At 63.5% G+C, this 115,343-nt stretch carries 102 protein-coding genes (2 of these 102 cut by a window edge); 30 read left to right on the top strand and 72 right to left on the bottom strand.

All coding sequences use genetic code 11. The features are described 5' to 3' along the window. Positions 1-521, top strand: partial view of a lycopene cyclase family protein gene (locus QM716_RS13965; RefSeq protein ID WP_283304670.1) — the end only. It extends 610 nt beyond the left edge of the window; 521 of the gene's 1,131 nt are visible here — the last part of the coding sequence; its start codon lies off the left edge, out of view; the stop codon is at positions 519-521. Between the two features lie 14 nt (positions 522-535). On the opposite strand, the gene QM716_RS13960 is transcribed toward QM716_RS13965, so the two are convergent. Next, complete coding sequence (locus QM716_RS13960) at positions 536-1,507, bottom strand: alpha/beta hydrolase (protein ID WP_283304669.1); 972 nt, start codon at positions 1,505-1,507, stop codon at positions 536-538. 149 nt (positions 1,508-1,656) lie between these two features. Here QM716_RS13960 and ku point away from each other — a divergent pair, with 149 nt between their 5' ends. Next, entirely contained in the window at positions 1,657-2,505 is an 849-nt protein-coding gene (ku, locus tag QM716_RS13955; protein ID WP_502942038.1) for a non-homologous end joining protein Ku, read from the top strand. Between the two features lies 1 nt (position 2,506). Here ku and QM716_RS13950 read toward each other — a convergent pair whose 3' ends face one another. The 8 genes from QM716_RS13950 to QM716_RS13915 form a co-directional block, all read right to left on the bottom strand. Continuing rightward, complete coding sequence (locus tag QM716_RS13950) at positions 2,507-16,762, bottom strand: non-ribosomal peptide synthetase (RefSeq protein ID WP_283304667.1); 14,256 nt, start codon at positions 16,760-16,762, stop codon at positions 2,507-2,509. A 338-nt stretch (positions 16,763-17,100) separates the two neighbouring features. Next, complete coding sequence (locus QM716_RS13945; RefSeq protein WP_003944963.1) at positions 17,101-17,523, bottom strand: metal-sulfur cluster assembly factor; 423 nt, start codon at positions 17,521-17,523, stop codon at positions 17,101-17,103. Then, positions 17,520-18,023, bottom strand: coding sequence for a Fe-S cluster assembly sulfur transfer protein SufU (sufU, locus tag QM716_RS13940; RefSeq protein ID WP_095970173.1), 504 nt, complete (start codon positions 18,021-18,023; stop codon positions 17,520-17,522). The genes QM716_RS13945 and sufU overlap by 4 nt, the downstream gene beginning before the upstream one ends. 3 nt (positions 18,024-18,026) lie before the next feature. Then, positions 18,027-19,292 (bottom strand): cysteine desulfurase, encoded by a 1,266-nt coding sequence (locus tag QM716_RS13935; RefSeq protein WP_283304666.1) that lies wholly within the window; start codon positions 19,290-19,292, stop codon positions 18,027-18,029. Between the two features lie 5 nt (positions 19,293-19,297). Next, positions 19,298-20,113, bottom strand: coding sequence for a Fe-S cluster assembly ATPase SufC (gene sufC / locus QM716_RS13930; RefSeq protein WP_283304665.1), 816 nt, complete (start codon positions 20,111-20,113; stop codon positions 19,298-19,300). A 33-nt stretch (positions 20,114-20,146) separates the two neighbouring features. Beyond that, entirely contained in the window at positions 20,147-21,367 is a 1,221-nt protein-coding gene (gene sufD / locus QM716_RS13925) for a Fe-S cluster assembly protein SufD (protein ID WP_283304664.1), read from the bottom strand. Beyond that, complete coding sequence (gene sufB, locus QM716_RS13920; protein WP_283304663.1) at positions 21,367-22,827, bottom strand: Fe-S cluster assembly protein SufB; 1,461 nt, start codon at positions 22,825-22,827, stop codon at positions 21,367-21,369. The genes sufD and sufB overlap by 1 nt, the downstream gene beginning before the upstream one ends. A 155-nt stretch (positions 22,828-22,982) precedes the next feature. Next, the gene (locus QM716_RS13915) at positions 22,983-23,729 is read right to left on the bottom strand and encodes a helix-turn-helix transcriptional regulator (protein ID WP_076948451.1); all 747 of its coding nucleotides are present in this window, start codon (positions 23,727-23,729) and stop codon (positions 22,983-22,985) included. Positions 23,730-23,859: 130 nt separating this feature from the next. Here QM716_RS13915 and mptB point away from each other — a divergent pair, with 130 nt between their 5' ends. From mptB to QM716_RS13895, 4 genes are read left to right on the top strand one after another with little or no spacing between them, the layout of a single operon-like run. Further along, positions 23,860-25,614: a polyprenol phosphomannose-dependent alpha 1,6 mannosyltransferase MptB gene (gene mptB / locus QM716_RS13910; RefSeq protein ID WP_502942037.1), complete on the top strand. Its 1,755-nt coding sequence runs from the start codon at positions 23,860-23,862 to the stop codon at positions 25,612-25,614. After that, positions 25,611-26,552, top strand: coding sequence for an ABC transporter ATP-binding protein (locus tag QM716_RS13905; protein WP_283304662.1), 942 nt, complete (start codon positions 25,611-25,613; stop codon positions 26,550-26,552). Before mptB ends, QM716_RS13905 begins: the two co-directional genes overlap by 4 nt. A gap of 14 nt (positions 26,553-26,566) precedes the next feature. After that, positions 26,567-27,403, top strand: a complete 837-nt coding sequence (locus QM716_RS13900) for an ABC transporter permease (RefSeq protein ID WP_502942036.1) — start codon at positions 26,567-26,569, stop codon at positions 27,401-27,403. 47 nt (positions 27,404-27,450) lie between these two features. Then, the gene (locus QM716_RS13895) at positions 27,451-28,845 is read left to right on the top strand and encodes a hypothetical protein (protein ID WP_283304835.1); all 1,395 of its coding nucleotides are present in this window, start codon (positions 27,451-27,453) and stop codon (positions 28,843-28,845) included. Between the two features lie 417 nt (positions 28,846-29,262). Here QM716_RS13895 and QM716_RS13890 read toward each other — a convergent pair whose 3' ends face one another. Beyond that, complete coding sequence (locus QM716_RS13890; protein ID WP_283304660.1) at positions 29,263-29,400, bottom strand: hypothetical protein; 138 nt, start codon at positions 29,398-29,400, stop codon at positions 29,263-29,265. Positions 29,401-29,453: 53 nt separating this feature from the next. Between QM716_RS13890 and QM716_RS13885 the strand changes: the two genes are divergently transcribed. After that, a complete protein-coding gene (locus tag QM716_RS13885) occupies positions 29,454-30,428 on the top strand; it encodes a COX15/CtaA family protein (protein WP_283304659.1) in 975 nt (324 codons plus the stop codon). Between the two features lie 65 nt (positions 30,429-30,493). Here the strand turns inward: QM716_RS13885 and QM716_RS13880 are convergent, their stop codons facing one another. After that, the gene (locus QM716_RS13880; protein ID WP_283304658.1) at positions 30,494-30,856 is read right to left on the bottom strand and encodes a hypothetical protein; all 363 of its coding nucleotides are present in this window, start codon (positions 30,854-30,856) and stop codon (positions 30,494-30,496) included. Positions 30,857-30,939: 83 nt separating this feature from the next. Between QM716_RS13880 and QM716_RS13875 the strand changes: the two genes are divergently transcribed. Further along, entirely contained in the window at positions 30,940-31,905 is a 966-nt protein-coding gene (locus tag QM716_RS13875; RefSeq protein WP_283304657.1) for a quinone oxidoreductase family protein, read from the top strand. A gap of 56 nt (positions 31,906-31,961) precedes the next feature. Here the strand turns inward: QM716_RS13875 and QM716_RS13870 are convergent, their stop codons facing one another. After that, positions 31,962-32,945, bottom strand: a complete 984-nt coding sequence (locus QM716_RS13870) for a heme o synthase (RefSeq protein ID WP_283304656.1) — start codon at positions 32,943-32,945, stop codon at positions 31,962-31,964. Positions 32,946-33,146: 201 nt separating this feature from the next. Here QM716_RS13870 and tkt point away from each other — a divergent pair, with 201 nt between their 5' ends. The 6 genes from tkt to QM716_RS13840 all read left to right on the top strand — a co-directional run bounded on the left by tkt (position 33,147) and on the right by QM716_RS13840 (position 40,849). Further along, positions 33,147-35,279: a transketolase gene (tkt, locus tag QM716_RS13865; protein WP_283304655.1), complete on the top strand. Its 2,133-nt coding sequence runs from the start codon at positions 33,147-33,149 to the stop codon at positions 35,277-35,279. A 5-nt stretch (positions 35,280-35,284) separates the two neighbouring features. After that, positions 35,285-36,409: a transaldolase gene (tal, locus tag QM716_RS13860; RefSeq protein WP_283304654.1), complete on the top strand. Its 1,125-nt coding sequence runs from the start codon at positions 35,285-35,287 to the stop codon at positions 36,407-36,409. Between the two features lie 4 nt (positions 36,410-36,413). After that, on the top strand, positions 36,414-37,958 hold the full coding sequence (zwf, locus tag QM716_RS13855; protein WP_283304653.1) for a glucose-6-phosphate dehydrogenase: 1,545 nt from the start codon (positions 36,414-36,416) through the stop codon (positions 37,956-37,958). After that, on the top strand, positions 37,958-38,866 hold the full coding sequence (gene opcA / locus QM716_RS13850) for a glucose-6-phosphate dehydrogenase assembly protein OpcA (protein ID WP_283304652.1): 909 nt from the start codon (positions 37,958-37,960) through the stop codon (positions 38,864-38,866). The genes zwf and opcA overlap by 1 nt, the downstream gene beginning before the upstream one ends. Next, the gene (gene pgl / locus QM716_RS13845; RefSeq protein WP_283304651.1) at positions 38,859-39,599 is read left to right on the top strand and encodes a 6-phosphogluconolactonase; all 741 of its coding nucleotides are present in this window, start codon (positions 38,859-38,861) and stop codon (positions 39,597-39,599) included. The genes opcA and pgl overlap by 8 nt, the downstream gene beginning before the upstream one ends. A 326-nt stretch (positions 39,600-39,925) precedes the next feature. Continuing rightward, a complete protein-coding gene (locus QM716_RS13840) occupies positions 39,926-40,849 on the top strand; it encodes an SDR family oxidoreductase (RefSeq protein ID WP_283304650.1) in 924 nt (307 codons plus the stop codon). Between the two features lie 10 nt (positions 40,850-40,859). On the opposite strand, the gene QM716_RS13835 is transcribed toward QM716_RS13840, so the two are convergent. Continuing rightward, entirely contained in the window at positions 40,860-40,988 is a 129-nt protein-coding gene (locus tag QM716_RS13835; protein ID WP_283304649.1) for a hypothetical protein, read from the bottom strand. 67 nt (positions 40,989-41,055) lie between these two features. On the opposite strand from QM716_RS13835, the gene QM716_RS13830 reads away from it, so the two are divergent. From QM716_RS13830 to QM716_RS13815, 4 genes are all read left to right on the top strand, one after another. Next, positions 41,056-41,400 carry an iron chaperone gene (locus QM716_RS13830; RefSeq protein ID WP_283304648.1) on the top strand — a complete coding sequence of 115 codons (345 nt, stop codon included), beginning with the start codon at positions 41,056-41,058 and terminating at the stop codon, positions 41,398-41,400. Positions 41,401-41,432: 32 nt separating this feature from the next. After that, positions 41,433-42,155, top strand: a complete 723-nt coding sequence (locus QM716_RS13825; protein WP_283304647.1) for an AAA family ATPase — start codon at positions 41,433-41,435, stop codon at positions 42,153-42,155. Between the two features lie 28 nt (positions 42,156-42,183). Continuing rightward, positions 42,184-42,504 carry a TfoX/Sxy family protein gene (locus tag QM716_RS13820; protein WP_283304646.1) on the top strand — a complete coding sequence of 107 codons (321 nt, stop codon included), beginning with the start codon at positions 42,184-42,186 and terminating at the stop codon, positions 42,502-42,504. 121 nt (positions 42,505-42,625) lie between these two features. Next, a complete protein-coding gene (locus QM716_RS13815; protein WP_283304645.1) occupies positions 42,626-43,138 on the top strand; it encodes a hypothetical protein in 513 nt (170 codons plus the stop codon). 7 nt (positions 43,139-43,145) lie between these two features. Here QM716_RS13815 and QM716_RS13810 read toward each other — a convergent pair whose 3' ends face one another. From QM716_RS13810 to secG, 3 genes are all read right to left on the bottom strand, one after another. Beyond that, positions 43,146-43,931 (bottom strand): oxidoreductase, encoded by a 786-nt coding sequence (locus tag QM716_RS13810; RefSeq protein WP_283304644.1) that lies wholly within the window; start codon positions 43,929-43,931, stop codon positions 43,146-43,148. A 106-nt stretch (positions 43,932-44,037) separates the two neighbouring features. Continuing rightward, positions 44,038-46,812: a phosphoenolpyruvate carboxylase gene (gene ppc / locus QM716_RS13805; protein WP_283304643.1), complete on the bottom strand. Its 2,775-nt coding sequence runs from the start codon at positions 46,810-46,812 to the stop codon at positions 44,038-44,040. A gap of 103 nt (positions 46,813-46,915) precedes the next feature. Further along, a complete protein-coding gene (gene secG, locus QM716_RS13800; RefSeq protein ID WP_003944946.1) occupies positions 46,916-47,149 on the bottom strand; it encodes a preprotein translocase subunit SecG in 234 nt (77 codons plus the stop codon). Positions 47,150-47,358: 209 nt separating this feature from the next. Between secG and QM716_RS13795 the strand changes: the two genes are divergently transcribed. Beyond that, positions 47,359-48,129, top strand: a complete 771-nt coding sequence (locus QM716_RS13795) for a tyrosine-protein phosphatase (protein ID WP_283304642.1) — start codon at positions 47,359-47,361, stop codon at positions 48,127-48,129. A 91-nt stretch (positions 48,130-48,220) separates the two neighbouring features. Here QM716_RS13795 and tpiA read toward each other — a convergent pair whose 3' ends face one another. From tpiA to fmt, 16 genes are all read right to left on the bottom strand, one after another. Then, positions 48,221-49,006 carry a triose-phosphate isomerase gene (gene tpiA, locus QM716_RS13790; RefSeq protein WP_283304641.1) on the bottom strand — a complete coding sequence of 262 codons (786 nt, stop codon included), beginning with the start codon at positions 49,004-49,006 and terminating at the stop codon, positions 48,221-48,223. Positions 49,007-49,012: 6 nt separating this feature from the next. Beyond that, a complete protein-coding gene (locus tag QM716_RS13785) occupies positions 49,013-50,224 on the bottom strand; it encodes a phosphoglycerate kinase (protein ID WP_283304640.1) in 1,212 nt (403 codons plus the stop codon). Positions 50,225-50,241: 17 nt separating this feature from the next. Beyond that, the gene (gene gap, locus QM716_RS13780; RefSeq protein WP_003944851.1) at positions 50,242-51,261 is read right to left on the bottom strand and encodes a type I glyceraldehyde-3-phosphate dehydrogenase; all 1,020 of its coding nucleotides are present in this window, start codon (positions 51,259-51,261) and stop codon (positions 50,242-50,244) included. A 158-nt stretch (positions 51,262-51,419) separates the two neighbouring features. Further along, entirely contained in the window at positions 51,420-52,403 is a 984-nt protein-coding gene (gene whiA / locus QM716_RS13775; protein WP_230815559.1) for a DNA-binding protein WhiA, read from the bottom strand. Beyond that, entirely contained in the window at positions 52,394-53,458 is a 1,065-nt protein-coding gene (locus tag QM716_RS13770) for a gluconeogenesis factor YvcK family protein (RefSeq protein ID WP_283304639.1), read from the bottom strand. Before QM716_RS13770 ends, whiA begins: the two co-directional genes overlap by 10 nt. Beyond that, on the bottom strand, positions 53,455-54,354 hold the full coding sequence (rapZ, locus tag QM716_RS13765; protein WP_172436543.1) for an RNase adapter RapZ: 900 nt from the start codon (positions 54,352-54,354) through the stop codon (positions 53,455-53,457). Before rapZ ends, QM716_RS13770 begins: the two co-directional genes overlap by 4 nt. Next, positions 54,351-56,543, bottom strand: coding sequence for an excinuclease ABC subunit UvrC (uvrC, locus tag QM716_RS13760; protein WP_283304638.1), 2,193 nt, complete (start codon positions 56,541-56,543; stop codon positions 54,351-54,353). The genes rapZ and uvrC overlap by 4 nt, the downstream gene beginning before the upstream one ends. 74 nt (positions 56,544-56,617) lie before the next feature. After that, entirely contained in the window at positions 56,618-57,091 is a 474-nt protein-coding gene (locus QM716_RS13755; RefSeq protein WP_007727982.1) for a PH domain-containing protein, read from the bottom strand. Beyond that, a complete protein-coding gene (gene ribH, locus QM716_RS13750) occupies positions 57,088-57,585 on the bottom strand; it encodes a 6,7-dimethyl-8-ribityllumazine synthase (RefSeq protein ID WP_230815555.1) in 498 nt (165 codons plus the stop codon). Before ribH ends, QM716_RS13755 begins: the two co-directional genes overlap by 4 nt. After that, complete coding sequence (locus QM716_RS13745; protein ID WP_283304637.1) at positions 57,582-58,856, bottom strand: bifunctional 3,4-dihydroxy-2-butanone-4-phosphate synthase/GTP cyclohydrolase II; 1,275 nt, start codon at positions 58,854-58,856, stop codon at positions 57,582-57,584. Before QM716_RS13745 ends, ribH begins: the two co-directional genes overlap by 4 nt. 110 nt (positions 58,857-58,966) lie before the next feature. Then, on the bottom strand, positions 58,967-59,575 hold the full coding sequence (locus tag QM716_RS13740; RefSeq protein WP_003944892.1) for a riboflavin synthase: 609 nt from the start codon (positions 59,573-59,575) through the stop codon (positions 58,967-58,969). A gap of 5 nt (positions 59,576-59,580) precedes the next feature. Beyond that, complete coding sequence (ribD, locus tag QM716_RS13735) at positions 59,581-60,633, bottom strand: bifunctional diaminohydroxyphosphoribosylaminopyrimidine deaminase/5-amino-6-(5-phosphoribosylamino)uracil reductase RibD (RefSeq protein WP_283304636.1); 1,053 nt, start codon at positions 60,631-60,633, stop codon at positions 59,581-59,583. 8 nt (positions 60,634-60,641) lie between these two features. Beyond that, complete coding sequence (rpe, locus tag QM716_RS13730) at positions 60,642-61,325, bottom strand: ribulose-phosphate 3-epimerase (protein ID WP_230815552.1); 684 nt, start codon at positions 61,323-61,325, stop codon at positions 60,642-60,644. Positions 61,326-61,410: 85 nt separating this feature from the next. Further along, positions 61,411-61,758, bottom strand: coding sequence for an MmcQ/YjbR family DNA-binding protein (locus QM716_RS13725; protein WP_283304635.1), 348 nt, complete (start codon positions 61,756-61,758; stop codon positions 61,411-61,413). Between the two features lie 40 nt (positions 61,759-61,798). Further along, positions 61,799-63,247 (bottom strand): RsmB/NOP family class I SAM-dependent RNA methyltransferase, encoded by a 1,449-nt coding sequence (locus QM716_RS13720; protein ID WP_283304634.1) that lies wholly within the window; start codon positions 63,245-63,247, stop codon positions 61,799-61,801. Continuing rightward, positions 63,244-64,167: a methionyl-tRNA formyltransferase gene (gene fmt, locus QM716_RS13715; RefSeq protein ID WP_283304633.1), complete on the bottom strand. Its 924-nt coding sequence runs from the start codon at positions 64,165-64,167 to the stop codon at positions 63,244-63,246. Before fmt ends, QM716_RS13720 begins: the two co-directional genes overlap by 4 nt. A gap of 288 nt (positions 64,168-64,455) precedes the next feature. Here fmt and QM716_RS13710 point away from each other — a divergent pair, with 288 nt between their 5' ends. After that, positions 64,456-64,662 (top strand): hypothetical protein, encoded by a 207-nt coding sequence (locus QM716_RS13710; RefSeq protein ID WP_283304632.1) that lies wholly within the window; start codon positions 64,456-64,458, stop codon positions 64,660-64,662. 27 nt (positions 64,663-64,689) lie between these two features. Here the strand turns inward: QM716_RS13710 and QM716_RS13705 are convergent, their stop codons facing one another. The 19 genes from QM716_RS13705 to QM716_RS13615 all read right to left on the bottom strand — a co-directional run bounded on the left by QM716_RS13705 (position 64,690) and on the right by QM716_RS13615 (position 85,590). After that, on the bottom strand, positions 64,690-65,709 hold the full coding sequence (locus tag QM716_RS13705; RefSeq protein WP_283304631.1) for an esterase/lipase family protein: 1,020 nt from the start codon (positions 65,707-65,709) through the stop codon (positions 64,690-64,692). Between the two features lie 94 nt (positions 65,710-65,803). Then, a complete protein-coding gene (locus tag QM716_RS13700; RefSeq protein ID WP_502942051.1) occupies positions 65,804-66,472 on the bottom strand; it encodes a PadR family transcriptional regulator in 669 nt (222 codons plus the stop codon). 190 nt (positions 66,473-66,662) lie between these two features. Next, positions 66,663-68,681 (bottom strand): primosomal protein N', encoded by a 2,019-nt coding sequence (locus QM716_RS13695; protein WP_283304629.1) that lies wholly within the window; start codon positions 68,679-68,681, stop codon positions 66,663-66,665. 25 nt (positions 68,682-68,706) lie between these two features. Further along, positions 68,707-69,921 carry a methionine adenosyltransferase gene (metK, locus tag QM716_RS13690; protein WP_230815546.1) on the bottom strand — a complete coding sequence of 405 codons (1,215 nt, stop codon included), beginning with the start codon at positions 69,919-69,921 and terminating at the stop codon, positions 68,707-68,709. 188 nt (positions 69,922-70,109) lie between these two features. Continuing rightward, positions 70,110-71,408: a bifunctional phosphopantothenoylcysteine decarboxylase/phosphopantothenate--cysteine ligase CoaBC gene (gene coaBC / locus QM716_RS13685; RefSeq protein ID WP_502942033.1), complete on the bottom strand. Its 1,299-nt coding sequence runs from the start codon at positions 71,406-71,408 to the stop codon at positions 70,110-70,112. Next, positions 71,405-71,704, bottom strand: coding sequence for a DNA-directed RNA polymerase subunit omega (gene rpoZ, locus QM716_RS13680; protein WP_003944996.1), 300 nt, complete (start codon positions 71,702-71,704; stop codon positions 71,405-71,407). The genes coaBC and rpoZ overlap by 4 nt, the downstream gene beginning before the upstream one ends. 98 nt (positions 71,705-71,802) lie before the next feature. Next, positions 71,803-72,402: a guanylate kinase gene (gene gmk, locus QM716_RS13675; protein WP_283304628.1), complete on the bottom strand. Its 600-nt coding sequence runs from the start codon at positions 72,400-72,402 to the stop codon at positions 71,803-71,805. Positions 72,403-72,413: 11 nt separating this feature from the next. Then, on the bottom strand, positions 72,414-72,734 hold the full coding sequence (mihF, locus tag QM716_RS13670) for an integration host factor, actinobacterial type (protein ID WP_003944825.1): 321 nt from the start codon (positions 72,732-72,734) through the stop codon (positions 72,414-72,416). Positions 72,735-73,103: 369 nt separating this feature from the next. Continuing rightward, entirely contained in the window at positions 73,104-74,303 is a 1,200-nt protein-coding gene (locus QM716_RS13665) for a glycosyltransferase 87 family protein (protein ID WP_283304627.1), read from the bottom strand. A 57-nt stretch (positions 74,304-74,360) separates the two neighbouring features. Next, positions 74,361-75,182 carry an orotidine-5'-phosphate decarboxylase gene (gene pyrF / locus QM716_RS13660; RefSeq protein WP_283304626.1) on the bottom strand — a complete coding sequence of 274 codons (822 nt, stop codon included), beginning with the start codon at positions 75,180-75,182 and terminating at the stop codon, positions 74,361-74,363. Continuing rightward, on the bottom strand, positions 75,179-78,535 hold the full coding sequence (gene carB / locus QM716_RS13655; RefSeq protein WP_283304625.1) for a carbamoyl-phosphate synthase large subunit: 3,357 nt from the start codon (positions 78,533-78,535) through the stop codon (positions 75,179-75,181). The genes pyrF and carB overlap by 4 nt, the downstream gene beginning before the upstream one ends. Continuing rightward, positions 78,535-79,710 carry a glutamine-hydrolyzing carbamoyl-phosphate synthase small subunit gene (carA, locus tag QM716_RS13650; RefSeq protein ID WP_283304624.1) on the bottom strand — a complete coding sequence of 392 codons (1,176 nt, stop codon included), beginning with the start codon at positions 79,708-79,710 and terminating at the stop codon, positions 78,535-78,537. The genes carB and carA overlap by 1 nt, the downstream gene beginning before the upstream one ends. Then, positions 79,707-80,273: a PH-like domain-containing protein gene (locus QM716_RS13645; protein ID WP_003944773.1), complete on the bottom strand. Its 567-nt coding sequence runs from the start codon at positions 80,271-80,273 to the stop codon at positions 79,707-79,709. Before QM716_RS13645 ends, carA begins: the two co-directional genes overlap by 4 nt. Positions 80,274-80,279: 6 nt before the next feature. Then, a complete protein-coding gene (locus tag QM716_RS13640) occupies positions 80,280-81,587 on the bottom strand; it encodes a dihydroorotase (RefSeq protein ID WP_283304623.1) in 1,308 nt (435 codons plus the stop codon). A 26-nt stretch (positions 81,588-81,613) separates the two neighbouring features. Next, positions 81,614-82,558 carry an aspartate carbamoyltransferase catalytic subunit gene (locus QM716_RS13635; protein WP_230815538.1) on the bottom strand — a complete coding sequence of 315 codons (945 nt, stop codon included), beginning with the start codon at positions 82,556-82,558 and terminating at the stop codon, positions 81,614-81,616. Continuing rightward, a complete protein-coding gene (pyrR, locus tag QM716_RS13630) occupies positions 82,555-83,193 on the bottom strand; it encodes a bifunctional pyr operon transcriptional regulator/uracil phosphoribosyltransferase PyrR (protein WP_283304622.1) in 639 nt (212 codons plus the stop codon). Before pyrR ends, QM716_RS13635 begins: the two co-directional genes overlap by 4 nt. A 206-nt stretch (positions 83,194-83,399) precedes the next feature. Then, positions 83,400-83,897 carry a transcription antitermination factor NusB gene (nusB, locus tag QM716_RS13625; protein ID WP_007728014.1) on the bottom strand — a complete coding sequence of 166 codons (498 nt, stop codon included), beginning with the start codon at positions 83,895-83,897 and terminating at the stop codon, positions 83,400-83,402. Continuing rightward, a complete protein-coding gene (efp, locus tag QM716_RS13620) occupies positions 83,898-84,461 on the bottom strand; it encodes an elongation factor P (protein WP_230815536.1) in 564 nt (187 codons plus the stop codon). Positions 84,462-84,495: 34 nt separating this feature from the next. Then, positions 84,496-85,590, bottom strand: a complete 1,095-nt coding sequence (locus tag QM716_RS13615) for a M24 family metallopeptidase (RefSeq protein WP_283304621.1) — start codon at positions 85,588-85,590, stop codon at positions 84,496-84,498. A 111-nt stretch (positions 85,591-85,701) separates the two neighbouring features. Between QM716_RS13615 and QM716_RS13610 the strand changes: the two genes are divergently transcribed. Further along, positions 85,702-86,310 carry a B-4DMT family transporter gene (locus tag QM716_RS13610; RefSeq protein ID WP_230815534.1) on the top strand — a complete coding sequence of 203 codons (609 nt, stop codon included), beginning with the start codon at positions 85,702-85,704 and terminating at the stop codon, positions 86,308-86,310. A gap of 87 nt (positions 86,311-86,397) precedes the next feature. On the opposite strand, the gene aroQ is transcribed toward QM716_RS13610, so the two are convergent. From aroQ to QM716_RS13555, 11 genes are all read right to left on the bottom strand, one after another. After that, on the bottom strand, positions 86,398-86,826 hold the full coding sequence (gene aroQ, locus QM716_RS13605) for a type II 3-dehydroquinate dehydratase (protein ID WP_283304620.1): 429 nt from the start codon (positions 86,824-86,826) through the stop codon (positions 86,398-86,400). Further along, positions 86,823-87,932 (bottom strand): 3-dehydroquinate synthase, encoded by a 1,110-nt coding sequence (gene aroB / locus QM716_RS13600; RefSeq protein ID WP_283304619.1) that lies wholly within the window; start codon positions 87,930-87,932, stop codon positions 86,823-86,825. The genes aroQ and aroB overlap by 4 nt, the downstream gene beginning before the upstream one ends. Before the next feature lie 25 nt (positions 87,933-87,957). Continuing rightward, entirely contained in the window at positions 87,958-88,467 is a 510-nt protein-coding gene (locus QM716_RS13595) for a shikimate kinase (RefSeq protein WP_230815531.1), read from the bottom strand. Positions 88,468-88,480: 13 nt separating this feature from the next. Beyond that, positions 88,481-89,668 carry a chorismate synthase gene (gene aroC / locus QM716_RS13590; protein ID WP_003944974.1) on the bottom strand — a complete coding sequence of 396 codons (1,188 nt, stop codon included), beginning with the start codon at positions 89,666-89,668 and terminating at the stop codon, positions 88,481-88,483. A gap of 111 nt (positions 89,669-89,779) precedes the next feature. Further along, positions 89,780-90,478, bottom strand: coding sequence for a S1 family peptidase (locus QM716_RS13585; protein ID WP_283304618.1), 699 nt, complete (start codon positions 90,476-90,478; stop codon positions 89,780-89,782). Between the two features lie 226 nt (positions 90,479-90,704). Further along, positions 90,705-91,355 (bottom strand): prepilin peptidase, encoded by a 651-nt coding sequence (locus QM716_RS13580; protein WP_283304617.1) that lies wholly within the window; start codon positions 91,353-91,355, stop codon positions 90,705-90,707. 69 nt (positions 91,356-91,424) lie between these two features. After that, positions 91,425-92,264 (bottom strand): shikimate dehydrogenase, encoded by an 840-nt coding sequence (locus QM716_RS13575; protein WP_283304616.1) that lies wholly within the window; start codon positions 92,262-92,264, stop codon positions 91,425-91,427. Further along, complete coding sequence (mltG, locus tag QM716_RS13570; RefSeq protein ID WP_283304615.1) at positions 92,254-93,564, bottom strand: endolytic transglycosylase MltG; 1,311 nt, start codon at positions 93,562-93,564, stop codon at positions 92,254-92,256. The genes QM716_RS13575 and mltG overlap by 11 nt, the downstream gene beginning before the upstream one ends. Beyond that, positions 93,561-94,094, bottom strand: coding sequence for a Holliday junction resolvase RuvX (gene ruvX, locus QM716_RS13565; RefSeq protein WP_230815526.1), 534 nt, complete (start codon positions 94,092-94,094; stop codon positions 93,561-93,563). The genes mltG and ruvX overlap by 4 nt, the downstream gene beginning before the upstream one ends. Positions 94,095-94,096: 2 nt before the next feature. Further along, positions 94,097-96,769: an alanine--tRNA ligase gene (gene alaS, locus QM716_RS13560; protein ID WP_283304614.1), complete on the bottom strand. Its 2,673-nt coding sequence runs from the start codon at positions 96,767-96,769 to the stop codon at positions 94,097-94,099. Positions 96,770-96,846: 77 nt separating this feature from the next. Further along, positions 96,847-98,259 (bottom strand): replication-associated recombination protein A, encoded by a 1,413-nt coding sequence (locus tag QM716_RS13555; RefSeq protein ID WP_502942050.1) that lies wholly within the window; start codon positions 98,257-98,259, stop codon positions 96,847-96,849. Positions 98,260-98,382: 123 nt separating this feature from the next. On the opposite strand from QM716_RS13555, the gene QM716_RS13550 reads away from it, so the two are divergent. Continuing rightward, on the top strand, positions 98,383-98,763 hold the full coding sequence (locus QM716_RS13550; RefSeq protein ID WP_283304613.1) for a nuclear transport factor 2 family protein: 381 nt from the start codon (positions 98,383-98,385) through the stop codon (positions 98,761-98,763). Positions 98,764-98,843: 80 nt separating this feature from the next. Here the strand turns inward: QM716_RS13550 and QM716_RS13545 are convergent, their stop codons facing one another. From QM716_RS13545 to aspS, 3 genes are all read right to left on the bottom strand, one after another. Next, complete coding sequence (locus tag QM716_RS13545) at positions 98,844-100,025, bottom strand: protein kinase family protein (protein WP_283304612.1); 1,182 nt, start codon at positions 100,023-100,025, stop codon at positions 98,844-98,846. A gap of 190 nt (positions 100,026-100,215) precedes the next feature. After that, positions 100,216-101,193 carry a DUF389 domain-containing protein gene (locus tag QM716_RS13540; RefSeq protein WP_283304611.1) on the bottom strand — a complete coding sequence of 326 codons (978 nt, stop codon included), beginning with the start codon at positions 101,191-101,193 and terminating at the stop codon, positions 100,216-100,218. An 18-nt stretch (positions 101,194-101,211) separates the two neighbouring features. After that, the gene (gene aspS / locus QM716_RS13535; protein WP_283304610.1) at positions 101,212-103,035 is read right to left on the bottom strand and encodes an aspartate--tRNA ligase; all 1,824 of its coding nucleotides are present in this window, start codon (positions 103,033-103,035) and stop codon (positions 101,212-101,214) included. A 163-nt stretch (positions 103,036-103,198) separates the two neighbouring features. Between aspS and ypfJ the strand changes: the two genes are divergently transcribed. The 3 genes from ypfJ to QM716_RS13520 all read left to right on the top strand — a co-directional run bounded on the left by ypfJ (position 103,199) and on the right by QM716_RS13520 (position 105,544). Further along, positions 103,199-104,122, top strand: a complete 924-nt coding sequence (ypfJ, locus tag QM716_RS13530) for a KPN_02809 family neutral zinc metallopeptidase (RefSeq protein ID WP_283304609.1) — start codon at positions 103,199-103,201, stop codon at positions 104,120-104,122. 73 nt (positions 104,123-104,195) lie between these two features. After that, positions 104,196-104,825 (top strand): ArsR/SmtB family transcription factor, encoded by a 630-nt coding sequence (locus QM716_RS13525; protein ID WP_283304608.1) that lies wholly within the window; start codon positions 104,196-104,198, stop codon positions 104,823-104,825. A gap of 2 nt (positions 104,826-104,827) precedes the next feature. Beyond that, positions 104,828-105,544 carry an SRPBCC family protein gene (locus QM716_RS13520; protein WP_283304607.1) on the top strand — a complete coding sequence of 239 codons (717 nt, stop codon included), beginning with the start codon at positions 104,828-104,830 and terminating at the stop codon, positions 105,542-105,544. Between the two features lie 4 nt (positions 105,545-105,548). On the opposite strand, the gene QM716_RS13515 is transcribed toward QM716_RS13520, so the two are convergent. From QM716_RS13515 to QM716_RS13495, 5 genes are all read right to left on the bottom strand, one after another. Then, positions 105,549-106,949, bottom strand: coding sequence for a DUF2252 domain-containing protein (locus tag QM716_RS13515; RefSeq protein ID WP_283304606.1), 1,401 nt, complete (start codon positions 106,947-106,949; stop codon positions 105,549-105,551). A gap of 31 nt (positions 106,950-106,980) precedes the next feature. Continuing rightward, positions 106,981-107,400, bottom strand: a complete 420-nt coding sequence (locus tag QM716_RS13510; protein WP_283304605.1) for a DUF1622 domain-containing protein — start codon at positions 107,398-107,400, stop codon at positions 106,981-106,983. Between the two features lie 51 nt (positions 107,401-107,451). Then, positions 107,452-107,925, bottom strand: coding sequence for an ABC transporter substrate-binding protein (locus QM716_RS13505; RefSeq protein ID WP_283304604.1), 474 nt, complete (start codon positions 107,923-107,925; stop codon positions 107,452-107,454). Continuing rightward, positions 107,922-108,290: a TroA family protein gene (locus QM716_RS13500; RefSeq protein WP_283304603.1), complete on the bottom strand. Its 369-nt coding sequence runs from the start codon at positions 108,288-108,290 to the stop codon at positions 107,922-107,924. The genes QM716_RS13505 and QM716_RS13500 overlap by 4 nt, the downstream gene beginning before the upstream one ends. 237 nt (positions 108,291-108,527) lie before the next feature. Further along, positions 108,528-108,899, bottom strand: coding sequence for a zinc ribbon domain-containing protein YjdM (locus tag QM716_RS13495; RefSeq protein ID WP_283304602.1), 372 nt, complete (start codon positions 108,897-108,899; stop codon positions 108,528-108,530). 103 nt (positions 108,900-109,002) lie between these two features. Between QM716_RS13495 and QM716_RS13490 the strand changes: the two genes are divergently transcribed. The 4 genes from QM716_RS13490 (at position 109,003) to QM716_RS13475 (ending at position 112,786) form a co-directional block, all read left to right on the top strand. Further along, the gene (locus QM716_RS13490) at positions 109,003-109,635 is read left to right on the top strand and encodes a TetR/AcrR family transcriptional regulator (RefSeq protein WP_283304601.1); all 633 of its coding nucleotides are present in this window, start codon (positions 109,003-109,005) and stop codon (positions 109,633-109,635) included. 32 nt (positions 109,636-109,667) lie between these two features. Beyond that, positions 109,668-111,233 (top strand): MDR family MFS transporter, encoded by a 1,566-nt coding sequence (locus tag QM716_RS13485; RefSeq protein WP_283304600.1) that lies wholly within the window; start codon positions 109,668-109,670, stop codon positions 111,231-111,233. A 17-nt stretch (positions 111,234-111,250) separates the two neighbouring features. Beyond that, on the top strand, positions 111,251-111,847 hold the full coding sequence (locus tag QM716_RS13480) for a CHAP domain-containing protein (RefSeq protein ID WP_283304599.1): 597 nt from the start codon (positions 111,251-111,253) through the stop codon (positions 111,845-111,847). Between the two features lie 210 nt (positions 111,848-112,057). Further along, positions 112,058-112,786: an HD domain-containing protein gene (locus tag QM716_RS13475; protein WP_283304598.1), complete on the top strand. Its 729-nt coding sequence runs from the start codon at positions 112,058-112,060 to the stop codon at positions 112,784-112,786. A 153-nt stretch (positions 112,787-112,939) separates the two neighbouring features. On the opposite strand, the gene QM716_RS13470 is transcribed toward QM716_RS13475, so the two are convergent. Then, complete coding sequence (locus QM716_RS13470; RefSeq protein WP_283304597.1) at positions 112,940-113,593, bottom strand: hypothetical protein; 654 nt, start codon at positions 113,591-113,593, stop codon at positions 112,940-112,942. Then, positions 113,560-114,615 carry a substrate-binding domain-containing protein gene (locus QM716_RS13465; protein ID WP_283304596.1) on the bottom strand — a complete coding sequence of 352 codons (1,056 nt, stop codon included), beginning with the start codon at positions 114,613-114,615 and terminating at the stop codon, positions 113,560-113,562. The genes QM716_RS13470 and QM716_RS13465 overlap by 34 nt, the downstream gene beginning before the upstream one ends. Before the next feature lie 70 nt (positions 114,616-114,685). Here QM716_RS13465 and QM716_RS13460 point away from each other — a divergent pair, with 70 nt between their 5' ends. Next, on the top strand, positions 114,686-115,343 hold the 5' portion of the coding sequence (locus QM716_RS13460) for an MFS transporter (RefSeq protein ID WP_283304595.1). It continues 572 nt past the right edge of the window; 658 of the gene's 1,230 nt are visible here — the first part of the coding sequence; it begins with the start codon at positions 114,686-114,688; its stop codon lies beyond the right edge, outside the window.

The following is a 115,343-nucleotide window of genomic DNA, read 5'->3' as shown; positions in this document are numbered from 1 at the left end:
TCGGCCGGCCGGCGTTGGGGCTCCGCGAACTCGAAGCACGTCTGCGCACCCGACTTCACAATCGGGGCTGCGAAGTCCCCGACGACGCGCCGGTCGAGCGAGTCCGTTTTGCGGTCGAAGGCCCAAGGGGATCCTCACCGGACGGCATCCTCCGGTTCGGCGGGCGAGGCGGTCTGATGCATCCGGGAACTGGATACAGCGTTGCCTCCTCACTCGCCGAGGCAGACGCTGTCGCGAAAGCAATCGCCGACGATGGGTATCCGAACGCGGCACTCTGGCCACGCTCGGCCAGGGCGGTGTCCGCCCTTCGCCGCGTTGGCCTGAACGCACTTCTCACCCTCGACCCGACTGAGGTCGCGACATTCTTCGACAAGTTCTTCGATCTACCGGTCGAGGCTCAGCGGTCCTACCTGTCCGATCGGCGGGACGCGTCCGCGACGGCGAAGGTGATGGCAACACTGTTCCGGACATCACCGTGGCACGTCCGAAAGACGTTGATGCGCGCGCCGTTTCTGCGGTGAGCAATCTGCACCGACTACTGCGCGCCCATCGAACTGGCGATCATCGGCCAGGAATTGTGCAGGTCGTCCTGCCAGTAACCCCACGAGTGCGTTCCGGTCGGCTTGAAGTCGAAGGTCGCGGGGATGCCCAGAGCGTTCAGTCGGTCCGCCAATCCGTGCGTGCACCCGTTGACCGCGGATTCGATGATGCCGCCGACGATGATCTGATTCAGGAGCGCTCCGGGATTTCCGTTCACATCGGGTGCCTGAAGGTTTTCGTGTGGACCTGGCAGCCCGGAACCGGTGGAGACGTACAGTTCGGTTCCTCGCAGTTTCTCCGCGTTCACGACGGGATCGTTCTCGCGCCATCCCGGACCGTCGAACGGTCCCCACATGTTTGTCGGATCAGCGCCTCCCCGCGCGCCGACTACCAGCCGCACGTAGTCCTGCCCTGGCTGGGTGGAGGTCTCCGCGCATCCGCTGTAGGCACCGACACTGCGGTAGAGCCCCGGCGCCGCAATCGCGAGGTTGAGAACCGAGGTCGCCGTCATCGAGATCGCCGCGATGGAGTTGACCCCGTTGGTGCCGAACTGCGCGTCGATCACCGGCGGTAGTTCGCGGGTGAGAAATGTCTGCCACTTGTTGCGTCCGAGTGCGGGATCGTCTTTCTGCCAGTCGGTGTAGTAGCTGAACGCTCCTTCCAAAGGCGTCACGACATTGACGTTTTTGTCGGCGAAGAACTCCAGGACATCCGTCCGTCCTTCCCACGTTGCACTGTCCTCGCCACCACCGGCGCCGTTGAGCAGATACAGCGTCGGGCGTGGGGCGCTGGTGTCGGCGGGAAGGATCACCTCGAGTGGTATGTCGCGGTCCATCGCATCCGAATGAACGGTGACCGCGACGGTGCGTGCCTGATCGGCTGTTGCGGGCCAAGGTGCGAACAGCAGTGGAAGTAGTGAAATCACCTGCGCAGCGGTGACGCGTCGACGGTAGGTTCGGATACTCATCGGAGCGGGCCCCCAGGTGTGCGAGTCGGATTCTCGGAGCGGATACCCGCTCGCTGTACCCCGAACCTGCCCACCCGGACGCAACGGTTCGGGATCAACCGAGAGCGTTTGCCTCGCGCAAACGGCCGGCGGCGACCATCATGGGAGACATGCGCTCGATTTGGAAAGGCTCGATAGCCTTCGGTCTGGTCAACGTTCCGGTCAAGGTGTACTCGGCGACCGAGGACCACGACATCCGATTTCACCAGGTCCATGCAAAAGACGGTGGTCGCATCAAGTACAACCGCGTGTGTTCCGAGTGCGGAAACACGGTTCAGTTCGCGGACATCGACAAGGCGTACGACTCGGAGGACGGATCACGGGTCATCCTGAGCGACGAGGACTTCAACAAGCTCCCGGCCGCCGAGAAGCACGAGATTCCGGTGCTGGAATTTGTGCCGAACGATCAGATCGATCCGATCTTGTTCGAGAAGAGTTACTTCCTCGAACCGGATTCGGCATCGCCGAAGGCGTACGTCCTGCTCTCGACTGTGCTTACCGAGAGTGATCGAACAGCACTCGTGCATTTCACGCTGCGCCAGAAGACGCGGCTGGCCGCGATGCGCGCTCGCGACGGCGTCCTCGTGATCCAGACGTTGCTGTGGCCCGACGAAGTTCGCGCGGCAGAGTTCCCTTCGCTCGACGACGTGGAGAAGCCGAAGGTCAAGGAACTGAAGATGGCACAGACGCTCGTCGAGAGCATGGCGGGCGACTTCGATCCGACCGAGTTCACCGACGATTACCAACTCCAACTGCGGCAGTTGCTCGACGAGATGATCGAGAACGGCGGCAAGAAGGTCATCCCTGCCGCCGAGGTCGATCAGGAAGGCACCGACGCCGAAGTGGTCGACCTGGTTGCCGCACTCCAGCGCAGTGTGGACGAAGCCAAGTCGAACGCAAGCAAAACCTCTGCCGGCAAAACGAGTGGAAGCAAGGCGCGAGCGAAGAAGCACGCCTGAGTCAGCCGCGCACGTCCTGAACCTCGATCAGAGCGTCCAGTTCTGCGTCGACGTCCGGGGCCGCGTGACGACCCGTTCCGACAGCCAGGTTGATCACGGGCCCGACAGCGTCCAGTCCTGCTTCGGTGAACATCTCGGCGTGTGACGTGGGCACCGGACGGTCGATGATCACCCCGGATACGAACGGTCGCCACGCCGACGCAGTTCGCAGTGGGTCGAAAGTGTCGGTCTGTGCCGAGAAGAAGAGCAGATCGCCCACGAATTTGCCCGGGCGGTAGCGGTGAGCCAGCTCGGCGCCGGCCGAGTACTCCTCGAACAGTCGCTCGATCCGCTCGCTCGAGACCAAGGGATGATCGCCGATGGCTCCGCGCAAGAGCTCTTCGGCGTCCTCGGGTGTCAGATCGCGCTCGTCGACGTCCGGCACCGAGATCCCCAACCCGCCGATCAGGTCGGCGAGAGAAGGCTGCGCACCCGCCATGGTCAGGTCTTCGAGAACGAAGCTGTCCAGCAGAATCAGGTCGGCGACGCTCTCACCGGCTGTTTGCAACTGCACCGCCGCCGCGTGAGCGATCAATCCGCCGATCGACCACCCCAGCAGGTGATACGGACCGTGCGGCTGGACTCCGCGGATTTCCTCGACGTACCGCGCCGCGAAGTCCTCGATCAACTCCGCCCGGAATTCGGGGTCCGTCAAAACCGGCGACTGCAGGCCGTAAAGCGGCCGGCTCGAATCGACGTAGCGATCGAGCGCCCCGTAGCACCAGGCCAACCCGATGGCCGGATGGATGCAGAACAGTGGCTCGGCGCGGCCTTCCGGGCGCAGTGGCAGGACTACTGCAAGTGCGGAGGTATCCGCGTCACTTGTCACAACTGTTGCCTCGAGTTCGAAGAGTCTGCGCGCCAATGCCTCCGGAGTCGGGTCGGAGAATATCCACGCGACGGGGACGGTCAGGCTGGTGCGTTCTTTGATGGCAGCGACCAAACGCGTTGCCATGAGTGAGTTTCCGCCGAGTTCGAAGAAGCTCGAATCGGCGTACGTGTCGGCGTCGTCGAGATCCAGTACCTCTGCGAAAGCAGCGCAGATCGCAATCTCGTCGCTGCCTTCCGGGCCGCGTCCACTGGGCGATTCCCAGACGGGGGCAGGTAGAACGGTGCGATCCAGCTTGCCGGCCGGTGTGGTCGGGACTGCATCGATCGCGACGAAAGCGGACGGAATCATGTGCGCAGGCAGGGATATGGCTGTGTGGCGGCGTAGCGCGGTTGCGTCGACGTCCCCGTTTGCCGGGACGACGTACGCGACGATCCGAGCGTCGCCACCTTCACCGACGACCACGCTGACGGCCGAATGCACAGACGCCTCCGACGCCAGCACCGCGTCGATTTCACCGAGTTCGATCCGGAACCCTCGCACCTTGACCTGGTGGTCTGCGCGTCCGAGGTAGACAAGCGACCCTGCGCGATCTTCACGCACGAGATCCCCGGTGCGGTACATCCGAGCGCCTTCGGGTCCGTGCGGGTCGGCAACGAACCGCGTTGCCGTCAGAGCTGGGTTGCCGAGGTACCCGCGGGCGAGACCGTCGCCGCTGACATAGAGCTCGCCGACGATCCGGCCGGGGACCGAGTGGAGACGGGAATCGAGAACCATCGCGTCCACGCCGCGGATCGGACCGCCGATCGTCACCGGCTCCCCCGCTGCGAGCGAATCGCTGATGGTGACAGCGACGGTTGCTTCTGTGGGGCCGTACGCGTTGAACATCCGACGCCCCGGGGCCCACCGAGATACGAGGTCAGCAGAGCACGCATCGCCGCCGACGACAACGGCTTCGAGATGGTCGAGTCCAGCGGGATCGACAGTCGCCAGCGCGGCCGGAGTCACGAAGGCATGGGTGATCGCCTGCTCGTCGAGCAGTTCGTGCAATTCGACGCCGCCGAGAACCGTCGAGGGCGCTATCACCATCGTCGCACCGGCCCCGAAAGCCAGCAGTAGCTCGAGCACCGAAGCGTCGAAGCTCGTCGAGGCGAAGCTCAGAGCGCGGGAGTGTGCAGTGACGCCGAAGCGTTCGCGCTGTTCGTCGGCAAACGCTGCCAGTCCCGCGTGAGTGACCAATACGCCCTTGGGTTTTCCGGTCGAGCCCGAGGTGTAGATCAGGTAGGCCGGGTTGTCGAGCTCGAGTGGCGCGTCGGGCAGAGTCTCGGAATGGACGGCCTCGATTTCGGCGGTGAATTCGACCGCGTCGAGTTCGATCCACGACGTGACGTCCGGGAGTTCGGCCAGATATAGGCCCTTGGTGATACCGAGCACTGCCCCGCTGTCGGTGAGCATGTGCTCGATCCGCTCGGCGGGATAGGCGGGATCGACGGGAAGGAACACCCCGCCGGCTTTCGCCACGGCCCAGAGCGCGATCACGTAGTCGACCGACCTCGGAAGCGCGAGTGCCACAATCATTTCCGGAGCAAGCCCGCGAGCGATCAGAGCGAACGCCATCGCGTCGGAGCGGCGGTCGAGTTCGCCGTACGTGAGCGTGGTGGATGCGCCGACGTCGACAAGTGCCAAGGCATGCCGGTCGGCGGCGCCGCGAAGCAGCAACTCCGGCAAGGTCAGAGCATCGCCGGCCGGACGTCCGTGCAACGCGCGCAGACCGCGTCCTACGAGGTCCACGTCACCGACGACGACGGAGGGCTGGGCGGTCAGTGTCTCGACCATCGTTTCCAGCATCACCGCAAACGACGCCGCCGTATCGGCGTCGAAGAGGTCCTTTGCATACGTGAGGGAGGCCGCGTATCCGCCGCCCTCCTCCGCGGTCTGTTCGACAACGGTGAACTGCAGGTCGTACTTGGCGATGTCCGGCGTGATCTCGTGGGCACGAACGGCAAGTCCAGGGAGATCCCATGCCGTCGGGTGAGCGCCGTGGAACGAGATCATCGTCTGGAACACCGGATGACGGTCGGTGGTCCGGGGTGGTGCCACGACGTCCACGACCTGCTCGAACGGAATGTCCGCGTGGGCGAACGCGTCGAGATCGACGGAGCGGACCGTCCGCAGGACGTCGACGAAGGTCGATCCGGGATCAATCGTCGTGCGCAGCCCTACTGTGCCCACGAACATTCCCACGAGGTCGTCGAGAACTCGGTGTCCTCGCCCGGCGACCGGGGATCCGATCACGATGTCGGTGCTTCGGCTCAGCCTGGCCAGCAGCACGGCGTAGGCAGCGTGCAACACCATGAACGGCGTCGACGCATTCGCGCCGGCAACCGCCTCGACCGCGATCCGGGTGTGCACCGGGAGCGAGACCGCGGTGTGGGCACCGCTCAACGACTGGGTGAGCGGGCGAGTTCGATCGCTCGGAAGGTCGATCAGCTCGGGCGCTCCCAGCAACGTCTCCCGCCAGTACGACGCCTGCGCCCCGAGCACGCTCTCGGATTCGTTCACCGCGCCCAGCGCTTCTCGCTGCCAGATGGCGAAGTCCGCGTAGTGCACCTCGAGGGGCGTGAACTCAGGGGCGTGTCCCGAACTTCTCGCGACGTAGGCGGTGAGCACGTCCTTCATCAACGGCGCGATCGACCACCCGTCCGCCGCGACGTGGTGGATCACGATGACCAGAGTGTGTTGTTGCGGCGTCGACTCGAGCAGAAGTGCCCGAACGGGGGCTTGAGTTGTGATGTCGAATCCGCGCGACGCAAATTCTCCGGCAAGCTCTGCCGGTTCGCGGGTGTCGGCGTTTCCGAACTCCAGCGAGGTGAACGCATCCTGGATCACCTGGTGTGGACCGGTGTCGGAGTCGGGGAACACCGTGCGCAGGATTTCGTGTCTTTCGATCACGTCGAGGACAGCAGCTTCGAGGGCCGGCACGTCTAGGGCACCGTCGAGCGAAATCGCGGCAGGGACGTTGTAGGCCGGTGAGCTGGGATCCATCTGGTTGAGGAACCAGATGCGCGCTTGCGCGTAGGAAAGCGGAATCCGGTCCGGGCGATCGGCGGCGCTGATCGGAGGAAGTGCCTTTACCTCGGCGGATGTGTCGAGTGCAGCGGCAAGTTCCCGAATTTCGGGGTGCTCGAACAGCATTCGGACAGGTACCTGCCTACTCAATGACTCCCCGAGGCGCTGGGCCAGTCTGGTGGCGAGTAGGGAGTTGCCACCGAGTTCGAAGAAGCTGTCCGACGCACTGATCTGTTCGATTCCCAGCAGTTCCGCCACGACGACGGCAACCTGGAGTTCGGTCGCTGTGGTCAGCGGCTCGACACTTCGCTCGGCCGAACGCAGTGTCGGCGCAGGCAGCGCCGCCCGGTCGAGTTTCCCGACGGGGGTCAGCGGAACGCGCTCGATCGGGGTGATCGCCGACGGCACCATGAAGGCGGGCAGTGAGCGGCGCGCGTGGCTCAACAGTTCGTCTACCTCGACGGCTTCCGTGCCGAGCACCACGTACGACGCCAACATCGTCTCACCGGAAGCTGCGTTCACGCCCACGGTGACCGCGAACTCGACGCCGGGGTAAGTGCTGAGGACGGAGTCGATCTCGCCCAGTTCGATGCGGAATCCGCGCACTTTCACCTGATGATCAGAGCGTCCGACGTATTCGAGCGTCTCGAGCGGCGTCCACCGAACCAGGTCTCCGGTCCGGTACATGCGGGTGCCGGCCGGACCGAACGGCGCCGCCACGAATCGCGTCGCCGTCAATGCGGGTTGATCGAGGTAGCCGCGGGCAAGTCCCAGGCCGGCGATGTACAGCTCACCGGTGACCCCGACGGGAACCGGCTGAGCGGAACCGTCGAGAACCACCGCGGACACGCCGCGGACGGGTCCGCCGATGGTCACGGTCTCCCCCGCTGTCAGAGCATCGCTGATGCATACCATGACGGTGGTTTCCGTCGGCCCGTATCCGTTGAACAACCGGCGGCCGGGTGCCCACTTGTGGACCAGTTCGGGTGAGCAGGCCTCGCCGCCGACAACGATCGACTGCAAGACGTCCAGCCCGGTGGGATCGACCGAGGCCAGCGCAGCCGGCGTGATGAACGCGTGGGTCACCTCGTGATCGGTGACAAGTCTCGCGAGGTCCTCACCGCCGTACACGTCAGGAGTTGCGATCACCATCGTCGCGCCCTCACCCACAGCGAGCAGCAGTTCAAGTATGGATGCGTCGAAACTCGGTGAGGAGAAGTGCAGTGTCCGCGACTGCGCCGAGATGCCGTAGCGCACGGTCTGCTCGGCAGCCAGTGCATTCAGGCCACGGTGAGTGACGCTGACGCCCTTGGGTTTTCCCGTCGATCCGGAGGTGTAGATGATGTAGGCGAGGTTGTCGATTCGGATCGGTGCGGCCGGAACCGGCTGCCCGACACCATCGTCCTCGATGCCGTCCATCGTCATCCATGGAACCGGGCGGGGCAGCGATTCGATCACCGCTTCCGTCGTCACTCCGCGAGTGGCTCCCGAATCGGTGAGCATGTGCAGAATTCGATCGGCGGGATATCGCGGATCAACCGGAACGAACGCGGCACCGGTCAAGGCAACGCCCCACAACGCGACGATCGAGTCGATCGAACGCGGAATGGCTGTTGCCACAATATCTTCGGTGCCGATCCCTTCAGTGGTCAAGCGCCGGGCAAGCGACGACGCACGGGCGAACAAGTCGCGGTAAAGCACCGTGGTGTCACCGGATCGAAGGGCCACCGATTCGCCTGAGCGGGTAGCGGTCCGCGTCAAGATCTCGGCCAAGGTACGCGAGGCTGTCCACACCGGACCGCGAACCGGCATCAGCGACGCCCGCTCGAGGGTGCTGAGGAATTCGATGTCGTCGATCGCCGTGTCCGGTTCGGCGGCGACTACGCGGGCCACAGACTGCACACGGTCAGCGATCGATTCTGCGGTGACGGTGTCGAAGAGCGCCTCGGCAAACCTGAGCGATCCGGTGATCTCCGTGTTCTCGGAATCGCCGGCCAGCAGGGTGAACTCGAGGTCGAACTTCGCGACGGACGGTTCGAGTGGCTGCGCCTCGAGATGCGCGTCGTGGACCATGACCTGCGGTGAGAGCAGATTCTGGTGGTACGACAGCATGACCTGGAACAGGGGGTGCCGCGTGGTGGACCGGTCGAGATCGAGGGCGTCGACCAGCACCTCGAAGGGAAGCTCGGCGTGCGCGAAAGCGGCAAGGTCGAGATCGCGGACCGCCTCGAGCAAAGAGGTGAACGACGCTCGGTGATCGACCGGTGTGCGAAGCGGTACCGAATTGACGAACATCCCGATCAGGGAATCCAACTCGGGTCGCCCGCGGCCCGCTACCGGAGTCCCGATCACCACTTCGTCGGTTGCACCGAGGCGCGCGAGAACAACCACCAGGATCGCGTGCACGACCATGAATTGCGTCGTACCACTCCGTCGTGCCAGGGCGCCGAGTCGCTCCCCCGTCGCCGCATCGATGACGATCGGCACCGATCCGACGGCGGAAGTGGTGACAGACCCGCGTGGGCGATCCACTGGTAGGAGTACCTCATCCGGGGCGCCCGCCATGGCAGCCGTCCAGAATGTCAGCTCGCGGGCAACCAGAGACTCCGGGTCGCTGATCTCTCCGAGCGAGTCTTGCTGCCACAGCGCGTAATCGGCGTACTGCACCTCGAGCGGCGCAAATACCGGTACATCTGCGACGACGCGTGCGGAGTACGCCCCAATGAAATCTGCGGCAAAGGGAGTCAGGGACCAGCCGTCGAAGGCGATGTGGTGGATGACGACGACCAGCACGTGAGCGTCGGCGTTCTCACGCACGAGCAGTGCCCGAATCGGCAGATCCGAAGCGAGATCGAACCCGCGCGCCGCGAACTCCATTGTCGCCGAGTCGACTCCTTCGGAGCCGACATAGCGCTCGACAGAGAACTGCGCATCAGAAAGTTCTCGGATGACCTGGCTCGGGCCGTCCGCGCTGTCGACGTAGATCGTTCGAAGCACCTCGTGGCGCGCGATGACGTCCGCGAGCGCCTCTTCGAGTGCACCGCCGTGAATGTCTCCGGTGATCCGGATCGCGAACGGGATGTTGTAGACCGCGGACTGCGGATCGAAGCGATTGACGAACCACAGTCGCTGTTGTGCAGCGGAGAGTGGCAGGCGGTCCGGGCGAGCACCGGCGCTCAGGGCAGGTCGATCGTCTGATCCTGCGGCGCTTGCCGTCAGATGCGCAGCGAGCGCTTCGACGGTCGGTGCTTCGAAGATCGAGCGCACGTCCACGGCGAGTCCCGTCGCCGCACTCAACCGCGCGGACACCTGCGTCGCGACGAGGGAGTTGCCTCCGAGATCGAAGAAGCTGTCTGCGGCCCGGACCTCGGGTACGTCGAGCAGTGAAACGAAGACGTCGGCGACGGTTCGTTCGAGCCCGGGCTCCGGATCGCGACCTGTTCCGAGGATTTCGCGCGGTATCGGTGTCGGTAGTGCTCTGCGATCGAGTTTGCCAACCGGGGTCAGCGGAATCGCGTCGATCGGGGTGATCGACGACGGAATCATGTAGCGCGGCAGCGTATCGGCGAGGGTCGCAAAGAGCGACTCGGTATCAGCGTCGCCGTTCAGCAGCACGTACGACGCCAGGGTGGTACCGGCAGCAGATTCGACGGGAATTGTCGTGGAGAAGTGGACGAGAGGGGAATCCATCAAGGCAGCGTCGACCTCGCCGAGTTCGATGCGGAACCCGCGGATCTTGAGCTGATGATCGCTACGGCCGACATAACGAAGGGTGAGGTCCTTGGTCCAGCGGACGAGGTCACCGGTTCGGTACATCCGGGCACCGGGCGTCGAGTACGGATGCGCGACAAAACGATCCGACGTCAGTGCGGGACGGAGGTGGTATCCACGCGCGAGGCCCGGCCCACCGATGTACAGCTCGCCGACGCCGCCGATCGGGACCGGTTGCAGCCGGGCGTCGAGCACCACGGCGTCGATTCCGCGGATGGGACCGCCGATGGTGATCGGCTCGCCCGGTGAAAGTGGATCACTGATGGCGACCATGACGGTGGTTTCGGTCGGGCCGTATCCGTTGTGCAGTCTGCGCCCGTTACCCCAGCTCGAGACCAGTTCCGGAGTGCACACATCGCCGCCGACGACTACGCATTCCAGCGCCGACACTCCCTCCGGATCGACAGTTGCCAGAGCGGCCGGGGTGATGAACGCATGTGTGACTTCGCGGCTTCGGAAGAATTCACTCAACGCGTCCCCACCGTAGATGTCGGGGGGTGCGATCACCATCGTCGCGCCGGTCGAACCGGCGAGCAGAAGTTCGAGGACGGCGCCGTCGAAGCTCGGTGACGCAAAATGCAGAGTCCGCGAATCAGCGGTGATCCGGTACCGAGCCTGTTGTTCGCGAGCAAGATTGGCCAAACCCGCATGAGTGACGACGGTGCCCTTCGGCACTCCGGTCGACCCGGACGTGTAGATGACGTACGCAGCCGACGCCGCAGTGATCGATCCCGTTCTGTCCGCGTCGTCGATCGCAGCGTCGGAGTAGGCGGCACATTCTGCAACCGTGTCCGCGTCGCCGAGGTCGATCCAGACCGCGACGTTCTCGCCGACCGCCGGACCAGCCGCAACCTCGGCTGACCGAATTCCGATCCGCACACCCGAATCCTCGAGCATGTGCGCAACGCGATCTGCGGGATAACGGGGATCGACCGGGACGAAAACGCCGCCGGCTTTGGTGACCGCCCAGACTGCGAGCACCGAGTCGACCGATCGGGCGACGGCCAGTGCGACCGGTGTCTCGGGTCCGACGCCCAGGTCCATGAGGTATCGAGCGATCCGATTCGATCGGCGCTCCAACTCTCCGTACGAGAGTGATCGCTCGGAGTCTTCGAGGGCGATCGCGTCGGGATGGGCCAGCGCGGTCTCGCCCAGGATCTGCGCCAAGGTCGATTCGCCGAGCGAGATGTCACCGCGTCGCGGCAGTGTCGCGGCGCTCTCCCGGGCGCCGAGTACACGAAGGTCACCCACCGGTGCAGCCGGTTCCGATACTGCCGATTCCACGAGTGTCACAAAATTTCGCGCCAACGCTTCGACGGTTGTCCTGTCGAACAGATCGGTGGAATAGGTGAACGTGGCATCGATACCCGCTGCGGACCCGGCCTCGCGACGTTCGGTGACGGTGAGTTCGAGGTCGAACTTGGTCAGCCCCGTCTCGACCGCCCGTGCCGTCATCGACACTCCTGCCAGTTCGGCTGTGTGCGTGGTGGTTATCCGTGAGGTGATGGCCGCTTGGAACACCGGGTGATGCGAGGATGATCGGTCCAGTTCGAGCGCGTCCACGACGACGTCGAACGGCACGTCCGCGTTGTCGAAGGCATCCACATCGACGACTCTGACCTGCGCGAGGTACTCCCCGAAGTTTGCGTCACGATCGACGACGGTTCGCAAGGCGAGGGTGTTGACGAACATACCGACGAGCAGATCGAGAGACCTGTCCCCTCGACCCGCCACCGGCGTTCCGACGACGATGTCGTCCGTGCCGCTGTAGCGGGCCAGGAGGAGCGCGAAGCACGCGTGTAGCGCGATGAATGCAGTGGCGTCGTGATCTGCGGCGAGCGCGCCAAGCTTCTGGTGGGTGGAAGCACCGATCCTGATGTCGACGCCGGCTCCGCGCATGGACGGATCGAGTGGGCGCTGACGGTCTGTCGGCAGATGGAGTCGCTCGGGCGCTCCCGCCAGGCGCTGCTTCCAGAACGCAATCTGCGAGTGGGCAAGAGACTCGGCGGATGTAGCGTCACCGAGGTGTTCCCGGTGCCAGAGCGCGTAATCGGCGTATTGAACGGGAAGGGGCGCCCACTGTGGGCCATTGCCGCCGACACGGGCCGCGTAGGCGCCGGTGAGGTCCGCAGCCAGCGGCGCGAGTGACCAACCGTCGGCCACCATGTGGTGCAGAACTACGACGAGGACGGCCTCCTCGTCATCGGCGACAGTGATCAGCAAGTAGCGCACCGGGCGTTCGCGGACCAGATCGAAACCGGCCGAGGAGAATTCGAAGATCACTCTTTCGAGGCTTTCGCGTTCCACCTCGATCGACTCGAGCCCCGCGATACCCTCGCCCAGGCCCAGAACCTTTTGCGTTGCGTTGTCCCCGACCTGAGGAAACACGGTGCGCAGTGACTCGTGGCGAGTCACCACGTCCACGATCGCGGCGCCCAGCGCGTCGGCATCGACGTCACCGCGCAGCGACACCGCCAACGGAATGTTGTAGGCACCTGATTCCGGTGCGACGCGGTTGAGGAACCACAGTCGCTGCTGCGCGGGAGCGAGCGGTAGTACCGCCGGCCGGGTTACGACCTGAATACCGTCGGCGTCCGGCGTCTGTGCGGCACGCTCGATCGTCGCCGCGATCCCGGACACCGTGGGGTGATCGAAGAGTGCACGCAGCGGCATCCGAACCCCGGTGGCTTCGGTCAAGCGAGCCACAGCCGTCGTCGCTACCAGCGAGTTTCCGCCCAGATGGAAAAAATTGTCGTCGAGCCCGAGCGGTCCGCTACCCAGGATGTCAGCCAGAACCGCGGCAACCTTGTCCTCGGTCGGTGTCGTCGGGGGCCGGAAGGCCTTGGTGGAGGCCAGGATCGGCGACGGCAGCGCACGCCGGTCGAGTTTTCCGTTGGTGGTCAACGGAATCGAATCGATGATCATGAAGGCATCGGGAACCATGTAGGTCGGAAGGACTTCGGCGGCGTGGGCGCGGAGGACTTCGACGTCCACGACGTCGGAAGCCGTCACATACGTCACGAGAGCGCCACCGGCCGGCGTCGGAGCGACGACGGTCACGGCGTCGTCGATTCCCGGCGCGCTGAGAATGACGGAGTCGATTTCTCCGAGTTCGATCCGGAATCCGCGGATCTTGACCTGTGCGTCGCCGCGCCCGAGGTATTCGAGTTGTCCGGGCGCAATCCAGCGTGCGCGATCGCCGGAGCGGTACAACCGTCGTCCGCCGGCGTTGAACGGATCCGCGACGAACCGGCCCGCGGTGAGGTCGGGCCGGCCCAGATAACCACGGGCGAGTTGACCGCCGGCGACGTAGATCTCCCCCGCGATTCCCACCGGGACCGGCGAGAGATGCTCGTCGAGCAGGTACACACGAAGTCCGTCGATCGCGTCACCGATCCGGCTGCCGGTTACCGAACTCGCGCTCGCCCTGTCGAGTTCGAGATGCGTGACGTGCACCGTCGTCTCGGTGATGCCGTACATGTTGACGAGTGCGGGCCCGGATTCCGTGTGATTGTCGTAGCCCGTGTGATTGTCATACCAGCGCCCGAGGCGACGCAGGTCCAAAGCTTCGCCACCGAAGATCACGAACCGGAGCCGAGTCTGTGAATCGGCCCGAAGGTCCGCTTCGACGTACTGGTAGAAGGCCGAGGGCGTCTGATTGAGCACCGTGACGCCTTCCGCAGCGACCAGCGCTCGGAAGGCATCGGGGTCGCGTGAGACTTCGTGATCGACCAGGAGCAGCGTTCCACCGTGGAGCAGCGCGCCCCACAGTTCCCACACCGAGAAGTCGAAGGCGAACGAGTGGAACATCGTCCACACGTCGTTGCCGTCGAACCCGAATTCGACGTGCGTGTTCTCGAACAATCGCACCACGGTGGCATGGGTGACGGAGACACCCTTGGGTCGACCCGTCGACCCCGAGGTGTAGATCACGTACGCCAGATTGTCGGCACCGTGCGCGTGCGGGCGCTCATCGGCTTCCAGACTCGCACCGGAGTACTCGTCGGAGCCGACTCCGACGACCGTCACATCGGAGTTCGGGAAGGTGGAATCGGAAATGATGCACACCGGTTGCGCATCCTCGACCACATACGCCAAGCGCTCGGCCGGGTGCGCACGATCGAGCGGGAGATATCCGCCGCCGGCCTTCAGCACCGCGACAGCCGTGACGATCATGTCGACTGACTTCGGCAGCATGATTCCGACCAGCGACTCGGATTGCACGCCATGATCGACGAGCTTGCGCGCCAACCGATTCGATCTTCGATCGAGTTCGAGGTACGACACTCGCTCGTCGCCCACGACGACGGCGGTCGCGTCAGGGGTCGCGCGAACACGGTCGGCAAAGATGTCGGAGAGCGTTCGGACCGGGGTAGTCGGCAGAACGGGCGGTACAAGCGCCTGGCGCGCGTCCGCGCGGAGCAGGTCCACAGAGCCGAGCACCGAGTGCGGAGCGCTGGCCATCGCGGTCAAGATTCGTAGATAGCGGTCGGCGAGGTCTTCGGCTTGCTCTTTCGTGCCGAGCCAATCCAGAACGCCGGAGATCGGCAGATCGAAGTCGGCATGCTCACCCGTCGGAATCGCCAGAGAGACAAACAGTTCCGGAGCTGTCGCGAGGTCGGACCCGATAGGCGCACCGACCATGAGTCCCGGAAATTTCGGATGTGCATCGAGCGGTTCCTCGAAGCAGACCATCGCCCGGAACAACGGGCCCGTCTCCACCCATCGACCCTCACCGAGGGCGGCGGTCACCGAAGACAGAAGAATGTCTGCGTGTTCGAAGGCGTCGATCGCGACGGCGTCCACCGCACCGACCAGATCTGTGAGCGTCATGGTGTTCGACGCCGTCGAGCGAAGCACCAGCTGGTTGGCGAACATCGAGACGAAGTCGTCCGGATTCGAGGCGCCGTATCCGCGAACCGAAACTCCGATCGACACCTCGTCGGCCGAACCGACGCGGCGCAACAGTCCGGTCATCGCAGACTGGAAAAGCACGAACAGACTCGTGTTCATCGTCGTCGCCATCGTCTCGAGGCGGCGGCAGAGGTCTGCCTCGATCTGGAGGGGCGTGGACGTTCGACCGGTTCCAGCGACGACCGGCAACCCCAGCTCCTCGGCCGGGTTCGACAATGTCGATGACCAGTATTCGACGTTGCGGGCGTGTTGGACTTCTGCGATCCACTTCCCCGCGGCGTCCGGGTCGATGTCCATCAATCGAGTTCCCGATTCTGCGGCACAAAACAATTCGAGGAATTCGAGGAACCGTCGATGGTGACGCGAGACGTCCTCGTCGGTGTAGAGGTCTGGATTCGCGGCGAAGTCGATCTGGATCCCCTCGGCTGTGGAAGTCTGATAGACGTTGACCGAGAGGTCTTCGATCGGCCCGGTCGAGATCACGTGGAGTTCGCCGCGCGCGTCGCCGAGGGTGATTCCGGAGTGGAACAGCATGAGGTTGATCAACGGTCCGTGGAAGCCGCGTCCGTCGGCGATACTGTGATCACCGGCGTTGAGGACGCGTCGCAGGTCCTCGTGGCGGTACTTCTGATGACGCAGTGCGCCGGTCAGTTCGATCTTCACCTCACGCAGCAAGTCCCCCACTGCGAAGTAGGGGTCGACGCTCGCGCGTATCGGGACGACGTTCGACATCATTCCGCCGGACCTGCGTGCAGCCTTTGTCGTGCGCCCCGAAACCGGGAGACTGAGCACGACATCGCGAGTTCCGATGGCCCGGGCAAGGTAGGCGGCCAGAGCGCCGATTACCACCGAGGACGTCGTCACGTCGTGCGCTTCGGCAATTCGTTCGAGGGAGCTTCGCAGTTCTTCAGGCACCGTCGCCGACCGCAGACGTGACCACGCCTGCGCGGGAGCAGTCGAGGACGCGAGCGAGGTTCCGCTCGGCTTGTCGGCCATCTTCGTAGTCCAGTAGTCACGGTCGCGCTCCCACCGCGTAGAGCCCAGATAGTCCGACTCAGCCTGCACCAAAGCTTGGAGAGGCGCAGTTACCACTGGGGGAACTGGCAGATCTCGTACGGCGGCGGTGTAGATCTCGGCTGTGCGGTTCATCATCGACATCGCACCGAAACCGTCGAGGGCTACGTGATGGATGCGGCTGTACCAGTAGGAATGGTCGTCGCGAAGAACCAGGACCGCGAGCCTGACCAGGCGATCGGTGAACGGATCGATGGCTGCGGTGTGTTCGCGCCGCATCCATTCGCGCGCCGCCGATTCCGGATCCGTTTCGGTGCGTAGGTCGACCACGTCGAGGGAATCGTCCATGTCGACATCGAGCCACTGACGCGCAACCCCGTCCACCTCGACCAGGCGCAGGTATCCGGAACCGATCTCACGGCCGGTCTGCTTACTGGCGGCGGTCAGCAGGTCGATGTCGAGCGGGCCGTCCACATCGACGTACTGAGCGATGCTGACTGGTATCTCGGGTCGAAGCTGTTGTGCGACAAGTAGGGAAAGTTGCGCGGCAGAAAGAGGGAAGGTGAGTTCGTCGTCTGGACGAGCTGCGGAAACGATTCCTCGGTCGGGACTGCCATCCACACGAATCTCCCTCTTACAACTTGATCATGATCCAAACAGGTGTATGCGCCCGCCGGACGCTTCGAACTGATCGGGGTACTTCGAAATAAGACGAATACATTGGAAAGCTCCGGCGGAAACTCGCAAATCGCCCGCCGGAGATCACATCGTGACAATCAGCTGCGATGTTACCGATGAGTCAGCTTCCAGCAAATCTTCATCAAACAATCATTCGGGACTATTGTCCTGAATATCATGGCTAAAACGGCCCTATATAACAAACCGAAGCGCCGGTACCCGACGAACGGGTACCGACGCTCCGATGAGATCTATTCAGTTGATCGTACTGAGATTACTTGTCAGACGGTGAAGCCGAGTGCGCGCAGCTGCTCGCGTCCGTCTTCGGTGATCTTGTCCGGTCCCCACGGCGGCAACCACACCCAGTTGATCTTCATGTCGGTACACAGATCGCTACGCACCAGTGCGCCGCGCGCCTGGTCCTCGATCACGTCGGTCAACGGGCACGCCGCCGACGTCAGAGTCATGTCGATCGTGACGACGCCGTCGTCTTCGAAGAGTCCGTAGACCAATCCGAGGTCGACGACGTTGATTCCCAGTTCGGGGTCGACGACGTCGCGCATCGCTTCTTCGAGTTCGTCGAGCCGCTCAGGCGACGGGACAGTTCCACTGCCCTGTGCGCCACCGAATTCCGCAGTCGAATCGGGATTCGGATTCACCGGAGCGCCGACCTCGGCGTCCTGCACTGGTTGTGTCTCGGTCATGATCCCTGTCCTTCAGTCGTGTCGACCAATTCACTGCTGCTGTCCGCCGTCGTGACAGCACCGCCGTCGACAATCTGGACTACAGCATCCTTGAATGCCATCCATCCGAGCAAGGCGCACTTGACGCGTGCCGGGTACTTCGAGACACCGACGAACGCGATGCCGTCGCCGAGGACGTCCTCGTCCCCCTCGACGGTGCCTCGACTGCTCACCATCTCGTTGAACGCCGTCACCGTCTTCAGTGCGTCGGTGACCTGCATCCCGATGACGAGGTCGTTGAGTACTGACGTAGACGCCTGGCTGATCGAACAACCCTGCCCGTCGTACGAGACGTCGGAGACGGTTCCGTCCTCGGAGATCTGGACGCGCAACGTCACCTCGTCGCCACACGTCGGGTTGACGTGGTGCACCTCAGCGCCGAACGGCTCACGGAGTCCGCGGCCGTGCGGATGTTTGTAGTGATCGAGGATCACTTCCTGATACATCTGCTCCATGCGCATGATTCAGTTCAACTCCCCTGCGACACCGAAAAATTCCTGCGCACGCTTGATCGCCGCTACGAGGACGTCGATTTCCGCGGTGGTGTTGTAGAGCGCAAACGATGCACGGGCAGTCGCAGCCACGCCGAACTTACGATGCAGCGGCCACGCGCAATGGTGGCCGACGCGGATCGCGACGCCCTCGTCGTCGAGGATCTGGCCGAGGTCGTGGGCGTGAATACCGTCCACGACAAAGGAAATCGCGCCGCCCCGGTTCTCGGACGTCTGCGGTCCGATGATGCGCAGACCTTCGATCGCCGACAACTTTTCGAGAGCTGCCTCCACCAACACGTGCTCGTGCGCGGCGACGGCGTCCATCCCGAAGTTGTTCAGGTAATCGACGGCAGCGCCCAGTCCGACCACCTGTGAGGTCATCGGAACGCCGGCCTCGAAACGCTGAGGCGGCGGCGCGTAGGTGCTGACCTCCATGGTGACCGTCTCGATCATCGAGCCGCCGGTGATGAACGGAGGCATCGCTGCCAGCAGTTCACGACGGCCGTAGAGAACTCCGACACCCGAAGGGCCGAGCATCTTGTGGCCGGAGAATGCCGCGTAATCCACTCCCAGTTCGTGGAAGTCGACTGCCATGTGAGGCACCGACTGGCACGCGTCGAGCACGACAAGTGCACCGACGGCGCGTGCTCGTCGCACCAATTCCTCAACCGGTGCGATCGCACCGGTCACGTTGGACTGGTGAGTGAACGAAACGACCTTCACCGCGTCCGTCAACTCCAGCGAATCGAGATCGATCCGGCCGTCGTCGGTGACGCCGTACCACTTGAGCGTCGCACCGGTTCGGCGCGCAAGTTCCTGCCAGGGAACAAGGTTGGCGTGGTGTTCGAGTTCGGTGATGACGATTTCGTCGCCAGGACCGACGTGACGGTCGAAGCGATCGTCACCGAGAACGTAGGTCACCAGATTCAGGGCCTCGGTGGCGTTCTTGGTGAACACCAACTCGTCCGAATCCGCACCCACGAAGGAAGCGATGGTGGCGCGCGCATTCTCGTACGCGTCCGTCGCCTCTTCTGCGAGCTGATGAGCACCCCGGTGTACTGCCGCGTTACACGTGGTCAGGAAGTCCCGTTCGGCGTCGAGAACCTGGACCGGACGCTGCGAGGTAGCGCCGGAATCCAAGTACACCAAGGGTTTTCCGTCGCGCACGGTCCGCGCCAGGATCGGGAAGTCGGCCCGAACCGCTGTGACGTCGAGCTCGCGCACCGAGGTGGTCATCGTGATTACGCTCCCTGGGTAGCTGCGGTGTCCGCGGTGAAACGAACGTAGCCGTTGGTCTCGAGCTCGTCGGCCAGCTCCGGTCCACCGGACTCGACGATACGGCCGGCGACGAACACGTGGACGAAATCGGGGTTGATGTAGCGCAGGATGCGCGTGTAGTGCGTGATCAGCAGAACTCCGCCGTTCTCGCGCTCCTTGTAGCGGTTGACGCCTTCGGAGACGGTGCGCAGAGCGTCGACGTCGAGGCCGGAGTCGGTCTCGTCGAGGATCGCGATTTTCGGCTTGAGCATGCCCAACTGCAGGATCTCGTGGCGCTTCTTCTCTCCACCGGAGAAGCCTTCGTTGACCGAGCGCTCGATGAACGAGGGGTCGATTTCGAGCTCACTGAGGGCTTCCTTGACTTCCTTGACCCAGTGGCGCAGCTTGGGAGCCTCGCCGCGCACTGCCGTAGCGGCGGTGCGCAGGAAGTTGGACATGGAAACGCCGGGAACCTCGACGGGGTACTGCATCGCCAGGAAGAGTCCGGCACGTGCACGCTCGTCGACGCTCATCGCGAGGACGTCTTCACCGTTGAGGGTGATCGAACCGGAAGTGACCTGGTACTTGGGGTGACCGGCGATGGCGTACGACAGAGTCGACTTGCCGGAGCCGTTGGGGCCCATGATCGCGTGTGTCTCGCCGGAGCGCACCGTCAGGTCGACGCCATTGAGGATCTGGATGGGCTCGGCGTTGGCGTCGGAGTTGGCAACCTCGACGTGCAGGTCACGAACCTCGAGGACCGAGATGGCCGGTGTGGTGTTGTTGTCACTGGTAGACATGAAATTCCTTCAAGATGAGAAGTATAAGGGCGGTCAGGAGCCGACTGCTGCGAGTTCGGCTTCGACCGCAGCTTCGAGGCGATCGCGCACCTCGGGAACAGCGATCTTGTTGATGATTTCGTGGAAGAACCCACGTACGACCAGACGACGCGCCTGATCCTCCGGGATACCGCGAGCACGCAAGTAGAACAGCTGCTCGTCGTCGAAACGTCCCGTCGCACTTGCGTGGCCGGCTCCGACGATCTCACCGGTCTCGATTTCGAGGTTCGGAACCGAGTCGGCGCGGGCGCCGTCGGTGAGCACCAGGTTGCGGTTGAGCTCGAACGTGTCGGTGCCCTCCGCTGCAGCGCGGATGAGAACGTCGCCGATCCACACGGTGTGCGCGTCGGGCTTGCCGGATCCCGGATCGCCCTGAAGCGCACCCTTGTAGACCACGTTGGACTTGCAGTTGGGCTGCGAATGATCCACCAGCAGACGCTGTTCCAGGTGCTGGCCGGCGTCGGCGAAGTACAGGCCCAGCAGTTCCGCGTCGCCGCCCGGTCCGTCGTACTTGACGGTGGCGGAGAGGCGAACCAGGTCGCCGCCCAGGCTGATCGAGGTGTACCGGAGCACTGCGTCGCGGCTGAGGCGAGCGTGATGTGACGTCACGTGAACTGCGTCGTCCGCCCAGTCCTGAATGGCCACCACGGTCAGCTGCGAGCTGTCACCGAGAACGAATTCGATGTTCTCCGCGAAGGTTCCGCTGCCGCGCTGATCGATGACGAACGTCGCCTTGGCGAACTGCGCCAGACGAATCTGGGTGTGTCCGTAGGCGACGTTGTCGACTCCGGGGCCGGTCATGGTGACCACGACGGGCTTCTCGACCTCGACCTCGGCGCCAACCGAGATGACCGTCGCAGTCGCGAAACTCGAATACGCCTGCGCTGCAATGCGATCCGCAGGAACGCCAGCCTTGCCCAGACGCTCGTCGTCACGGCCGACGGTCTCGACGGTGATGTCGCTGCCACCGTCCACCTCGACGGTGACCTGAGCGTTGGCAACTGCGCTGCCGTCGTGCAATCCGCGCAGACGACGCAGCGGGGTGAACCGCCAGATCTCGTCACGTCCGCCCGGGACCTCGAATGCGTTGACGTCGAACGACGAGAACTGCTCGCCCTTGTTCGTGATGGGTGAGCCTGTGGCTGCACCCTTTACAGGAGCGGTCGGGTTCTCCCCGGCAACGGCTCCGATGACTCCGGTCTCTGGCGTGGTCACTAACCCACAGCCCCTTCCATCTGAAGTTCGATAAGGCGGTTGAGCTCGAGCGCGTACTCCATCGGGAGTTCCTTCGCGATGGGCTCGACGAATCCACGCACGATGGTGGCCATCGCCTCGTCCTCGGTCAGTCCGCGGCTCATCAGGTAGAAGAGCTGATCGTCACTGACCTTGGAAACCGTGGCCTCGTGACCCATGGTGACGTCGTCCTCGCGGATGTCGACGTACGGGTAGGTGTCGCTTCGGCTGATCTGGTCGACGAGCAAAGCGTCACACTTGACGGTCGACTTGGAGCCGTGGGCACCCTTGTTGACCTGCACCAGACCGCGGTACGACGCGCGTCCACCGCCGCGGGCGACAGACTTGCTGATGATGGTCGACGACGTGTGCGGCGCGAGGTGGAGCATCTTGGCGCCGGTGTCCTGGTGCTGGCCCTCGCCGGAGAACGCAACAGAGAGAACCTCACCGCGGGCGTACTCACCCATCAGCCAGACGGCCGGGTACTTCATGGTGACCTTGGAACCGATGTTGCCGTCGATCCACTCCATCGATCCACCGGCTTCGACCTTGGTGCGCTTGGTCACCAGGTTGTAGACGTTGTTGGACCAGTTCTGGATGGTCGTGTAGCGGCAGTGGCCGCCCTTCTTCACGATGATCTCGACTACGGCCGAGTGCAGTGAATCGGACTTGTAGATCGGTGCGGTGCAACCCTCGACGTAGTGCACGGAGGCATCTTCGTCGACGATGATCAGGGTGCGCTCGAACTGACCCATGTTCTCGGTGTTGATGCGGAAGTACGCCTGCAGCGGGATGTCCACGTGGACTCCCGGCGGAACGTAGATGAACGAGCCACCCGACCACACAGCGGTGTTGAGCGCGGAGAACTTGTTGTCGCCGGCCGGGATGACCGATCCGAAGTACTCCTTGAACAGCTCCGGGTGCGTCTTGAGGCCGGTGTCGGTGTCCAGGAAGATGACGCCCTGCTGCTCGAGATCCTCACGGATCGAGTGGTAGACGACCTCGGACTCGTACTGAGCTGCGACGCCGGCAACCAGGCGCTGCTTCTCCGCCTCGGGGATGCCGAGCTTGTCGTACGTGTTCTTGATGTCCTCGGGCAAGTCTTCCCACGACTCGGCCTGCTTCTCGCTGGACCGGACGAAGTACTTGATGTTGTCGAAGTGGATGCCTTCGAGGTCGGAGCCCCAGTTCGGCATCGGCTTCTTGTCGAAGGTGCGCAGAGCCTTGAGGCGGATGTCGAGCATCCACTCCGGCTCGCTCTTCTTCGCGGAGATGTCCCGCACGACAGCCTCGGAGAGTCCGCGCTGGGCGCTGGCTCCGGCTTCGTCGGAATCGGACCAGCCGTAGCCGTAATGACCGAGGGACGCGATGGCCTCTTCCTGCGTGAGCGGCTCGGTGCCTGCAGCTGCAGTGGTAGTCGCCTGGTCTGATGTGACGGTCATGCGAGCTCCTTCCGGAGTCTTGTTTCTTGACGGCTGCTCGGATTCAGCGAGGGCTGGTCGCTGCGGTCGAGCAGTTCTGACTTTGAAGAACTAGCTGAAAAATCTCTCTTCGAACGCTGCTCTGGGGCAACGCTCTGTAGAACGCTGTGGTCCGGTCATCTACTCCCGGTGGACACGAGGGGCACGTGCGTCGTGCAGGCGCAGTCACCGTTGGCGATGGTCGCCAGACGCTGGACGTGCGTTCCGAGCAATTGCCGGAATGCTTGCTGCTCTGCCTCGCACAGTTCCGGAAACTCTTCTGCCACATGGGAAACCGGGCAGTGATGCTGGCAGATCTGCACGCCGTTGCCGACCGGCCGGGTCGACGCTGCGAACCCCACCGCGTTGAAGGCTTCGGCGATTGCGTCCGCTGTCGCCTCGACGTTGTCCACATCTGTCGGATCAGCCGGTTCGACGTCTCCGACGATCGCCTGCACCCGGCGCTTGGCGAACTCCTCGATTGCCGCGTCCCCGCCGATTTCACGAAGTTGCCGCATCGCGGCTCCTGCCAGATCGTCGTAGGTATGACCGAGGCGCCCGCGACCGGTCGCGGTGATCTGGAACTGTTTGGCGGGTCGACCGCGTCCGCGCTGGCGCAGCGACGCCGCAGAAGCGGTACGGGCTTCGCCGGACTCGATCAAGGCGTCCAAGTGACGTCGGACACCTGCGGCACTCAAACCGAGGCGTGTGCCGATTTCGGAGGCGGTAATGGGGCCTTCTTCGAGTAGCAGCTTGACCACTGCGGCCCGGGTCTGGCCTTCGACGCTCACCGTCACCGGATTTGCGGCAGCACTCGGCGAGGTCGCTACAGTGGGCTGACCTGCAACTTCCTTGCTTCGAGGGTCTGACGCATTTCTTTTCACAACACAAGTGTGACCGAATTCCTTTCGCAGGTCTACTAAGGGCAACCTGCATTACATTCGGGAATATCCGGACAACGCACGTTGTTTGTGCTTGTCTGTCCGGCCGGATGGAGCCGCTACGCTGCCTGGTGTGCCGCAGACCCCCGAGAAGACGACGACCGCGCGATCGGCGCGCGCGATCCTGCTGGACAAACCCAAGGCACTCGCGCTTTCCACGATCGGCGTTCGGCCTTTCGGGTCCGTTCCCCGGCAGAGTATGGCCGCGGTGTTGCACGGCGACGAAAGCGAGCGCCCGGGCCTGAACGCGAAGGAAACCGCGCAACTGCGAGGGATCCGCAGATTCGGCGCAACCGGCTCGGTATTGATGGCAGTGGGCGCGCTCGGCGCCGGCGCACAACCCGTCTTGCAGAATCCGACCGCAGGCCTTCGAGTCCTCAGTCTTCCCGGACGTATGCCGACGGTCTCGCTCACCATGACGATGACCGGAACGGTGCTCGTCGTTCTCGCCTGGCTGATGATGGGCCGATTCGCCGTCGGAGACATACGCAGCCGCTCCGGCGCACCGCGGCGCATGACCCGCTCTCAGTTGGACCGCACACTCCTGCTGTGGATCCTGCCGCTCTCCGTCGCACCGCCGATGTTCAGCCGCGACGTCTACTCGTATCTGGCACAAAGCGAAATCGCGGCCCGCGGACTCGATCCATACGCCATCGGTCCCAAGGCGGCACTGGGCGTCGACCACGTTCTCACCCGCACGGTTCCGACCATCTGGCGGGACACGCCGGCTCCGTACGGGCCGTTCTTCCTCTGGCTGGGGCGCGGGATCAGCTCACTGACCGGCGACAACATCGTGGCCGGAATCTTCTTGCACCGCTTGCTCGCGTTGGCCGGCGTCGCGCTCATCGTGTGGGCGATACCTCGACTGGCCAAGCGATGCGGCGTCTCCGCCGTCAGTTCACTCTGGCTCGGTGCCGCGAACCCGCTGCTGCTCTTCCACTTGGTGGCCGGCATCCACAACGAAGCGCTCATGCTCGGGTTGATGCTCGCCGGAATCGAGATCGCCCTCCGCGCAGTCGAAGGGTCCGGGCCCATCCGTGGGCGGGCGCTGTTCTATCTCATCGCGGGATCCGGATTGATCGCGTTGTCGTCGACCGTCAAAATTCCGTCCTTGCTTGCACTCGGATTTGTCGGCATGGCTCTGGCCCGGCGTTGGGGTGGAACCTGGAAAGCCTTGGCGGGAGCCGCGATTCTCCTGGGCATCGTTGCCGCCGTCGTCACGTTTGTCATCAGCGCGGCCAGTGGGCTCGGTATGGGGTGGATCAACACCCTCGACACCGCTACGGCAGTCCGGAGTTGGATGTCCATCCCGACACTCCTGGGCGTCGGCACGGGGTTGGCAGGTGTATTGCTCGGACTCGGCGATCACACGACGGCCATCCTCACGATCACGCGGCCAATCGCGTACCTGGTCGCCATTCTCATCACCGCGCGGATGATGATCTCGGTATACATGGGTCGCATTCACCCGGTCGGTGGACTCGGCATCGCACTCGGAGCCATCGTTCTCCTGTTCCCGGTCGTTCAGCCCTGGTACCTGCTGTGGGCGATACTTCCGCTAGCAGCCTGGGCCACCGCACCGATTTTCCGCATCCCCGCCGTGGTCTTCACCTCGATCGTCAGTGTCATGTTGATGTCCAACGGCGCCGAATACCTTCCGTTCATGATCGTGCAGGCCGTCATCGCGACCATCCTCACCGCCGGAACGCTCATCGTCTTCACCCGCAATTCACTCCCCTGGCGTAGCGACAAGCCAGTAGCGGAGATCACGAAAGGCGGACCGGTAGACGAAGACAACTCGGCGGGGGCTTACGCTGATTCCCCGTGACCTCGAGAGCTTCCAGATCGTCGACGCCGGCGGTACAGATCCAGGGTGTCGTCAAGTCCTTCGACGGTGTTCGAGCCGTCGACGGTATCGATCTCACTGTCGAGACGGCCCAGGTCGTTGCCCTGCTCGGACCCAACGGAGCCGGTAAGACAACAACCGTCGAGATGTGCGAAGGGTTTGTCACCCCCGATGCCGGCACCGTTCGAGTGCTCGGTCTCGACCCCATCGCCGACTCCGGTGAAGTCCGCTCGCGAATCGGCGTCATGCTGCAGGGCGGCGGCGCGTACCCCGGGTCCAAGGCCGGAGAAATGCTCGACCTCGTCGCCGCATACTCTGCCGACCCACTCGATCCCACCTGGCTCCTTTCCAAACTCGGCCTCACCGATGCGCGCAAGACGCCCTACCGTCGCCTCTCCGGCGGCCAGCAGCAACGACTGTCTCTGGCATGCGCGCTGGTCGGCCGTCCCGAGTTGGTATTTCTCGACGAACCCACCGCTGGACTCGACGCTCAGGCACGTCTACTCGTGTGGGAACTCATCGACGCTCTGCGCCGCGACGGCGTCAGCGTCCTGCTCACCACGCACCTCATGGACGAGGCCGAAGCGCTCGCCGACGAACTGGTCATCATCGACCACGGCAAAATCGTCGCATCGGGAACGCCGGCCGAGGTCACCAGCAAGGGCGCCGAAGGACAACTCCGTCTGACGACGGTTCCCGGTTTGAGCCTGGATTCGCTGGCCGGTTCACTAGCCGGGTTCCGCGTCGAGGAATCCAACCCCGGCACCTACGTCGTCGAAGGTGCAATCGATCCGGCAACCGTGGCGACTGTCGCGACGTGGTGTGCCGATCAGGACGTGCTGATCAATGACATCCGCGTCGATCAACGGAGTCTGGAAGACGTCTTCCTCGAATTGACGGGCCGGGAACTGAGGGGATGACGGAGATCAAGGTCATGAACGAAACAGCAGCGAACGGCCAGAACAGTCCCATCAGCGTGGCGAGAGAACGGCGGCTCGCCGAGAACCGCTTCGAGCCGGGCACCTTCTCGCCGGATCCCCGCCCCAGTTCGGCGGCCGACATGCTCGCGGCGCAGACCAAGCTGGAACTGACTCTTCTTCTCCGCAACGGTGAGCAATTGCTGCTGACCATGTTCATCCCGATCACCCTGCTCATCGGGCTGTGTCTACTTCCGATCGGCGATTTGGGTGATTCTCGGGTCGATACCGTGCTCCCTGGTGTCATGATGGTTGCCGTGATGTCGACGGCGTTCACCGGACAGGCCATCGCCGTCGGATTCGATCGCCGATACGGCGCGCTCAAACGACTCGGCGCAACGCCGCTACCGCGGTGGGGAATCATCGCAGGCAAGAGCGCTGCCGTCATCATCGTCGTGGCACTGCAGTCACTGCTGCTCGGCGCTATCGGTTTGGCGTTGGGGTGGCGTCCGTCGTTCGCCGAACTGGTACTCGGCGCAGTGGTCATTGCCATCGGTACTGTCACGTTTGCAGCGCTGGGACTGCTGCTCGGCGGCACTTTGCGAGCAGAGATCGTTCTCGCTCTCGCCAACGTCTTGTGGTTCATCATGGTGGGCATCGGCAGTGTGGTCTTCGCCAGTGGCGAACTTCCGACCGCTGTCCACACGCTGGTGCGCATTGTTCCGTCCGGTGCTCTCGCACACGCTCTCGAAGCGGCCCTCGACACCTCGACGGACTGGTTCTCGATTCTCGTACTTCTCATCTGGGCCGCAGTGGCCGGTGTCTGCGCAGCAAGGTGGTTCAAGTTCACGTGAGTACGCGACGGACAGCTCAGATCGTCGGCTGTGTGGCCGCAACAGTGATGTTGTGTGCCGGACCCGCAACGGCGACTCCTTCGGTGTCCGGTCCACTCGCACCTGCAAATCCGTTCCTCGGTCCCGTCGGTACCTCCACCATGCACGGTGACGCGGGCTCGTCCGACGTCACTCCGCTGCCCGGACCCGGAACCGGCCCCCACGAAGTGACCGCCTTCCCGATGATGGCCGCCTGCCCGACGGTCCTGCAGGGTTCCGACGGCATGATCGTCTCGCTCTGCACGACGATGATCGGCCAGATCCCGACCATCCACTTGATCGATCCGAAGGCCGACGCCACGCCGTTGGGCAGATCCGTAGCGCAACTGCCGCTCGCGAAGGGCAGTCTGCTCGGTGGCGTCTACGCCTACCTGGACAACGAGAACCGCCTCGTCGCAGTCGACGGAAATCGTCAGCTGGTCCGCATTTCCCACGCTCAGAATCCGGACGGCAGTTGGCGGCTGGAGCTCGCCGATGTAGTCGATCTCAGTGGTGCGGTTGCCGCCGACGACAATGTCACCGGCCTTGCTCCGGACTGGGAAGGCAATGTCTGGTTCGCCACCGGGCACGGCACCGTCGGGTATGTCGGCACGGATCGAATCGCGCACAGCATCGCTCTCCCCGAGGGCGAACAGGTGCAGAACAGCATCTCCACCTCCCCGACGGGCACTGCCGTCGCCACCACTCACGCGCTCTACCAGTTGAAGCGAAGCGGCGACGAGGTCGTCGTCGACTGGCGTCAGCCGTACGATCGCGGGCCGGCCCGCAATCCGGGTCAGCTCAGCTGGGGAACCGGATCGACTCCGACGTACTTCGGCCCGTCGACGGGCAGCGATTTCTTGACCATCGTCGACAATGCTCACCCGACGGTGAGCTTGCATGTCTATCGCGCTGACACGGGCGCCGAGGTGTGCACACAGCCGGTGTTGACTGCCGCGAGCCAGGACGGCTCCCCGAGCGGCAGCGAGAACTCGCCCGTCGGCATCGGGCATTCGGTCTACGTCGCCGGCACTTACGGATACCCGTACCCCGCGACTCCTGAAGGTGCCGGTCCAGCGGTCCCAGCCACGGCGCCCTTCAACGGCGGCATGACCCGCGTCGACATCGATCCGGTCGGCTGCCATGTGGTGTGGGACAACACGATTCGTAGCTCGGCGGTCCCTCACCTCTCGACGGCCGACGGCGCGATCTACACCGTGACGCGGGACGGCGCTCCGAACACCTCCCCGCTCGACGGTTACTCGTTCGCGGTGATCGATTCGAAGGACGGGTCACAGATCGGTTCGACTCCCCTACCGTCGACCATCCTCAACGACACCCTGCAGATGTCTGCGCTCATCACCGAGTCCGGCGAGTACTTCCAGGGAACGATCTCGGGAATCGTGCGGGTTCGCGCAAACTGACGCGCGCCCGCCCCAACTACAGTGGGTAGCTGGGGCGGAACTACGATCGTTGGCGTAGCGAATCGTGTGCATGCCGGGTAACCGCATGTAGTTGTACGTTCCACTACACAAATAGCAGCGCGCTTCGTGCTGTCCGCGCAACGAAAAACGCCTAACTCAGCTAACCACCTCTGCATGCAGTGCATGCACACCACGCACTTGCAGTCGCGTGTCCGGTCGTCACGCACCGAGAGAGCTGGCTACGCAGAATCTCCGGTGAACAACCGTTGTTGACCAGTTCGGTTGCGAATTTGTGCTGCAGCGCATGCGGAGTGAGTTCGATTTCTGCGTTTCGTCCTACTCGTAAATACGTTGCTTCACAACAGATTCACCCAAACGAAGCCCTGCGTAGAGCATCGAGAAGCCATACATTTTGTATCATGAGGATTCGATTGCCTGGTGAGTGGTCGTCAGCGGAGCAAGTGCGTAGATCCTTGGTTGTCCCTTGGACACTTTGAGCTGCACACCGAGCATCGAACGCAGTGCAATCGCATGCATGTCGCGTGTCGCAGTCACCCGGCACGGCCCCAACGACACTGTGTAGTTGATGGGGAACTACGATCGTTGGCGTGGTGAATCGTGTGTATGCCGAATTTTTGCGCTTGGTGGATCGACTACCTCTCCCCTCGCTGAAAACGCAGAAGATCATCGCGTTCATCGTGATCCTGACGCAGGGCGGTATTGCTGTCACCGGTGCGGTGGTTCGCGTGACTGCTTCGGGGCTCGGCTGCCCGACGTGGCCGCAGTGCTTCCCCGGTAGCTTCGTTCCGGTCGGCCATGGCGAGGTCGCAGTACTCCACCAGGCGGTCGAGTTCGGGAACCGTTTGCTCACATTCCTGGTTGTCATTGTCGCGGCTGCAATCGTGCTCGCAGTGACTCGCGCTCGCCGTCGCAAAGAGGTACTTGTCTACGCCTGGATGATGCCGCTCGGCACTGTGGTTCAGGCAGTGATCGGCGGAATCACCGTCCGGACGGGGCTGCTGTGGTGGACGGTGGCAATCCACCTGGTGGCGTCGATGCTGATGGTCTGGGTTGCGACGGTGATGTACGCGAAAATCGCCGAACCCGACGAGGCAACAACTCTGATCGTGATGCCGAGGCCGCTGCGTTGGCTGACCGCTCTGTCCGGAGTTGCCCTCGCCGGCGTGCTCGTCGCCGGAACCTTGGTGACCGGTGCGGGCCCACACGCGGGTGACAAGAATATGGATCGTATTGTGCCTCGCCTCGAGGTCGAGATCGTGACCCTGGTTCATCTGCATTCACAACTATTGGTCGGCTACCTCGCGTTAGTGGTGGGTCTGACCTTCGGCTTGTATGCGGTCGGGACGTCTGCGGCCGTGAAGATCCGATTGAAGGTTTTGCTCGCGCTCATCGTTGCGCAGGCACTCATCGGAATCGTGCAGTACTTCACCGACGTACCAGCAGTCTTGGTCGTCTTTCACGTCGCTGGTGCCGGGCTGTGCACGGCTGCAACCGCCGCAGTTTGGGCCGCGGGTAAGACCCGCCAGTTCACGCCGACCATTTCGCCGATACCAGCTGTCTGACGCTTGAAGACACGTGTGGGGCGGTAGGAACACCAAAATGTGTTCCTACCGCCCCACACGTCATTTCAGGATTCGTTGCGTGCTTTCGGGAACCGAGTCTGATTGGCAACCCAACCGGCCATCTTCTTGAAGTGGCCTTCCTGTGGGGTGACGATGCTCGTCAGCTCACGCTCCCACTCGGCAACGGTGACGTTTTCGAAGGACGCGACGACGGCATTGGCCGTGGCGAGGTCCTCGACGACCTGGTCACCGAGGATGCCGTCGGCACCCACGAGGGTGATGCGAACGCCGGCCACGCCGACCGGCTGGATGACGGCGCTGGCGGTTCCGCCGTGCTCGGCGACGAACTTGGTGATGGCATTCACCGTGGACTTCGGCAGTTCCGGCGCGGACGGGGTGGCGTCCGACTTCTCTGTATCGGTGCTCATGACTCGACAATACTGGTCGGTAGCCCGGAAGCGACACCAGGCATGGACTGAGGCTCGGTCGCCGCGGGTGTAGAACAGAAACCATGCGAGCCATCTACGTGACCGAGACCGGCGGACCAGAGGTTCTGACTCTGTCCGAACAACCCGAACCGAAACCGGGCCCAGGCGATCTACTCGTCCGGACCGAGGCGATCGGCATCAATTTCATCGACACGTACTTCCGAATGGGCCAGTACAAGCGCCCGCTCCCCTACATTCCCGGTGACGAAGGCAGCGGTGTCGTCGAAGCGGTCGGTTCCGACGTCACCGGATTCGCTGTAGGCGACCGTGTCGCGTGGGCCGCGGCCACGGGCAGCTACGCCGAGAAGGTAGCTGTTCCCGCCGCAGTCGCAGTGAAAGTGCCCGACGGTGTACCGGCATCGGCCGCAGCGTCGGCGCTCCTTCAGGGGATGACAGCGCACTACCTCGCGAAGTCGACGTATCCGATCCAAAGCGGCGACACCGTGCTTGTGCACGCGGGCGCGGGCGGCGTCGGGTTGATCCTGACGCAGATGGCCGTCAGCCTCGGGGCGAAGGTCATCACGACTGTGTCATCCGATGCGAAGGAAAAACTCTCGCGTGGCGCCGGCGCCACGGAGGTCCTGCGGTACCAAGAGGACATCGCCGTGCGCGTGCGGGAATTGACCGGCGGCGAAGGAGTCGCGGCGGCATACGACGGCGTCGGCGCAACAACTTTTGATTCGAGCTTGGCTTCCGTGCGTATTCGCGGCACTGTCGCGTTGTTCGGTGCGGCCAGTGGTCCGGTTCCGCCGGTGGATCCGCAGCGGCTCAATTCGTCGGGCTCGCTGTTCCTGACGCGTCCGACGCTCGCGCATCACATTCGCACTCGTGAGGAACTGACCTGGCGTGCCGGCGATGTCTTCGACGCTATTGCAGCCGGGAAACTCGATATTCGCGTCGGGGCCGAATACCCCCTCGCCGATGCGGCGACAGCGCACCGGGATCTGGAAGGTCGAGCAACCACGGGATCCATCGTTCTGATTCCGTAGCGATGCGCTGTGCGCCTTTGTTAACCGCCCGCGGTTAACAAAGGCGCACAGCAGAATCAGCTGAGCATGTCGCTGATCGTCTGGAGTCCGAGAACCGAGTCGACAGCGAGGCCGACGAAGACGATCGCAAGATAGTTGTTGGACTGCAGGAACAGGCGCAGCGGCTTGACCTGGGCACCGCCACGAACGCTGCGGTACAGCTGATGGGCCATGAGCAGGAACCACGCGCCGGCGACGATGGTGATGGCGGCGTAGATGACGCCGGACGCGGGCACGAGGACAAGCGTCGTGACGACCATCGCCCAGCTGTAGAACAGGATCTGCTTGGTGACGTGCTCTTCGGTGGCGATCACGGGAAGCATCGGAACACCGGCAGCTTTGTAGTCTTCTTTGTAGCGCATTGCGAGCGCCCAGGTGTGCGGCGGCGTCCAGAAGAAGATGATCAGGAACAGCACGACGGGCTGCCAGCTCAGTGACCCGGTGACTGCGGCCCAGCCGACGAGGACGGGCATACATCCGGCAGCGCCACCCCAGATGACGTTCTGCCAGGTACGACGCTTGAGAACCATCGTGTAGATGAGGACGTAGAACGCGATCGTGATCACGACGAGGATGCCGGCGAGGAGGTTGGCTCGCCACCACAGCCACAGGAACGATGCGAGTCCGAGAAGAAGCCCGAAGACGAGCGCGTTACGCGTCGGCACCGCCTCGCGGGCCAGCGGACGCTTTGCCGTGCGCTTCATGACCTTGTCGATGTCGGCGTCGACGACGCAGTTGAGCGAGTTCGCACTCGCTGCGCCCATCCAGCCACCGAAGAGGGTGCTGAGGATCAGGGCGATGTCGACTGTTCCGCGATCGGCCAGCAGCATTGCAGGAATGGTTGCCACCAACAGCAATTCGATTACTCGCGGCTTCGTGAGCGCGATATAAGCCAGAACCTTGCCCGTTGCGCGACCCCACACCGTATCGGTATTGGTCGCCCGCGGGGCGGCACCTGGGCTGCCGAAGCCATGTCCGCTCGGCTGTTGCCCTGTCCGCACGTTCTCTCCTTGCACCACGCGTTACCGCACTAACTCTTCACGACACACTGCTGACACTGTTCTCTACTACGGACGATGGTAGACCGCAGCCATGGAGGAACCGAATCGACCCGGACAGCCAGGACCATTAGGCTGGGTTACGCAGTGGAGGGACACCCCACCCTCGCAATCCACGTACACCATGTCAGGAGACATCTGCCAGTGTCGATCACAGACGAGATCCACGTCCTCACGCAACCCGTCCACCCCTCGGACTGGACCGACCTGGACACCAAGGCTGTCGATACCGCCCGCGTGCTCGCCGCCGACGCGGTTCAGAAGGTCGGCAACGGCCATCCCGGAACTGCAATGAGCTTGGCGCCGTTGGCCTACACCCTCTTCCAGCGCGTCATGCGACACGATCCTTCGGATGCAGAATGGGTCGGCCGTGACCGCTTCGTTCTTTCCTGTGGCCATTCGTCCTTGACGCTGTACACCCAGCTCTACCTGTCGGGCTACGGTCTCGAGCTCGCTGACCTCGAGGCTCTCCGCACGTGGGGCGCTTTGACCCCCGGCCACCCCGAGGTCGGCCACACCGTCGGCGTCGAGATGACCACCGGTCCGCTGGGCCAGGGCCTCGCCTCCGCGGTCGGCATGGCGATGGCTGCGCGTCGTGAGCGCGGGCTGTTCGATCCGGAGACCCCGGTCGGCTCCTCCCCCTTCGACCATCACATCTACGTGATCGCGTCCGACGGTGACATCGAAGAAGGCGTTACGTCCGAGGCCTCGTCCCTCGCCGGTGTGCAGGAACTCGGCAACCTGATCGTCTTCTACGACGCCAACAAGATCTCCATCGAGCACGACACCACGATCGCTCTCGGCGAAGACGTCGGAAAGCGCTACGAGGCGTACGGCTGGCACGTTCAGCACGTCGAGGGCGGCGAGAACGTCTCCGGCATCCTCGACGCAGTCGCTGCGGCAAAGGCCGTCGTCGATCGCCCGTCGATCATCCTTCTCCGCACCATCATCGGTTTCCCGGCTCCGAAGAAGATGAACACCGGCGACGTCCACGGCTCCGCACTGGGCGCCGACGAGGTCGCTGCGGTCAAGGAAGCCCTCGGATTCGATCCGAGCAAGTCCTTCGACGTCGACGCCGACGCTCTGGCCCACGCTCGCGAGGTCGTCTCCCGCGGAGCAGACGCACGCAAGGCGTGGCAGGTCGAGTTCGACGCGTGGGCAGCACGTGAGTCCGAGCGCAAGGAACTCTTCGACCGCCTGTTCGCCGGTGAATTCCCCGCAGGCTGGGCCGACGCGCTCCCGACCTACGAGGCCGACGCCAAGGGCGTTGCGACTCGCAAGGCCTCCGGTTCGGCACTCAACGCGCTCGGACCGATCCTGCCCGAACTGTGGGGTGGCTCCGCTGACCTTGCGGGCAGCAACAACACCACCATCAAGGGTGCAGATTCGTTCGGCCCCTTCTCCATCTCCACCAACGACTGGAATGCGCAGCCTTACGGCCGCACGCTCCACTTCGGCATCCGTGAGCATGCAATGGGCTCGATCCTCAACGGCATCGCGCTCCACGGCCCGACCCGCCCGTACGGCGGAACCTTCATGGTCTTCTCCGACTACATGCGTCCGGCCGTTCGCCTGGCCGCACTGATGAAGACTGCCGTCACCTACGTCTGGACCCACGACTCCATCGGTCTCGGCGAAGACGGCCCGACTCACCAGCCGGTCGAGCACCTCGCCGCACTGCGCGCCATCCCGAATCTCGCCGTCGTCCGCCCGGGTGACGCCAACGAGACCTCGTTCGCGTGGCAGGCAGCACTCGAGAACAAGACGGGACCGACCGCTCTGGCACTCACCCGCCAGGACATCCCGGTTCTCGAAGGCACCAAGGAGAAGGCTGCCGAGGGCGTCAAGCGCGGCGCGTACGTTCTCGTCGACGCAGCCAACGGTTCGCCCGAGGTCATCTTGCTGGCCACCGGTTCCGAACTGCATCTGGCCACCGAGGCTCGTGAGACGCTCGAAGCTCAGGGCGTTGCAACCCGCGTCGTTTCCGTGCCCTGCCTCGACTGGTTCCTCGAGCAGGATCAGGCGTACCGCGACGAGGTCATTCCGCCCGCCGTCCGCGCACGCGTGTCCGTCGAAGCCGGCATCGCGATGCCATGGTGGCGCATCCTCGGCGACGCCGGTCAGGCCGTCTCGCTCGAGCACTACGGCGCTTCCGCCGATTACAAGACCTTGTTCCGGGAGTTCGGCATCACTGCCGACGCGACTGTCGAAGCCGCGCAGCGCTCCCTCGCTGCCGTCGCGGCTACGGCCCGCGCCATTGAAGACCTGAAGGGATGATCTCGATGACACAGAACGTGAATACCGAAAAGCTCTCCGCTGCAGGCGTTTCCATCTGGCTCGACGACCTCTCGCGAGATCGTATCCAGTCCGGCAACCTGCAGAACCTCATCGACACGAAGTCGATCGTGGGCGTCACGACCAACCCGTCGATCTTCCAGGCAGCCCTCTCCAAGGGCTCGGACTACGACGCTCAGGTTCGTGAGCTCGCGCAGCGCGGCGCCGATGTCGACGCCACCATCACCGCGGTGACCACCGACGACGTGCGCGCTGCGTGCGACATCCTGGCTCCGCAGTTCGAGGCGTCGAACGGCGTCGACGGCCGCGTGTCCATCGAGGTCGATCCTCGCCTGGCACACGACACCGACGCCACTGTCGCGCAGGCGATCGAGCTTCACAAGATCGTCGATCGCCCGAACGTCCTGATCAAGATCCCCGCGACGCTGGCAGGCATTCCCGCCATCGCCAAGGTGATCGGCGAGGGCATCAGCGTCAACGTCACCTTGATCTTCTCGGTCGAGCGCTACGAAGCAGTGATGGGCGCATACCTCGAAGGTCTGGACACCGCCAAGGCTGCCGGCCGCGACATCTCGTCCATCGAGTCGGTCGCCTCGTTCTTCGTCTCCCGCGTGGATTCCGAGATCGACAACCGCCTCACGGCAATCGGCACGCCGGAAGCTCTCGAGCTTCGTGGCAAGGCTGCACTCGCAAACGCTCGCCTGGCGTACAACGCCTACCAGCAGATCTTCGAGGTCCAGCCCCGCTTCCAGGCACTCCTGGCAGACGATGCCAAGGCTCAGCGCCCGCTGTGGGCGTCGACCGGCGTGAAGAACCCGGACTACCCCGACACGCTCTACGTCACCGAGTTGGTTGCACCCAACACCGTCAACACCATGCCGGAGAAGACGCTCGACGCTCTCGCCGACCACGGTGAGATCACGGGCGACACGATCTCGGGCACCGCTCAGGAGTCTCAGGCGGTCTTCGATCAGCTCGCTGCTGTCGGCATCGACCTTGCGGACGTGTTCAAGGTCCTCGAAACCGAGGGCGTCGACAAGTTCGAGGTGTCCTGGAACGAGTTGCTCGACGCAACTGCCGAGCAGCTCCGCGCAGCAACCCCGAAGAGCTGAGCCTGTGAGCGATTCCGCGGCGGCATCAGATTGGGTGAATCCCCTTAGGGACAGCACCGACAAACGGCTTCCGCACATTGCGGGGCCCTGCGCCCTGGTGATTTTCGGTGTTACCGGCGACCTTGCCAGGCGCAAGCTCATGCCCGCCATCTACGACCTCGCCAACCGTGGACTGTTGCCGCCCGGATTCGCTCTGGTCGGGTTCGCCCGGCGTGACTGGACGGACGAGGACTTCGCGAACGTCGTCCTCGAAGCAGTCAAGGACGGTGCCCGCACCAAGTTCCGTCAGGACGTGTGGGAGCGGCTCGCCGAAGGCATCCGGTTCGTGGAAGGCAGTTTCGACGAGGCCGAGGCCTTCCAGAACCTGTCCGACACGTTGGCGACGCTCGACAACGAGCGTGGCATCGGCGGCAATCACGGCTTCTACCTCGCGATTCCGCCCAACGCGTTTCCTCAGGTCCTCGAACAGCTGTCCGCCTCCGGCCTCGCGCAGGCCGAGGACGGTCAATGGCGACGCGTTGTCATCGAGAAGCCGTTCGGTCACGACCTCGCGAGCGCTCGCGAACTGAACGCCGTCGTCAACAAAGTGTTCCCCGAGGACACGGTCTTCCGTATCGACCACTACCTCGGTAAGGAAACGGTCCAGAACATCCTGGCTCTGCGCTTCGCGAACCAGTTGTTCGATCCGATCTGGAACGCTCACTACGTCGACCACGTTCAGATCACGATGGCCGAGGACATCGGCCTCGGTGGACGCGCCGGGTACTACGACGGTATCGGCGCGGCCCGCGACGTGATCCAGAATCACCTGCTGCAGTTGCTCGCGTTCACGGCGATGGAAGAACCCATCAGCTTCGAGCCACTGAACTTACAGGCGGAGAAGATCAAGGTCCTCTCTGCCACTCGCCTCGCCGAGCCCCTCGACGAGACCACCGCCCGCGGCCAGTACGCGGGCGGCTGGCAGGGCGGGCTGCCGGTGGTCGGGCTCCTCGAAGAAGACGGCTTCGCAGCGGATTCCATCACGGAGACCTTTGCTGCCATCACCCTCGAGGTCGACACCCGCCGCTGGGCGGGAGTGCCGTTCTACCTGCGCACCGGCAAACGACTCGGCCGTCGCGTCACCGAGATCGCGGTGGTGTTCAAACGTGCACCGCACCTGCCGTTCGACAAGACGATGACCGAAGACCTGGGCCAGAACGCTCTGGTCATCCGCGTGCAGCCCGACGAGGGCGTCACCATGCGGTTCGGCTCGAAGGTTCCCGGATCGAGCATGGAAGTCCGCGACGTCAACATGGACTTCTCGTACGGTCAGGCTTTCACCGAGTCGTCCCCGGAGGCGTACGAGCGACTCATTCTCGACGTGTTGCTCGGTGAACCGTCTCTCTTCCCGGTGAATGCCGAAGTCGAATTGTCTTGGGAGATCCTCGATCCCGTCCTCGAGCACTGGGCTGCCGGCGGCAAGCCGGAACCCTACGAGGCAGGAACGTGGGGACCACCGTCTGCGGACGAAATGATGCAACGCACCGGACGCGAATGGAGGCGACCCTAGTGATTCTCGATTTGCCGTCCACCACCACGGTCCAGGTCAGCAAGAAACTGGTCGAGGTGCGTAAGACCGGCGGCGCTGTCACCTTGGGACGTGTGCTCACGCTTGTCGTCTGCACCAGGGACACCGGGAACGCCGAGGCCGCCATCGAGGCCGCCAACGAGGCAAGCCGCGAGCACCCCTGCCGCGTCATTGTGCTTCTGCGCGGCGACGAGCAGAGCGAGCCTCGGCTCGATGCTCAGATCCGTGTCGGCGGGGACGCCGGCGCTTCGGAGGTAGTGGTGTTGCGCCTCTACGGTCCCCTGGCAGATCACGAGAGCAGTGTCGTCATTCCGTTCCTGCTCCCCGACACACCGGTAGTCGCGTGGTGGCCCCTCGAGGCACCCGAGATTCCGGCCAAGGATCCCGTCGGGAGGCTCGCGATACGGCGTATCACCGATGCGACCGGCGCCCCCGATCCGACCGCCACCATCAAGGGACGACTCGCGTCGTACACCGCCGGTGACACCGATCTCGCCTGGAGTCGCGTCACCTATTGGCGCGCTCTGCTCGCGTCGGCTCTCGATCAGCCGCCGCACGAGAAGATCACCTCCGCAGTGGTCTCCGGTCTCAAAACCGAACCGGCACTGGATATTCTCGCCGGTTGGCTGGCAGCCAAGATCGACGGTCCGGTCATCCGGCGTACGGGTGAGCTGACGGTCGAGTTGAAGCTCGAGACCCGCAGCATCTCCATCAGTCGTCCGCAGGAAGGCACGACCGCGACGTTGATCCGTACCGGTCAGCCCGACGCGCTGGTTTCTCTGGGTCGCCGAGAGACACGCGATTGCCTCGCCGAGGAATTGCGTCGACTCGATCCCGACGAGATCTACGAGGAAGCTCTGGCTGGATTGGAGAAGGTGACCTATGAGTGATGTTGTCGTAGAGAAGTTTTCCGACGCCGGCCAACTGGTCGATGCTGCTGCCGCACGCCTGGTCACGACCATCGTCGAGGCCCAGAAGGCTCGAGGAGTCGCGTCCATCGTTCTGACCGGTGGCGGAACCGGGATCGCACTTCTCGAGAAGTTGCGGAAAGCTCCCGGCGACATCGACTGGTCTCAGATCGATCTGTACTGGGGCGACGAGCGGTTCCTGCCGTCCGGCGATCCCGAGCGGAACGAAGTGCAGGCACGTGAGGCGCTCCTCGATCATGTGTCGGTCGATCCCGACCGGGTTCATGCGATGGCCGCATCCGACGGCATCTACGACGGTGATCCCCACGGCGCGGCGACGGCGTACGAACAATTGCTGGGTGCTCAGGCACACGGCAATCAGGTTCCGACGTTCGACGTGCACCTGCTCGGCATGGGCGGCGAAGGACACGTCAACTCGTTGTTCCCGCATACCGACGCCGTTCGAGAAGAAGCGCGGTTCGTCGTCGCGGTAACGGACTCTCCCAAGCCGCCACCAGTTCGCATCACACTGACGTTGCCTGCTGTTCGGCGTGCCAAAGAGGTCTGGTTGCTCGTCTCCGGCGCAGCAAAGGCCGAGGCCGTTGCCGAAGCTGTTGGTGGCGCTTCGGCCGAGGACTGGCCGTCCGCCGGAGCCACGGGATTGGTTGCGACGCGTTGGTTCCTGGATACGGACGCTGCCTCGCAGCTGCCGTGATCTGATTTCACAGATCTGATCTTCACACCGGTCGGGAGTCGTCTTCGGGCGACTCCCGGCTTGGTGGAACGTCGACGACTTTCTCATCGTGGCGAGTTTCGATTACCCGCCGAGCCCTGATCAGATGCGAATTTCCTTTTGACGGAACGGAACTCAATCCCGAGATCCCGTTTCTCCAACGGGCACTTTGCCCGACACAACGATTCATCTCTCCCCCTGATTCGCTCCCCCGAGCAATTACTACCTTGGACGCCGCGGATCAAGGTTCGGTTCCGCAGATCGCCCTCACTCTTGAACGAAGCAATCCGGGCGAGAACAATCGAACAATGTCGTGGACACCGAATCCGAACACACTTCGCGGGCGAGTAGCTGTTGTTGCCGGGGCGACGAGGGGCGCCGGACGCGGAATCGCCGCAGCCTTGGGCGAGGCCGGTGCCACCGTCATCTGCACTGGTCGGAGCACATCTTCCGGGATACTTCAGTCGGACTACCCGCGCGACGAGACCATAGAAGAGACTGCGGAACTTGTCACCGCACTGGGCGGCGTCGGAGTGCCGATTGCCGTCGATCACCTCAAGAGCACGCAAGTGGCTGATCTCGCCGAACGCTTGCGCGCCGACTACGGACATATCGACATCTTGGTCAATGACATCTGGGGCGCGGAATTGCTCAAGGGTGGTCCGGCGGAGTGGAACACACCGGTGTGGGAACACGATCTGGACAACGGCTTTCACATCTTGCGCCTGGCGATCGACACCCACATCACCACGTCGCATCACCTACTGCCGCTGATGATCGTTCGACCTGGCGGACTGGTCGCCGAAATAACCGACGGCACTACTGAATACAACGCGTCGAACTATCGCATCTCGGTGTTCTACGACTTGGCGAAAGTTTCCGTGAACCGGCTCGCGTTTTCGCAAGGCCACGAGCTGGCCCCGTTCGGGTGTACTGCCGTCGCCATCACTCCGGGGTTCCTGCGATCGGAGATGATGCTCGACAATTTTGGTGTCGGTGAATCGAATTGGCGTGACGCTTTGTTGCCGAATCGGGATCGTCCGACTGCGCCACCGGATTTCGCACGCTCCGAGTCACCGAGATTCATTGGACGTGCGATCGCGGCCCTCGCTGCCGATCCCAACCGGAAGCGATGGAATCAGCGATCGGTCAGTTCAGGTGAACTCGGAACCGAATACGGGTTCACCGACACCGACGGCAGCCGACCAGATTTTTGGCATCAGCAACGCTGAGCCTAACTAGTCAACGATCTTCCGACGAGCCGTCTACCTCGCGGTACGACCATCCCCGCAGAAAGCGCCGTGCGTTGGTCAGATAGGCGCGCAGATGCGTGAGCATGCCAGCGAACTCCCAGGGTTCCACATTTTTCATACCTAATGGTCTCATTTGCCCGCCAAGCCGCCGTCAGTGGGAGTCGGAGTGCGATTAGGATCCGAGCATGGCCGAATTCGCGACGATAGACGAATACATCGCGTCGTATCCCGCCGACGTGCAACCAGCCCTCGAAAGCATCCGCGAGACGATTCACAACACCGTTCCCGGCCTCGATGAAACCATCAGCTATCAGATGCCGACCATGACGGTGAACGGCAAGAACCTGGTTCATTTCGCAGGTTGGAAACACCACATCTCGATGTACCCACTCCCGGCGGGCGACGGCGAGTTCGAGAAGTCGGTCGACTCGTACCGAGCGGCGAAATCAACGGTGAAGTTCCCGCTGAACAAACCGATCCCCCTCGATCTCGTGGCTCGGATCGTCGAATTGCTCGCGCAGCGCCACTAGCCTCAGTTCCCGTCGGAGCCGTGTGAGAACGTATGGCCGTGCAGAGACAACCCATCCGCCGCATCAAGGCCGGGCCATCGTCGGGCGCTGACGTAGGCAGCTGGCCGATGACGGTGCCTGCGGTCGCGCAGATCGTTCAGGACGGTCTCGAACTTCCACCGGGTGTCACGATTCTGGTCGGCGAGAACGGAGCCGGTAAGTCGACCGTCATCGAAATTCTTGCCGCCGTTCTCGGTCTCAATGCCGAAGGCGGGTCGACCAATACGCGGCATCAGACCCGATCAAGTGAACCGGGCGGCCTCGATCTTCTGGTCGAACGGAGCCCCGGCGCATCGAAGTGGGCGTACTACCTTCGGGACGAAACCCTGCACGGGTTGTACACGTACCTGGAGGACAACCCCAATCCCCGGCACCCTGAACCGCAATATCATCACCTTTCCCATGGAGAAGCGCTGCTCGAGATCTTGTCGTCGAGAACCTCCGACGGCGGGTTCTATCTCATCGACGAACCCGATGCCGCCCTCTCCTTCCAAGGAACGTTGACGCTCGCCGCGTTGCTCGGTGAGCTGGTGGACTCCGGCGCACAGGCAGTGATCGCGACGCACTCGCCGATCATCGCGGCACTGCCGAACGCCAACCTGCTCGAGATCGGCGAATGGGGAATCAGAGCCGCAGGATGGGAAGACCTCGATCTCGTCTCGAACTGGCGACGGTTCCTTCACGACCCACAGACGTACCTGCGCCACCTGATCTAACCTGGAACTCCACCCCCAGGAGGCCTCCATGGCATACGACAAAGCGCTAGCTGAGCGTATCCGCGACGCGCTCTCGGGCGAGGACAACGTCGAGGAAGTAAAGATGTTCGGTGGCCTGAGCTTCATGGTCAACGGGAAGCTGGCCGCCAGCGCGAACTCACACGGCAACATCATGGTTCGTTGTGACCCCGATCGAGTCGACGAGCTCCTGACACACAAGGGTGCAAGTTGGCCCGAGATGCGGGGCAAGCCGATGAGCAAGGGATGGATCGTCGTCGACCGAACCGGTACGAGTTCGAACGTCGAGTTCAATGCGTGGATCAAGGAAGCGCTGGACTTCGTTCACTGACCGGTAGTGCCGGTTCGATCAATTTCGGTCGATTCGGCAAAACTGAAGTGGACGGCCCTTAGACTCCGAAAAAGCAACGGATTGGGCGCATCGACGCCGCGGAGGAAAGGCGGTCCGTCGCGTGACGTTCACACCCAATCAGCCGGATCACCAACGCGCCTTCGGGTTTCAGCCGCCGACTACCCGCGCAATTCCCTCCCTCATGCCCGCCCGTTTCGGACCGAATCTCGTCGGATCGTTGTGGGCGTGCGCGGGGATCGTTGCCGGCAGCCTCGGCCCGTGGACGTCGTCTTCCGCCCTCGACCACAGTGGTATCGACGAATGCGGGGTGATTACTCTCCTCCTCGCGATGGGGGCGGTCACTGCGCTGATCGCGATCATGGTTCGCGATGTAACCCCCGACATGAAAAATCACTGCACGGGACCGCTGGTGGGAATCGCTGTCCTGATCGTTGCCGTCGGAAACGCCGCGACCATCGTGGGACGTAGTGCCGAGGTCGCCGGGCACACCACCGGGCCGTCCATCGGGTGGGGACTGTGGGTGGTCATCGTGTCCGCAGTGATCCTGTGCATCACGTCATCGACCGTCGCGCACCTGATCAGGTTTCAGGCGGCAATGATCACAAGGTCTTGATCAGAGGTCACAAGGTCTTGATCAGACCGCCGTCGATCACGAAGTCCGCGCCCGTCACGTTCCCCGCACGATCGCTGGTGAGGAACAACACCAGGTCGGCAACCTCTTCAGGGAAAGTGAACCGCCCAGTCTCGGCGCCGGCCGCGGCACTTTCGACGATGTCGTCGGCGGCTGATCCACTCGCCTTCGCCAACGTCGACGCCACTCCGCGCTTCCCGAGCCACAACTCCGTTTGCACCGGCCCAGGACTGACGGTGTTGACGCGGATCCCTTTCCCGCCCAGCTCTTTCGACAACGACTTCGAGAAGTTGGTCAGCGCTGCTTTGGCGGCGCTGTAGTCGATCACCATGGGGTTAGGCAGGAAGGCGTTGACCGAACTGATCGTCACGATGCTCCCGCCACCTCGGCGGATCAATTCCGGTAACGCGGCGCGAACCGTGCGCACAGCCGACAAGAAAGTCAGATTGAACGATGCCGCCCACTCTTCGTCTGTGATACGTGCGAAACCGCTGGTTCTCGGGGTGACAGCACCGACGTTGTTCACCAGGATGTCGGCGCCTCCTCTTTCTGCTGCGACCTCGAGCAGTCGCGTTGAGCCTTCGGCACTCGCCAAATCGACCGCAACAAACGTGATACGGCCTCCGGACTGCAGCGATTCGAGTTCCGGCGAGAGCGACCGAGAGCCGGCGACAACGTGGACGCCCTCGGCTACCAACGATCGCGTGACAGCCAGCCCGATACCTTTTCCCGCGCCGGTGACCACGGCAATTCGCCCGTCCAATTGCAGATCCACTGCGGTCCCCGTTCGGTCCTGTGCGCAGCAGGAGGTGTGCGTGCGACAGCCCTAGAGTCGCCGCACGCACACCGTGGTAAACCTGCCGACCTATCCGCTGTCACACCTAGCCACTGTTGCGAAGTGCAGTGGCCAGGCCGTTCATCGTCAGCTGGATGCCCCGACGCACTTGATCGCCTTCGTCGCCGGAACGGTACCGACGGATCAGCTCGACCTGTAGATGGTTGAGAGGTTCGAGGTACGGGAAACGGTTGTGGACCGAACGCTCGAGTCCTGGGTTGTCGGCAAAGAGATTCTCGTTGCCCGTGATTGCCTTGTACATGCGAATTGTGCGTTCGTGCTCGTCGGTGATCATTCCGAAGACTCGATCGCGCAGTTCTGCGTCGGGTACGAGGTCCGCGTAGCGGGCCGCCAAACCGAGATCCGACTTCGACATCACCATTGCCATGTTCGAGAGCACGGTACGGAAGAACGGCCACTTCTCGTACAGTGCCGTCAACGTGGCAAGCCGACTGTCGTCTCCGTCGATCCATCTTTCGAACGCGGCGCCGGTGCCGTACCAACCCGGAAGCATCACGCGAGACTGACTCCACGAGAGCACCCAGGGAATCGCACGCAGGTCGGAGATCGCCTTGGTCTGCTTGCGGGAGGCCGGGCGAGAGCCGATGTTGAGTGCCCCGATCTCGGCGACGGGTGTCGACGCTTCGAAGTACTGCACAAATCCTGGTGTGTCGTGCACCAATTCGCTGTACGCGGTGCGGGCGAGTGCCGCAAGCTCGTCCAACACCGCATAGGCCGCATCAGCGTCGCTGCCGAGACCTTCTACATCGAGCAACGTCGACTCGATAGTCGCTGCGATGAGTGTTTCGAGGTTGCGATGCGCCAGCCGCGGTTCGGCGTACTTGGCAGCAATCACCTCGCCCTGCTCGGTGATCCTCAGAGAACCAGCGACTGCACCGGGAGGCTGAGCCAGAATCGCTTCGTAGCTCGGTCCGCCGCCACGTCCGACCGTTCCGCCGCGGCCGTGGAAGAGCCTCAATCTGATCCCGCTCTTACGCGCGGCATCGACGAGGTCGAGCTCGGCACGGTACAGCGCCCAGTTGGCAGCAAGATAGCCGCCGTCCTTGTTGGAATCGGAGTACCCGAGCATCACTTCCTGACTGTCACCGCGGGACCGGACGATCGCACGGTAGACCGGGATGTCGAGCGTCGCCAGCAGTGTGTCGGCGCCGCCCTGCAGATCCTCGATCGTCTCGAACAACGGAACGATGCCGATCGGGCAGGAGGGTTCGCTACCGACGCCCGGATCGAGCACCCCGACCTCTTTGAGCAGCACCGCAGCTTCGAGCATGTCACTGACCGAGGTACACATGCTGATGATGTAGTTGGGTACTGCGCCCGCTCCGAGAACCCGCACTGCCTTCGCGCCGGCCGCCATGATGGCCAGTTCCTTGGTGGTCAATTCGCTGAACTCGGCGTCCGGCGAAGTCAGCGGTCGCCTCGTGGTCAGCTCGGCCGACAACAATTCCACTCGCTCGGCTTCCGGCAACGACGCGTAGTCCGGGTGAACTCCGGCCCACGCCAGAAGTTCTGCGACGACGCCTTCGTGTACCTCGGAGTTCTGCCGCATGTCCAGACCGGACAGGTGAAAGCCGAACACCTCCACCGCTTCTCGGAGTCGATCCAGTCGATCGTCGGCAATGGTCTCGTCGCCGAAACGACGCAGCGAGGTGTCGATGATTCCGAGATCCCGCTGCAGTTGTGCCGGATCGGTGTACGCCTCGAGACCGTCATCGGAACCGTGGGCCGGCAACTCCCCCAACACCGACAGTGCGGTAGCGCTCAATCGCCCACGGATACCGCGAATCGCGCGACGGTACGGCTCGTCGGCCCGGAATGCCGAATCGTCGCCGGAAGTGGACGCCAGCAGATCGAGTTCGGGCGTGACGGACACCAGCCGCGCCGACATCGACAGCTCACGCTCGAGATGTTCGAGTTCCTCGAGATGATGCTCGAGAGCAGTTGCGGCAGCGCGCGAAGTGGCACGCTGGACGATTTCGCCGGTCACATACGGATTGCCGTCCCGGTCACCGCCGATCCACGAACCCGGCCTCAGGATCGGTTCCGGCAGGAGACCTGCTTCCGGCCAACGCGCGCGCAGAGCTTTGCGGACCTCCGCATTGATCTTCGGAATAACCTCGAACAACGCCGCATCGTAGTAGCGCAGGCCTACCTCGATTTCGTCCTGGATACGGAGGCGGCTGAGTCGGATCAGAGCCGTCTGCCACAGGGTCAGGATCTGACGGCGCAATTGCAGATCGACGTCAGCGGTTTCGGCGACACTCAGCGCCGTGCGCTCGCGGTATCGCATCAACTCGGTGATTCGACTCTGCGTCTCGAACACCGTGCGGCGTCGAGTCTCCGTCGGGTGAGCAGTGATGACGGGTGAGACCAGGGCGCCCCGCAACGCTTCTGCGACGGTGGCCGAGTCGATATCGGCTGCATCGAGTTTGGTGTACGTGGCCGCGAGAGTGCTGTCTCGGGGCGGTTCACCCGCGTTGACGTGGATGGCCCGTCGACGCTCGCGGTGGATGTCCTCGGCCAGGTTGGCGAGCAGCGCGAAGTGACTGAACGCACGGATGACGGGAATGGCGTCGTCCGTACTGATTTCGGCGAACAGTGACACCAGCTCTGCGCGGTCGATCTCCGACCGACGGACTCGGAACGACTCGACACGGGCTCGCTCGACCAGATCGAAAACATTGTCGCCGGCTTGCTCTCGCACTATTTGTCCGAGTATTCCGCCGAGAAGCCGGATGTCTTCGCGCAGCGGCTCGGTGGCCTCTCGCGGTGTTTCTCGATGCGACGCGGTTTCAGTCATCACACAATTATCGACCGAAACAAAGAACCCCGCTCGATAGGCGGGGTTCCGTGTCTGAAATTCGTGAGTGAAAAATTACCAGCTGTGCAACATGAGCCGAGATTCAGGCGAACTTGATCTCCAGGCCGATGCCGACGATCGAGATGAGCCAGATCAACGCGGTGAAGACCGTCAACCGGTCGAGGTTCTTCTCGACAACAGTCGATCCGGACAGGCTGGACTGGACACCGCCACCGAACAGACTCGACAAACCGCCGCCCTTACCGCGGTGCAAGAGCACCAAGGCGATGAGGAGCAAGCTGGTGATGACCAGCAGGATATCCAGGAACAGTTTCATGTCTGTCTACGTCCACCAATCCAATAGGGACAACTACAACCGATAACACCATACAGGCGCGGACAGATAGCCTGACCACATACCCGCCTTGCACACACCTCTGCACCCGGCCAGGCACGACTCTTGGTCAGTGGCATCGATCACACTGTCGAGATACCGATTCAGTAGTTTTTCAGTTGACGCGACTCTACCTCCGAAAGGCCCGCTCCATGCTTTCCGACACTGCCCTACCCGATACTCCACGTCTGGCTTCGATTCACAACTTCCGCGATGTGGCCGGCCCCGGGTACGTCACGACCAGCGGACAGGCGATGAACCGGGGAGTCTTCTACCGCGCAAACGTGCTGACGCCCTCGCCCGAGGATCTCGCAATCGTGGAATCGCTGGGGCTGACCGCCGTCTACGACGTGCGATCCGAAACCGAAGCGAACGAAACACCCGACATCGTGCCAGTACCGGCGATGTACGCCCACATTCCCATCCTGTCCGGGAACATCCACGCCGAAGCAATGGCTCTCCGAACAGCTGACGCTGCAACAGCTTTCATGCAGAACATCAATCGCAGTTTTGTCGCGGACCCCGTCACTCGGAACGGATTCTCGCAGTTGTTCGCCGCCCTGGCGACCACCGACGGGCCGCAACTCTTCCACTGCACGGCGGGCAAGGACCGAACAGGTTGGGCGGCAGCACTACTGCAGACACTCGCCGGTGTACCGCGCGAAACGATCACGGCGGACTACCTGCTCACGAATACGTACTCGGCCGAGTACATCGATGCAACAGTCGCGAAGATCGCCGCCGCCACAGATGCAGACAAGGGCGAGGTGATCCGATTGCTACTTTCCGTCGACGCGAGTTACCTGGGCGCTGCCTTCGAACAGGTGGACCACCACTACGGGACCGTCGAGAACTATCTGACCGCCGGGTTGGAGCTTGCTCCCGAGCTCGTCGGCGCTTTGGAAACCAAACTCGTGAGCTGACTCGCGAACAGAAAACTGCGGGCGTGTGACCTACTCGGTCACACGCCCGCAGTTTCAGTGTCCCACAGTTTCAGCTCACTACCCGATCACATCACGGGAGTGGACCGCCTGCAGCGATCGCAGACAGTGTCGCGAACTCGTCAGCCTTGAGTGACGCACCGCCGACAAGAGCACCGTCGACGTCGGTCTGGCCGACGATCTCTCCGACGTTCTTGGAGCTGACGCTACCGCCGTACAGGACGCGAACGCCGGCCGCGACCTCGGCGTCGGCAAGTTCGCCGACTGTTGCTCGCACCGCAGCGCACACTTCCTGTGCATCTGCGGCAGAAGCGACACGGCCGGTGCCGATGGCCCAGACAGGCTCGTACGCGATGACGATCTTGGAGATCTCCTCCGCGCTCAGGCCCGCCAACGAACCCTTGAGCTGGTCGACGTTGTAGGCGACGTGATCGCCCGCTTCGCGGATCTCGAGGCCTTCACCGATGCACACGATCGGCGTGAGGCCGTTCTCGAGGGCGGCCTTGGTCTTCGCGAGGACGGTCTCGTTGGTCTCACCGTGAAGGGTGCGACGCTCCGAGTGGCCGACCACGACGAAGGTGCATCCGAGCTTGGCCAGCATGGAGCCGCTGATCTCACCCGTGAACGCACCCGAGTCCTGAGCCGAGACATCCTGCGCGCCGTACGTGAGGAGGAGCTTGTCGCCCTCGATCAGCGTCTGGACGCTTCGGATGTCGGTGAACGGCGGGATAACCGTGACGTCCACTTTGTCGAAGTACTTCGCAGGCAAGGAGAAAGCGATCTTCTGCACCAGAGCGATGGCCTCGAGGTGGTTCAGATTCATCTTCCAGTTGCCGGCGATCAACGGCTTACGTGCCATGTCGGATCAGCCTTCCAGTACTGCGATGCCGGGCAGCTCTTTGCCCTCGAGGTACTCGAGGGAAGCGCCACCACCGGTGGAAATGTGCGAGAAGCCCTCGTCCGGGATACCGAGCTGACGAACGGCTGCTGCGGAGTCGCCGCCGCCGACGACGCTGAAGGCGCCCTTCTCGGTTGCCTCCACGATTGCCTCGGCGACACCGCGGGTGCCTGCCTCGAACTTCGGGAACTCGAACACGCCCATCGGGCCGTTCCAGAACACGGTCTTGGCGCCGGTCAGGATCGCGGCAAAGCGCTTGACCGACTCCGGTCCGATGTCCAGACCCATCCAGCCGTCGGGAATCTCGTCGAACGGAACGATCTTCGACTCGGCATCCGCCGAGAAGGAGTCCGCGACAACAACATCCTGAGGGATGTGGATGACGTCGGCGTACCGGTCGAGAAGATCCTTGCAGGTCCCGATCATGGACTCTTCGCACAGCGAATTGCCCACGGACACACCCTGAGCCGCGAGGAACGTGTAGAACATTCCGCCGCCGATCACCAGAGTGTCGACCTTCGGTGCCAGTGCCTCGATGACGGCCAGCTTGTCCGAGACCTTGGAGCCGCCGAGCACCACCGCGTACGGACGCGCTGCGTCCTGAGTGAGCTTGGCGAGCACCTCCACCTCGGCGCCGACCAGGTAACCCGCGTAGTGCGGGAGCAGCTTCGCGACGTCGAAGACCGACGCCTGCTTACGGTGAACAACACCGAATCCGTCGGAGACGAATGCGCCGTCGTCACCGACCAGCTCGACGAGAGCCTTGGCGAGCTTGACCCGCTCGGCTTCGTCCTTGCTGGTCTCGCGAGGGTCGAAACGGATGTTCTCGAGCATCAGGACGTCACCGTCGGTGAGTCCTTCGGAACGAGCCAGCGCGTCCTGTCCCACGACGTCACCGGCTAGCTGCACGTTGCGACCGAGGATTTCGGCCAACTTCGCAGCAACCGGTGCGAGGGAGAACTTGGGATCGGGCTGACCGTCGGGGCGCCCGAGGTGCGCGGTCACGATGACCTTCGCTCCACCCTCGGCAAGTGCCCGCAGGGTGGGAGCGGACGCGACGATGCGGCCCGGGTCCGTGATTTCTCCGCCATCCAACGGAACATTGAGGTCGGAACGCACCAGTACGGTGCGACCCTCGACCCCAGCGTCCAGCAGATCCTTCAGCGTCTGAACTGCCACTGTTATCGAAACTCCGCTCAGAGAGACTTGGCGACGAGGCCGATGAGGTCGGCGAGGCGGTTGGAGTAGCCCCACTCGTTGTCGTACCAGGAAACGATCTTGACCTGGTCGTCGATGACCTTCGTCAGACCCGAGTCGAAGATCGACGAGTGCGGGTCGGTGACGATGTCCGAGGAGACGATCGGTGCGTCGGTGTACTTCAGGATGCCCTTGAGTGGCCCTTCGGCAGCAGCCTTCATCGCGGCGTTGATCTCGTCGGCGGTAGCCGACTTCTTCAGGTTCGCGGTGAGGTCGGTGACCGAGCCCGTGGGGATCGGCACGCGCAGTGCGTAGCCGTCGAGCTTGCCGAGCAGCTGCGGGAGAACCAGGCCGATTGCCTTGGCTGCACCGGTGCCGGTGGGAACGATGTTGAGTGCGGCGGCGCGGGCGCGACGGAGGTCTGCGTGCGGAGCGTCCTGCAGGTTCTGATCCTGGGTGTACGCATGGATCGTGGTCATCAGACCCTTGACGATGCCGAACTCGTCGTCGAGAACCTTGGCGATGGGGCCGAGGCAGTTGGTGGTGCACGATGCGTTGGAGATGATGTTCTGGCTGCCGTCGTACTTGTCGTCGTTGACGCCCATGACGATGGTGATGTCTTCACCCTTGGCCGGAGCCGAGATGATGACCTTCTTGGCGCCGGCTTCGAGGTGTCCCTTGGCCTTTGCGGCGTCGGTGAAGATGCCGGTGGACTCGACGACGACGTCGACGCCAAGCTCGCCCCAGGGAAGTTCGTTCAACGGGCCGCGGTGTGCGAGGGCCTTGATGCGCTGATCGCCGACAACGATCGTGTCGTCACCGTCGAGCGACACGTCGTACGGCAAACGGCCGAGGATGGAGTCGTACTTCAGCAGGTGAGCGAGCGTCGCATTGTCAGTCAGGTCGTTGACTGCCACGATCTCGATATCGGTGGTTCCGAGCGCCTTCTGCGCATCCACCGCCCTGAAGAAGTTACGTCCGATACGGCCGAAACCGTTTACGCCAACCCGGACAGTCACAATTCGCTCCTTTGACCATGATTCTGGTGTGCAACTTGACCCACGCATACTCCGAATCCGTGTGTGCACGACGCGGACGTGGGGTTCATCGGTCGATGTGACTCATACCCTAATGCGCGTGGCCCGAACGTGCGCAGCCCACCCTGACGGAGGGCAGGTCATCCCTCTTCGAGTAGCTCCGCATTCACTGCGGATTCGGTGTCGGGTATGCCCGTTTCCTTTGCCTTGCGATCAGCCATGGACAGCAGGCGACGGATACGTCCGGCAACGGCGTCCTTGGTCATCGGCGGGTCCGCCAACTGGCCTAGTTCTTCGAGGGACGCCTGCCGATGCTCGACGCGCAGTGCGCCCGCCGCCGCGAGGTGGTCGGGCACGTCCTCGCCGAGGATCTCCAATGCACGCTCGACGCGTGCAGCAGCGGCGACGGCAGCGCGAGCCGAGCGTCGCAGGTTTGCGTCGTCGAAATTGGCGAGACGATTGGCGGTGGCGCGGACCTCACGTCGCATCCGTCGCTCCTCCCACACCAGACGCGTGTCCTGGGCTCCCATTCGGGTCAGGAGATCGCCGATGGCCTCGCCGTCGCGGATCACCACACGATCCGTTCCGCGCACCTCACGTGCCTTCGCCGAGATCCCGAGACGCCGCGCAGCTCCGACCAATGCCAGTGCGGCTTCCGGGCCCGGGCAGCTGACTTCGAGCGCCGACGAACGGCCGGGTTCGGTCAGGGAACCGTGCGCGAGGAACGCTCCGCGCCAAGCTGCTTCGGCGTCGCCGACACTTCCCCCGACCACCTGCGCAGGCAAGCCGCGAACCGGGCGGCCGCGAAGATCGAGTAGTCCCGTCTGGCGGGCGAGCGCCTCACCTTCCTTCGCCACGCGCACGATGTAGCGCGCGGACTTACGAAGTCCGCCGGCACTGAGTACGTGAACATCGGCACTGTAGGTGAACAGGTCGAATATCTCCCGGCGCAGACGTCGCGCCGTGGAACCCAGATCGACCTCCGCTTCGACGACCACCCGGCCGCCGACTATGTGGAGCCCACCGGCAAAGCGCAGCAACGCGGAGACCTCTGCCTTGCGGCAGCTGACCTGAGTCACCACTAACCGGCTCAGTTCGTCCTTGACCTCCGCTGTCATTGCCACGAAGCGTTCTCCCTCTGTTCTTCGGAATGCTGTTCTTGCCGTGAAGGTTGTGTCGAATCCCCTACTGCCGCACTGCTCGACAGTTCGGCCAACACGTCGGCCAGTTTTGCCGGATCGTGTACGTGCGCTGCGCCCGGTGAGGTGTCCGCGACATCCGCGTACCTCACTTCGGCCGAAAATTGATCCGCCGCACGCTGCAGATGTTCACGTTCACGCCCGGCAGGTACCGACGCCGAGTCGACCACGACGTAGTCGACTCGGAAATCGGGGACGTGTTGGGAGAGTACGTGCAGGTGACGCTCTGCGGAGAATCCGGCGGTCTCCCCCGGCTCGGGTGCGAGATTGAGCACCAGCACTTTTCGAGCCTTCGTCGACGAGAGTGATTCGACGAGCTCGGGTACCAGTACGTGCGGGATCACGCTCGAGAACCACGAACCCGGGCCGAGGACCACGAGATCGGCACGATCGATCGCGGTCACCGCGTCGGGGCACGCGGGAGGATTGGACGGGAGCAGTCTCACGCGCCGGACCTTGCCCGGCGTCGTCGCGACGGCGACCTGTCCACGAATGCAGCGGCTGACGCGGGGGTCCTCTTCGAGTCCTTGAACGTCAGCTTCGATCTCGAGCGCGATCGGCGACATCGGCAACACACGGCCACGGATTCGCAGCAGTCGCGCCATCTCGTCGAGCGCGACGACTGGATCGCCGAGTACCTCGGTGAGCCCGGCCAGGATGAGATTGCCCACCGAGTGCCCGGCGAGTGCGCCGACACCGCCGAAGCGATGCTGAATGGTCCGAGTCCAGTCGACTATCTCGGGTTCGTCCGATGCCAGAGCCGCGAGCGCCATCCGGAGGTCACCGGGCGGGATGACGCCTAGTTCGGCGCGCAGCCGGCCCGAGGATCCACCGTCGTCGGCGACCGTGACCACCGCGGTGACGTCGACCGTCAGACGTCTGACGGCTTGGAGGGTGGCGAACAATCCGTGCCCGCCGCCCAGAGCGACGATGGCCGGCCGCTCGAGTGCTTCCTGCGAGCGCTGTGTCGGTTCACTCATTCGCGCCCCAGATCCCTGTGCACGATGCTGACCGAGATGTCTTCCTCGGAACCCAAACGCCTCGCGAGAGCTTCGGACATGGCGACGCTGCGGTGCTTACCGCCGGTGCACCCGACCGCAATTGTCATGTAGCGCTTTCCTTCTCGTCGATATCCGGCGATCGTCAAATCCACCAGATGACGGTAGGTGTCGAGATAGTCTTCGGCACCCTCTCGGGACAACACGTAGTCGCGGACGTCGGCGTCTTGACCGGTGTGCGGACGAAGTTCGGGGATCCAGTGGGGATTGGGCAGGAATCGAACGTCACAGACGAGATCGGCATCCATCGGCAGGCCGTACTTGAATCCGAACGACTGAACCGTCACCTTCATCGTGCGGTTGGCATCGTTCCCGAACGCCGTTTCGATCTTCTGACGCAGCTGATGAGCCTTCAACGCCGACGTGTCGATGACCAGATCGGCGGCCGCCTTCACCACTGCCAACTGCCGACGCTCGGCTGCGATCCCTTCGGACAACGTGCCGTCGATGCCGTCGTTCTGCAAGGGATGGCTGCGGCGCACCTGCTCGAACCGCCGGATCAACACGTCGTCCGATGCTTCGAGGTAGAGCACCCGGGTATGGATCGGTTCCGCCTCGAGTTCGGTGAGGACCCAACCGAGGTCGCCGGTGAAGAGTCGACTCCGCACGTCGATCACGACGGCAAGACGATCGACCGGCGGATCGGAGGTCAAGCTCAGACCGACCATCCGGGAAATCAGCTCAGGTGGCAAATTGTCCGCGACATACCAGCCGAGGTCTTCGAGCACCTTGGCCGCGGTACTCAAACCTGCTCCGGACAATCCCGTCACCAGCAGGAAATCCATCGTTCGACTGTCTTTGGCGCTGTCGGTAGTCACTGTGCACTCGGCCCCGTCGTCGGCATGGACAATTCTCTCGACTCGGAGGCCTCGTCACCGCTACCGGATTCAGCGCTGGGCGCGTCAGCAGACGTAACAGACGATTCGGATTCCGTGTCCAGCTCATCATCCCCTACCGCGGCGGGCAGCGCGCGAGCTTCAGCACCCGCATCGGCCGCAGCCGAATCCGTTCCCAGTGCGGTCAGAACTGCTGTGGCGGTGGTCTCACCGATACCAGGAACCTGCATGATCTCCTCGACCGTTGCCGTTTTCAGCTTCGCCACGGAACCGAAGTGAGCCACCAGAGCGGTACGACGGGTTTCACCGAGCCCCTTGACCGAGTCCAGCGCCGAAGCCGTCATTCGCCTCGAGCGCTTGCTGCGATGGAACGTGATCGCGAAGCGGTGAGCTTCGTCGCGGATGCGCTGCAGTAGGTACAACGACTCGCTCGTTCGGGGAAGGATCACCGGATCTTCTTCCCCCGGTACCCATACCTCTTCGAGTCGCTTGGCCAACCCGACCACCGCGACGTCGGTCACCCCCAGCTCGTCGAGGACAGCAGCTGCCGCCGTGACCTGAGGGGCGCCGCCGTCCACGACGAACAGATTGGGTGGATAGGCGAAGCGCCGAGGCCGACCGGTGGCCGGGTCGATCGCCGCTTCGGGAGCGAGATCCCCGCCGTCCGCGTCCATGGTCGACGCCGAAGCCGCTAGAACGCCCAGGTCGCGGTTGTGGCGCAGGAACCGCCTGCGAGTGATCTCGGCGATACTCGCCACGTCGTCGGAATGGCCGTCGCCGGCAGCTTCCTTGATCGCGTAGTGCCGGTAGTCCGACTTGCGCGGGAGCCCGTCCTCGAACACGACCAGTGACGCCACGACGTCGGTTCCCTGGACGTGGCTGATGTCGATGCATTCGATTCGTAGCGGAGCCGAATCCAAGTCCAGCGCTTCCTGGATGCCCTGCAGCGCTGCAGATCGTGAAGTGAAATCCCCGGCGCGCTTGAGCTTGTGCTGCGCCAGAGCCTCTTTCGCGTTTCGCTGGACTGTTTCGGCGAGGTCCTTCTTGTCGCCGCGTTGCGGAACCCGCAGTTGCACTTGCGATCCCCGAAGCTCGCTCAACCACGCCTGGATCTCGGTCGCGTTTGCCGGCAGAACCGGTACGAGAACTTCCTTGGGAACGGCGCTGATCGCGGCCCCGGAGCCCGCTCCAGGGTCGAGGGCCGCCTGCTCACCATAGAACTGCGTGAGGAACTGTTCGACCAGAATCGGCAGGTCAGACTCGGCATCGAGCGCAGCCCAGTCGATGGCGTCGCCTGCCTTCTCCACGACCCATCCACGCTGACCGCGCACGCGTCCACCGCGCACGTGGAACACCTGAACGGCGGCCTCGAGATCATCGGTGGCAAAGGCGACGAGATCGGCGTCTGTGCCGTCACCGAGCACCACTGCCTGCTTTTCGAGTGCCTTCCGCAAGGCTCCGATGTCGTCACGCAGACGAGCTGCGGTCTCGAAGTCGAGGTCCTCGGAAGCCTGCTGCATGCGCTTTTCCAGGTCTTTGACCAGCTTGTCGGTGCGGCCGGCGAGGAAGTCGCAGAAATCTTCGACGATCTGTCGATGCTCCATGGCACTGACGCGGCCGACGCAGGGCGCCGAGCACTTGTCGATGTAGCCGAGAAGGCAAGGACGACCGATCTGGTTGTGCCGTTTGAAGACTCCGGACGAACACGTTCGTGCGGGAAACACTCGTAGCAGCAGATCGAGAGTTTCGCGGATCGCCCAGGCATGAGAGTAGGGACCGAAGTAGCGGACGCCCTTGCGCCGCGGACCGCGGTAGACGAACAACCGAGGGAACTCTTCGTTGAGCGTCACAGCAAGAACCGGATACGTCTTGTCGTCGCGGTACCGCACGTTGAACCGCGGATCGAATTCCTTGATCCAGTTGTACTCGAGCTGAAGCGCTTCGACTTCGGTGCTGACGACCGTCCACTCGACGCTGCCGGCGGTGGTCACCATCTGCCGCGTACGGGGATGAAGTGTCGTGACGTCCGCGAAGTACGAGTTCAAACGTGAACGGAGGCTTTTCGCCTTACCGACGTAAATGACCCGACCATGCGGATCGCGAAATTTGTAGACGCCCGGCGCGGCCGGAATGGTTCCGGTAGCGGGGCGGTAAGTCGAGGGATCCGGCACGGTTTCAGGTTAGTCGCCGCCACCGACCGACTCGGAAACGCGCAGGATGCGGGTACCGAACCGGCCGGAAGACGTCAGTTGCTCTTGTGCGCGACCGGTGCGTAGCGGTCGGCGAGTTCGCGGAACTTACCGACTGTGTCGACGGCGTACTCGCGGTCGTTGGACTGGATTGCCATCACTGCCATGTACTCGTCGTCGGGCAATTCGATACGCGCCCAGGCGGCGCCGTCGGGGAACGAGAGCCCCTCGAACAGATCCCAGTCGACGATCTTCTCGCCCAGGATGTTTCGTACGGCGATTCCCTGCTTGCCCACCTTGACCCGAGGCCGGGTCAACATCAGTACACCGAGAGCAAGAATGGTGCCGATGCCGGCCATCGCAAGTTGGTCCGCGGCGCGGAAGTACACGCCGGTGGACCCCTGGCGGAGCAAGAGCGCAAGTGTGACGTGAACGATCACCAGAAGGACAGCGACGCCGATCGCGTACCGCGTCGACTTACGCGGTGAGGCGATCAGTTCCCAGTTCTCGTTGTCGCCGGGTGTGCTCATCGAAACGAATCCTCGGTCCATGGTGCTCGGAGATGACGCAGGGTCACTGCGGTGTCCAGTGCGGCGGCGCAGGCCTGTGCGCCCTTGTCCTCGACGCTACCCGGCAGGCCCGAACGGTCAAGAGCCTGCTGCTCGGTGTCAGTCGTCAGGACACCGTTCCCCACGGGGGTGCTTTCGTCGAGCGAGACGCGGGTGAGGCCGGCGGTGACCGCGTCGCACACGTACTCGAAGTGCGGCGTACCACCGCGGATGACGACGCCGAGTGCAACGACGGCGTCGTGGGTGCGAGCCAACGCCTGCGCAACGACCGGCAATTCGATCGCACCGGCGACACGGACCAGTGTCACGTCCTTGATCTGTGCCTGCTCGGCGACGCGCTGTGCGCCGGCGATCAGTGCCTCGGAAATCGTCGCGTGCCACTGCCCGGCAACGATCGCCAGCTTCAGATCCTTGGCCTCGGCGATGGCGAGCTGCGGCTGACCTTCGCCGCTCACAGTGCGGTTCCGGGCTGTGCAGTGTTCTGGTTCGCCTCGTACTCGTCGAGTCCGATCAGATCGTGGCCCATCCGGTCGCGCTTGGTGCGCAGGTAGGTGAGGTTTTCGGCATTCGCGCGCAGCGGCATCGGAACGCGGTCGGTGATCTGCAGGCCGTACCCGTCCAGACCGACACGCTTGGCCGGGTTGTTGGTCAGCAGGCGCATCGACGAGATGCCCAGATCGACGAGGATCTGTGCACCGATGCCGTAGTCACGGGCGTCGGCCGGTAGTCCGAGTTCGAGATTGGCGTCGACGGTGTCGGAACCGGCGTCCTGGAGCTGGTAGGCCTGCAGCTTGTGCATCAGACCGATGCCACGACCCTCGTGTCCTCGCATGTACAGGACGACGCCGCGGCCTTCCTGAGCGACCATGTCCAGTGCGGCATCGAGCTGCGGGCCGCAATCGCACCGCAGCGAACCGAAGACGTCGCCGGTGAGGCACTCGGAGTGAACGCGGACGAGTACGTCGCTACCGTCAGCATCGGGACCCGCGATGTCGCCGCGCACCAGTGCAACGTGCTCGACCTCGTCGTAGATGCTCGTGTAGCCGACAGCGGTGAACTCACCGTGGCGGGTGGGGATCCGGGCTTCGGCGATACGCAGCACGTGCTTCTCGTGCTTGCGACGCCACGCGATGAGGTCGGCGATCGAGATCAGAGCGAGGTTGTGTTCGTCGGCGAAGACTCGCAACTCGTCGGTCTGAGCCATCGCGCCCTCGTCCTTCTGGCTGACGATTTCGCAGATGACGCCGGCGGGACGCAGGTCCGCCATGCGGGCGAGGTCGACTGCAGCTTCCGTGTGGCCCGGACGACGCAGTACTCCGCCTTCCTTGGCGCGGAGCGGCACGACGTGGCCGGGACGAGTGAAATCGTTGGCACCGGATTCGGGGTTGGCGAGCAAACGCATCGTCGCAGCGCGGTCCGATGCCGAGATGCCGGTACCGATTCCCTCACGGGCGTCGACGGTCACCGTGTACGCGGTGCCGTGCTTGTCCTGGTTGGTGGAGTACATCGGGGGCAGGCCCAACCGATCGCAATCGTCACCGTCGAGCGGCACGCACAGGTAACCGGAGGTGTAGCGAACCATGAACGCCACCAGTTCCGGGGTGGCCTTCTCGGCGGCGAAGATGAGATCGCCTTCGTTCTCACGATCCTCGTCGTCCACAACGACAACAGCTTTACCTGCAGCGATATCTGCTACTGCGCGCTCGATACTGTCGAACCTGGTCACGTGCTCGCACTCCAAAGTCTTGACTTTTCACATCATCGAATACAACGAGTGCATCCGACGGATGCACTCACAACCCTACGACCAATCGGACGGGTCCGATCAGCCTGGTCCTACCGACCGGCAGAGTGAAGCCGCTCGACGTACTTCGCGATCACGTCCACCTCGAGGTTCACCGGAGTACCGACCACCGCGGTACCGAGCGTCGTCAACTCCAACGTCGTGGGGATCAGCGAGATCTCGAAATACTCGAACCCACGGTCGCCGCCCAGCGCGGAGACCGTCAGCGAGACACCGTCGACGGTGATCGACCCCTTCTCCACGACGTAACGGGAAATGGAGTCCGGCAGTGCAATCCGCACTACCTCCCAGTTCTCGGAAGGCGAGCGGGAGATGACATGGCCCGTTCCGTCGACGTGCCCTTGAACCAGGTGGCCGCCGAGTCGGCTGTTCAGCGCGGCGGCACGCTCGAGGTTGACGCGAGAGCCGACGTCCAGCTTCGCCAGGCTCGAGCGGTTCAGCGTTTCCTGCATGACGTCTGCGGTGAACGAACCGTCTGCAAGCACGTCGACGACCGTCAGGCACACACCGTTGACCGCGATCGAATCACCGTGACCGGCGTCGGAGGTCACCAGTGGCCCGCGCACCGTGAACCGTGCAGCATCGACCAGTTCTTCCTTGGCGACAATTTCGCCGAGTTCTTCCACAATTCCTGTGAACACGCGCCCTACTCCTCGTTCCCCGGAGCAGAACTCTCCGGAACCAGACTCAACAAAATATCGGGGCCGATCGTTACCGCGGACTCCAAACGGAATCGGTGGGCGTCGGTAATGGTGTGCACTCCGGCATCGACCAGCGCGGAAGCGCCCGCGCCGAGCAGTATCGGCGCGATGTACGCCTCGATGACGTCGACATATCCGGCGGCGAGGAATGCTCCGGCCAGACGGGGACCACCCTCGAGCAGTACGTCTGTGTACTCCCCCAACGCCTCGATTACTTCATCGATGTTGTCGGTATTGAGCACCAGAGTCGGTGCGGTGTCATCGAGAACGCTTGCAGTCGAAGGTATTTCGCGCTTTCCGACGACGACGCGCACGGGCTGGTGCCCCGCGAGCTCACCCGTGGGCTGACGCGCCGTCAGCCACGGATCGTCGGCGAACACGGTGCCGGTGCCGACCACAATTGCATCGATCTGTGCCCGCTGCGCATGCACGCGCGCTCTCGCCTGCGGCCCGGTGATCCACTGACTCGTTCCGTCCTCGGCGGCGCTGCGTCCGTCCAGACTGGCTGCATACTTCCACGTGATGTGCGGGCGACCGGTGCGCTGTTTGTGCAGCCAGGATCGCAGAGGACCAGCTTCCACCTCGGGTGCTCGCAGTCCGGCCGTCACGCTGATGCCGGCTCGCATGAGCGTCGCTGCGCCGCCGGAGGCTTCCGGATTGGGATCACCGACTGCGTAGACAACCGCCGAGACTCCGGCGTCGATCAACGCCTGTGTGCAGGGGCCGGTTCGTCCCTGGTGATTGCACGGTTCCAGTGTCACCACTGCGGTACCGCCACGCGCTGCATCGCCGGCCTCGTCGAGCGCGACGACCTCCGCGTGCGGTCCGCCGGGCGGTTGCGTCATACCGACGCCCGCGATGGTGCCGTCGGCCGCCAGGATGACCGCACCGACGGGCGGGTTGGGGCTGGTGAATCCGCGCGCGGAATCAGCTGCGGCCAGCGCAATCTGCATCGCGGCGTCGAGATCAGCCGTCGATGCCTGTCCACCCTTTGCCATCGAGCGGCTCAGACCGACAGCGTCAGGTGCGGCGACGCCGAGGCAGCCTGCGCGCGGAGCTTGCGCACCGCCTCACCGGGATCACTCGCTCCGTACACAGCCGAACCGGCAACGAAGCAGTCGATCCCGGCCTCCGCGGCCTGCTCGATCGTGGAAGCGTTGATGCCGCCGTCGATTTCGACGAGCAGCGTCAGCTCACCCGAATCGACGAGCTTGCGAATTGCGCGTGCCTTGTCGAGCACCTGCGGCATGAAGGACTGGCCGCCGAATCCGGGTTCGACGCTCATGATCAAGAGGGTGTCGAAGTCCTTGAGAATTTCGAGGTAATCGTCGATCGGGGTTCCCGGCTTGACGCTCAGCCCGGCCTTGGCACCGGCGGCACGAATATCGCGGGCAACCGAACGCGGGTCGTCGGTGGCCTCGGCGTGGAACGTGACGTTGTACGCGCCGGCCTCGGCATACGGCGGTGCCCAGCGCTCCGGGTTCTCGATCATGAGGTGGCAGTCGAGCGGAATATCCGTCGCCTTCAGCAGACTCTCGACGACCGGCAGACCCAGCGTGAGATTGGGAACAAAATGCGCGTCCATCACGTCGACGTGAAGCCAGTCGGAGCCGGACACGGCAGTCGCTTCATCGGCGAGTCGAGCAAAATCTGCGGACAGAATGGACGGTGCAATCATCGGGGAAGCCACGATGCCGAGTTTAGCTGTGCTTCATTGCCGACCGTGCATGCACGTCAGTAGGGAACGGCCGCACCGTTGGACAGGCGCACACCGATCAGTTCTTCACGACACTGCGAAGCTTGCGCACCTTGGCCGGAGCCTTGATTCGCCACGCATCTTCGAGCATCTCCGCCAATTGCACCTCGTCGATCAGTTCGAGGTGCACGAGGATGGAGCCGTGACCGTGATAGTGATCGGTGGTGAAGAAGGGCGCCTCGCCACTGGCGAGCAGCGCTTCCTTCTCGTCCAGACCGCACATCAAAACCAAAGCGCCCTCCGCTTCGGTGCGGAGTCGCGCAAAAGTCTTGCCTGCCACCTTGAGTGCCGGGGTGTTGTACGAGGTCGACTCCTCCACGGAGGGAAGAGCCGAACCCAGTACTACAACCTGTTCCCACGTAACCATGTAGGCACCATACGACTACCGATGCCCAGAAGTCATCCGATCAGGCCAGCGGCTTGCGCAAAGCGGCCATGAACATCGCGTCCGTGCCGTGCCGGTGCGGCCACAGCTGAACAGAAGTCCCGTCTCCGACGTCCGGAACACCGGGCACCAATTCCTTGGTGTCGAGTTCCACGACGCCGTGACGTCGCACTGCGTCGGCGACGACTGCCAGCGTTTCCGACAGGTGCGGCGAGCACGTCGAGTAGAGCACCACCCCGCCGGGGCGTACCAGTTCGATTGCAGCGGCGAGCAATTCGCGCTGCAACTTCACGAGCGGCGCAACATCGGACGGCTGGCGACGCCAACGAGCTTCCGGGCGCCGACGCAGGGCGCCCAATCCGGTGCAGGGAGCGTCGACGAGGATGCGGTCGTATCCGGGTTCGAGTCCCGATTCGCGGCCGTCCGCCACGTGTACGTCCACGGGAAGCTCGCGAGTGGTCTTGCGGATCAGTTCGGCACGGTGTTCGACGGGCTCGACGGCGTCGAGGCGTCCGCCTTCGATACCGGCAAGAGCGCCGAGAAGCGCCGCCTTACCTCCTGGACCTGCGCAGAGGTCGAGCCAGCGGCCGGCGTCTTCACCTTCGAGAGGAGCAATGCTGAGGGCGCGGGCAACGAGCTGACTGCCCTCGTCCTGCACACCCGCCAAGCCTTGGCGGACCGCCTCGAGCTGTCCGGGGTCACCGCCGTCGAGATGCACGGCGTACGGCGAGTACGGCCCGATCTCGCCGCCGGTCACCAGCGCGAGCTCCTCGGCGGAGATCTCACCGGGGCGGGCGACGAGGTGCACGGCGGGGCGGGCGTCGTCGGCGATCAGGACGTCTTCGAGCTCTCCGGCTGCGGCGCCGAGCGAGTCCGAAAACACCTGCGCGATCCACAGAGGGTGAGCGTGCTCGAAGGCAAGTCGGCCGATCGGGTCCTTCGGGGCCAGCAGCTCGACCCACTCGTCCTGAGTGCGTTCGGAGACACGACGCAGGACTGCGTTGACGAATCCTGCTCGGCCCTGACCGTTTTCGGCGCGAACGAGGTCGACCGAGGTGGCAACAGCGGCGTGCGGGGCAACGCGGGTCCGTAACAGTTGATACGAGCCCAGACGGAGAACGTCGAGCAGGGTTCCGTCGATCTCCTCGATCGGCCGACCCGCTGCGTGCGCGATGACCGCGTCCAACAGACCTTGGGCGCGTGCGGCACCGTACGCGAGTTCGGTTGCCAGCGCGGCGTCGCGCGCGTCGAGCTTGCGATCGCGAAGCAGTCCGGGCAGTACCAGGTTGGCGTACGCGTCACGTTCACGGACCGCGCGCAGTACGTCGCGCGCGGCCAGGCGCGGCTGATCGAGCCCGGCGGTGGCCGGATCCGGTCGCTTGGCCTGCTTCGGCTTGGTGTTCTTTCCACCGGCTGCGTTCTTGGCTCCGGGACCCTGGGTCCGTCGTGCCGGTCGTCGTGATTCGGTCACTGTGCTCGTACCTCCGCGTCGAGTCGGGCACCGCGTGCCCAGTCCCCTGCCGACATCAATTTCTTGCCCGGGGGCTGAATCTGCCCGAGTCGTACCGCGGTGGTCGCGGTACCGATGTACAGACCATCCTTGCGTACCGAGATCTCACCGATTGCCAGGGTCTCGTCCGTGACGGTGACCGGCCCGACCTTGACCCGTAGGTCACCGATCATCGTCCACGCGCCGGGCGCGGGGGTGACGGCACGGATGTGACGGTCGATCGTGCGCGCGGGCAACTCCCACTTCACACGGGCAGCCTCCACCGTCACCTTGGGGGCGTACGAGACGCCGTCGGCCGACTGCGGAACCGCGTTGATCTCTCCGGCCTCGAGTCCGTCGAGTACCGATTCGAGTAGGGCAGCGCCGTTTTCCGCGAGACGTCCGAGCAGGTCGCCTGCCGTATCGGTGTCGCGAATCCGCTCGGTCATCACTCCGTACACCGGGCCGGTATCCATGCCGGCTTCCAAACGAAACGCGCTGGCTCCGGTCACCTCGTCACCGGCACTGATCGCGGCCTGAACCGGCGCGGCACCACGCCAGGCGGGGAGCAAGGAGAAATGCAAATTGACCCAACCGAATTTCGGGATGTCGAGTACGTTCTGCGGCAACAGGTTTCCGTAGGCGACGACGGGTGCGCAGTCCGGTTCGAGCCGTGCGAGTTCGGCCGCGAAGTCGGGATCGGACGCCTTGGTCGGCGTCAGCACCGGGATGCCGTGCTCGTCGGCGAGCAATCCGATCGGCGATCGGGTGACTTTTCGGCCTCGTCCGGCAACGGCGTCCGGACGCGTGACGACAGCGACCACTTCGTGGTTGGCCGACTCGATGAGCCGGCGCAAGGAGGGAACAGCCGGTTCCGGTGTCCCGGCGAACACGACGCGCATGTCAGCTCTCCCGTTTCGGTGGGCTCTTCGGACTCTGATCAGCCGATCGGCCTGTCGAACGCGGTGGACTGCAACTCACGAAAATGCTCCCGGACGTATCGGTGGATGGAACTGTCAGTCTAAGGACTGCACGAGCTACGACCTACCTCGCGCCACACCGAACCATTTTCTCAGCAATTTCTTTGATCAGAACCCTGCAGATTCACCGGTCGTCGGTATTGACTGTTTCTGTCGTCGCCACTCGGCGGAGGCTGATACGGGAAACACCGATCACACGGAGGAACTTAGATGGCAGGCATCGACAGTAAGTTCGACAAGGCCTACTCGGGAAAGTCCGTCGAAGAATTGGCGGACGCCCCGGTCGCGGCACTCAACGGTGTAAGCGATTCGGATGCAGAGCATTTGAAGGCAGCGTTCAACATCAAGACCGTCCGTGATCTGGGAACCAACAAGTTCTTCCTGTGGGCACAGGCCACTGCCAAGCTCGCCGAGTAAGGATCCCGACCGAAGTGATCTCGGTGCTCACGAATTTGCATCGATGACCACTCGAGGAATATCCGTGCCGAGCGGCACTGCACTGCACGATGCGTGCCGCTCGGCATCGGGATCCAGAACCGTCCGGATGACGTCGATCACGTAGGGGTCGTACGGCATGCGGAAATGACCGGTCAGGTTCGACGGGCACAGGTCCTGGAGAACGATGTTCTCCGCACCGGCGTCGCGCAGTGCGATGTTCGAGGACGGCTGGATCATCTCGTCGACAGTCGACCCGATTGTCGTGTAGCGCACACCGGGCACGGTGTCACCACCGTCGTTGAGCGCGTTCAACGTATCGGAACCTTGCATCTGCTCTCGGACAGCTCGCGAGAAGACTTCTTCGACGAAGTCTTCTCCACCGGGAATCGCGCGGACGATCGGGACCAACCCGAACATCACGCCGCCGTACGTCGGCGATGCCAATCCGACCCAATGATCGACGTACTGGTTCCCGCCCATCTTGTTGACGTAATACCGCGTCACCGTCGCGCCTTGCGAGTAGCCGATCACGTCGACCTTGTCCGCGCCGGTCGCAGTCAGCACCTGATCGACGAAGGAGCCGAACGCGGTGGCACTACCGACGATGTCTCCGACGCCGTACGTCTCGTGTGCGACGTCCCCGTCTTCTTCTTTGATCGCACCGCCGTAGTTGAGGGCGAATACGCAGTAGCCGTCCTCCGCCAGTGCGGGTGACAGAGCCGCCCAATCCGCGTACGCCTCGGTGTCGGTCCCGTGGGCGAGCACAACCGGCCGGGGATGCGCTGCGGAGGGCGCACATCCGAAATCGTTCGACCCGGCTGGGGCAGATCCGGGATGAGCATGCGCGAATGCAGTGGCAACCGAACGGGACACCTGGCCGGGGCCGATGTCGAGGGGAACGTCCATCGCGTCGGCACTCGAGGACGGGAGCGCCGGCGCGGCAGCCGATATCGCGGGCGGTGCTCCTATCAGCAGCGCCACTGCTACCGAAAATGTCAGTCCCACAGACCGTTTGACGCCAGACATTGTTCCTGCTCCTGCTCTGATACTACGAGGGAGCTGACCGTAACACCAGAAACTTCGGGGTGCATACCCTACCGAACAGTAGGTATCAGACGTCTCAATTGCCGCCTTTACCGGCATCGTCACCGGCAAGCACTCGGTACAGCGACTTGCGTGCCTCGACCAGCACGTCGGCTGCGGCCTTGACCTGCGCGGGCGTGCCTACAGCGGCCACTTGACCGGCCGCGCCCATCAGCTGTCCGATCAGTTCACGAAGGTCCTGCTCCGGCTCCCCCACACTGAGACGAACGTCGTCCCACGGCGCTCCGAGATCGGCGCGATGCTCCTCGACGTACGCAACACCTTCTTCGGTCAGCTTGGCAGTCTTGCGACCGGCGACCTTTTCGATGATCACCAGACCTTCGTCCTCGAGCTGGGACAGGGCAGGATAGATGGAGCCCGGACTCGGCTTCCAGACGCCGCCGCTGCGTTCGACGATCTGCTGAATCAATTCGTAGCCGTGCATCGGCTCTTCGGCGATCAACAACAGAATCGCAGCGCGCACATCTCCACGACGACCTCGTCCACCACGTCCTCGCCCGCGACCGAACTGAGCGCCCGGACCGAAACTGGGGCCGGGTCCGCCGTCGGGACCGAAACGCCCCCGTCGATGGCCTCTGCGTGGCATGTCGCCGAAGCCCGGACGCTCGTGCGGTCGACCACGATGCCCGCCGTCGTGATCGCGGGGAGCGTCGTCCGGCGCACCATCGTCCGTCGGCACCCACATCACAAGGGGCGGCCGCTGCTCACGTCCGAAAGCGCCGAAAAAGCCTCGACGGCCGAACATCCCCTCGTTCGGGAAACTTGCATCCATCGTCAAACCTCCATCACTATCGTTGATAGTTCGACGATATATCGTCATACTGGAGTGCGCAAGATTATCTGTACAAGCAAGTACGGACCTGCCAGCGCGACACTCAGCCGATGCGGCGGGGATCGATCTGAATGCGGACCGGACCCGATGACTTCCGCGCACTGCGCGCGGCTCGCGCATGTGCCAGAGCATCCGCAAGGCCGCGACCGTCCTTACGTGGAACGCGGACCAGCATTCGCTCCGGCGCGACACCACTCTCGTCCTCGCCGGAATAGGGAAGCCGCTCCCCCGCAGGCAATTCCACTGGGCCGAGCAGCACAGCACTGGCCGGCAGTTCAGCCGACTCCACCAACTCCGCGATCGCGGCGGATCCGCCGTCGATCGCTGCCATGTGCACGGCCGGAGGAAAGCCGACCTCGTCTCGCTCCTCGAATTGAGACTGTGCGTGCCCCACCGGGTCCCACCGGACCAATGCCTGCACCGTCGGGATACCCGAGTCCGCGACAACCACGACTTCACCGCCTTCGGACAGTGGAATCACCATGGCAGCAGCCGACATCCAGCGTCTGAGCGTTTCCTCGGCGGCGCGAAGATCCGGCCGGCCGAGCAACGCCCAACCGTCGAGCAGGAGCGCTGCGCCGTAGCCGCCGGTCATCACCGGCTCCGCACCGACCGTCGAAACCACCAACGCGGGCCCGTGCGGCAGTTCCTTGACCACATCACCGCCCCCGGACAGTACGACTTTCACTCCGGGAAACGCGCGCCCGAGCTCTTCGGCAGTTCGGCCGGCACCGACCACCACCGCGCGCAAAGCTTTCGCGCCGCACGCGTGACATCGGTAGGCGGCATCGGCGACCCCGCACCAGCGGCACGCCGGCGTCCCAGCGCCGTCCGGGCCTGCCGCAGCGGGAAGCGCCAGTGGGCCGTTGCACCGACGGCACCGTGCCGGGGCACGGCACTTTCCGCAGGCCAAGGTCGGTACGTACCCCCGGCGCGGCACCTGCACCAGGACTCCGTTGCCCTCGCCCAGAGCGCGCCGGGCAGCCGCGAATGCAATGGCGGGTAACCGAGCCGCTCTTGCTCCGGGATCGCGGGCCAAGGCTTGATCACTGTCGGCCAGCGCCGTGATCTTGGGTGCGTGGGCCCGAACGACATCCCGCGTGGCGACCAGATCGTGCGCCCATCCCGAATCGACGAGGACCTGGGCTTCTGCAGTTCGTGAGAACCCACCGATCACGACAGCGCACCCGGCGACGTAGCCACGCAGGACGGCAACTTCACGGGCATGCGGATACGGCGACCGCGGCTCGGAGAGATTGTCGTCGCCGTCGTCCCAGACGACAACCAGACCGGTGTCGGGGGTCGGTGCAAAAACAGCGCTCCGAGTGCCGACGACGATCCGGGCGGTCCCGCGCAGTGCAGCGAGCCACCTTCGGTATCGCATGGCCGGCCCCAAGCCCGCGGACAGACCCACCACTGCATCCGCTCCGGAGAGTTCGACGCATGCGGCGACTACGCGGTCCAGGTCGCGTTGGTCGGGCACAACCAGGATCGCGGATTTCCCGCTTGCTGCTACGGCGCCGGCCAGTTCGGCCAGCCGCAACGGCCAGTTTTCGCCGGGCAACGCCTGCCAGACTGCACGTGGGCTTTTCGATTCACGAATCGCAGTCAGGAATGCGTCACCGAATCTGTAGAGATGCCAACCATGTTCGATCACTTCGGGAGCGGACGGCAGCTCGGCGGGCTCCCACAATTCGGCTTCGACCTTCGCGTGGCGCGGCGGTACCGCCAAGCGGAGAACATCGGCACGGGTTCCGGCGTAGCGTTCGGCCACGCGATCGACTACCTGCGCGATTTCGGCCGTCAGGACCCGCTCGGACGAGATGACGCGTTCGAGCCAGCCGAACTTCCCCTGGTGGTCACTGGTTGCCACGCGAGAGACGATGAAGCCGTCCACCAACCGACCAGCGAAGCGGATACGCACCCGGACTCCAGGCTGCGCATCCGCTTCGAGTTCACGAGGAACGAGGTAGTCGAATTCACGGTCGAGGTGAGCGAGCGGGAGCATCGGCAGCACCCGGGCGACCGGATCGACTTCTGCCGCTACTCTTTCCGCGCCCACCCGCGCCCCGTCTGTACGTCAGTGATCAGAGACCAGCTGCGCTACGCAGCTTGTCGGCACGATCAGTGCTCTCCCACGGAAGCTCGATGTCGGTGCGACCGAAGTGACCGTACGCCGCCGTCTGCGCGTAGATCGGGCGCAGCAGGTCGAGGTCGCGAATGATCGCTCCCGGACGCAGGTCGAAGATCTCGGTGATCGCCTTCTGGATCCGTGCCGGATCGGTCTTCTCGGTGCCGAAGGTTTCGACGAAGAGTCCGACCGGAGCTGCCTTGCCGATGGCGTAGGCGACCTGAACCTCGATGCGATCGGCCAGACCTGCGGCAACCGCATTCTTGGCTACCCAGCGCATGGCGTAGGCAGCGCTGCGGTCGACCTTCGACGGGTCCTTGCCGGAGAATGCGCCGCCGCCGTGACGAGCCATTCCGCCGTACGTGTCGACGATGATCTTGCGACCGGTCAAACCGGCGTCACCCATCGGGCCACCGAGGACGAACTTGCCCGTTGGGTTGACCAACAGGCGGACGTCGGAGGTGTCCAGGTCGGTGAGGTTCACGTCGGTCAGCACCGAATGGAGGACCTTCTCGCGAAGGTCCGGCGTCAGCAGGTTGTCGAGGTCGATGTCCGCTGCGTGCTGGGTGGAGATGACCACCGTGTCGAGCCGAACGGCCTTGTCGCCGTCGTACTCGATGGTGACCTGGGTCTTGCCGTCCGGGCGCAGGTACGGCAGCACGCCGGACTTGCGGACCTCGGTCAACCTGCGGGACAGACGATGCGCCAGCGCGATGGGCAGCGGCATCAGTTCCGGAGTGTCGGTGGTGGCGTAGCCGAACATCAGGCCCTGGTCGCCGGCACCCTGACGGTCGATCTCGTCGTCGCTGATTCCGTCGACGCGAGCCTCGTGCGAGTGATCGACACCCTGCGCGATCTCGGGCGACTGTGCGCCGATCGCGACGTTCACGCCGCACGAGTTTCCGTCGAAACCCTTCGCGGAGCTGTCGTAGCCGATTTCGAGGACCGTGTCGCGCACGATCTTCGGGATATCCGCGTACGCAGTGGTGGTGACCTCGCCGGCTACGTGAACCTGGCCGGTGGTGACCAGCGTTTCGACGGCCACGCGAGCGCGCGGGTCCTGGGTGAGCAGCGCGTCGAGGATCGAGTCGCTGATCGCGTCACAGATCTTGTCCGGGTGCCCCTCGGTGACGGACTCGCTGGTGAATAGCCGACTGCCGGACTTGCTCACAGATCTCCCTCTCGACGACTGAGTTCTTGACTACAGCTTATTGAAGTATCCGAATCACCGTTCGGTGACCGTTTTGTCATGCTTTGTTAGCTGGGGGCTGAGCCGACGATAACGGTTGGACCGCCTGCGCAACACCCTTGCACTCACCCGATTATCGTGGGGTAACTCTCACCACTGGGCGCGTGTCGCTACTCGGGGAAGAGCTTGACCAGGGCGTCGAGCACTCGGCTGGCCATCAGGGCCTTGGATCCGTGCTCGAGCGCGGACTCCGAGCCATCCGAACCGAGCAGCCAGCCGTCGTTGTGATCGACCTCGAACGCCTTGCCCTCGCCGACCGCGTTGACAACGAGGAGGTCGCAGCCTTTGCGGGCAAGCTTGGAGCGGGCGTAACTGAGAACGTCACCGTGTGCGTCGCCGGTCTCGGCGGCGAATCCGACGATGACCGTTCGAGCATCCAGATCGCCGTCATGACGCGATTCCACGAGACCGGCAAGTATGTCGGTATTCCGAGTGAGGCTGATCGAGTCGGGTTCGTTGGCGCCCTTCTTGATCTTGCTGCCTTCGACGGTGGTGGGACGGAAGTCCGCGACAGCCGCGGCCATGACGACTCCGTCGTGTCCCGGTGCGTGCTTCTCCACTGCCAGTCGGAGATCTTCGGCCGTCTTGATGTGCACGACGTCGACGGCGGCGGGGTCGGCGAGATCGGCCGTGTAGCCGGCGATCAGCGTGACGTGCGCGCCGCGTTGTGCGGCCAGACGGGCGAGTGCGTACCCCTGTTTACCCGAACTGCGATTACCAAGAAAACGCACGGGATCAAGAGGCTCGCGAGTACCGCCGGCGGTCACCAGAATGCGGCGACCTTCCAGGTCTCGCGGCAATGCATCCGAACGCTCGAGGAGCAACGACGCCAGACCGACGATCTCGTCGGGCTCGGGAAGTCGCCCCGCTCCGGTGTCTTTACCGGTCAAACGCCCGGAGGCAGGTTCGATCACGTGGACGCCGCGCGAGCGAAGTGTCGCCACGTTGGACACTGTTGCGGGGTGTTCCCACATCTCGGTGTGCATGGCGGGGGCGAAGACGACCGGACAGCGAGCGGTCAACAAAGTGGCCGTCAACAGGTCGTCTGCGCGGCCCATGACGGCTCGCGCCATCAGATCAGCTGTTGCCGGCGCGATGACAACGAGGTCGGCTTCCTGCCCGAGACGGACATGCGGAACCTGCGGGACGTCGTTGAAGACGCCGGTGTGAACCGGGTTACCGGAGAGCGCTTCGAACGTGGCGCGGCCGACGAACTCCAAAGCGGATTCCGTCGGGATCACGCGAACGTGATGACCACTCTCGGTGAAACTGCGGATGATCGAGCACGCTTTGTACGCGGCGATACCCCCACCGACACCGACGACAATGCGCTTACGTATCGATGTGGGTGCGTCGGACACTCCCCCGACACCCGAACGAGGTTCGGGTGCGGCAGACGTGGTGCTCACTCGCCTTCGGTGTGCTCGAGGAGATCAGCGTGGATTTCACGCAACGCGATGGACAGCGGCTTTTCCTGCAGACCGGGCTCGACCAAAGGTCCGACGTATTCGAGGATGCCGTCACCGAGCTGGTTGTAGTAGTCGTTGATCTGGCGCGCACGCTTGGCCGAGTAGATGACCAGGGCGTACTTGGAAGAGGTGCGTTCGAGCAACTCGTCGATCGGCGGGTTGGTGATGCCGAGCGGGGTGTCGTAGGCAGGCAGAGCGCCCTGACCTGCTGCGGACGCGGCTGAAGTGCTGCTCACTCTTGTGTCTCCTGAATTAGATCTTCATTGAAGAACTAGATTTATCGATCCGGATATCTGAGAAACGGGGCGGAAATCGGTTCCCGAAGGATGCGGAATCAGTTCCCGACCAACAAGGATACCAACTCATCGCAAGCATGGCTTACATCCTCGTTCACGATGACCGTGTCGAACTCGTCCTGTGCAGCCAATTCCACTCGAGCCGTCTCGAGTCGGCGTGCCACGACGTCTTCCGTTTCGGTGCCCCGTCCAGTCAGCCGTTGCACAAGAACGTCCCAACTCGGTGGCGCCATGAACACCAACAAAGCTTCGGGCATCGCCTTCCGGACAGCTCGTGCTCCGGCGAGATCGACCTCGACGAGAACGGGCTTTCCAGCTTGGAGTGCTTCTTCGATCGGAGCTGCGGGTGTGCCGGAGCGCTGCAGGCCGCCGTGGATTTCCGCCCATTCGAGAAGTTCACCGGAGTCGATCATCCGTTGAAATTCTTCGCGGGAGGTAAATCGGTAGTCCTTGCCGTCCACTTCACCTGGACGGGGATCGCGAGTGGTCGCCGAAACACTGAAAACGAGTTCAGGCAACCGAGTTCTCAGCTCGCGAACGACGCTCGACTTACCGACAGCCGAAGGGCCGGCCAGTACAACCAGCCGACCCCTCCGCACTGCAGTCTTGCTCTCTGACACTGTTGCGTCAGCAATCATCACTTGTCGGCTCAGGCCTCGAAGTCGAACTTGGTGAGCAGAGCCTTGCGCTGCCGATCACCGAGGCCACGAAGGCGACGGGTCGGTGCAATCTCCAGCTCGGTCATGATCTCCTGAGCCTTGACCTTGCCCACCTTGGGCAGTGCCTCGAGCAGTGCCGAAACCTTCATCTTGCCCAAGATTTCGTTGTCTTCGGCGTCCTTGAGGACCTGCTTGAGGTCGGTGCCGCCACGCTTCAGGCGCTCCTTGAGCTCAGCCCTGGCCTTGCGGGCAGCAGCTGCCTTCTCCAAAGCAGCAGCGCGCTGCTCATCAGTCAACTGGGGAAGGGCCACGGTTCCTCCGTCTCGTCGTGTACAAATTTTGTCTATTCCGCTGATAACCAGCAGCGATAGCGACCGTACTCACGCCTGGCGTGAATTGCTAACCCACCCCCCGCGGTCCGATGCAGATCGCGGTGGGTTATGCGCGTCGAATCGATGTCACGGATCGTCGCTGTTTTCGGCAGGATCGAGACGGATTCGGCGCAACATGAACGTGCGTACAGTACCGAAATAGACTGTAACACAAAGCATTTCGATACAAACAGCACGACAGCCCGGTGGGTGTGTGCGAAATCGTTACCTGCGGGAATGAACGTGGTCGCTGACACATTCAAAATTTTCGAGCATTTTCGACGCCCATGCGCGTGTCGCGGCCTGTTTTCAGGTCGGCAGCGACGATTTCGGATCGTCGGCGTCGACCGTCTCGGGTTCGGTGCGGCTCACGCCGGAGGCAGCCAGAGCGGAAACCACCGCGAGGCTCGCCCAGAGCAACGAATTCTCCAGAACGAAGCCGAAGACCGGGATATCCATGTCCGCGCCGACGCGAGGAAGCCGAAACAGCACGACGGCAGCGGTGAGGGCGATTGCGATCCAGGACCACACGGGTACCGATCGAGGGCCCTCCCCCATGCCCGACTTGATCGGCACGAGTAGCACGCCCACCGCAGGCACCAACCACACGAAATGGTGGGTCCAGGCAATAGGAGTCACGATCGCCGCCAGCAGAGCCACCACCGTGAAACCGGCAAGATCACCCCGCAGGCGCTGAGCACGCCGCGTTGCGACAATTCCGAGGACACCCAACACTGCACAGGCGAAGAGCCATGCGGGACCCACCAGGCCCTCGGGAAGTAGCCGCAAGGCCATTCCACGCACGGACTGGTTGCCGAACACGGACGGGTCACCGACCGCGACGCGCCCCGAGAGTGAGGCGATGTCACCGAAGTAGTCGATCGTCTGGCGCGGGAGAACGGCAAAGCCGAGCGCCGTGGCGCCGAGGAAGCCGGCGAGGCCGCCCGCAACTGCTTTCCAACGCCCGGTGATCACGTAGTAACCGATGTAGACGAGCGGCACCAGTTTGACCGCCCCGGCGATCCCCACCAGCACACCCTCGGGAATCCACCGGGGTCGAGCCAGCACGTCGATCAGGCACAGGAGTGTCAGGAACAACCCGACCTGCCCGTACCCGAGGTGATCGGAGATCGGCGATGCCGCCGTCCACAGGACCAGGAAACCCACGTAGACCACGACGGGCCGCCTACGTGTGAACGGGACTTCGCGATAGCTGAGCACGATGATCGCGGCCAGCATCAGGAGGCTGACAAAACTCCATCCCCACTGGACCGCACCCCAGGAGCCCAAGGCGACCGGAACGGCGACGAGCGCAGCGAAGGGCGGATAAGTGAACGGCAATCTCGCGTTGAACGACCCGTCGTACAGGTTCGAGCCGTCGAGGACGGCTTGACCCGCCGTCCGGTACACGGCGAGATCGTCGCCGTGTACGCCGGTGACGGATTGGAACCCGGTGGCCAGCAGCGCACACGCCGCGATGAGAAGTCCGATCCGCCACCAACGATTCACCGACGGACGGTACCACCGGGTTCCACCGCTCGAACGAGCCTCGAGGTCACTCACGGATCAGTTCGCCAATGCGGCTTCGATCTCGTCTCGGTCACGCATTGCTGCCTCCCGAAGTGCCGAAACCGAAGGACCGTGCTCGAGCACACCACGGGAAGTGTTCGGCAGCAGGAGTTCGGTAGAGCCGGCGAAGATGTCTGCGAGATCCGCTGCCGTCGCGCCCTGCGCGCCGAGCCCCGGAGCGAGAATCGGGCCGCTGAACTGGGACAGGTCCAGACCGTGGTCGCGAGTTGCACCGACCACCAGTCCGACGGTGTCGCGGCCGTCGGCGTTGGCGTCGACTGCAGCGTTCACGATCGACTGAGCCACACTCACACCGTCGGCCGTCGACTGTTGAAGTACGCCACCCTCTGGATTGGAGGTTCGTGCCAGCACGAAGATCCCGCGTGCGTTCTGCCTTGCCAGTTCGAGAGTCGGAGCCAGCGCCCCGAACCCCAGGTACGGCGAAACGGTGACCGAGTCGGAGGCCAACGGCGAATCACCCAACCAGGCTTGCGCGTACGCGTCCATGGTCGACCCGATGTCACCACGCTTTGCGTCCGCGACGACAAGCGTTCCCGCATCGCGAAGGACCGAGATGGTCCGCTCCAAGACGGCGAAGCCGGCGCTGCCGTACGCCTCGAAGAACGCAACCTGAGGTTTGACGAGCCCCACCTCACCGGTGAACGCCTCGACGCAGATCTCGGCGAAAGTCTCGAGGCCTTCGGCCGTACGTGGCAGTCCCCACGCGTCGAGAAGTGCGGGATGCGGGTCGATACCGACGCACAGCCGCCCCCGGTCCGCGATCGCGGACCGGAGACGATGCCCCCAACTGTGACTCACGACTGCTGTGCCGGCGGACGAAGACCTGCATGCAGTTCCTGCAGGGAGTGAACTCCGATGTCGCCGCGGATGGCCGCTTCGATGCCCTGCACGGCGGCCGAGGCACCCTGCACCGTCGTTATACACGGGATGTTCGACGCAACTGCTGCGCTTCGGATCTCGTAGCCGTCGACGCGCGGGCCGTTGTTGCCGTACGGCGTGTTGATGACCATGGCGACCTCACCGCTGCGGATCTGATCGACGATGGTCTCGGCACCGGCCGGAACATCTTCACCCGACTGCTTGTAGACCTGCTTGCACTCGATACCGTTGCGCCGCAACACATCCGCGGTCCCCTCGGTAGCGAGGATGGTGAATCCGAGATCTGCCAGGCGCTTGACCGGGAAAATCAGCGAACGCTTGTCCTTGTTGGCGACCGAGACGAACACCGCGCCCGTGGTGGGCAATGACCCGTAGGCAGCGGTCTGCGACTTGGCAAAAGCCGTACCGAAGTCGAAGTCGATTCCCATGACCTCACCGGTGGACTTCATCTCCGGGCTGAGCAAGGTATCCACACCGGTACCGTCGGCGCGGCGGAAGCGGTTGAACGGCAACACAGCTTCCTTGACCGCGATCGGTGCGCCGGCCGGGGTGTTTCCACCGTCGCCGGTCGCCGGCAGGATGCCGCTTGCGCGCAGATCGGCGATGGATTCGCCGAGCATGACGCGGGCGCATGCCTTGGCGAGCTGGACGGCCGTCGCCTTGGACACGAACGGGACGGTGCGGCTGGCGCGGGGGTTCGCCTCCAGCACGTAGAGGATGTCGTCCTTGAGGGCGTACTGGACGTTGAGCAGACCCTTGACGCCGATGCCCTTTGCGAGAGCCTCGGTGGAACGGCGGACGTTTTCGAGATCCGCACGGCCCAGGGTGATGGGCGGGAGCGCACACGCCGAGTCACCGGAGTGAATGCCGGCTTCCTCGATGTGCTCCATGACGCCGCCGAGGTACACCTCGGTGCCGTCGCACAGAGCGTCGACGTCGATCTCGACTGCGTCTTCGAGGAAGCGGTCGACCAGGACCGGACGGTCGTCGGAGATCTCCGTGGCGCGCGAGATGTAGTCGGCGAGGGAAGCCTCGTCGTACACGATCTCCATGCCGCGCCCACCGAGCACGTACGACGGACGCACCAGCACCGGGTAGCCGATACCGGCTGCGATCTCGCGGGCGCCGTCGAACGTGGTGGCGGTGCCGAACTTCGGTGCGGGCAGACCGGCTTCGGTCAGCACGCGGCCGAATTCGCCGCGGTCCTCGGCCAGGTCGATGGCTGCGGGGCTGGTTCCCACGATGGGGACACCGGCAGCTTCGAGACGCTTTGCCAATCCGAGCGGGGTCTGGCCGCCGAGCTGGACGATGACGCCGGCAACGGTGCCCGACTGCGCCTCCGCGCGGTAGACCTCGAAGACGTCCTCGAACGTGAGCGGCTCGAAGTACAGGCGGTCAGCGGTGTCGTAGTCCGTCGAGACGGTCTCGGGGTTGCAGTTGACCATGACGGTCTCGTACCCGGCTTCGGACAGCGTCTGCGCCGCGTGGACACACGAGTAGTCGAACTCGATGCCCTGACCGATGCGGTTGGGGCCGGATCCGAGGATCAGAACCTTGGGTCGCTCGGTCTGCGGAGCAACTTCGGACTCGGCGTTGGGGTCGAGCTCGTAGGTCGAGTAGTGGTACGGCGTCTTGGCCTCGAACTCTGCGGCGCAGGTGTCGACGGTCTTGTAGACGGGGCGGACACCGAGCTGATCGCGCAGAGCGCGAACTGCGTCCTCACCTGCGTGCGTGTCACCACCGAGTTCGGGGCGTAGAGCCGCGATCTGGCGGTCCGAGATGCCGTGGTACTTGGCCTGACGGAGGGCAGCCTCGCCGAAAGCCTCTGCAGCGCGCAGCTTTTCACCGAGCTCGTGAATCTGCTGGAACTGGTCGAGGAACCACGGATCGATCTTGGTGGCGTCGAAGAGCTGCTCGACAGTTGCGCCGAGAGCGAATGCCTTCTCGATGCCGTACATGCGGCCGTCCTGCGGAACGCTCAGGTCTGCCAGTAGTGCGTCCAGGCTCTCCGCCTCGACGTCGGCGCCGGTCCAGTAACCCGCACGCTTGGTCTCGAGCGAGCGCATGACCTTGCCGAATGCCTCGGTGAAGTTGCGGCCGATGCTCATGGCCTCGCCCACCGACTTCATCGTGGTGGTCAGTGTTCCGTCGGCACCCGGGAACTTCTCGAAAGCGAACCGCGGAGCCTTGACGACGACGTAGTCGAGTGTCGGCTCGAAGCAGGCTGGGGTTTCCTTGGTGATGTCGTTGACGATCTCGTCGAGCGTGTAGCCGATGGCCAGCTTGGCGGCCATCTTCGCGATCGGGTAGCCGGTCGCCTTCGATGCCAGAGCAGACGAGCGGGAAACGCGCGGGTTCATCTCGATGACAACCAGGCGGCCGTCGGCCGGGTCCATCGCGAACTGGATGTTGCAGCCGCCGGTGTCGACGCCCACCTCACGCAGAATGTCGATGGAGAGGTCGCGCATCGCCTGGTACTCGCGGTCGGTCAGCGTCATCGCCGGGGCGACCGTCACGCTGTCTCCGGTGTGGACACCGACGGGGTCGACGTTCTCGATGGAGCAGACGATCACGACGTTGTCGCGACTGTCACGCATGAGTTCGAGTTCGTATTCCTTCCAACCGAGGATGGATTCCTCGATGAGGACGTTCGCCGTCGGCGACGCGGCCAGACCGCCACCGGCGATCCGATTGAGATCGTCGACGTCGTACGCCATGCCGGAACCGAGGCCACCCATGGTGAAGGACGGGCGCACGACAACCGGGTAACCGAGTTCGGCGACCGTGGCGTGTACTTCGTCCATCGTGTAGCAGACGGCGGACTTCGCGGATTCGCCACCGACCTTGGCAACGATGTCCTTGAACTTCTGGCGATCCTCGCCGCGCTGGATGGCGTCGAAGTCGGCGCCGATGAGTTCGACGTCGTACTTCTCCAGGATGCCCTGCTCGTGCAGCGCTACTGCGGCATTGAGCGCAGTCTGACCGCCGAGCGTCGCGAGGACGGCGTCGATCTTGTTGCCCTGCAACGCTTCCTTGGCGATGACCTTCTCGAGGAACTCAGCCGTGATCGGCTCGACGTACGTGGCGTCGGCGAACTCGGGGTCCGTCATGATGGTGGCGGGATTGGAATTGACCAGGCTGACGCGCAGGCCCTCCTCCTGGAGGACGCGGCAAGCCTGGGTGCCCGAGTAGTCGAACTCGCAGGCCTGACCGATGACGATCGGACCGGAGCCGATTACCAGGATGTGCTTGAGATCTGTACGGCGTGGCATTAGTTCTTGACTCCGGTTTCTTTCCGTGCGGAGAGCAGGCTGGTGAAGCGGTCGAAGAGATACGCAGCGTCGTGCGGGCCGGCTGCCGCCTCCGGGTGGTACTGCACCGAGAAGGCCGAATCGTCCAGCAGGCGAACACCTTCGACGGCTCCGTCGTTTGCGCAGGTGTGGCTGACCACGGCGCGACCGAACGGGGTGTCGAATTCCTGACCGGCTTCGCCTTCGAGTGCGAAGCCGTGGTTCTGCGCGGTGATCGCGATGCGACCCGTCTGATGCTCGATCACCGGGATGTTGATGCCGCGGTGGCCGAACTTCATCTTGTACGTGCTCAGGCCGAGGGCGCGGCCCAGGATCTGGTTGCCGAAGCAGATACCGAACAGTGGCAAGCCCTGTCCGATGACCTCTTTGGTGAGGTGGACGGCGCCGTCGGCGGTGGCCGGGTCACCGGGGCCGTTGGAGAGGAACACACCGTCGGCCTTGAGATCGAGGATCTGTTCGAGCGACGCGTTGGACGGCAGCACGTGGACGCGGATGCCACGCTCGGCGAACATGCGCGGTGTGTTGGTCTTGATGCCGAGGTCGATGGCGGCCACCGTGTACAGCGCCTCGCCGCCCTTCGGCTCGACGACGTAGCCGCTGGTGGTGCTGACCTCACCGGCAAGATCGGCGCCGAGCATGGTCGGCTGATCCTGAACTCGTCGGACCAGTTCGTCGGCGGCGGCGATTGCCTCACCCGAAAAGACACCGGCCTTCATCGAGCCGCGGGTGCGCAGGTGGCGAACCAGGGCGCGGGTGTCGATCCCGGCGATTCCGACGATGCCCTGCTCTTCCAGCTTGGCCTGCAGCGAGCCCGTGGCACGCCAACTCGAGGTAACCCGAGAAGGATCGCGGACCACGTAGCCGGCGACCCAGATCTTTGCGCCGGCGCGCTCACCGGTCGGTCCGACCGACTCGTCGTCTTCGTCGTTCCAGCCGGTGTTGCCGATCTGCGGCGCTGTGGAGACCACGATCTGGCGGTGGTAGCTGGGATCGGTGAGCGTTTCCTGGTAGCCGGTCATGCCGGTGCTGAACACCGCTTCGCCCAGGGTCTGTCCAACCGCACCGAAGGTGGTTCCGCGGAACACCCGTCCGTCTTCGAGGACCAGTACTGCGGGGCTGTTGTCAAAGCCGCTCATGCGTTCTTTCCGTTCTGCTCGATGTCGCCAGAGCTTGCGTCTTCATTGTCATTCGTCTTGTTCGAAGCAGTCTTGTTCGAAGCAGTTACCGGCTTGACCCAGTCCGGATAAACCGTCTTGTCGTCGCCGCGCACGCCCGTGTCGATCTCGGTTCCACTCGGCAATTCCCAGCGGATCACCAGGACGCCGTCCTTGCTCATGACCTTGCCGGCGAGACCGTTCTCCGTGCGGATCGCGCGGATCGACTTCTCGGGGATCCAGATCGCCGACGCACCGTCACGCTCGACGAGAATTCCGCCGCTGTAGCGGCTGATCTCGCAGGTGGCACGAAACCCGAGGTCGCCGACGGCGATACGGTCCTGCCAGCTGGGCGCAATGGTGCTGCCGACGTACAGGCCGGTGGTCGGCAGGACGAGCAGTTCACCCAGAGTTGCCGGTACCGTCGGCAACTCGCCGATCTTGTCTTTCTGGCGTCGAGCGCGTCCACGCCAGCCGACGTACATCAGGCCGATCATCGCGACCCAGAAGATCGCCAGACCGATGATCCACAGTGCTCTGTCCATGACGCGCTACTCCTCGCTACTCCGCAGCCGCACATTCCCGTCGTGTGCGGTGATGCGGCCACGTAACAGTGTGGTCGTGACCCGAGCGGGCAATGTCATCGACTCGTACGGAGTGTTATGCGCGACACTCGCCAGATCGGGGCCGTGGACCGTCCACTCGGTCGAAGGATCGACCAATGTCAGGTTGGCGGGCTCCCCCACCTCGATGGGGCGGCCCTGATCATCGAGGCCGACAATTGCCGCGGGGCGCTCACTCATGACCCGGGCGACACCGCGCCAGTCCAGCAGGCCAGGCTGGACCATCGTCTCGACGATGATCGAGAGCGCTGTCTCGAGGCCGAGCATTCCGGGGCGAGCAGCCGCGAATTCGCAGCACTTGTCCTGCTCGGCGTGCGGAGCATGGTCGGTCGCGACACAGTCGATGATGCCCTCGGCCAGTCCCTTGCGCAGGGCAGCAACATCGCTGGCCTCACGCAAAGGCGGGTTGACCTTGTTGATCGCGTCGTACGTCTCGAGACGTGAATCGTCGAGGAGCAGGTGATGTGGCGTGACCTCGGCGGTGATCGAAATCCCTTGGCTGCGAGCCCACTTCACGAGTTCGACGGTTCCGGCGGTGGATGCGTGGCAGATGTGAACGCGGGCACCGGCGTCACGCGCGAGCAGCGCGTCGCGTGCCACGATCGATTCTTCGGCTGCTCGCGGCCACCCGGCCAGGCCGAGGCGTGCGGCGGTGGGACCCTCGTGCGCAACCGCACCGACCGTCAGGCGCGGCTCTTCGGCGTGCTGCGCGATCAGAACGCCCAGCGAGCTGGAGTATTCGAGCGCGCGACGCATGATCAGTGGGTCGTAGACGCAGTGGCCGTCGTCGGAGAACATCTTGACCTTGCCGACGCCGGCCGCCATGGTGGCCATCTCGGCGAGTTGTTTGCCTTCCAGGCCCGCTGTGACTGCGCCGACGGGATGGACGTCGACGAGGCCGACTTCCTGCCCACGTCGCCACACATGATCGGTGATGACTACCGAATCGGCGACAGGGCTCGTGTTGGCCATCGCGAAGACTGCGGTGTATCCACCCAGAGCGGCTGCCGAGCTGCCGGTTTCGATGGTCTCGGTATCCTCGCGACCGGGCTCACGCAGATGTGTGTGCAGGTCCACGAAGCCAGGAAGCAGAATCTGCCCGCCGGCGTCGATCACCTCGGACGCCGTGGCCGGATCGAGGTTCACGCCGATCTCGAGGATGGTGCCCTCGCCGACGAGTACGTCGGTGGGCTCCCCTTCCCCGTAGATCAGGACTCCGCGGAGCAGGACACTCACGGGTGATTCTCCGTTCTCGTTTCTCGTCACAGCGCACCGTCCTCTGACCCGACCAGAAGTCGGAACAAGACAGCCATGCGCATGTGCACACCGTTGGTAACCTGTTGCAGTACAGCAGTTTTCGAGGAATCGGCGACGGCGGATGCGATCTCCATGCCGCGCAGCATCGGACCGGGGTGCAAAACCACCGCGTGATCGGCCAGCATCGCCAGTCGCTTCTCGGACAGGCCGTAGTTGATCGAGTACTCGCGCTGCGACGGAAAGAAGCCGCCATTCATGCGCTCGGCCTGAACACGGAGCATCAGCACCGCATCGAGGCCGGGCAGTTCGGCGTCGAGTGAATGCGAGACCGTGACCGGCCACGTGTGCGCACCGACAGGCAGCAGTGTCGGAGGCGCCACCAGGACGACCTCGGCGCCGAGCATCGAGAGCAGCAGCGCATTGGAGCGAGCGACGCGACTGTGCAGAATGTCGCCGACGATGGCGATCCGCTTACCCTCGATGTCGCCGAGACGCTGGCGGAGGGTCAGAGCGTCGAGAAGCGCCTGGGTGGGATGCTCGTGCGTGCCGTCACCTGCGTTGATGACTGCCGGGCCACCGTCGTCGGCCGCTCCGGTCCACTTGGCGATCTGATGGGCTGCACCCGAAGCCGGGTGTCGCACGATGAGTGCGTCGGCACCTGCCGCGCGCAAGGTCATCGCCGTATCGCGTAGGGATTCGCCCTTGGACACCGAGGAACTGGACGCGCTGACGTTGATGACGTCGGCACTCATCCACTTGCCTGCCACCTCGAAAGACACCCGGGTGCGCGTCGAGTTCTCGAAGAACACCGTCATTACCGTGCGTCCGCGCAGCGTCGGGAGTTTGCGCACCTCGCGTCCCAGAAGCGCCTGCTCGAACCGTTCTGCCTCGTCGAGAAGTTCTACCGCGGACTCACGATTGAGGTCCGCGATGGAAAGAAGGTGCTTCACGCGCTCTTACCTCCGGAGATGACTACCGCTTCCCTGCCGTCGTGCTCCTGGAGGAGAACCTTGACGTCCTCTGACCGCGCGGTCGGGACGTTCTTGCCGACGTAATCGGCGCGCAGCGGCAGTTCACGGTGACCGCGATCGACCAACACCGCGAGTTGCACCGCGCGGGGGCGACCGAGATCGCGCAACGCATCGAGGGCGGAGCGCACGGTGCGACCGGAGAAGAGGACATCGTCCACGAGAACGACCAAAGCGTTGTCGACGCCGCCTTCGGGGACGGACGTTCGCTCGAGCGGGCGGTGCGGTTTGTTCCGGAGGTCATCGCGGTACAGCGTGATGTCGAGAGATCCGATGGGAAGACGCACACCGGAGAATTCTTCGATCTTGGCCCGCAGTCGCGTGGCGAGGGTGGTGCCGCGCGTCGGAATACCGATCAGGACTACACGCGGGGCTGTTCCCTCGGGTCCGTCGAGTGCGGTTTTCTCGATGATCTCGTGAGCGATCCGCGCGATGGTCCGGCCCACATCTTGGGCGGACAACAATTCGCGGGTCTCGCTACTTGCCTCGACACCGGGTGCCTTCGCGTTCTCTGGACCTGCAAGATCGGATGGGCGAAACCCTTCGGGCACACTCATACAGCGACCTCCTTCTCCGCCTCACTGGACGGATCGTTAAAGGATGTCTGACGGTCCCCACCCTATCAGCCGACAGACCTGATCCCGCCGTGCGAGCGATCACTGGGACCGGTTGTGTGCAGACACACAACTCGCACAGTGACACTTGTGCGACTCGCACAGTGACACTTGTGCGACTCGCACGGCGGGTGGTGGAACAAAACTTGCTACTCGGTACCCGAATCCGATTCCTGCGCTCGCTGAGATGTCGCGGCTGCAGCCGATCGAACCTGCGGCGCAACGAGAACAACCTGCCCGAGGATTCCGTTGACGAATCCCGGAGAATCGTCCGTCGAAAGCTGCTTCGCGAGTTCGACGGCCTCGTCCACGGCGACAACCGGCGGAACGTCCGTCGCGTGGAAGAGCTCCCACACCGCGATACGCAGAATTGCGCGGTCCACTGCGGGCAGACGCTCGAGCGTCCAATCCTGCAGATGCGAGGAGATGACCTGATCGATGCGATCCAGGTTCTCCGCAACTCCGGACACCAACGTGACGGTGTAGGCCGCGACGGGCGCTACCGCGTCGTCCTTGACGGACAGGTCGGAACGCTCCGATGCAAGTGCGACCGGATCGAGGTCACGTGCTTCGGCTTCGAAGAGGAAGTCGACGGCACGCTTGCGCGCCTTGTGGCGTGCACCGAGTTTCTTATGTGTGCCGGACACTCAGGAATTCACACGCCCGAGGTAGTTGCCGTCACGGGAATCGACCTTGAGCTTGTCACCGGTGTTGATGAAGAGCGGGACGTTGATCTCGGCACCGGTCTCGAGGGTGGCAGGCTTGGTGCCGCCGGTGGAGCGGTCGCCCTGCAGGCCGGGATCGGTGTGCTTGACAACGAGCTCGACGGTGACCGGAAGCTCGACGAAGAGGGGAACGTCCTCGTGGGTTGCGACCTGGACTGCCATGTTCTCGAGCAGGAAACGCGACTGGTCGCCGACGGTGGCTTCGCTGATCGACACCTGGTCGTAGGTGTCGCCGTCCATGAAGATGTAGTCGCTGCCGTCGTGGTACAGGTAGGTCATGTCACGACGGTCGACCGTGGCGGTCTCGACCTTCACACCGGCGTTGAACGTCTTGTCCACTACCTTGCCCGAGAGCACGTTCTTGAGCTTGGTGCGCACGAAGGCAGGGCCCTTGCCGGGCTTGACGTGCTGGAACTCGATGATCGTCCACAGCTGGCCTTCGATCTGCAGAACCAGACCATTCTTGAAATCACTGGTGGAAGCCACTTGCTTCGCGTCTCCTAGGGGTCGGGAAACCGTCTCAGACGACGGTAAGGTCTTTTGCGGTCAGTGTGAGCAGCTCTGGCCCCTGCTCACGAACAACGAGCGTGTCCTCGATCCGTACACCTCCGCGCCCGGAGAAGTACACGCCCGGCTCGACGGTCACCGCCGCGCCGGAAAGAAGTGTACCGGTGCCGAGCTTGCCGATCCCCGGTGCTTCGTGGATTTCGAGGCCCACACCGTGGCCGAGGCCGTGAAGGAACAACTCGCCGTAGCCTGCATCGTCGATCACCGCACGGGCGGCGGCGTCGACTGCCGCGCATTCGACACCCGGAGCGAGGGCGTCACAACCGGCAGCTTGCGAACGCGCGACGAGCTCGTAAATCTCCCGTTGCCAATCGGAAACGGCCTCGAGCACGTAGGTCCGGGTCATGTCCGAGTGGTACCCGCCGACCTGAGCTCCGAAGTCGAGTTTCACGAAGTCGCCCGACGCAAGAATCGCGCCGGTCGGCCGGTGATGTGGAATTGCCGAGTTGGCGCCGGCCGCCACGATCGTCTCGAAGGAGATACCGTCTGCGCCGTTGTCGAGCATCAGGTTTTCCAGCTCGCGGCCGACCTCTCGTTCCGTTCGGCCAGGTCGCAGGCCACCGCGAGCGATCAACTGCGCCAACGCAACATCGGCTGCGGTGCACGCGGCGCGCAACAACTCCACCTCGTGCTCGTCCTTGACCATGCGCAACTGTTCGACAAGGCCGCTCACCGGTTCGAACCTGATCTTCGGCGCTGCCTCGTTCCATGCCCGATGTTCGGCGAATGTCGCTACATGTGACTCGAACGCGAGAACGGGCACCTTGGACGTCTCGATCAAGTGCGCAGCACTCGAACGGGCGATTTCGGCACGAAGGTCCGGCACCTGCTCCGCCACCTGCGTCACGTAACGACCGTCGGTGCAGATCACCGTCGCGCGTTCGTCGGACGCCGAATCGGACGCACTGACGACGAGCGCCGCATTCGAACCGGTGAATCCGGTGAGGTATCTGATGTTGAGGAGATCTGTGACGAGAATCGCGTCGAGTTCGCGCTCCGCGAGGAGGCGTCTGAGGGATTCACGGCGTGTTCTGAAGTCGACCGGCATCCCTCGAACCTACCGCCCGCGCAGACCCGCCGATCAACTCGAAACTCACGGTTACAGCAATAAGTGTGGGTTAGGCCACAAGGTGTAATGGGTTCTAGTTAGGCTGTACCCATGAATGCGTGGTTGGTACGTGGCCTCGGCATGGCCCTGATACATGTTGTGTTTCGTGCGTTGCTCGGTGCAGCAATCGCACAATGGCCACTTCAGGGGTCCACCCTGCGCTGGCTGTCCCTGTTGATCGTCATCGTCTTCGCCGCGATCTGGGGTGGTATCGACGGCATTCGTGACCGCCGAGACTTCCCCGAACCCGAAGACGGCGCCGATCTGACCATGCTGTGGCTCAAGGCTGCACTGGTCGGCGGATTCGTCGCCGGCGCTGCCAGCTGGGCACTCAGCCTGGTCCCCTCCCTCGAACTGACTCAGCAGGGCTTGTTCTTCGAGGTGACCTCTGGTGCGGCGTTCACGATCCTTCTCATCTTCGTCCCCGCCATGGTCGCCATCACCGTCGGACGCTTCTTCGTCAGCCGTGAACAGCGCAAGAACGGAACAGCTCCGCAGACCCCGACCCACGAGCGTCATCGCGAACCGGTGCCTGTCAGCGAGGGCTACGACTCCCCCACCGAGCAGCACGCATACAGCGGAGCCGCCATGTCCGTCGAGGAATCCGACGCCGATACCGCGGTCTTCCCGGCGATCGATCTGGGCAAGCGCGAGCAGTAACACCACCGTCGACACAACCGAATGCGGCCCCGAGGAAATTTTCCTCGGGGCCGCATTCGTATGGCTGTACTTTCGACTTGGCTTCGGTCAGCCCCGCTCTGCGAGGAACCTGATCGCCAGCGGATACGCGGCGACGCCGAGTCCGACGATCACACCGGTCGCAATCGGACTCAGGTAGGAATGGTGCCGAAACTCTTCTCGCGCATGAACGTTCGAGATATGCACCTCGATCAGTCCGGCGGTCAGCTCGGCACACGCATCGCGCAGGACCACCGACGTGTGCGTCAAGCCACCGGCGTTGAGAATCACCGGTTCCCCCGCGTCTGCTGCGTCGTGGATCCAACCGAGCAGATCACCTTCGTGATCGCTCTGACGAACGACCACCTCGACGCCGAGATCCTTACCTGCCGCGACACACAATTCGATCAGATCGTCGTGCGTGGTCGCCCCGTAGACCTCTGGCTGGCGCTTACCCAGACGCCCCAGATTAGGTCCGTTGACGACGTTGATCCTCACAACAGAACCGTTCCGCCAGCTGGTCTCGGATCGCGGGCAATCGCGGAGTACGCCGCGACCAACAAGCTCGGATCCGGCCCTTCGAGGCGGCCCGGCTTGGCCAGTCCGTCGAGGACCACAAAACGAAGCAGCCCGGCACGGTTCTTCTTGTCGGTCTGCATTCCCTTCAGCAGGTCACCGAACGCATCACCGTCGTACGACGTCGGCAGGCCCACGAGGTCGAGGATCGACTTGTGACGATCCGCGGTGGCGTCGTCGAGTCGACCGGCGAGCCGTCCGAGTTCGGCTGCGAAGACCAGACCGACGGAGACAGCGGCACCGTGACGCCACTTGTACCGCTCACGACGTTCGATCGCGTGGCCGAGCGTGTGGCCGTAATTGAGGATTTCGCGCAGATCCGACTCGCGCAGATCCGCGGCCACGACCTTGGCCTTGACCTCGACGGAGCGCCGAATCAGCTCGGGCAGAACAGTTCCCGACGGATCGAGAGCCGCCTTGGGATCGGCTTCGATCAGATCCAAGATCACCGGGTCGGCGATGAATCCGGTCTTGATGACCTCGGCCATGCCGGCAACGATTTCGTTGTGCGGCACCGTCTCGAGTGTCGCGAGATCGATGAACACCGCTCCGGGTTCGTGGAACGAACCGACGAGGTTCTTGCCCGCTTCGGTGTTGATACCGGTTTTGCCGCCCACCGCTGCGTCGACCATCGCGAGCAACGTGGTGGGGACGTGAACAACCTTGACGCCGCGCATCCAGGTGGCAGCCACGAAGCCGGTGAGGTCGGTCGCCGCTCCCCCGCCCAAGCTCATGATCGCGTCGCTGCGAGTCAGACCGATTCGGCCGAGTACGTCCCAGCAGAAGCCGGCGACGGCCAGATCCTTACCGTCCTCGGCGTCGGGAATTTCGATACGGTGAGCGTCGATTCCCTTCTCCGCCAACGCAGCCCGTACTGCCTCCGCGGTCTCTGCCAGCGGCGGTTGATGGAAGATCGCGACAGTGCGCGCACCGTCGAACTCGGCAACAAGATCGCCGAGCAGGCCGCGGCCGATCACGACCGGGTAGGGACTTGCGGTCTTCACCTCTACACGTACGGGTTCGGTCACTGCTCCACTACTCCGCTCCGGTTGTTCATTTGTCTTGAAGTTTCGACACCAATTGCCCGACGACACGCGCCGGACTGCGGCCGTCGGTCCGAATCCGAATCGTGGCCGAACGCCGGTACAGCGGACGACGACGCCTCATCAGCTCCTGGTACTTGACCTTCGGGTCACCGCCGGCCAGTAGCGGACGATGATTGTTCGCCCCCGTGCGGCGAAGCCCTTCGGCGACACTGATCTCCAGGTAGATGACCGTGTGACCCTGGAGCAACTCGCGGGTGCGATCGGAGAGGATCGCACCACCGCCGAGCGAGACGATTCCGTCGGTGGCCTGCAACGCGTCGCGGACCACCGCTTCCTCGATCTCACGAAACCGAGGCTCTCCGTCGTGGGTGAAGATCTCCGGGATCGTCCTACCCGTGGTCCGTTCGATCTCGGCGTCTGTATCGACCAATTCGAGTTCGAGGGCCTGCGCAAGGCGTCGACCGATCGTCGATTTGCCGGCGCCGGGCGGACCGATGAGTACAGCCTTCGGCTTCATCGATACGTGAGTCCTATCGAGGCGGTCGGGCTGCGATGCCCTCGGCGTAACGACGGTAGTTGGCAGTGGTTTCAGCAATGGAATCACCACCGAACTTTTCGAGTGCGGCCTGAGCGACGACAAGCGCAACCATCGACTCGGCGACGACGCCGGCGGCCGGAACCGCGCACACGTCGCTGCGCTGGTGGATGGCCACGGCTTCTTCGCCGCTCTCCATGTCGACCGTCGCCAGAGCGCGCGGAACAGTCGAGATCGGCTTCATCGCGGCGCGAACTCGCAGAGCCTCACCATTGGTCATGCCACCTTCGATACCGCCTGCGCGGTTGGTGGAGCGCACGATGCCGTCCGGGCCCGGACGGATTTCGTCGTGAGCCTCGCTGCCACGACGACGCGCGGTTTCGAAGCCGTCACCGACCTCGACACCCTTGATGGCCTGAATTCCCATGAGGGCAGCGGCAAGTCGTGAATCAAGACGCTCGGCGCCACTGACGAAAGTGCCGAGTCCGACCGGCAGGCCGTGGATGACGACCTCGACGACGCCGCCGAGGGTGTCGCCGTCCTTCTTGGCCGATTCGATTTCGGCGATCATCGACTCTTCTGCAGCCTTGTCGAATGCGCGGACCGGGCTCGCGTCGATCGCATCGAGATCCTTGCCCTCCGGCACGGGTCCGACGTACGGCTCGGAAGCACCGATGGAAATAACGTGTGAAACGACCTCGGCACCGAATACCTGACGCAGGAACGACCGCGCGACGGTTCCAGCGGCTACGCGGGCTGCGGTCTCGCGAGCGCTGGCGCGTTCGAGGACGGGACGCGCATCGTTGAAGCCGTACTTGAGCATGCCGCTGTAATCGGCGTGTCCGGGACGCGGGCGCGTCAGCGGGGCATTGCGAGCCTGATCGGCGAGCAGGTCCGGGTCGACCGGGTCGGCGGACATGATGGTTTCCCATTTGGGCCACTCGGTGTTGCCGATTTCGATGGCCACGGGGCCACCGAGCGTAAATCCGTGGCGGACACCGCCGATGATGGTGACCTTGTCGGCCTCGAACTTCATCCGCGCGCCTCGGCCGTAACCGAGTCGACGACGGGCAAGTTCGGACGAGATGGCCTCAGAGGTCACTTCGACCCCCGCGACCATGCCCTCGAGCATCGCGACGAGGGCGGGACCATGGGATTCTCCGGCAGTTATCCAACGCAGCACGCCGACCATCTTTCCACGTCGCAGACCTCAGTTGTCACAGTGGCCCTCCAGGTGAACACAGATGGCCCACACGCACGATGCGTGTGGGCCATCTGCGCAGTACTTGTGGGTCTAGAACAGGCGGAATCCTCCACCGTTGGCGTTGATGTCAGCCAAACCGATGTTGATGTCCGCCGAGTTGTCGGGAGCATGGAACGGCGGCGGAAGCGGCTCGAAGCAGTACGGCGGGAAGCCGTTACTGATCAACCCCACCAGGCGATCACCGACGACGAGTGGTCCACCCGAGTCACCGGGGATCGAGCACGTGTGCTCGACGATCTCACCGTAGACGGAGTCGTAACCCCAGGTGATACCGCATGTGTTGCCGGTCGAGCGGCCTTCCTTGCACACGATCGTGCCCGGTGCCGGCGGAGCGCCGATTCCGCTGATCGTCGTGCCGCCGACGGTACGCAGCGGGGCAACCTTTGCGTCGTCGAGATCGATTACGGCGATGTCCGAGACCGGACTCGAGTAGGTGAATCGGCCGATAGGACCGGCTTCGGGCAGGTATTCGGCGAACACCCGGTCCCCGACAACTCCGCAGTGTCCGGCGGTGAGTGCCACGAGCGAACCGGCATTGTCGTATCCAACCGCGGTCAATGTGCAGGCAGCAACTTGCTCAGGATCGGAATGATCCACGTCCGGCAGCAGGATTCCTGAGCCCCCGCCCAGTGCCACCGACGATGGTGCAGGCGCGGCGCCGGCGACGCCTGCCCCTGCAGCCACAGCCGCCAAACAGGCTGCCGCAGCGACGAAAAGCCTTGTGCGCATAGATTCCCCCGATAATCGAGTGCGAAACGAGATTCGTTTTGTCCCATTTCCGAAACATCAGTGAACGACAGTGTGTGGACATTCGGCAAGTCCGACGCGCCGCATACTGAGACTGCACGCTTCCGATGCCCGAACATATCAAACCGACGGTTACGTCTTTTCTGCAGATCACGGTCCGTCGTTGAATCCTCAATGACGCGAGCTTTTTCGGTTAATGTTGCGCTCATCACGTCCACCAGGCAAACGCAATCGAACCGCATGCTGCCAGGCACATCGAGGGTCCGTGCGCCACGGGCGAATTATGGGCTACCGGGCCGGACTTTCGGCGTTCGAGTCTTCGCAGTTCGAGCACGATACCCAGGGCTGCGGTGAGTACCGACGCGGACACCAACGACCACAGCCAGGCGTCCGCTCCCACCAATCCGGTCAGTGCACCCAAGGAAAGAGAGAGCTTCACATCGCCGAGACCCATGGAACCAGGCGACATCAAGTGCGTCAGGAGGTGGATTCCGGCGAGCAGTACCGATCCCACCACGGCTGCCCACACCGTTCCCGACACCGTCGCGTAGACCATCACGACTGCGTACCCAGGCAAGGTGAAACTGTTGGGCAGCCGGCGCACAGCCAAGTCGACAGCCGAGATCGCGACGCACCACCACACCACGGCAAGACTTGAAATTAGCTGCACCACTGAAGTATTCAGTGCGCCGACGACAACCCAGCCGGTTGCGACGGCCCACTGCGGCACACAACAGCGAGTCGCGACTGGTCGATAACCGTGTCGCCGCAACCAACTGTCAGCGATCGCCCGGGCACCGGCACCTGCGACGGCCCCTGCGCCTGCCAAGACCACAAACGTCCACATGGTTTCGAGCATGGGGGCTCGCGTTCACCAGCGGCAGTTTACGAAAACGTGCTGTGGACTACCTGAACCGTGTGAACAGAGCTAAGCGATAGCGGCTGCCATGGCCTCTCGCGGAGCGGGTTTACCTGTGAACTGCTCAACCTGTCCGAAAGCCTGATTGAGCAACATCTCGAGGCCACCGATCACCGTGCCACCAGCCGCCTCGACAGCCGAAGCGAGTGGCGTCGGCCAGGGGTTGTAGATCGCGTCGAGGACAAATCGCGCCTTCCCCAATCGCTGGGCAAAGGGCGTTGCCGCATCTGCGGGAACGGTGCTGACCAAGACCGAGGATTCGGCGCAGATCCCACCGAGCCGTGCGTCGTCGAACGCAACCAGATCAATGTCCAACCCGACAGCACCACCGCATTCGATGGCACCGGATGCGCGTCCCGGATCACGTGCGACCACGGTGACTCTCCGAACTCCCATGTCGGCCAACGCGACCAGTGCCGGCCGCGCGGTGCCTCCCGCGCCGACAACTACCGCCGAAGTCCCGCTGAGGTCGCCGACACCGCCGGCGATCAGGGCACCACTGACTCCGTCGACGTCCGTGCAGTCGGCACGCCAACCGCCGTCGATGCGGACCAAGGTGTTGGCCGAGCCGATGGTCACCGCTCGCGGTGTGCGTTCGGTGGCGTATTCGAGCGCTGCGATCTTGCCGGGCATCGTCACGGAGAGTCCGACCCATTCGGGTCCGAGTGAGTCCACGAGGGCAGGCAACTGCTCGCCGGTGCATTCGATCCGCTCGTAGGTCCAATCGCTCAGGCCCAATGCCTCGTACGCCGCAAGATGGAGCAACGGCGACTTCGAGTGAGCGATCGGACTTCCGAGAACAGCTGCTTTACGCGGCGTCTCGACTGCTGCCGCCGTACTACCGTCCACTGTCGAGAATCCCACTTTGCTGTGCCAGTTCGATGTTGGCGAGATGCTCCTCGTAACTCTTGGTGAAGAGCGTCTGGCCTTCCTTGTTGATCGTGACGAAGTACAACCAGTCACCGTCCGCCGGGGATTCCACGGCCTTGAGGGCGTCGATGCTCGGCGAAGCGATGGGCGTCGCGGGCAGCCCGGGCATCGCGTACGTGTTCCAGGGAGTGACCCGCTCACGGTCGGCATCCGTGGTGGCGACCTCGGTGGTGTCGAGTGAGTAGTTGACCGTGGAGTCGAACTGCAACGGCTGATCGACTGCGAGTCGGTTGACGATCACTCGCGCGACCTTGGCCATGTCGCCGGGCAATGCCTCACGCTCGACCAACGACGCTGCCACCAACAACTGGTACGGCGACATTCCGACGCCGCTTCCGGCTGTCAGAATCCCGGTGGCCTCGTACTTGGCAGCACTGCCCTCGACCAACGCACGCAAGATCTCGGTGGGCGTCGCAGTCGGGTCGAAATCCCAACTGCTGGCGGCGATCAAACCTTCCAGCTGACGGTCTTTGTCCGGCACGCTTTTCACCGAAGACATGGCCCAGTCCGGGACGCCGAGCGAAGCCAGATCGGAAGATGCTCCCGCAGTGTTCAATTCATCTGTCGATATACATTTCTGAGCGGAAACCGGGCCTACACAACTCGCCTCGGAAATGAGGTTGTAGATGCCCTTCTTGAGTGAGCCCGTCTGCGCGTCCGAACTGTCGTGCAGCTGACGCCCCTCGGCGATGACAACACTGCCGACTCGGGAGTCGGGGGCAACCAAGGTGTCGAGTGCGCTCGCGGCGCTACTCTGCACCGGCACCTGGTAAAAGCCGGGTTGCACCTTCTGGATCTCCGACGGATTGGCGATCGCCGCGTTGTAGAAAGCAGCGGAACTCGCGACGACGTTCTTCGCCTCGAGCGTCGCACCGATCTCCGATGCGGTTTCTCCACTGTTGATCTGGATGACCACGGGTGCGCCGCCTGGGCCGGCGAAGTCCTCTGCGGCCTTGTTTCGATCCATGTACCAGAGGGCGCCGTAGGCACCGACACCGAGAACTGCGATCACCAACACCAGTAGAGCGAGAACACCGACCTTCTTGCCTCGCTTGGCGCGCTTGTTGCGCGCTTCGCGTTGCTTACGTGCCTCGGCTCGCGACATGTGCGGCGGATCGATGTTCTGCGGCAGCGCACGCATGACCATGGTCTCGTCGTTGTCGAAGTCGAACGAACTGGTGGGCCGGCTTCCGCCGCCCTCATCCCACCGCGCGTTCACAGATCGCCCTCCAGTGCAGCGTCCTTCGACGACTCCCCTGGTTTCACAGCTCTACTCCGCTCGTCCAGCCAGCCTTGCAGGATTTCCACCGCCGCAGCCTGATCGATCATCGGCCGCTGCCCGCGTGCCTTGACTCCGCTTTCGCGGAGATTGCGCGCAGCCGTGACGGTCGTCAGTCGTTCGTCGGACAGTCTCACCGGGATCGGTTCGACGGCCCGCTGCAGTCGTTTGGCGAATGCAGTCGCGATACCGGCGGCTTTACCTTGCTCACCGCGCAGCGTCTGTGGCAGTCCGACGATAACCTCAACGGCCTCGTATTCGGACACGATGTCGATAATGCGCCGGATATCCGGCGCGTCGGGCCCACGCTCCTTCGAGCGTGGAACCGTTTCCACCGGTGTAGCGAGGATGCCGTCGGGGTCGCTGGACGCGACGCCGATGCGAACACTGCCGACGTCGATGGCGATGCGCCGCCCGCGACCAGGGTCGTCGATGCCGGGGCGATCGGGACCCTGCTGCGTAGCCACCACCGTCAGCTGCCGCCCGCCAGCTCTCCGACTCTGTCCCGGATCGCATCGAGCGCCGCCGGGATTCCTGCGGAGTCCGAACCCGAGCCCTGGGCCATGTCGGGCTTTCCGCCACCGCGGCCGCCGATCTTGGGTCCGAACGACGCGACCAGTTCGCCTGCCTTCACACCGAGACCCTGCGCTGCCTTGCTCGAGGCGACCACGAACGGAACCTTGCCCTCGACGTCACCGAGGAGAGCGACAACGGCAGGTTCGGAGCCGAGGCGACCCTTGATGTCCGTGACGAGGCTGCGCAGATCGTTTCCACCGACGCCGGCAGGAGCGGGTTCGGCGATGACGAGGACGCTGCCGATGCGCTTGGCCTTGGCTACGTACTCGCCTGCCGACGCCAGCACAGCCTTGGCCTTGGTCTGCTCGAGTTCCTTCTCGGCCACCTTGAGTCGCTCGACGAGCGCCTCGACGCGAGCAGGCACCTCTTCCGAAGGAACCTTCAGTGAGGAGGACAGTCCGGCCAGGAGCGCGCGCTCCTTGGCGAGGTAGCGGTAGGAATCCAAACCGACGTACGCCTCGACGCGTCGGATTCCGGAGCCGACCGACTGCTCACCGAGCAGCGTGACCTGACCGATCTGAGCGGAGCTTCCGACGTGAGTACCGCCGCACAGTTCCATCGAGAACGGGCCGCCGATTTCGACGACACGAACCTCGTCGCCGTAGTTCTCGCCGAAGAGTGCCATCGCACCCATCGACTTGGCCTTGTCGAGGTCCGTGACAAAGGTGTTGACCGCGTAGTTCGACGCCACGGCTTCGTTGGTGAGGGCCTCGATGTCCTGCTTCTGGGACTCGGACAGCGCGCCCTGCCAGGAGAAGTCGAAACGGAGGTAACCCGGCTTGTTGAGCGAGCCGGCCTGCACCGCGTTGGGGCCGAGCACTTGACGCAGCGCAGCGTGCACCATGTGGGTACCGGAGTGCCCCTGGGTTGCGCCCTTGCGCCACTCGGCGTCGACGTGCGCGAGCACGACGTCGCCCTCGGTGATCTCGCCCTTCTTGACCGTCACCTTGTGCGTCCAGACCTTCTTGGCGATCTTCTGCACGTCGTTGACCTTGGCTTCGAGGCCCGGAGCGGTGAGCGAACCGATGTCGGCGATCTGTCCACCGGACTCTGCATAGAGCGGGCTTCGGTCGAGGATGACCTCGACGTCCTGGCCGGCCTTCGCCACCGGCACGCGGACGCCGTCGACGATCAGCGCGAGGACGTGAGCCTCGGAGACGAGCTCGTCGAAACCGGTGAACTCGGTGGCGCCTCGATCGAGCAGTTCCTTGTAGACCGTCAGGTCCGCATGCGCGTGCTTGCGGGCCTGAGCGTCGTCCTTGGCGCGCTTGCGCTGCTCGGCCATGAGCGAGCGGAAGCCGTCTTCGTCGACGGTGAGACCGGCCTCGGACGCCATCTCGAGCGTGAGGTCGATCGGGAAGCCGTAGGTGTCGTGCAGTGCGAACGCCTGATCGCCGGCGATGACCGACTTTCCGGACGACTTGACCGACTCGGCAGCATTCTCGAAGAGTGCCGATCCCGAGGCCAGCGTCTTGAGGAACGCGGTCTCCTCACCGACGGCAACGTTCTCGATGCGCGCGAAGTCGGTTTCCAGAACCGGGTACGACGGCGCCATCGTGTCGCGGACGACGATCATGAACTCGCGCATGGTGGCCTGCTCGCTGCCGAGCAGTTTGGCTGAGCGCACGATACGACGCAGCAACCGGCGCAGGACGTAACCGCGGCCGTAGTTGCCGGGGTTCACACCGTCGGCGATCAACATCGCGGCGGTGCGCGCGTGGTCGGCGATGACGCGGAAACGGACGTCTGAAGTGTGGTCGGTCCCGTAGACACTGCCGGTCAGTTCAGCGGCCTTGTCGATGACAGGGCGGAGAAGATCTGTCTCGTAGACGTTTTCGACACCCTGCAGGAGGAACGCAACGCGCTCGACACCCATGCCTGTGTCGATGTTCTTCTTCGGCAACGGTCCGAGGATCGGGTAGTCGCCCTTGTTGGTGCCCTCGCCGCGCTCGTTTTGCATGAACACGAGATTCCAGATCTCGATGTAGCGGTCCTCGTCGGCTTCCGGGCCGCCTTCTACGCCGTACTCGGAGCCGCGATCGTAGAAGATCTCCGAGCAGGGGCCACAGGGTCCTGGGATGCCCATGGACCAGTAGTTGTCCTTCATGCCGCGGCGCTGGATGCGCTCTTCGGGCAGACCGACCTCGTCACGCCAGATCGCAAATGCTTCGTCGTCGTCAAGGTAGACGGTAGCCCACAGGCGGGTGGGATCGATGCCGTATCCGCCGTCCTCGACCGAACCTGTCAGCAACTCCCAGGCGTGGGAGATGGCTTCCTTCTTGAAGTAGTCACCGAAGGAGAAGTTGCCCGCCATCTGGAAGAAGGTGTTGTGGCGGGTGGTGATGCCGACCTCTTCGATGTCCAGGGTGCGGACGCACTTCTGCACGGACGTCGCGCGCGAGTAGGACGGCGTCTGCTGCCCGAGGAAGAACGGCACGAACGGAACCATGCCCGCGTTGACGAACAGAAGGTTCGGGTCGTCGAGAATCAGCGAGGCGCTGGGCACCTCGGTGTGGCCGGCCTTGACGAAGTGGTCGAGGAATCGCCTGCGGATCTCGTGGGTTTGCACTAACCGGTCCTTACCTTCAAGAGCGTCGAGCTATGGGTGTCCAGACTAACGCGTCGACCGGTGGAACCTGGCAGGCGTCAGCCACGAACTATTCGGCGGAGTTTGCTCACCCGATCGGCGATCTCTCGCTCGTTGCCGTGCGCGGTGGGCTGGTAGTAGTCGACACCCACCAGATCGTCCGGCGGATACTGTTGCCGCAGAACACCATCACGTGTGTCGTGCGGGTACTTGTAACCGACGGCGTTGCCCAACTGCTCGGCGCCCTTGTAGTGCCCGTCACGCAGATGCGGCGGCACGAGTCCGGATTTTCCGGCGGCCACGTCGGCCATGGCAGCGCCGAGAGCGGCGATGACCGCACCCGATTTGGGGGCTGTCGCCAGATGAATGGTGGCTTGTGCCAGAGCAAGACGCGCCTCGGGCATGCCGATCAGCTGCACTGCCTGCGCGGCGGCGGTAGCAGTCTGCAGAGCCGTCGGATCGGCCATGCCGATATCTTCGCTGGCGTGAACGACCAGACGCCGTGCGATGAATCGAGGGTCTTCGCCCGCGGTCAGCATCCGTGCGAGGTAGTGCAGGGCAGCGTCGACGTCGGAGCCGCGAATGCTCTTGATGAAGGCGCTGATGACGTCGTAGTGCTGATCTCCGGCACGGTCGTACCGAACCGCAGCCTTGTCGACGCTGGCCTCGACGGTCGCGAGGTCGAGCACCACCGGGCCCGGCGCGTCACCTGCCGTGTCCAGTGCGGCCCCGGCAGCGGCCTCGAGTGCCGTCAGGGCTCGGCGTGCATCGCCGGAAGCCAGACGGACGAGGTGTTCCATCGCGTCGTCGTCGATCGTGATCGCTCCCCCGAACCCTCGCTCGTCGGCTACCGCACGCTCGAGCAGTTCCTGGACATCGGCAGCGGTGAGCGATTGCAGTTGCAGGACCAAAGAGCGCGACAACAGCGCGGAGACAACGGAGAACGACGGGTTCTCGGTGGTCGCGCCGACCAACAGAACGATCCGGTTCTCGACCGCGGCAAGCAAGGCGTCCTGCTGGGTTTTGGAGAAACGATGAACCTCGTCGATGAACAAAACGGTCTGCTCGCCGTTCAGCAGGCGCCGGCGCGCGAGTTCGATGACACCGCGGACTTCCTTGACACCCGCGGACAGAGCAGACAAGGCCTCGAACCGGCGGCCGGTCGCACCCGAAATCAACGATGCGAGCGTGGTCTTGCCGGTGCCGGGAGGTCCGTACAGAAGTACCGATGCGGCGCCGGATCCCTCGACCATTCTGCGCAGCGGCGCGCCGGGTCCGAGTAAGTGCTGTTGCCCGACAACCTCACCAAGGGTGAGCGGGCGCATGCGGACAGCTAGAGGGGCGCCGGGCGGCACCGAGGACAAAGCGCGCTCGGCTACCGACACGACATCTGGTTGGTCGACGATCTCGGGCTCTTCCGGTGTTGCCTCGAAGAGGCCGTCTTCCGCCACCACGCTGTCTTTCACCACCACAATGTCTTCCGCTTGCCAATCGCTCACGAATCGACGCTACTAGAGACCACCGACGCCTGACACAATCCGCTGTTCCGCCAGCCCTCACCCCGCTGAGAATCAGCATTGGATAGCGTTGTCGCCATGAGCACCTCCGAGATCGCCACCGTCCTCGCGTGGCACGACGCACTCAACTCCCAAGACGTCGACACACTGCTGCAGTTGTCGAGTGACGACATCGAGGTCGGCGGCCCCAAGGGCGCGAGCCAGGGACTCGCTGCCCTGCGCGAGTGGGCCACCAACGCCGGCATCACCCTCGTGCCCGGCAAGATGTACGTCCACCACGGCGTAGTCGTCGTCGAACAGACCGCAACGTGGGCGGCCGAACCGGACAAGTCTGCAACTGTGGCCTCGGCGTTCCGCGTCGTGGCGGATCAGGTCACGTCGACGTTCCGGCATCCTGATCTCGAGACGGCGCTCGCAGCGACGGACTTGTCCGAGAACGACCTCGTATCCGAGAACTGAGCCTCCGACAACTGAACGGACTCGACTGAAAAAGGGCGCCCGTGCACGGGCGCCCTTTTCTCATGTGATCAGCCAGATGCTCAACTGAACTCTGTGCGCAGCGCTGCCACGACCTCGCGGGCGTGCGCTTCGACGGCGTCGTTGCCGGCGAGCTGCGCCGAACGTGCGAGCCTGGCCCAACGGCCGACCAGGGCGTCGGCGCGCGGGATCGAGAGATAGTGCTCTCGGACGGCAGCGATACGTGAATGATCTTCGGGTAGGTACAGATAGGTGCTGAGCCAGACCCAGATGAGTTGGGCTTCGACGATCCTGCGTCCCAACTCGGCCTCGTCGGCCAGGGCGGGCCACATCCCGACGACCTCGGCCCGCCAGGCATCGACCATCGCCGACGCCCGCTCTTCGGTCAGGTCGATGTTGCACAGGCAACCGGGGAACGACACCAGCGCGTAGGTGATGTCGAGGAGAGCGTCGCGATAGCCGCCCCACTCGTAGTCGAGGAACTGCACGCCGTCGTCGTTGACGATGATGTTGTCCGGGCACAAGTCCGACGGACTGAATGCACGGAACCGGCCACCACTGAACAGCGTTTGTGCGTGCTGCACCTGCTCGAGAACGTCTGAACTCACATCGATGCCGAGACTTTCCACCAGCATCGTGGGAACGCCGGCCACTGCGCGTCCCACTTGATCCGCTACTTCGTCGGAGCAATGGGCGACCTCGGCCCGACGCAGAAGTGCGGTGAAATCGTCCTCACGGCCTACTGTCGCGGCGTGCATGCGGCCCATGGCCTGCGCCATGGCCATCAACGTGTACGTGACGGTGTCCGGGTCGGAGTCTTCGAGACGGACACTGATGGCGGTGGCGTCGCCGAGATCACTCAGGATCAAGAGACGAGCGTCGAGGTCGGACGCCAACAGTTCGGCGCCGGGGCGTGCGTCCTTGGCAAGCGCGTTGGCGAACTGATACGACACCGCTTCACGGAGGAAGGCGGTTTCGACGTCGAAGTCACCCTCGGACGCAGCGGGGAGCGCGATCGCCGTCTTGGTAGCTCCCTGGAAGTTGTCACGGACCTGCTTGATCACCAGTGTGCGAGGCAACGAGAACGGATTCTCGGCGACACGGACGCGCAGCACGACGGTGCGGCCACTCCCCCCGAGATCGACTGGATCCACCAGGGTTACGGGTGCCCCTGTGCGGCGTGTCAGCAACTGCTCAGCAGCTGCGACGACTTCGGAAACGGGGTCTGCCAGTAATGCGGTCATCACCGACCAACTTACCCGTTAGTGACTCCGATCATGCCCAGCTCATCCGCGCAGGCTCGAAAATCCGAGCGCTGACAGCGACTGAAACAGGCTCTCACGTGCGGTGATGACAAAAACCCTAATCGCCACACCGTCACACAGTCCTCGCGAGAATTTTTCTACTCGTGAGCAGAACTCCACCGATACGCCGTCACGCAGATTTGTCTGCGTCGTCGTCCTCGTCGACAAATCGAGAAATGCCCTTCAACGCTGCTTCGAATTCCTCGTCAGCCCGCGTTCTGACCCAGAGAACGAGCACACAGGCGATGACTATCCCGAGCAGGTTGACCGCCAGTTGCAGAGACGACAACCCGGCGATCCGCCACTCCCCGTTCGCTGCCGCAACCACCGCGAAACCAGCGGCAGGAACTGTCGTGACCGAGATGAACACCCCGACCAAGGCGGCGGACTTCGACGAGACGAGCGCCAGCATTCCGGCGGCGCCGGCAAGGAGCGCGACGACAAACGAAATGGGCCCGACCTTGTAGACGAAATCGACCTCGTGGAGTGATTCGAGACTGACGACGTCCATCCAGCCGAAGAACTTCACCACGAACGTGGCGGCAAGCGTCACGCCCATCGCGATGGGGAATCCGACGGCAAGGGCGAGAATCGAGCGTCGGCGCAACCGTCGATCCCGCCGCACCAGTGCCACCGCCAATGCTGCCAGCGGCCCGAACTCGGGGCCGACAACCATGGCGCCCACGATCGTGATCTGTGAGTCGGTCACAACACCGATCGCCGCCAGGAGGCACGCGATCGTCAGAAACGCTACGAACAATCCGTTGAGAGTTGACTCTTCCCGAGTACGGGACAGCAATTCCTCCCACACAACGGAATCCGCGGGATCACCCGGCACGTCATGCTCGGCTTTGCGCGCCGCCGCCGACAACACCGTCTCGACTGGTACGAGCGTCATTCCGCCGTCCTCGGCGACGCCGAGGGCGGTCAGAGCATCGACGATGTCGTTGGCCGCTTCACGAGCGACGTCTGCCTCCACCATGTCGCCGGCAGGATGAACCGCGACATCACGTAATACGACGATGTGTGTCGCGCCCCGCTGCGACGCGAGCGCACCGAGAACTTGCTCGGTGCGCTCGGTCGGGCAGATCACCCGCAAATGCAGCATGGCGAACCGGTGTCGGCTCTACTTGGCTTCGCCTGTGTCGCCTTCGGGCTTCTTGTCCTCTGACTTCTTCTCGTCGGACTTCTTCTCGGGCTTCGCGTCGATACCCGATTCCTTGCGCTGCTGTGCGGAGATCGGTGCCGGCGCATCCGTCAGCGGGTCGACGCCGCCGCCGGACTTCGGGAACGCGATGACCTCACGGATGGAATCCATGCCGGCGAGGAGCGCGGTGATGCGGTCCCAGCCGAAAGCAATTCCGCCGTGCGGAGGCGCGCCGAAGGCGAAGGCGTCGAGGAGGAAGCCGAACTGCTCCTGCGCCTCTTCCTCGGAGATACCCATCACCTTGAACACTCGTTCCTGAATGTCCTTGCGGTGGATACGAATACTGCCGCCGCCGATCTCGTTGCCGTTGCAGACGATGTCGTATGCGTAGGCGAGAGCGGAGTCCGGATCGGTGTCGAACGTCTCGAAGAACTCCGGCTTCGGCGAGGTGAACGCGTGGTGCACGGCCGTCCACGCGGAGTGGCCTAACGCAACGTCACCGGAAGCAGTGGCGTCTGCAGTCGGCTCGAACATCGGAGCGTCGACGATCCACACGAAAGCCCACGCGTCGGGATCGATGAGATCCTTTTTGCGTGCGATCTCACCACGTGCTGCACCGAGGAGAGCGCGCGTCGACTTGGTCGCACCGGCTCCGAAGAAGATGCAGTCACCCGGCTGAGCTCCGACATGGGCGGCAAGCCCCTCACGTTCGGCGTCGGTCAGGTTCTTGGCGACGGGTCCACCGAGGGTGCCGTCTTCGCCGACCAACACGTACGCCAGGCCCTTGGAGCCGCGCTGCTTCGCCCACTCCTGCCAGGCATCGAGCTGCTTGCGCGGCTGGCTTGCACCACCGGGCATCACGACGGCGCCGACGTACTCGGCCTGGAACACGCGGAACGTCGTGTCCTTGAAGAACTCGGCGCACTCGACGAGTTCGATACCGAAACGGAGGTCGGGCTTGTCGCTGCCGTAGCGACGCATTGCCTCGTTGTAGGTCATGCGGTCGATCGGCGTCTTGATCTCGTGGCCGACGAGTTTCCAGAGCGCCGTCAGGATTTCCTCGGCGAGCAGGATGATGTCGTCCTGGTTGACGAATGCCATCTCGATGTCGAGCTGGGTGAACTCCGGCTGACGATCGGCGCGGAAATCCTCGTCGCGGTAGCAACGCGCGATCTGGTAGTACCGCTCGATGCCGCCGACCATGAGGAGCTGCTTGAACAGCTGCGGGCTCTGCGGCAGTGCGTAGAAGCTGCCGGGCTGAAGGCGTGACGGCACGAGGAAGTCGCGGGCACCCTCTGGCGTCGAACGCGTCAGCGTCGGAGTTTCGACCTCGACGAACTCGTGGTGCGAGAGAACGCCGCGCGCTGCAGCACTTACCTTGGAGCGCAAGCGAATTGCGGCGCCAGGACCTTCACGGCGCAAATCGAGGTAACGATACTTCAGGCGTGCTTCTTCGCCGACCTGATCGTCGAGCTGGAACGGCAGCGGTGCGCTTTCGTTGAGAACCTCGAGTTCTGTGGCGTTGACCTCGATTGCTCCCGTGGGGATCTCGAAGTTCTGGTTGCCCTCGGGGCGAACCTCGACCGTTCCGGTCACGCGGACGCAGTATTCCGCGCGCAGACGGTGCGCCTGCTCGGCCACGTCACCTGCCCGGAAAACTACCTGCGCAACTCCGGATGCATCACGGAGATCGATGAAGATCACTCCGCCGTGATCACGACGCCTGGCTACCCAACCGGTGAGCGTTACGGTCTGCTCTGCCTGCTCGGGTCGCAATGAACCGGCGAGATGTGTGCGCAGCACGGGATTCCTTTCGAACTACTTCCAATAACCGACGACCGACTACTTTGCCTGCGATCCTACGGAGCGAACTGCGCAGAGCGGAAACGCGGACCCGCATCGCATGCGAAGCTATCTCCAGAAGTGACGGCAAGCACTTGTTCACGACAGCAGAAAGCGGACATAGATGACCTTCAACGAGGGGGCCCGCGCTGAAGCGGGACGCGTTCAGGTTCAAGGCGGCGGGGGTGGCGGTGGCCGCGGCGGCAAAATCGCGATCGGCGGTGGCGCGGGTGGCATCATCGTCCTCATCCTGGCGCTGCTGTTCGGAGGCGATCCAGGCTCACTCCTGGGCACGTCTACCGAGACCTCGAGTTCGTCGACCGGCCTCACCTCGGTAGACGACTGCACCGGCACGATGGCGAATACGGACATCAACTGCCGAGTGGCTTTGACTGCCGAAAGCCTCGACGATGTCTGGGACCAGCAGTTGGTCGAGCAGACCGGCACCGCATACGTTCGCCCGGCGGTCAAGCTGTTCAGCGGTTCGGTCAGCACCGGTTGCGGTCAGGCGTCGAGTGATGTCGGTCCGTTCTACTGCCCGGCCGACCAGACGGCGTACTTCGACACGAGTTTCTTCCAACTGCTCGTCGACCGTTTCGGGTCCAGCGCCGGACCGCTCGCGCAGGAGTACGTGGTCGCGCACGAGTTCGGGCATCACATTCAGAATCAGCTCGGCGACATCGGCCGCGCGCAAGCCGACCCGCAGGGTGAGGAGTCCGGCGCGGTTCGCACGGAACTCCAGGCGGATTGCTACGCCGGTGTGTGGGCACACTTCGCAGCTACAACTCCCAACGCCGAGTCCGGTCAACCTTTCTTGAAGCCCCTATCGAAGAACGACATTCGCGACGCTCTGTCGGCTGCTTCGTCGGTGGGTGACGATCGTATCCAGCAGTCCACGACCGGTCGGGTCAACCCCGAGGGCTGGACACACGGCTCTTCCTCGCAGCGGCAGGCGTGGTTCGTGACTGGTTATCAAACAGGCCAGGTCTCCTCGTGTGACACCTACTCGGCTAGGGATCTGAACAACCCACCCGACCTGAAGCGGTAGAGAACCCGAAAACCATCCCGCCGACAATTTTTTCTGTCTTGACAGAATCTATTGTCGGTGGGATGGTTTTCTCATGTTGGAAGTAGCAGTCATCGATCGACCCGCTGCCGCGGAGGCATCGCTCGACCCGATACGGCAACGAATTCTGGCCGAATTGGTGGTGCCGGGATCGGCATCGTCGCTGGCCCCTCGGGTGGGACTGACACGCCAGAAGGTGAACTACCACCTGCGCACCCTCGAAGAACACGGACTTGTCGCGCTCGTCGAGGAACGCAAGCGGGGCAGCATGACCGAGCGCATCATGCAGGCCAGCGCCGCATCGTACGTCATCTCCCCCGCCGCCATGTCTGCGCTCGCCCCGGACCCCAGCCGATTCCCGGATCAGCTCTCGGCGCGCTGGCTCGTCACTCTCGCGGCGCGGATCGTCCGAGAGGTCGGTGAGCTGATCGCCGGGGCAACTGCAGCCGGAAAACCGTTGGCCTCCTTTGCCATCGACAGTGACATCACCTTTGCGACATCTTCCGACCGCGCCGCATTCGCCGGCGAACTCGGCGAATCGATCAACTCACTCGTCGCCAAGTACCACGACGGCAGTTCTGAAGGCGGCCGCAAACACCGCCTCGTTGTCGCCCTACATCCCAGCCTCACCACACCCCCCGTCATCACACCCCAAGTCATCGACGCGCCCGAAACGGAGAAGTAGCAATGTCCGAGAATTTCGAAATCCGCCGCGAGGTGGTAGTCCCCGGAACTCCCGAGCAGATCTGGGCTGCCATCGCGGCCGAAACGGCCGGCTGGATGTTCCCCTCCCCTCTCGAGATTCCCGCCGACGGCAGCCGCCCGGACAGCCCGATCATCGCGACCTGGGAGCCGCCCAGCGAACTTGCCATCCACATGCAAGGCCCAGACGGCTGGTTCAACAACCTCGAATACGTCGTCGAAGCACGCGACGAGAGCACCGCCGTTGTCCGCTACGTCCACGCCGGAGTGTTTGCCGAGGACTGGGACAACCAATACGACGGCGCGAGCAAGCACACCGACTTCTACCTTCACAGCCTCGGCCAGTACGTGCAGTACTTCGCCGGCAGGCCCACCACGTACGTCGCGGCCGAGGGCCCGGAGGCCTCCAGCGCACCGGACGCCATGGATACACTTCGCGGCGCACTCGGAATCGCCCGAGACACCACCGTCGACGACACGCTGACGGTGAATGTCCCCGGAATCGGAACCATCGAAGCAATCGTCGATTACGTCGACGACTGGTTCATCGGCTTGCGCACCGATAACGCATTGCTGCGGTTCTACGGCCGAAATGCCTTCGGCGGCAACGTCGATGCGGCCCATCACCTCTTCGCCGCGGATGCGGACGCTGACGCAGCGACGGCAGCGTGGCGGGCCTGGCTCGCCGGCGTGTTCGCCTGAGCCGTCACACTCCCCGTTCTGCTGACACGCGACCGCCGTCGATCGCGGTCAGCAGAGCGGCGTGATCGCGAGCGTTGCGTTTGGCGTAGGCAGCCGCGAACTCCCCGATCGCGAAATCGAATTCGGTTCCATCACCGAGATATTCGGCGATCGCTATCCGATCGGACGAGCGAGCGTGCGCGTAGGCAAGGACCCTGGCGCACAAGCGCCCGTAGAGTTCCAAACCCTCCGGCACCATCTCCTCGATGACTGCCGACCCTTTGCCGTCGCGCAGTTGACGAATGTAGAAATCGTGCTCGCCCTGGTCGAGTCCCGGCCCTCGTTCCCAGCCGAGAAAAATGTCGCTCGTCGCTTGCATCAGTCGTTGCCCGTTGACGACGCGTTCCCCTTCGTTCTTGAAGGTCGGGCCGTCGACGTAGCCGGACAGCACCGAGGGCTGCGCCTCCTTGACCTGCAGAATCAACGGATCGTCATCGTCGACGCCTTTCATGAGGATCATCCACGCGCGTGTTCCGACGCTTCCGACGCCCACGACTTTCCTGGCGATGTGCGTCATCTCGAAGGCGTCGAGGAGAACGCGTCGATCCCATTGCAGTGTGTCGCGATACGACCGGACACGTTGGCGCAACAGGTCCTCGATCTGCGTGAGATCGGTCCCGGCGAACAACTCGTTTGCGGGCACGATCAAGGGCGGATCACTGATGAATCGTCGCCGGCCGTCGACGATTTCGGTGAACTTGCCTGCCGCCTGCACACTGTCGCGGCGGCGAGCCTTGTCCAGCGTCGCTTGTGTGCGCGCGACCATGCGCTTCTTCAGGTCGATTTGGAGAGCCTCGAGTCCGTCCTCGGGTGCGATGTGCGAGTACCAGACTGCAAGATTTCCCAACCCTGCCTGGGTGATCATGGTTTCCCGATACTCGGCCGCGCATCCGCGAACGATCTTCTTTCGCTCCTTGCCCGAAAACCCGTTGTCCTTCGCGGCGATCACCAAACTTGCGGCCAGTCGCTTGACGTCCCATTCGAACGGGCCCGGGTAGGTTTCGTCGAAATCGTTGATGTCGAACGCCAACTTCCGCTCCGGCGTTGCGTAGATCCCGAAATTGCTCAGGTGTGCGTCACCGCAGAGGTGGCTGCCAAGGCCCGAATCCGGGCTGCGTGACAAATCGTCGGCCATCACCAGCGCAGCACCGCGAAAGAACGAGAATCGCGATGCCGACATCCGCCCGTAGCGAATGGGGACCAGGTCCTGGACCCGGGATTGCGCCTGCACTTCCAGCAGCGAAATCGGGTCGCGGTCGCTGTCGGCGAGATCCGCGAGCGCAGCCAGCGGGGTGTCTCTACGCGCCTGGCGGCCGCGGGCCCGCCGCTCGTCGACAGAGAGATGTTCGGTGCGCACTGCTGTCATCTGCCCGACCTTTCACTCGCAACGGCTATCGCTACGAACTCGACGCGTCGGGCATCGCTCGGCCTCCTGATCCGCGCGCCGCGCGTATCAGGAGTTCCGGACTGGACACCAACGCTTTGCGCCACGGAAGTACCCCGTCGATCTCGATCTGAATCGACAGGCTGAGCACGGTTCGAATCAGCACGATCATGCCTAGAACTGCGGCATCGGTCAGCGACGGTGAAGACGTCACCGTCTTGACCAGATCAGCGGCAACAAGAATCTCGAGCCCGAGAAGGATGACCGCGCCCATGGTTTCGCGCAGAGTGCGAAACGCTGAACTGCCGTCGCGCGTTCGAGTCCACGCGCGTCCCGCGATCACAAATGCGAATACGAACCCGAGAACCATGGCGACAACACCGAGTACTTCGAACCATTCGGTGACAAGCTCGAAGAACCTGATTTTGTCCATGGTCATGATTCTCGAGGTAACTCACCGATAAGTCGAGAGGACACGAGGGTGTCAGCTGAAGATCCGCTCGATGCCGTCGAGTCGAAACTGCGTCGCGCGAGGTGAATAGCCCGAGCCCCACAGGCTGTCGTCGACGTAATGTACGTTTCCGGAGCGGACAGCGGGAAGCCGCTCCCACAGCGGGTTCATCGCCAACTGCGCGCGGACATGCTGCTGGTCCTGGAAAGCGCCGACGATGATCACGTCGCTGGTGACCCGATCGAGTTGCTCCGCGGTGAGTGTACGAGTGAACTCCTCCGACGTGGCGCGATCGCCGGGGAATCCGAGGGCGTCCAGAAGAGCGTCGACCTGGTTGTAGACAACACCGTTCTCCCCGGTACGGAGGAGGGTCACCGACGGCAGCGAACCGAGGGCCGAGAGTCGATCCTTGATTGCCAGGAGTCGCTCTTCCGTCCTCGCGTTCAATGCGGTTGCCGCGTCTTCGCGTCGGACCGCGACACCCATGTTGGTGACCAACTTCTTCATCTCATCCCACGTGGGATGTCCGTTGAAGCCGGCGAACACTGGAACACGGGTCGCCGAGAGTTCGTCGTATGACTTTGCCGCATAGGCATTCCGGCGGTCAAAAGCATGAAGATCAGATCGGGCGACGCGCCGATGATGGCTTCCTTGCTCCATGTTCCGGCCGTGTCGAGATTCGGGATGTTCGCCGCCTCCGCCATCTTGCGCAACACCGCGTCGCTGCCCACACCTTCGTGACCGAAGAAGCCGCCGACGATCTTCTCCGGCGACACACCGAGGTCGAGCACCGTCGCCATGGCACTGACATGGGCGATGACCATTCGCTGGGGATCCGACGGAATCTCGACGCGGCCCGTCTCGTCCTGCACGGTGACGAGACCTGCAGACGCCGAGCCCGGCGCCGAGGAAGCCCCTGCGCGTCAGCGCATCGACGATGCGGTTCCACTGCTCGTCTGTATCAAGTGCGGGGTCAGCGTGTGCGGGGTTCAGACAGATCGAGTCGGCACAGTTCCGTCCATTCGTTCGACAGTCGAGAATCTCCTCGATTGTGGCGATCGAATAGTCGAAACTGAACAGGATTTCGAGCCGACATTATTGCTATCCGGTCACACCTTCTTGACGACACTCGACTTCAATTGCATCGGTCCGATGCCGTCGACTTTGCAGTCGATGTCGTGGTCGCCGACGCCCTGAACGAGGCGGATGTTGCGCACTTTGGTACCCGACTTGATACCGGTGGGGCTGCCTTTCACCTTGAGTGTCTTGACAACCGTCACGGTGTCGCCGTCCGCAAGAATGTTTCCGACTGCGTCTTTGACCACACCGTCTCCCACCACACCCGGGTCTTCGCCAGCACTATCGGCCGTCGGCGCCCACTCGTATGCGCAGGATGGGCACACCATCAACGCACCCATTTCGTAGGTGTATTCGCCGGCGCATTCGGGACATGGGGGCAGGGTGTCTTCCACGTGGGTCATCCTATCCAGCCGGCGCCGGTCCCCATTTTTGCACTTCATGAACCACTCTTGAGGAAAATATTGCACTCGATGAAACTTTGCACTCTGTGCAATTATGGATGAAATGGGAACCGAAACACTCGGATTGCGTGAACGAAAGCGAATTGCCACGAGGCAGCTGATCGAGCACACGGCGGTCGAACTCGTCCTCGAACTGGGCTACGACGAAGTGACCGTCGAGAAAATCTGCGAAGCCTGCAATCTGTCGACGCGCACGTTCTTCAATTACTTCCCCACCAAGGACGCCGCAATCGGTGGGCTCATGCTTGTCGTGCCGAGCGAGACGACCATGATCACGCTGATCAACGAGCACCACGACGATCCACTCCGAGGCGCACTCGCGGTCTTCGAAGAGGCGATGCAGATCGTCGACGAACGGCCCGATCTGCTCGCGCACCGACGCGAATTGTTCGAACGGCATCCCACACTGTTGCAACAGCACCTGGCCACGTTCCACGACCTGGAAGACACACTCACCAGACTCCTGACGCGCGAGCTGCGCGGGCGCCCCGAGTATCGACAACTTCCAGCCGACACCGCCGCCGCAGACGAAGCCACCGCGACGGTCATCACAGCGGGCGCAGCGATGCGCTACGTCTTCCGAAAATGGCAGAGCAGCGAACGGGCCGGCCCCCGAACCGAACTGCTGGATCCGGCACTACTCCTGATGGCTCGAATTCTCCGATCCGCGAACTGATTTCGCCAGCCGTCACTCACCTAAGGAACTTCATGTCCACTCGAGAAGCTGCGACCGTCGACCCCGACGGCGCGCACACCGACGCCGCGCCGGACAAACGGTCGATCATCCTCGTTTTTGTCGGGTTGATGATCACCATGCTGCTGGCATCGCTCGATCAGATGATCTTCAGCACCGCGTTGCCCACCATCGTCGGCGAATTGAACGGCGTCAACCACATGGTCTGGGTGACGACGGCGTACATCCTCGCCTCGACCGTCATGATGCCGGTGTACGGAAAACTCGGTGATCTGATCGGGCGCAAGGGCCTCTTCATCGGCGCCATCAGCATCTTCATCGTCGGTTCGGTGATCGGCGGTCTGTCCCACGACATGACCACACTTATCGCTGGTCGCGCAGTACAAGGGCTCGGCGGCGGCGGATTGATCCTGCTGTCCCAGGCGATCATCGCCGACGTCGTTCCGGCCCGGCAACGCGGCCGATACATGGGTGCGATGGGCGGTGTGTTCGCGCTGGCTTCGGTTGCCGGACCCCTACTCGGCGGCTGGTTCACCGAAGGCATCGGCTGGCGCTGGGCCTTCTGGATCAATATCCCCCTCGGCCTACTCGCCATCGCGAGCGCGATGGCATTTCTGCACCTGCGGAAGCCGAACCTCGGCAAGCCTCGCATCGACTATCTGGGCATGGTTCTGGTCGCGACGGCAGCGACTTGTCTGATCCTGTTCACGACCTGGGGCGGAAACACCTACGCCTGGGGATCGGGCGTCATCATCGGGTTGATGATCGGCTGCGTCGTGACGGCAGTGGCTTTTGTCTTCGTCGAGAAGCGTGCCGATGAACCGGTGATACCGATGCATCTGTTCGCTCAGCGCAACTTCGTGTTGACCACCGTCGCCGGCCTGATCATCGGAATCGCCATGTTCGGTGCGCTCGCCTACCTGCCGACCTACATCCAGATGGTGACCGGCAAGAACGCCACCGAAGCAGGATTGATGATGATTCCGATGATGGCTGGCCTGCTCGTCGCCTCCATCGGTTCCGGCCAGCTGGTCAGCAAGACCGGCCGCTACAAGATCTTCCCCATCGTCGGAACGTCGATCGTCGCAGTTGCTCTGGTCCTTTTGTCGCGTCTGACGCCGTCGACTTCGCTGCTGGTCTTCGGTTGCTACATCGCACTCATGGGCATCGGGCTCGGCCTGGTGATGCAGATCCTGATCCTGATCGTGCAGAACACCTTTCCCGCCGCTGAAGTGGGAACTGCCACTGCGTCGAACAACTTCTTCCGTCAGATCGGTGCGTCGTTGGGCAGCGCGATCGTGGGCAGCCTGTTCGCCTCGCGCCTGACCAATCTGCTCTCCGAACGACTGCCGGCAAACGGAGGCGCAGTCGGTGGGGATGAGAATTCATTGACACCGGGAATTCTTTGGAAGTTGCCGAGCCAGGTTCGCGAGATCATCGTCGGCGCATATAACGATGCACTTGCGCCGATCTTCCTCTATCTCGTACCACTGGTCATCGCGGCGGTGATCCTGTTGCTCTTCGTCAAGGAGAAGCCGCTCGCGACGACGATCGATCGCTCAGCACCCCCGCTCGAGTAATTGACTATCGTGGCGTGATGTCGAACGCACCGAATACGCCCAGACGCACTCTCGTTGTTCTGGGCGTATTCGGCGTAGTAGTGGTTGTCGTTGTTTCCGGCGTGCTTTGGTGGTTCGCCCGCGGCGACGACGCCCTTGCCAGCGAGAACCTCGACTCGTTCCCCACGGTGGACCACAGCACGCTGACCGCTCAGCAGAGTGCGCTGATGACCGTCCTCGAACAGGAATGGGCATCAGGGAGCCCCGGCACCAAATACTCCGAGGGTGTCGAAGAATCGTGGTGTGCCGATTTCGTGAGCTGGTCGATGAACCAAATCGGTACGCCCTTTTCGAACCCCAACTCCGGCTCGTGGCGCATCCCCGGGGTGTACACGCTGCAGGAGTATTACGAGTCGGTCGACGCGTTTGTCCCCTACGGCCAGAACTACCAACCGAAGGTCGGAGACACGATCCTGTACGGCGACTCGAGCCCCTTCGGTCAACACGTCAACGTCGTTCTGATCAACGACACCGGCACACTGACAACCGTCGGCGGAAACGAGAACAACAAAGTCATGCTTCATCGCATAGTGCCCTCGGAAGTTCCGGGAATCGTCGGGTTCGGCGTCATCTGAGCCACCCCCCTGCCCTCTTTGCGTGATGAAACTTTATCGATGTGGGCGGTGAGATTTCCGAATTGGTTCGACCGTTGGATGGTGTTGACGGACCGAACATATTCGGATAATTCACTGTTTCCGTCGTTGACAGATGTGGGTCCTTCACGAAGAATCGGACCTGGCAACTAGATTCGTATCCAGCTGTCCCCGACCTCAGACAGGAATTCGATGCGCCCCGGTGAGCTGACCACCTTCGAGCAGATGCAACTCATCGCCCGCGCGGCTGCTGCGCAGGCCATGAGCACTCCGTCGATGCTCCGACTCCGGCTCGGCCACTACCCCACTGGGACACTCGCGCTGCGCAAACGCCCACTCCCCGACACCAAGCTGTGCAGCGAAGCGCTCGATCATGCCAAAGGCTCCCTCTCCCCCGCGGTCTTGAACCACAGCTTGCGCTGCTGGATCTGGGCCGACGTCTTCGCGCAGATCGATGCGATCGAGTACGACCCAGAAGATCTCTTCACCGCGTGCGCCCTTCACGATGTCGGATTGGGTGCAGAGGGATCGGCCGAGCACGGGTGTTTCACCTACATCAGCGCCGCAGACGCGGAAGAACTCACGACCCGAGTGGGTGCCTCGGAGAGATCGATAAAGCGAATCGGCGAAGCGATCCGTCTGCACATGGATCTGACTGTCGATCGCGATGTGGGCGCCGACGCCTATCTGCTGCACGCCGCAGCACATTTTGACGTTGCCGGTCGACGTGCGCCCGAAGTACCGCGAGCAGCTGTTCATGCAGCAATCGCGGAGTACCCACGAACAGGGTTCACCGACGAGTTCGCACAGTCGATGCGGCGCGAGGTCGAGCTCCGCCGGCTCTCTCGCGCGGCGACGCTCTGGAGATCGGGAATGGCTCCGCCGTTGCGAACCAATCCCCTGGATTGGAAGAGCCGCTAACTACGTCCAGTCCAAGGAAGGCGTCGAACATCTTGCAGTGGCCGGCAGCGAGCGCTAGCCACAGCACTTGGCACCGGTTTCGTCGAGCAGACACTGTTTCCAGTCAGCTGGAGCCTGTGTGCACTGAATGAAAACGGTGTCAGGTCCCAGCGATCAAGCAGCCGTCTCGAGGTCGACCAGCAAGAAGTCCTCGCGCCGCGGTCCCCATTCACGATCGGTCAGCTGATACGAGCGCAACGCACGAGGTGCACGGGCCAACTCGTAGAAGCGCTCGGAGCCGCGCACGAACTGCCTCGAAGCCCAACCCCAATCTGTGCCGTGCGGAAACTTCGGGTCCGGCAGCATGTCGGACTCCAACGACATGAGCCGCAGGCGTCGAACTACTCCGGTCGTAGCGGCACCCTCGTCGAAATCGATCCACGCCTGACGCGCATTCGGGTCGTCACGAGAAGTTCCGGCAAGTAGATGCAATGCGCCCGTGACGTCGATCCGAGAAGGCACCGGCAGGTCTGCGTTGAACATGAATTGCAGGGCACCGGCGCGACCGATCGCCGGTTGTTCCGGCTCCCGGACATCAGTGCCGTCGCGAGGCAGTCTCCACATCAACGGTTTCGAACTCACGCGCACTTCCGCGGGCAACGCCCACCCCGGCTCGGCAACCGCCCACCTGCGCGGGCTGTCGACAGTCCACGAGAGTCCCCAACGGACGGTCTCCCCCAATTCTGGAGGGACAAACCACCGAAGACGCAGACCGTCGACGACGACCGGGGTGATCATCGCGTCGAAGTTCGCCGACGCACCGACCACTCGACCGGCTCCACCGCATCGTCCAACCCGAGAACCACGCGCGCAGCATTGCGTCCTTGATCGAACAATGACTGGCGAACCGTGGTCAGCCCGGCGTCCGATGCGGCTGTTGTGTCGTCCCATCCGACGACCGCGACGTCATCAGGCAGCGCGCAGCCGAGTTCACGGATCGCGTCGAGAACACCCAACGCCAGTTCGTCACTCATCGCCAGGACGAGATCGGGCCTTCGGCTCACCGGAACGTCGAGCAGTAAGCGAGCCATTCGCGCCCCCTCGCTCCGCTCGTTGACGGTGACAACCCCGACTCGTACCGACGACCAGTCGAGTCCGGCGTCTCGAACTGCGCGCTCGTAGCCCCTCAGCCGATGGCGGGAAACCGGGAAGAACGCCTCACCCGGATCCACGTCCATCCGGATCTCGGACCGACGCTCGCGATCCCACGGAAGGCTGATCACCGCGGGCCGCAGCGCCCCCGACAACCCGACCGCCGCAATCGCGGTCGCGCCGGCAACATCGTCCATCCCGACGAGATCCACACCCTCGTGCGCCGGCCCGCCTTGAATGCACGCGGGTTTTCCGGTGCCGACAATCGCGTCGAGGATCGGGTCGTCGAAGACTGTCGTCCAGACGACAAAACCGTCTACCGCTGCGTCGCGAACTCTGTCGACGTCTCCGGGTTTCCCCGAGTTCGGCAGCATCATCAATCCGGCATTCGCGTCCAGGCAAGCGTCGGCGACCCCAGACAGGAATCGCCGGGCTACTGCGTCTTCGAAGGCGTAGGTCAACTTCTCGCTGAAGACGACTGCGATGTTGTTGAACTTGCCGCTCCGCAACGACTGCGCCGCTCGGTTCGGGCCCGAGTACCCGAGCTCTTCAGCCGCCGCGAACACCTTGGCCCGTGTTGATTCCGACACGCGCTCGGGCTGCGCGAAGGAGTACGACACCGACATCACCGACACGCCTGCGGCCTTGGCGACGTCGGCCATCGTCGGTCGACTCGAACGCTGTGCACGTGTGGCCATGCGCATCAGCATAGCGAGTGCGGAATATCCATTGCGCTGGTGTGTATCGATACATGTATCGTTACACAGCATGACCGCTCGACTGCCGAAGGCAACCACGCTACGGCTGATGACCCTGGCCGGGGCAGCCTTCGCCTACGTGACGGCTGAAATGCTCCCCATCGGACTCCTCAGCGAAATATCGTCAGACCTCGACGTCACCGAAGGGCGTGTCGGCCTTCTGCTGACCTTCTACGCATACGGTGTCGCCGTCTTGACGCTTCCGTTGATTTCTGCGGTCAAATCCTGGCCGCGCCGACGCGTTGTCGTTTTGACTGTGGCCACCCTCGCGGTGTCGCAACTGGTCGCGGCGTTGGCCGTCAACTATCCGATGCTGGTGATCGGGCGGTTGCTCTGCGCTGCGACGCACGGCGTGTTCTGGGCAGTGGTTGCGCCGGTCGCAGCGACTCTGGTTCCGCGCGGACAGCAGGGCAAGGCCATCGCGATGGTGTACGCCGGCACGTCTCTCGCTTTAGTTCTCGGAGGTCCCCTGTCTTCGGCGATAGGCCAGTCCTGGGGTTGGCGGACTGCCTCGGCGGCAATCGGTGTGGTGGCAGTGATCATCGCTTTCTCACTGCATCGTGCGTTGCCCGAAATGCCGGTCGATCAACACCATCGGAGCAAGCGAGACAAGCCGAAGCCGACACCGGAGATGAGAGGGGCACTCGCCGTCATTTGCGCGGCGACGC

The organism is Rhodococcus sp. IEGM 1409 (assembly GCF_030056735.1).
Classification (GTDB): domain Bacteria; phylum Actinomycetota; class Actinomycetes; order Mycobacteriales; family Mycobacteriaceae; genus Rhodococcus_F.
This window is presented reverse-complemented; position numbering and strand designations above follow the sequence as displayed.

Coding starts and splice junctions, on each gene's coding strand:
- QM716_RS13875 (WP_283304657.1), top strand. CDS start 30,940: ATGCGAGCCATCTACGTGACCGAGACCGGCGGACCAGAGGTTCTGACT.
- QM716_RS13550 (WP_283304613.1), top strand. CDS start 98,383: ATGAGCACCTCCGAGATCGCCACCGTCCTCGCGTGGCACGACGCACTC.
- QM716_RS13480 (WP_283304599.1), top strand. CDS start 111,251: ATGTCGAACGCACCGAATACGCCCAGACGCACTCTCGTTGTTCTGGGC.
- QM716_RS13830 (WP_283304648.1), top strand. CDS start 41,056: ATGGCCGAATTCGCGACGATAGACGAATACATCGCGTCGTATCCCGCC.
- QM716_RS13795 (WP_283304642.1), top strand. CDS start 47,359: ATGCTTTCCGACACTGCCCTACCCGATACTCCACGTCTGGCTTCGATT.
- gmk (WP_283304628.1), bottom strand. CDS start 72,402: ATGATTGCTGACGCAACAGTGTCAGAGAGCAAGACTGCAGTGCGGAGG.
- fmt (WP_283304633.1), bottom strand. CDS start 64,167: ATGCGCGTCGTGTTCGCCGGGACACCGGAACCGGCTGTTCCCTCCTTG.
- carA (WP_283304624.1), bottom strand. CDS start 79,710: ATGAGCGGCTTTGACAACAGCCCCGCAGTACTGGTCCTCGAAGACGGA.
- pgl (WP_283304651.1), top strand. CDS start 38,859: ATGAGTGATGTTGTCGTAGAGAAGTTTTCCGACGCCGGCCAACTGGTC.
- tpiA (WP_283304641.1), bottom strand. CDS start 49,006: ATGGCACGTAAGCCGTTGATCGCCGGCAACTGGAAGATGAATCTGAAC.
- QM716_RS13610 (WP_230815534.1), top strand. CDS start 85,702: ATGAATGCGTGGTTGGTACGTGGCCTCGGCATGGCCCTGATACATGTT.
- QM716_RS13510 (WP_283304605.1), bottom strand. CDS start 107,400: ATGGACAAAATCAGGTTCTTCGAGCTTGTCACCGAATGGTTCGAAGTA.
- sufU (WP_095970173.1), bottom strand. CDS start 18,023: ATGCGCATGGAGCAGATGTATCAGGAAGTGATCCTCGATCACTACAAA.
- QM716_RS13495 (WP_283304602.1), bottom strand. CDS start 108,899: ATGACCCACGTGGAAGACACCCTGCCCCCATGTCCCGAATGCGCCGGC.
- QM716_RS13465 (WP_283304596.1), bottom strand. CDS start 114,615: ATGGCCACACGTGCACAGCGTTCGAGTCGACCGACGATGGCCGACGTC.
- QM716_RS13835 (WP_283304649.1), bottom strand. CDS start 40,988: ATGAAAAATGTGGAACCCTGGGAGTTCGCTGGCATGCTCACGCATCTG.
- carB (WP_283304625.1), bottom strand. CDS start 78,535: ATGCCACGCCGTACAGATCTCAAGCACATCCTGGTAATCGGCTCCGGT.
- QM716_RS13475 (WP_283304598.1), top strand. CDS start 112,058: ATGCGCCCCGGTGAGCTGACCACCTTCGAGCAGATGCAACTCATCGCC.
- QM716_RS13705 (WP_283304631.1), bottom strand. CDS start 65,709: ATGTCTGGCGTCAAACGGTCTGTGGGACTGACATTTTCGGTAGCAGTG.
- QM716_RS13840 (WP_283304650.1), top strand. CDS start 39,926: ATGTCGTGGACACCGAATCCGAACACACTTCGCGGGCGAGTAGCTGTT.
- QM716_RS13755 (WP_007727982.1), bottom strand. CDS start 57,091: ATGAGCACACCCGGCGACAACGAGAACTGGGAACTGATCGCCTCACCG.
- QM716_RS13880 (WP_283304658.1), bottom strand. CDS start 30,856: ATGAGCACCGATACAGAGAAGTCGGACGCCACCCCGTCCGCGCCGGAA.
- QM716_RS13725 (WP_283304635.1), bottom strand. CDS start 61,758: ATGGTTACGTGGGAACAGGTTGTAGTACTGGGTTCGGCTCTTCCCTCC.
- tal (WP_283304654.1), top strand. CDS start 35,285: ATGACACAGAACGTGAATACCGAAAAGCTCTCCGCTGCAGGCGTTTCC.
- QM716_RS13485 (WP_283304600.1), top strand. CDS start 109,668: ATGTCCACTCGAGAAGCTGCGACCGTCGACCCCGACGGCGCGCACACC.
- QM716_RS13770 (WP_283304639.1), bottom strand. CDS start 53,458: ATGAGTGAACCGACACAGCGCTCGCAGGAAGCACTCGAGCGGCCGGCC.
- QM716_RS13615 (WP_283304621.1), bottom strand. CDS start 85,590: ATGCCGGTCGACTTCAGAACACGCCGTGAATCCCTCAGACGCCTCCTC.
- sufC (WP_283304665.1), bottom strand. CDS start 20,113: ATGTCTACCAGTGACAACAACACCACACCGGCCATCTCGGTCCTCGAG.
- QM716_RS13710 (WP_283304632.1), top strand. CDS start 64,456: ATGGCAGGCATCGACAGTAAGTTCGACAAGGCCTACTCGGGAAAGTCC.
- ppc (WP_283304643.1), bottom strand. CDS start 46,812: ATGACTGAAACCGCGTCGCATCGAGAAACACCGCGAGAGGCCACCGAG.
- secG (WP_003944946.1), bottom strand. CDS start 47,149: ATGAAACTGTTCCTGGATATCCTGCTGGTCATCACCAGCTTGCTCCTC.
- QM716_RS13580 (WP_283304617.1), bottom strand. CDS start 91,355: ATGCTCGAAACCATGTGGACGTTTGTGGTCTTGGCAGGCGCAGGGGCC.
- QM716_RS13490 (WP_283304601.1), top strand. CDS start 109,003: ATGGGAACCGAAACACTCGGATTGCGTGAACGAAAGCGAATTGCCACG.
- QM716_RS13645 (WP_003944773.1), bottom strand. CDS start 80,273: ATGGACAGAGCACTGTGGATCATCGGTCTGGCGATCTTCTGGGTCGCG.
- QM716_RS13545 (WP_283304612.1), bottom strand. CDS start 100,025: ATGACCGCATTACTGGCAGACCCCGTTTCCGAAGTCGTCGCAGCTGCT.
- sufB (WP_283304663.1), bottom strand. CDS start 22,827: ATGACCGTCACATCAGACCAGGCGACTACCACTGCAGCTGCAGGCACC.
- QM716_RS13515 (WP_283304606.1), bottom strand. CDS start 106,949: ATGACAGCAGTGCGCACCGAACATCTCTCTGTCGACGAGCGGCGGGCC.
- QM716_RS13960 (WP_283304669.1), bottom strand. CDS start 1,507: ATGAGTATCCGAACCTACCGTCGACGCGTCACCGCTGCGCAGGTGATT.
- ribD (WP_283304636.1), bottom strand. CDS start 60,633: ATGGCAAAGGGTGGACAGGCATCGACGGCTGATCTCGACGCCGCGATG.
- pyrR (WP_283304622.1), bottom strand. CDS start 83,193: ATGAGTGTGCCCGAAGGGTTTCGCCCATCCGATCTTGCAGGTCCAGAG.
- QM716_RS13505 (WP_283304604.1), bottom strand. CDS start 107,925: ATGAAGAAGTTGGTCACCAACATGGGTGTCGCGGTCCGACGCGAAGAC.
- QM716_RS13945 (WP_003944963.1), bottom strand. CDS start 17,523: ATGACCGAGACACAACCAGTGCAGGACGCCGAGGTCGGCGCTCCGGTG.
- QM716_RS13700 (WP_502942051.1), bottom strand. CDS start 66,472: ATGTGGGTGCCGACGGACGATGGTGCGCCGGACGACGCTCCCCGCGAT.
- QM716_RS13595 (WP_230815531.1), bottom strand. CDS start 88,467: ATGAAGCCGAAGGCTGTACTCATCGGTCCGCCCGGCGCCGGCAAATCG.
- QM716_RS13825 (WP_283304647.1), top strand. CDS start 41,433: ATGGCCGTGCAGAGACAACCCATCCGCCGCATCAAGGCCGGGCCATCG.
- QM716_RS13895 (WP_283304835.1), top strand. CDS start 27,451: ATGTTGTGTGCCGGACCCGCAACGGCGACTCCTTCGGTGTCCGGTCCA.
- QM716_RS13540 (WP_283304611.1), bottom strand. CDS start 101,193: ATGCTGCATTTGCGGGTGATCTGCCCGACCGAGCGCACCGAGCAAGTT.
- QM716_RS13525 (WP_283304608.1), top strand. CDS start 104,196: ATGTTGGAAGTAGCAGTCATCGATCGACCCGCTGCCGCGGAGGCATCG.
- QM716_RS13820 (WP_283304646.1), top strand. CDS start 42,184: ATGGCATACGACAAAGCGCTAGCTGAGCGTATCCGCGACGCGCTCTCG.
- ypfJ (WP_283304609.1), top strand. CDS start 103,199: ATGACCTTCAACGAGGGGGCCCGCGCTGAAGCGGGACGCGTTCAGGTT.
- ku (WP_502942038.1), top strand. CDS start 1,657: ATGCGCTCGATTTGGAAAGGCTCGATAGCCTTCGGTCTGGTCAACGTT.
- QM716_RS13900 (WP_502942036.1), top strand. CDS start 26,567: ATGAACGAAACAGCAGCGAACGGCCAGAACAGTCCCATCAGCGTGGCG.
- QM716_RS13935 (WP_283304666.1), bottom strand. CDS start 19,292: ATGACCACCTCGGTGCGCGAGCTCGACGTCACAGCGGTTCGGGCCGAC.
- QM716_RS13520 (WP_283304607.1), top strand. CDS start 104,828: ATGTCCGAGAATTTCGAAATCCGCCGCGAGGTGGTAGTCCCCGGAACT.
- QM716_RS13585 (WP_283304618.1), bottom strand. CDS start 90,478: ATGCGCACAAGGCTTTTCGTCGCTGCGGCAGCCTGTTTGGCGGCTGTG.